The sequence below is a fragment of the Streptomyces sp. NPDC002776 genome, assembly GCF_053592195.1.
On record NZ_JBSFVG010000001.1, the window covers coordinates 219,946 to 334,418 of the forward strand.

103 protein-coding genes (2 of these 103 only partly in view) are annotated in these 114,473 nt (G+C 71.3%); 40 read left to right on the top strand and 63 right to left on the bottom strand.

Annotated elements, in window-relative coordinates:
* Window positions 1–493, top strand: the 3' portion of a protein-coding gene (locus ACWD11_RS01020) for a succinate dehydrogenase/fumarate reductase iron-sulfur subunit (protein ID WP_389415113.1). The gene continues 287 nt to the left of window position 1, outside the view; 493 of the gene's 780 nt are visible here — the last part of the coding sequence; its start codon lies beyond the left edge, outside the window; its stop codon occupies window positions 491–493.
* On the opposite strand, the gene ACWD11_RS01025 is transcribed toward ACWD11_RS01020, so the two are convergent.
* Window positions 485–1,408: a class I SAM-dependent methyltransferase gene (locus ACWD11_RS01025; protein WP_451280519.1), complete on the bottom strand. Its 924-nt coding sequence runs from the start codon at window positions 1,406–1,408 to the stop codon at window positions 485–487. The two genes, ACWD11_RS01020 and ACWD11_RS01025, sit on opposite strands and share 9 nt — an antisense overlap.
* A 170-nt stretch (window positions 1,409–1,578) precedes the next feature.
* On the opposite strand from ACWD11_RS01025, the gene ACWD11_RS01030 reads away from it, so the two are divergent.
* Window positions 1,579–3,036 carry a hypothetical protein gene (locus ACWD11_RS01030; RefSeq protein WP_389415115.1) on the top strand — a complete coding sequence of 486 codons (1,458 nt, stop codon included), beginning with the start codon at window positions 1,579–1,581 and terminating at the stop codon, window positions 3,034–3,036.
* Between the two features lie 67 nt (window positions 3,037–3,103).
* Here the strand turns inward: ACWD11_RS01030 and ACWD11_RS01035 are convergent, their stop codons facing one another.
* From ACWD11_RS01035 to ACWD11_RS01070, 8 genes are all read right to left on the bottom strand, one after another.
* A complete protein-coding gene (locus tag ACWD11_RS01035; protein WP_389415116.1) occupies window positions 3,104–5,743 on the bottom strand; it encodes a SpoIIE family protein phosphatase in 2,640 nt (879 codons plus the stop codon).
* A 259-nt stretch (window positions 5,744–6,002) separates the two neighbouring features.
* On the bottom strand, window positions 6,003–6,428 hold the full coding sequence (locus ACWD11_RS01040; protein ID WP_389415622.1) for an ATP-binding protein: 426 nt from the start codon (window positions 6,426–6,428) through the stop codon (window positions 6,003–6,005).
* A gap of 168 nt (window positions 6,429–6,596) precedes the next feature.
* Window positions 6,597–7,001, bottom strand: coding sequence for a (deoxy)nucleoside triphosphate pyrophosphohydrolase (locus tag ACWD11_RS01045; RefSeq protein ID WP_389415117.1), 405 nt, complete (start codon window positions 6,999–7,001; stop codon window positions 6,597–6,599).
* Window positions 7,002–7,034: 33 nt separating this feature from the next.
* Window positions 7,035–7,226, bottom strand: coding sequence for an SPOR domain-containing protein (locus tag ACWD11_RS01050; protein ID WP_389415118.1), 192 nt, complete (start codon window positions 7,224–7,226; stop codon window positions 7,035–7,037).
* A gap of 328 nt (window positions 7,227–7,554) precedes the next feature.
* Window positions 7,555–8,307, bottom strand: a complete 753-nt coding sequence (locus ACWD11_RS01055) for a GntR family transcriptional regulator (protein WP_389415119.1) — start codon at window positions 8,305–8,307, stop codon at window positions 7,555–7,557.
* Window positions 8,308–8,454: 147 nt separating this feature from the next.
* Window positions 8,455–9,630 (bottom strand): DUF4190 domain-containing protein, encoded by a 1,176-nt coding sequence (locus ACWD11_RS01060; protein WP_451280523.1) that lies wholly within the window; start codon window positions 9,628–9,630, stop codon window positions 8,455–8,457.
* Window positions 9,631–9,875: 245 nt separating this feature from the next.
* Window positions 9,876–11,447 carry a S8 family peptidase gene (locus ACWD11_RS01065; RefSeq protein WP_389415121.1) on the bottom strand — a complete coding sequence of 524 codons (1,572 nt, stop codon included), beginning with the start codon at window positions 11,445–11,447 and terminating at the stop codon, window positions 9,876–9,878.
* 280 nt (window positions 11,448–11,727) lie between these two features.
* Window positions 11,728–12,558, bottom strand: a complete 831-nt coding sequence (locus ACWD11_RS01070; protein WP_451280525.1) for an oxidoreductase — start codon at window positions 12,556–12,558, stop codon at window positions 11,728–11,730.
* Window positions 12,559–12,653: 95 nt separating this feature from the next.
* On the opposite strand from ACWD11_RS01070, the gene ACWD11_RS01075 reads away from it, so the two are divergent.
* The 3 genes from ACWD11_RS01075 (at window position 12,654) to ACWD11_RS01085 (ending at window position 17,577) form a co-directional block, all read left to right on the top strand.
* The gene (locus ACWD11_RS01075; RefSeq protein ID WP_451280527.1) at window positions 12,654–13,565 is read left to right on the top strand and encodes a LysR family transcriptional regulator; all 912 of its coding nucleotides are present in this window, start codon (window positions 12,654–12,656) and stop codon (window positions 13,563–13,565) included.
* 149 nt (window positions 13,566–13,714) lie between these two features.
* Window positions 13,715–17,281, top strand: coding sequence for a WGR and DUF4132 domain-containing protein (locus tag ACWD11_RS01080; protein WP_451280529.1), 3,567 nt, complete (start codon window positions 13,715–13,717; stop codon window positions 17,279–17,281).
* Window positions 17,278–17,577, top strand: a complete 300-nt coding sequence (locus ACWD11_RS01085) for a hypothetical protein (RefSeq protein WP_389415125.1) — start codon at window positions 17,278–17,280, stop codon at window positions 17,575–17,577. Before ACWD11_RS01080 ends, ACWD11_RS01085 begins: the two co-directional genes overlap by 4 nt.
* On the opposite strand, the gene ACWD11_RS01090 is transcribed toward ACWD11_RS01085, so the two are convergent.
* Together ACWD11_RS01090 and ACWD11_RS01095 are read right to left on the bottom strand one after the other, a co-directional pair.
* Window positions 17,557–18,798 carry a hypothetical protein gene (locus ACWD11_RS01090; RefSeq protein ID WP_451280531.1) on the bottom strand — a complete coding sequence of 414 codons (1,242 nt, stop codon included), beginning with the start codon at window positions 18,796–18,798 and terminating at the stop codon, window positions 17,557–17,559. The genes ACWD11_RS01085 and ACWD11_RS01090 overlap by 21 nt on opposite strands.
* Complete coding sequence (locus ACWD11_RS01095; RefSeq protein WP_451280533.1) at window positions 18,795–19,970, bottom strand: HesA/MoeB/ThiF family protein; 1,176 nt, start codon at window positions 19,968–19,970, stop codon at window positions 18,795–18,797. Before ACWD11_RS01095 ends, ACWD11_RS01090 begins: the two co-directional genes overlap by 4 nt.
* Before the next feature lie 222 nt (window positions 19,971–20,192).
* Between ACWD11_RS01095 and ACWD11_RS01100 the strand changes: the two genes are divergently transcribed.
* On the top strand, window positions 20,193–21,494 hold the full coding sequence (locus ACWD11_RS01100) for a M14 family zinc carboxypeptidase (protein WP_451280535.1): 1,302 nt from the start codon (window positions 20,193–20,195) through the stop codon (window positions 21,492–21,494).
* A 10-nt stretch (window positions 21,495–21,504) separates the two neighbouring features.
* On the opposite strand, the gene ACWD11_RS01105 is transcribed toward ACWD11_RS01100, so the two are convergent.
* The 3 genes from ACWD11_RS01105 to ychF form a co-directional block, all read right to left on the bottom strand.
* Window positions 21,505–22,683, bottom strand: coding sequence for an NAD(P)/FAD-dependent oxidoreductase (locus ACWD11_RS01105; RefSeq protein ID WP_451280537.1), 1,179 nt, complete (start codon window positions 22,681–22,683; stop codon window positions 21,505–21,507).
* Window positions 22,684–22,823: 140 nt separating this feature from the next.
* On the bottom strand, window positions 22,824–25,004 hold the full coding sequence (locus tag ACWD11_RS01110) for a DEAD/DEAH box helicase (protein WP_451280539.1): 2,181 nt from the start codon (window positions 25,002–25,004) through the stop codon (window positions 22,824–22,826).
* A gap of 131 nt (window positions 25,005–25,135) precedes the next feature.
* Entirely contained in the window at window positions 25,136–26,224 is a 1,089-nt protein-coding gene (gene ychF, locus ACWD11_RS01115) for a redox-regulated ATPase YchF (protein ID WP_250077448.1), read from the bottom strand.
* Between the two features lie 168 nt (window positions 26,225–26,392).
* On the opposite strand from ychF, the gene ACWD11_RS01120 reads away from it, so the two are divergent.
* The gene (locus ACWD11_RS01120) at window positions 26,393–26,971 is read left to right on the top strand and encodes a DUF6542 domain-containing protein (RefSeq protein ID WP_389415131.1); all 579 of its coding nucleotides are present in this window, start codon (window positions 26,393–26,395) and stop codon (window positions 26,969–26,971) included.
* A 1-nt stretch (window position 26,972) separates the two neighbouring features.
* On the opposite strand, the gene ppgK is transcribed toward ACWD11_RS01120, so the two are convergent.
* Together ppgK and ACWD11_RS01130 are read right to left on the bottom strand one after the other, a co-directional pair.
* Window positions 26,973–27,716 (bottom strand): polyphosphate--glucose phosphotransferase, encoded by a 744-nt coding sequence (ppgK, locus tag ACWD11_RS01125; RefSeq protein ID WP_389415132.1) that lies wholly within the window; start codon window positions 27,714–27,716, stop codon window positions 26,973–26,975.
* Window positions 27,717–27,745: 29 nt separating this feature from the next.
* Window positions 27,746–28,756 carry a 4-hydroxy-3-methylbut-2-enyl diphosphate reductase gene (locus tag ACWD11_RS01130; RefSeq protein ID WP_389415133.1) on the bottom strand — a complete coding sequence of 337 codons (1,011 nt, stop codon included), beginning with the start codon at window positions 28,754–28,756 and terminating at the stop codon, window positions 27,746–27,748.
* 63 nt (window positions 28,757–28,819) lie between these two features.
* Here ACWD11_RS01130 and ACWD11_RS01135 point away from each other — a divergent pair, with 63 nt between their 5' ends.
* From ACWD11_RS01135 to ACWD11_RS01150, 4 genes are all read left to right on the top strand, one after another.
* Window positions 28,820–30,184: an APC family permease gene (locus ACWD11_RS01135; protein ID WP_451280542.1), complete on the top strand. Its 1,365-nt coding sequence runs from the start codon at window positions 28,820–28,822 to the stop codon at window positions 30,182–30,184.
* Window positions 30,185–30,644: 460 nt separating this feature from the next.
* The gene (xseA, locus tag ACWD11_RS01140) at window positions 30,645–31,853 is read left to right on the top strand and encodes an exodeoxyribonuclease VII large subunit (protein ID WP_451280544.1); all 1,209 of its coding nucleotides are present in this window, start codon (window positions 30,645–30,647) and stop codon (window positions 31,851–31,853) included.
* A 9-nt stretch (window positions 31,854–31,862) separates the two neighbouring features.
* Entirely contained in the window at window positions 31,863–32,087 is a 225-nt protein-coding gene (locus ACWD11_RS01145; RefSeq protein ID WP_389415136.1) for an exodeoxyribonuclease VII small subunit, read from the top strand.
* A gap of 133 nt (window positions 32,088–32,220) precedes the next feature.
* Window positions 32,221–32,811 carry a malonic semialdehyde reductase gene (locus ACWD11_RS01150; protein ID WP_389415137.1) on the top strand — a complete coding sequence of 197 codons (591 nt, stop codon included), beginning with the start codon at window positions 32,221–32,223 and terminating at the stop codon, window positions 32,809–32,811.
* 66 nt (window positions 32,812–32,877) lie between these two features.
* Here ACWD11_RS01150 and ACWD11_RS01155 read toward each other — a convergent pair whose 3' ends face one another.
* Window positions 32,878–33,402, bottom strand: coding sequence for a DUF4245 domain-containing protein (locus tag ACWD11_RS01155; RefSeq protein WP_389415138.1), 525 nt, complete (start codon window positions 33,400–33,402; stop codon window positions 32,878–32,880).
* 126 nt (window positions 33,403–33,528) lie between these two features.
* Between ACWD11_RS01155 and glpX the strand changes: the two genes are divergently transcribed.
* Window positions 33,529–34,563 carry a class II fructose-bisphosphatase gene (gene glpX / locus ACWD11_RS01160; protein ID WP_250077439.1) on the top strand — a complete coding sequence of 345 codons (1,035 nt, stop codon included), beginning with the start codon at window positions 33,529–33,531 and terminating at the stop codon, window positions 34,561–34,563.
* Between the two features lie 104 nt (window positions 34,564–34,667).
* On the opposite strand, the gene ACWD11_RS01165 is transcribed toward glpX, so the two are convergent.
* Entirely contained in the window at window positions 34,668–35,045 is a 378-nt protein-coding gene (locus ACWD11_RS01165) for a WhiB family transcriptional regulator (protein WP_389415139.1), read from the bottom strand.
* Window positions 35,046–35,208: 163 nt separating this feature from the next.
* On the bottom strand, window positions 35,209–35,886 hold the full coding sequence (locus ACWD11_RS01170) for a DUF1707 SHOCT-like domain-containing protein (RefSeq protein ID WP_389415140.1): 678 nt from the start codon (window positions 35,884–35,886) through the stop codon (window positions 35,209–35,211).
* Window positions 35,887–36,043: 157 nt separating this feature from the next.
* Here ACWD11_RS01170 and ACWD11_RS01175 point away from each other — a divergent pair, with 157 nt between their 5' ends.
* Window positions 36,044–37,711, top strand: coding sequence for a fumarate hydratase (locus ACWD11_RS01175; protein ID WP_451280548.1), 1,668 nt, complete (start codon window positions 36,044–36,046; stop codon window positions 37,709–37,711).
* 288 nt (window positions 37,712–37,999) lie between these two features.
* Here ACWD11_RS01175 and ACWD11_RS01180 read toward each other — a convergent pair whose 3' ends face one another.
* Window positions 38,000–38,473, bottom strand: a complete 474-nt coding sequence (locus ACWD11_RS01180) for an allene oxide cyclase barrel-like domain-containing protein (protein ID WP_451280550.1) — start codon at window positions 38,471–38,473, stop codon at window positions 38,000–38,002.
* 143 nt (window positions 38,474–38,616) lie between these two features.
* Between ACWD11_RS01180 and ACWD11_RS01185 the strand changes: the two genes are divergently transcribed.
* The 3 genes from ACWD11_RS01185 (at window position 38,617) to ACWD11_RS01195 (ending at window position 43,132) form a co-directional block, all read left to right on the top strand.
* Window positions 38,617–40,014: a class II fumarate hydratase gene (locus ACWD11_RS01185; RefSeq protein ID WP_451280552.1), complete on the top strand. Its 1,398-nt coding sequence runs from the start codon at window positions 38,617–38,619 to the stop codon at window positions 40,012–40,014.
* A 72-nt stretch (window positions 40,015–40,086) separates the two neighbouring features.
* Window positions 40,087–40,779 carry a cytidylyl-2-hydroxypropylphosphonate hydrolase gene (gene fomD / locus ACWD11_RS01190; RefSeq protein ID WP_389415144.1) on the top strand — a complete coding sequence of 231 codons (693 nt, stop codon included), beginning with the start codon at window positions 40,087–40,089 and terminating at the stop codon, window positions 40,777–40,779.
* 268 nt (window positions 40,780–41,047) lie between these two features.
* On the top strand, window positions 41,048–43,132 hold the full coding sequence (locus ACWD11_RS01195; RefSeq protein WP_389415145.1) for a SpoIIE family protein phosphatase: 2,085 nt from the start codon (window positions 41,048–41,050) through the stop codon (window positions 43,130–43,132).
* 81 nt (window positions 43,133–43,213) lie between these two features.
* Here the strand turns inward: ACWD11_RS01195 and ACWD11_RS01200 are convergent, their stop codons facing one another.
* On the bottom strand, window positions 43,214–45,511 hold the full coding sequence (locus tag ACWD11_RS01200; protein ID WP_451280554.1) for a transglycosylase domain-containing protein: 2,298 nt from the start codon (window positions 45,509–45,511) through the stop codon (window positions 43,214–43,216).
* Between the two features lie 261 nt (window positions 45,512–45,772).
* Here ACWD11_RS01200 and ACWD11_RS01205 point away from each other — a divergent pair, with 261 nt between their 5' ends.
* The 5 genes from ACWD11_RS01205 (at window position 45,773) to ACWD11_RS01225 (ending at window position 50,572) form a co-directional block, all read left to right on the top strand.
* Window positions 45,773–46,708, top strand: a complete 936-nt coding sequence (locus ACWD11_RS01205; RefSeq protein ID WP_451280556.1) for an SPFH domain-containing protein — start codon at window positions 45,773–45,775, stop codon at window positions 46,706–46,708.
* On the top strand, window positions 46,705–46,932 hold the full coding sequence (locus ACWD11_RS01210) for a hypothetical protein (protein WP_389415148.1): 228 nt from the start codon (window positions 46,705–46,707) through the stop codon (window positions 46,930–46,932). The genes ACWD11_RS01205 and ACWD11_RS01210 overlap by 4 nt, the downstream gene beginning before the upstream one ends.
* 105 nt (window positions 46,933–47,037) lie before the next feature.
* Window positions 47,038–47,562: a PadR family transcriptional regulator gene (locus ACWD11_RS01215; protein WP_250077429.1), complete on the top strand. Its 525-nt coding sequence runs from the start codon at window positions 47,038–47,040 to the stop codon at window positions 47,560–47,562.
* Window positions 47,559–48,248, top strand: a complete 690-nt coding sequence (locus tag ACWD11_RS01220) for an ABC transporter ATP-binding protein (protein ID WP_389415149.1) — start codon at window positions 47,559–47,561, stop codon at window positions 48,246–48,248. The genes ACWD11_RS01215 and ACWD11_RS01220 overlap by 4 nt, the downstream gene beginning before the upstream one ends.
* Window positions 48,245–50,572, top strand: a complete 2,328-nt coding sequence (locus ACWD11_RS01225) for an ABC transporter permease (RefSeq protein WP_451280559.1) — start codon at window positions 48,245–48,247, stop codon at window positions 50,570–50,572. Before ACWD11_RS01220 ends, ACWD11_RS01225 begins: the two co-directional genes overlap by 4 nt.
* An 805-nt stretch (window positions 50,573–51,377) precedes the next feature.
* Here ACWD11_RS01225 and ACWD11_RS01230 read toward each other — a convergent pair.
* A complete protein-coding gene (locus tag ACWD11_RS01230; RefSeq protein WP_451280561.1) occupies window positions 51,378–52,340 on the bottom strand; it encodes a hydrogen peroxide-inducible genes activator in 963 nt (320 codons plus the stop codon).
* 133 nt (window positions 52,341–52,473) lie between these two features.
* Between ACWD11_RS01230 and ACWD11_RS01235 the strand changes: the two genes are divergently transcribed.
* Both ACWD11_RS01235 and ACWD11_RS01240 read left to right on the top strand, forming a co-directional pair.
* The gene (locus ACWD11_RS01235) at window positions 52,474–53,028 is read left to right on the top strand and encodes a peroxiredoxin (protein ID WP_389415152.1); all 555 of its coding nucleotides are present in this window, start codon (window positions 52,474–52,476) and stop codon (window positions 53,026–53,028) included.
* A gap of 6 nt (window positions 53,029–53,034) precedes the next feature.
* A complete protein-coding gene (locus ACWD11_RS01240; protein ID WP_389415153.1) occupies window positions 53,035–53,568 on the top strand; it encodes an alkyl hydroperoxide reductase in 534 nt (177 codons plus the stop codon).
* 6 nt (window positions 53,569–53,574) lie between these two features.
* Here ACWD11_RS01240 and ACWD11_RS01245 read toward each other — a convergent pair whose 3' ends face one another.
* The 4 genes from ACWD11_RS01245 to ACWD11_RS01260 form a co-directional block, all read right to left on the bottom strand.
* Complete coding sequence (locus ACWD11_RS01245; protein ID WP_451280563.1) at window positions 53,575–54,894, bottom strand: AI-2E family transporter; 1,320 nt, start codon at window positions 54,892–54,894, stop codon at window positions 53,575–53,577.
* 124 nt (window positions 54,895–55,018) lie between these two features.
* Window positions 55,019–55,720 (bottom strand): aggregation-promoting factor C-terminal-like domain-containing protein, encoded by a 702-nt coding sequence (locus ACWD11_RS01250; RefSeq protein WP_389415155.1) that lies wholly within the window; start codon window positions 55,718–55,720, stop codon window positions 55,019–55,021.
* 429 nt (window positions 55,721–56,149) lie between these two features.
* Window positions 56,150–57,475, bottom strand: a complete 1,326-nt coding sequence (locus tag ACWD11_RS01255; RefSeq protein ID WP_389415156.1) for a PhoH family protein — start codon at window positions 57,473–57,475, stop codon at window positions 56,150–56,152.
* Window positions 57,476–57,788: 313 nt separating this feature from the next.
* On the bottom strand, window positions 57,789–58,562 hold the full coding sequence (locus ACWD11_RS01260; RefSeq protein WP_389415157.1) for an isoprenyl transferase: 774 nt from the start codon (window positions 58,560–58,562) through the stop codon (window positions 57,789–57,791).
* Between the two features lie 786 nt (window positions 58,563–59,348).
* Between ACWD11_RS01260 and ACWD11_RS01265 the strand changes: the two genes are divergently transcribed.
* Window positions 59,349–60,500, top strand: coding sequence for a winged helix DNA-binding domain-containing protein (locus tag ACWD11_RS01265; protein WP_389415158.1), 1,152 nt, complete (start codon window positions 59,349–59,351; stop codon window positions 60,498–60,500).
* A 1-nt stretch (window position 60,501) separates the two neighbouring features.
* Here the strand turns inward: ACWD11_RS01265 and ACWD11_RS01270 are convergent, their stop codons facing one another.
* Complete coding sequence (locus ACWD11_RS01270) at window positions 60,502–61,305, bottom strand: methyltransferase domain-containing protein (RefSeq protein ID WP_389415159.1); 804 nt, start codon at window positions 61,303–61,305, stop codon at window positions 60,502–60,504.
* Between the two features lie 52 nt (window positions 61,306–61,357).
* Between ACWD11_RS01270 and ACWD11_RS01275 the strand changes: the two genes are divergently transcribed.
* Window positions 61,358–61,870: a DinB family protein gene (locus ACWD11_RS01275; RefSeq protein ID WP_451280566.1), complete on the top strand. Its 513-nt coding sequence runs from the start codon at window positions 61,358–61,360 to the stop codon at window positions 61,868–61,870.
* 4 nt (window positions 61,871–61,874) lie between these two features.
* On the opposite strand, the gene ACWD11_RS01280 is transcribed toward ACWD11_RS01275, so the two are convergent.
* From ACWD11_RS01280 to ACWD11_RS01310, 7 genes are all read right to left on the bottom strand, one after another.
* Complete coding sequence (locus ACWD11_RS01280; protein ID WP_451280568.1) at window positions 61,875–62,747, bottom strand: LLM class flavin-dependent oxidoreductase; 873 nt, start codon at window positions 62,745–62,747, stop codon at window positions 61,875–61,877.
* Window positions 62,744–63,430 (bottom strand): hypothetical protein, encoded by a 687-nt coding sequence (locus ACWD11_RS01285; RefSeq protein ID WP_451280570.1) that lies wholly within the window; start codon window positions 63,428–63,430, stop codon window positions 62,744–62,746. Before ACWD11_RS01285 ends, ACWD11_RS01280 begins: the two co-directional genes overlap by 4 nt.
* Window positions 63,430–64,065: a hypothetical protein gene (locus ACWD11_RS01290; RefSeq protein ID WP_451280572.1), complete on the bottom strand. Its 636-nt coding sequence runs from the start codon at window positions 64,063–64,065 to the stop codon at window positions 63,430–63,432. The genes ACWD11_RS01285 and ACWD11_RS01290 overlap by 1 nt, the downstream gene beginning before the upstream one ends.
* Window positions 64,066–64,156: 91 nt before the next feature.
* Window positions 64,157–65,389 carry a hypothetical protein gene (locus ACWD11_RS01295; RefSeq protein ID WP_451280574.1) on the bottom strand — a complete coding sequence of 411 codons (1,233 nt, stop codon included), beginning with the start codon at window positions 65,387–65,389 and terminating at the stop codon, window positions 64,157–64,159.
* Window positions 65,386–65,697, bottom strand: coding sequence for a hypothetical protein (locus tag ACWD11_RS01300; protein WP_389415165.1), 312 nt, complete (start codon window positions 65,695–65,697; stop codon window positions 65,386–65,388). Before ACWD11_RS01300 ends, ACWD11_RS01295 begins: the two co-directional genes overlap by 4 nt.
* A gap of 132 nt (window positions 65,698–65,829) precedes the next feature.
* Complete coding sequence (locus ACWD11_RS01305; RefSeq protein WP_451281113.1) at window positions 65,830–66,765, bottom strand: hypothetical protein; 936 nt, start codon at window positions 66,763–66,765, stop codon at window positions 65,830–65,832.
* A gap of 83 nt (window positions 66,766–66,848) precedes the next feature.
* A complete protein-coding gene (locus ACWD11_RS01310) occupies window positions 66,849–67,508 on the bottom strand; it encodes a hypothetical protein (protein WP_451280576.1) in 660 nt (219 codons plus the stop codon).
* A gap of 313 nt (window positions 67,509–67,821) precedes the next feature.
* Here ACWD11_RS01310 and ACWD11_RS01315 point away from each other — a divergent pair, with 313 nt between their 5' ends.
* Window positions 67,822–68,943 (top strand): amidinotransferase, encoded by a 1,122-nt coding sequence (locus tag ACWD11_RS01315; protein WP_389415168.1) that lies wholly within the window; start codon window positions 67,822–67,824, stop codon window positions 68,941–68,943.
* Window positions 68,944–69,006: 63 nt separating this feature from the next.
* Window positions 69,007–69,405, top strand: a complete 399-nt coding sequence (locus ACWD11_RS01320) for a DUF192 domain-containing protein (RefSeq protein ID WP_389415169.1) — start codon at window positions 69,007–69,009, stop codon at window positions 69,403–69,405.
* A gap of 50 nt (window positions 69,406–69,455) precedes the next feature.
* On the opposite strand, the gene ACWD11_RS01325 is transcribed toward ACWD11_RS01320, so the two are convergent.
* The 14 genes from ACWD11_RS01325 to ACWD11_RS01390 all read right to left on the bottom strand — a co-directional run bounded on the left by ACWD11_RS01325 (window position 69,456) and on the right by ACWD11_RS01390 (window position 80,607).
* Complete coding sequence (locus ACWD11_RS01325; RefSeq protein WP_451280579.1) at window positions 69,456–70,055, bottom strand: OmpA family protein; 600 nt, start codon at window positions 70,053–70,055, stop codon at window positions 69,456–69,458.
* Between the two features lie 36 nt (window positions 70,056–70,091).
* The gene (locus ACWD11_RS01330; protein ID WP_451280581.1) at window positions 70,092–70,670 is read right to left on the bottom strand and encodes a hypothetical protein; all 579 of its coding nucleotides are present in this window, start codon (window positions 70,668–70,670) and stop codon (window positions 70,092–70,094) included.
* 34 nt (window positions 70,671–70,704) lie between these two features.
* Window positions 70,705–71,301 (bottom strand): pilus assembly protein TadG-related protein, encoded by a 597-nt coding sequence (locus tag ACWD11_RS01335; RefSeq protein WP_451281115.1) that lies wholly within the window; start codon window positions 71,299–71,301, stop codon window positions 70,705–70,707.
* Entirely contained in the window at window positions 71,301–71,462 is a 162-nt protein-coding gene (locus ACWD11_RS01340; protein ID WP_250077404.1) for a Flp family type IVb pilin, read from the bottom strand. Before ACWD11_RS01340 ends, ACWD11_RS01335 begins: the two co-directional genes overlap by 1 nt.
* A gap of 104 nt (window positions 71,463–71,566) precedes the next feature.
* Window positions 71,567–72,313 carry a response regulator gene (locus ACWD11_RS01345; protein ID WP_451280582.1) on the bottom strand — a complete coding sequence of 249 codons (747 nt, stop codon included), beginning with the start codon at window positions 72,311–72,313 and terminating at the stop codon, window positions 71,567–71,569.
* A gap of 4 nt (window positions 72,314–72,317) precedes the next feature.
* Window positions 72,318–73,493: a sensor histidine kinase gene (locus tag ACWD11_RS01350; protein ID WP_451281117.1), complete on the bottom strand. Its 1,176-nt coding sequence runs from the start codon at window positions 73,491–73,493 to the stop codon at window positions 72,318–72,320.
* A 252-nt stretch (window positions 73,494–73,745) separates the two neighbouring features.
* Entirely contained in the window at window positions 73,746–74,636 is an 891-nt protein-coding gene (locus tag ACWD11_RS01355; RefSeq protein WP_389415174.1) for a DUF5936 domain-containing protein, read from the bottom strand.
* 15 nt (window positions 74,637–74,651) lie between these two features.
* Window positions 74,652–75,596, bottom strand: a complete 945-nt coding sequence (locus ACWD11_RS01360) for a type II secretion system F family protein (RefSeq protein ID WP_389415175.1) — start codon at window positions 75,594–75,596, stop codon at window positions 74,652–74,654.
* 15 nt (window positions 75,597–75,611) lie between these two features.
* Entirely contained in the window at window positions 75,612–76,949 is a 1,338-nt protein-coding gene (locus ACWD11_RS01365; RefSeq protein WP_389415176.1) for a CpaF family protein, read from the bottom strand.
* 14 nt (window positions 76,950–76,963) lie between these two features.
* The gene (locus tag ACWD11_RS01370; protein ID WP_451280585.1) at window positions 76,964–77,362 is read right to left on the bottom strand and encodes a TadE/TadG family type IV pilus assembly protein; all 399 of its coding nucleotides are present in this window, start codon (window positions 77,360–77,362) and stop codon (window positions 76,964–76,966) included.
* A 1-nt stretch (window position 77,363) separates the two neighbouring features.
* Window positions 77,364–77,750, bottom strand: coding sequence for a TadE family protein (locus ACWD11_RS01375; RefSeq protein ID WP_389415178.1), 387 nt, complete (start codon window positions 77,748–77,750; stop codon window positions 77,364–77,366).
* Window positions 77,751–77,752: 2 nt separating this feature from the next.
* Entirely contained in the window at window positions 77,753–78,991 is a 1,239-nt protein-coding gene (locus tag ACWD11_RS01380) for an AAA family ATPase (RefSeq protein ID WP_451280587.1), read from the bottom strand.
* Between the two features lie 9 nt (window positions 78,992–79,000).
* On the bottom strand, window positions 79,001–79,708 hold the full coding sequence (gene cpaB, locus ACWD11_RS01385; protein WP_451280589.1) for a Flp pilus assembly protein CpaB: 708 nt from the start codon (window positions 79,706–79,708) through the stop codon (window positions 79,001–79,003).
* Between the two features lie 62 nt (window positions 79,709–79,770).
* Window positions 79,771–80,607, bottom strand: coding sequence for a hypothetical protein (locus ACWD11_RS01390; protein ID WP_451280591.1), 837 nt, complete (start codon window positions 80,605–80,607; stop codon window positions 79,771–79,773).
* Between the two features lie 240 nt (window positions 80,608–80,847).
* Between ACWD11_RS01390 and ACWD11_RS01395 the strand changes: the two genes are divergently transcribed.
* Complete coding sequence (locus ACWD11_RS01395; protein ID WP_451280593.1) at window positions 80,848–82,533, top strand: chitinase; 1,686 nt, start codon at window positions 80,848–80,850, stop codon at window positions 82,531–82,533.
* 34 nt (window positions 82,534–82,567) lie between these two features.
* Here ACWD11_RS01395 and ACWD11_RS01400 read toward each other — a convergent pair whose 3' ends face one another.
* The 4 genes from ACWD11_RS01400 to ACWD11_RS01415 form a co-directional block, all read right to left on the bottom strand.
* On the bottom strand, window positions 82,568–83,887 hold the full coding sequence (locus tag ACWD11_RS01400) for an Nramp family divalent metal transporter (protein ID WP_451280595.1): 1,320 nt from the start codon (window positions 83,885–83,887) through the stop codon (window positions 82,568–82,570).
* Window positions 83,888–83,932: 45 nt separating this feature from the next.
* A complete protein-coding gene (locus ACWD11_RS01405; protein ID WP_389415183.1) occupies window positions 83,933–84,346 on the bottom strand; it encodes an ATP-binding protein in 414 nt (137 codons plus the stop codon).
* A 76-nt stretch (window positions 84,347–84,422) separates the two neighbouring features.
* Entirely contained in the window at window positions 84,423–85,319 is an 897-nt protein-coding gene (locus ACWD11_RS01410; RefSeq protein WP_389415184.1) for an anti-sigma factor RsbA family regulatory protein, read from the bottom strand.
* Window positions 85,320–85,353: 34 nt separating this feature from the next.
* Entirely contained in the window at window positions 85,354–87,687 is a 2,334-nt protein-coding gene (locus tag ACWD11_RS01415) for an ATP-binding protein (RefSeq protein ID WP_451280598.1), read from the bottom strand.
* Window positions 87,688–88,041: 354 nt separating this feature from the next.
* Between ACWD11_RS01415 and ACWD11_RS01420 the strand changes: the two genes are divergently transcribed.
* Window positions 88,042–89,391: a M14 family metallopeptidase gene (locus ACWD11_RS01420; RefSeq protein WP_389415186.1), complete on the top strand. Its 1,350-nt coding sequence runs from the start codon at window positions 88,042–88,044 to the stop codon at window positions 89,389–89,391.
* Window positions 89,392–89,401: 10 nt separating this feature from the next.
* Here the strand turns inward: ACWD11_RS01420 and ACWD11_RS01425 are convergent, their stop codons facing one another.
* The 5 genes from ACWD11_RS01425 to ACWD11_RS01445 form a co-directional block, all read right to left on the bottom strand.
* Entirely contained in the window at window positions 89,402–89,923 is a 522-nt protein-coding gene (locus ACWD11_RS01425; RefSeq protein WP_389415187.1) for a hypothetical protein, read from the bottom strand.
* A 53-nt stretch (window positions 89,924–89,976) separates the two neighbouring features.
* Window positions 89,977–91,413, bottom strand: a complete 1,437-nt coding sequence (locus tag ACWD11_RS01430; protein WP_451280601.1) for a GntP family permease — start codon at window positions 91,411–91,413, stop codon at window positions 89,977–89,979.
* Between the two features lie 103 nt (window positions 91,414–91,516).
* The gene (locus ACWD11_RS01435; protein WP_389415189.1) at window positions 91,517–91,927 is read right to left on the bottom strand and encodes a RidA family protein; all 411 of its coding nucleotides are present in this window, start codon (window positions 91,925–91,927) and stop codon (window positions 91,517–91,519) included.
* A complete protein-coding gene (locus tag ACWD11_RS01440) occupies window positions 91,924–92,685 on the bottom strand; it encodes an IclR family transcriptional regulator (protein WP_389415190.1) in 762 nt (253 codons plus the stop codon). The genes ACWD11_RS01435 and ACWD11_RS01440 overlap by 4 nt, the downstream gene beginning before the upstream one ends.
* Window positions 92,682–93,722, bottom strand: coding sequence for a sugar kinase (locus ACWD11_RS01445; protein WP_451280603.1), 1,041 nt, complete (start codon window positions 93,720–93,722; stop codon window positions 92,682–92,684). Before ACWD11_RS01445 ends, ACWD11_RS01440 begins: the two co-directional genes overlap by 4 nt.
* 114 nt (window positions 93,723–93,836) lie before the next feature.
* On the opposite strand from ACWD11_RS01445, the gene ACWD11_RS01450 reads away from it, so the two are divergent.
* Both ACWD11_RS01450 and ACWD11_RS01455 read left to right on the top strand, forming a co-directional pair.
* The gene (locus ACWD11_RS01450; RefSeq protein WP_451280605.1) at window positions 93,837–95,102 is read left to right on the top strand and encodes an alanine racemase; all 1,266 of its coding nucleotides are present in this window, start codon (window positions 93,837–93,839) and stop codon (window positions 95,100–95,102) included.
* 10 nt (window positions 95,103–95,112) lie between these two features.
* The gene (locus ACWD11_RS01455) at window positions 95,113–96,699 is read left to right on the top strand and encodes an N-acyl-D-amino-acid deacylase family protein (protein ID WP_451280607.1); all 1,587 of its coding nucleotides are present in this window, start codon (window positions 95,113–95,115) and stop codon (window positions 96,697–96,699) included.
* Window positions 96,700–96,703: 4 nt separating this feature from the next.
* On the opposite strand, the gene ACWD11_RS01460 is transcribed toward ACWD11_RS01455, so the two are convergent.
* Window positions 96,704–97,546, bottom strand: coding sequence for a S1 family peptidase (locus ACWD11_RS01460; protein ID WP_389415194.1), 843 nt, complete (start codon window positions 97,544–97,546; stop codon window positions 96,704–96,706).
* Between the two features lie 140 nt (window positions 97,547–97,686).
* The gene (locus ACWD11_RS01465; protein WP_389415195.1) at window positions 97,687–98,337 is read right to left on the bottom strand and encodes a hypothetical protein; all 651 of its coding nucleotides are present in this window, start codon (window positions 98,335–98,337) and stop codon (window positions 97,687–97,689) included.
* Between the two features lie 223 nt (window positions 98,338–98,560).
* On the opposite strand from ACWD11_RS01465, the gene ACWD11_RS01470 reads away from it, so the two are divergent.
* From ACWD11_RS01470 to ACWD11_RS01495, 6 genes are all read left to right on the top strand, one after another.
* Window positions 98,561–99,772, top strand: coding sequence for a pyridoxal phosphate-dependent aminotransferase (locus tag ACWD11_RS01470; protein WP_389415196.1), 1,212 nt, complete (start codon window positions 98,561–98,563; stop codon window positions 99,770–99,772).
* An 82-nt stretch (window positions 99,773–99,854) separates the two neighbouring features.
* Window positions 99,855–100,244 (top strand): SCO4983 family protein, encoded by a 390-nt coding sequence (locus ACWD11_RS01475; protein WP_389415197.1) that lies wholly within the window; start codon window positions 99,855–99,857, stop codon window positions 100,242–100,244.
* Window positions 100,245–100,538: 294 nt separating this feature from the next.
* Window positions 100,539–101,618 (top strand): hypothetical protein, encoded by a 1,080-nt coding sequence (locus ACWD11_RS01480; protein ID WP_451280610.1) that lies wholly within the window; start codon window positions 100,539–100,541, stop codon window positions 101,616–101,618.
* 12 nt (window positions 101,619–101,630) lie between these two features.
* Window positions 101,631–102,794 carry a toxic anion resistance protein gene (locus ACWD11_RS01485; protein WP_389415199.1) on the top strand — a complete coding sequence of 388 codons (1,164 nt, stop codon included), beginning with the start codon at window positions 101,631–101,633 and terminating at the stop codon, window positions 102,792–102,794.
* Window positions 102,791–104,317, top strand: a complete 1,527-nt coding sequence (locus ACWD11_RS01490; RefSeq protein ID WP_451280612.1) for a substrate-binding and vWA domain-containing protein — start codon at window positions 102,791–102,793, stop codon at window positions 104,315–104,317. The genes ACWD11_RS01485 and ACWD11_RS01490 overlap by 4 nt, the downstream gene beginning before the upstream one ends.
* A complete protein-coding gene (locus ACWD11_RS01495; RefSeq protein ID WP_451280614.1) occupies window positions 104,304–104,912 on the top strand; it encodes a hypothetical protein in 609 nt (202 codons plus the stop codon). The genes ACWD11_RS01490 and ACWD11_RS01495 overlap by 14 nt, the downstream gene beginning before the upstream one ends.
* On the opposite strand, the gene ACWD11_RS01500 is transcribed toward ACWD11_RS01495, so the two are convergent.
* Complete coding sequence (locus ACWD11_RS01500; RefSeq protein WP_451280616.1) at window positions 104,902–106,632, bottom strand: Ig-like domain repeat protein; 1,731 nt, start codon at window positions 106,630–106,632, stop codon at window positions 104,902–104,904. The two genes, ACWD11_RS01495 and ACWD11_RS01500, sit on opposite strands and share 11 nt — an antisense overlap.
* A gap of 188 nt (window positions 106,633–106,820) precedes the next feature.
* Window positions 106,821–108,644, bottom strand: a complete 1,824-nt coding sequence (locus tag ACWD11_RS01505; RefSeq protein ID WP_451280618.1) for a phosphoenolpyruvate carboxykinase (GTP) — start codon at window positions 108,642–108,644, stop codon at window positions 106,821–106,823.
* A 212-nt stretch (window positions 108,645–108,856) separates the two neighbouring features.
* Here ACWD11_RS01505 and trhA point away from each other — a divergent pair, with 212 nt between their 5' ends.
* From trhA to ACWD11_RS01520, 3 genes are read left to right on the top strand one after another with little or no spacing between them, the layout of a single operon-like run.
* On the top strand, window positions 108,857–109,573 hold the full coding sequence (gene trhA, locus ACWD11_RS01510; protein ID WP_451280620.1) for a PAQR family membrane homeostasis protein TrhA: 717 nt from the start codon (window positions 108,857–108,859) through the stop codon (window positions 109,571–109,573).
* A gap of 47 nt (window positions 109,574–109,620) precedes the next feature.
* Entirely contained in the window at window positions 109,621–110,247 is a 627-nt protein-coding gene (locus ACWD11_RS01515; RefSeq protein WP_451280622.1) for a TetR/AcrR family transcriptional regulator, read from the top strand.
* Window positions 110,248–110,280: 33 nt separating this feature from the next.
* Window positions 110,281–111,006 carry a Mut7-C RNAse domain-containing protein gene (locus ACWD11_RS01520; RefSeq protein ID WP_451280624.1) on the top strand — a complete coding sequence of 242 codons (726 nt, stop codon included), beginning with the start codon at window positions 110,281–110,283 and terminating at the stop codon, window positions 111,004–111,006.
* A 118-nt stretch (window positions 111,007–111,124) separates the two neighbouring features.
* Here ACWD11_RS01520 and ACWD11_RS01525 read toward each other — a convergent pair whose 3' ends face one another.
* Window positions 111,125–113,527 carry a galactose oxidase-like domain-containing protein gene (locus ACWD11_RS01525; protein ID WP_389415207.1) on the bottom strand — a complete coding sequence of 801 codons (2,403 nt, stop codon included), beginning with the start codon at window positions 113,525–113,527 and terminating at the stop codon, window positions 111,125–111,127.
* Window positions 113,524–114,473 carry the 3' portion of a glycosyltransferase gene (locus tag ACWD11_RS01530; RefSeq protein WP_451280626.1) on the bottom strand. Its footprint extends 244 nt past the window's final position, so 950 of the gene's 1,194 nt are visible here — the last part of the coding sequence; the start codon falls outside the window, past its right edge; the stop codon is at window positions 113,524–113,526. Before ACWD11_RS01530 ends, ACWD11_RS01525 begins: the two co-directional genes overlap by 4 nt.

Below are 114,473 nucleotides of genomic sequence, written 5' to 3' on the forward strand. Positions count from 1 at the left end.
GGTCGTCCGGGATCTCGTCACGGACGTCGGCTTCAACTACACCAAGGCGCGCGAGATCCCGGCCTTCGTGCCGCCCGAGGGGGTCGGCCCCGGCGAGTACCGGATGATGCAGGAGGACGTGGACCGCTCACAGGAGTTCCGCAAGTGCATCGAGTGCTTCCTGTGCCAGGACACCTGCCATGTGGTCCGTGACCACGAGGAGAACAAGCAGGCGTTCGCCGGGCCGCGCTTCCTGATGCGGGTGGCGGAGCTGGACATGCACCCGCTGGACGCCGCCGCCGAGTCCGGCCTGGACCGCAAGAGCAGCGCCCAGGACGAACACGGCCTCGGTTACTGCAACATCACGAAATGCTGTACGGAGGTCTGCCCCGAGGGCATCAAGATCACGGACAACGCGCTGATCCCGTTGAAGGAGCGGGCCGTGGACCGCAAGTACGACCCGCTGGTGTGGCTGGGGAACAAGATCCGGCGGCGGCCCGCGTCCTCAGGCTGAGGCGGCCCGCAGGTACCCCGAGTGCGCCACCTGGCCCAGGAACCTGAACCGGGTGTCCGTGATCATGTGCTTCTCGAACGCCTCCTTGATCCCGGGCCACTTGGGGTGCCCGAAGTCGTCGAGTACGACGATCCCGCCCGGTGCGACGATCTGCTCCGCCCACTCCAGGTCGGCGGCGACACCGGCGGCGGAGTGGTCGCCGTCGACGATGACCACGCCGTAGGAACGGTCCGAGACCAGGGACCTGACCTCCGGGTCCTCGGAGAAGCCGGGCTGGATGCGGGCGGCGGCACCGGCCGCTCCGGCGAGGCTCAGATTGGTGCGCACGGCGGCCAGGTCGACCGGGGTGCCGGAGGCGTCGTGGCCCATGGTCGCGCCGGGCTGGAGCTGGGTCCCGGCGAGCGGGTCGACGATGGTCAGGCTCGGCGCCCGCCCGGCACGCTCCGACATCCGGATGAGCGCGGCGCCGAACATCCCGTACAGAGTGCCGATCTCGAGGATCTCGTCGTTCGGGGCGTCGAGCAGCGGGACCGCGGAGAGCTTGCCGACGATGTTCATGGTGCCGCCGGCGATCCGTCCGACGCCGAGCGCCTCCAGCGCGATGAGCAGCCGGAACGCCTGGGCGACCGTGCGCTCGCAGGCCTGCCGTTCGGCGCCGGTGACCTGCTCCAGCTCGGAGATGGTGGTGTTGAGATGGGAGGCCGAGGGCAGCCGGGACGCGCCCCGCCCGGTGCCGTCGAAGAACAGCTCCAGGGGACGCTGCCGGTTGCGCAGCGTTCTCAGTTCCTTCTGGAGCGCGTCCTTCGAGGCGATCTCGACATGGCGGCGGACCTGTCGCTCGATGCGCTGGTCGATCAGCTGAACGATCGGACGCAGGGCCCGTCGAGCGGCCTTGCTGGTGATTAGCGTTCGCATTGGTGGACGGTAGGTCGCTCATAGCCCCTCCACAACAAACAAAAGGGTGCGTCGAGTTAAATCACATATGACGTTCCGGTCACGACATGTTCACCTCACCCAGGTTTCGCCGCCCGTGTCCCGGACGCCCCCGGTCGCGTACTCGGATTCCTCCTCATACGCTCCGAAAGGTGACCTCACCCTTGATCCGGGGCCGGCCTCGGCGGGCCACGGGGCGGATATCCGTGCTGGTGGCGCATGCCGTGGTGGGTGTGCTGATCGCCGTGGCGTGGCTGGTGTGGCCGGGGATGACGTCGGGGCCGAAGGCTCCGGTCGCGGTCGGCTCGCAGCGGCCCCTGGCGAGCGCCTCCGCCCAGCAGGAACCGGCGGACTCCGCCGCCGGTGATCTCGTGCTGCCGCTCGTCGCGGCCGTGGCCGCCGTGGCGGTCGCCGGGTACGGCTATCTGCGGCGCACCCGGCGGGCGCGCACCCGGACCACTCCCGGCGGTGAGCCCGCCCGGACGGCCGGTCCGCCCCTCGCCGAGCTCGACGAACGGGCGCGGCAGCTCCTCGTCGACGCCGACGAATGGGTGCGCACCAGCCGGGAGGAGCTCTCCTTCGCCGAGGCCCGGGCGGGGGCCGAGGCCGTGGCGCCCTGGGCGCGGGCCCTGCACGACGCCGAGACCGAGCTGGCCTCCGCCTTCCGCATGCGGCAGCGCTACGACGACGGCGTCCCGGAGGACGAGACCCGGCGGCGCCAGGTGCTCGCGGGGATCGTCGGGCGGTGCGAGGAGGCGGGGCGACGGCTGGACGCGGAGGCGGCCGGGTTCGATCAGCTGCGCGGGCTGGAGGGGGATACGCGCGGCGCGCTGGAGGTCGCGGAGGCCCGGTTCCGGGAACTGACCGCCCGTACGGGAAGCGCGGACGCCACGCTCGTCGAGCTCGGCGAGCGGTACGGTCCCGCGGCCGGGGCCGAGGTGTCCGGTTACGTCGAGCTGGCCAAGGACCGGCTGGTGTGCGCGACCTCCCGGCTCAACGAGGCCCGGCAGGGCGCGGACCTGGGCGAGACGGCGCGGGCCGTACGGAACCTGCGGGCCGCCGAGGGAGCCGTCGCCCAGGCCGCCGTGCTCATCGACGGCGTCGAGCGCCGTGCGGCGGAGCTGGCGACCGCGGCGGGGCTCGTCGCGCCCGCGCTGACCGGCGGGGAGGCCGAGATCGCCGGGGCGCGGGAGCGGGGCCGCTCCGACGCCCGGATCAGCCATGCGGACGGTGTCCTGGCGGAGGTACGGGAAGAGGTGACCGGGGGGCCGTACGACCCGATGGACGCCCTGCGGCGGATCGTGCGGGGTGTCGTGCCGGTCGCGGACGGGCGGGCCGGGGTGCTGGCGGCCGCCGCGGCGCTTCTGGCCCGCAGCTCCACCGAGGCGGCGGAGGACCACATCGCCACGCACCGCGCGGCGGGCTGCACTCCCCGCACCCGGCTGGCGGAGGCCCGGCGCCTCCTCACCACCAACCCCGGCCTCACCGACCACCTCACCGCCGACGCCCTGGCCCGCCGAGCCCGCGAACTGGCGGCCCAAGCCCACGACCCACCCACCCCGACACCCCCAAGCTACGGCGGCCCCCACACCCACACCCGCCGCGAGTGACCGGCGTGGGGCCCTTACCCGGCCCCCGGCCTCACCGCCGCCGGCTTTCGCACTCCGCCGGTGAGGGTCAGAAGAGGCTCAGGAGGGCCTCTGCTGGGTCTGTGAGGCCTGTTTCGCCGTCGGGGAGGGGGAGTTCGAACCAGACCGTCTTGCCGCGGGGGGTGCGGCGGGAGCCCCAGGCCGCGCTCAGCAGGCCCACCAGCTGCAGGCCCCGGCCGCCCTCGTCCGTGTCGCGGGCCCTGCGGCGGCGGGGCTGGACCAGGCCGGCGTCCCAGACCTCGCAGACCAGGGTGCGGTCGAGGAGGAGGCGGAGGCGGATGTCGCCCTCGCCGTAGCGCAACGCGTTCGTCACCAGCTCGCTGACCAGGAGTTCCGTCGTGTCGACCAGGGGCTCCAGGTCCCAGCTCTGGAGCCGGCCGCGGGCGTGCTCACGGGCCCGGCCCACGCTGCGCGGCTCGCGCGGCAGCGTCCAGTCGCCGACGGAGTCGGCGGGCAGGCCCTGGACCCGGGCCATGAGCAGGGCGATGTCGTCCTCGCCGTGGTGGGTGTCGAGGGTGTTGAGGACGTGGTCGCAGACGTCCTCCAGGGGGCGGGAAGGGTCCGTCAGGGCGCCGACGAAGGCTTGCAGGCCCTCGTCCAGGGGGTGGTCACGGCTTTCGACCAGTCCATCGGTGTAGAGCGCCAGCAGCGCGCCTTCGGGCAGTTCGACCTCCACCTCCTCGAAGGGCTCCCCGCCCACCCCGAGCGGCATGCCCGGCGGTACGTCCAGCATCAGCGCGTCCTCGCCCGGCTCGACCAGGACGGGCGGCAGATGGCCCGCGTTGGCGAAGGTGCAGCGACGGGTCACCGAGTCGTAGACCGCGTACACGCAGGTCGCCAGGTAGACCTCGGACAGGTCGGCCTCGCGGGGGCGGCGCGCGGCGCGGGTCGCCTGCTGGACGCCTCCCGGCGCACCGAGGCCCCGCGCGATCTCGTCCAACGCGCTGAGCACTTCCGCCGGTTCCAGGTCCAGCAGTGCCAAGGTCCGTACGGCCGAGCGGAGTTCGCCCATCGCCACCGCGGCGCGCAGGCCGCGCCCCATCACGTCGCCGACCACCAACGCCGTACGGTGTCCCGGTAGTTCGATCACGTCGAACCAGTCGCCGCCCACCTCGCTCGGCCGGTCCGCGGAGGAGGCGCCCGGCAGATAGCGGCAGGCGATGTCCAGCCCCGCGGCGACCGGGTCGCCCGGCGGCAGCAGGGACCGCTGCAGTATCAGCGCCCGCTCGTGCTCCCTGCGGTACAGCCGGGCGTTGTCGATGCACACCGCCGCCCGCGCCGCCAGCTCCACCGCCAGATCCCGGTCCCGGTCCCCGAACGGCTCACTGCCCTTGGTCCGGGAGAACTGCGCCAGCCCTACGACGGTGTCGTGGGCGACCATCGGCACCGCCAGCGTGGACTGCACGAGCCCGCCCTCCTCCGCGGGCACGGACCGCGGGCGGGCGGTGCGCAGGGCGTCCGCGCACGGGGAGTTGAAGGGGTAGTGATGGACCGCGCCGACCGCGACCGCCGCGCCGCCACCGACGAAGGGCGCGTCGGAGACCGCGCTGGCGAAGGCCACCCGGCGCAGTTCCGCGCTGCCGTCGGCGAGCCCGGGCGGGGTCTCGTCGCCGGCCAGCAGGCCCTGGTAGAGGTCGACCGTGGCCAGGTCGCAGAAGCCGGGGACGACGACGTCGAGCAGTTCGCGGGCCGTGGTCTCCAGGTCGAGGGAGTTCCCGATCCGGGCGCCGGCCTCGTTCAGCAGGGCGAGATTGCGCCGTGCCGCGGCGGCCTCGCGGGCGGCGGCCCGACGGGCCGTGATGTCGGTTCCGAGCCAGGCGATGCCGATGGGCCGGCCGGAGCCGCTGTGCACCCGGTAGAGGTTGATGGACCAGTGACGGCGCTCGTCCGACTCGGGCAGGAAGCCGGTGACGTGCATGTCCGTGATGGAGTCGCCGGTCTCCAGCACCCGGCGCAGGGTGGCGGTGACCCGATCCGCCTCCGGCCTCGGCAGATAGTCGTGGACGCCCTTGCCCCGGTGGTCGTCGGGGGTGCCGCCGAAGAGCGAGGCGAACCGCTGGTTGGCGCGGCGCACCCGCAGGTCGGTGTCGATCAGCAGGAAGCCGAAGGGAGATTGGCCGAATATCGCCTGCGAGGCGGCGAGGTCGGTCTCGATCCTGCGCAGGGTGCGCACATCGACGACGATGCAGACGGCCGCCTTCTCGCCCTCCTCGGTCCGCGTCGGCATGACGTAGACCTCGGCGAGCGCCTCCTCGCCGCGCCCGCCGGTCTCCGGGTCCGGCTTGCGGAAGGGGACGACTCCGGTCCACTCCCGGCCGTCCAGGATCTCCGCCATCTTGCGGTGGCCCTGCTCGCGCCGGTCGGGATCGATGAACGCCGCGATGGGGTCCATCCCGACGGCGCGCTCCGCGGGGATGCCGAACAGCTGCTCGGCGCGCAGGCTCCACTGCTCGACGAGACCGTCGGGGCCGATGGAGAAGGACGCGACCCGGATGTAGTCGTACATGGAGCCGGGCGGGCTGCTCTGCCAGATGCCGTCGGAGGCCGGTTCGTCGCCGGAGGCGCGCGTCACGTCGGCCGCGGCGCCCCTGTCGGCAGCCGTGGCCGCCGCCCTCGCGCCGCCCGACGGGTCCTCGGACTCCGTGGCCTTCGCTGGTATCTCGCTCACGCGAACCGTCCCCTCCAGCTCACCGCGTCCGGCACCGGTCACCGGAGGCGGCTGCCCGCAGTATCCAGCACTACGGCGCCGCACGACACGGTGTTCACGATCACAGCACGTTCCCGATCGTTTTTGGACCGGACCGCGGAAACACTTCCACTCTTCTAACCAGCCGACACGCTGTCGAATCACCGACTCGGACAGCCGCCAGTGGCCTGAACCAGTCCGTCTACAGGGCCCGGCGGACCGTACAGCGTCCGGACCCGTTTCAGGGCACCGCGAGCTCGAACCAGACCGTCTTCCCGGCGCCCCCGGGGCGGGTACCCCAGCGGCGCGAGGAATGGGCGACCAACTGCAGACCGCGGCCGCTCTCGTCCTCGGGGGCCGCGATCCGTTCGCGCGGGAAGCCGGGGATCGGGTCGGAGACCTCGACCAGCAGGACACCGCCCAGACGGGCGGGGCGGACCAGGCGGACGCCGATGGGGCCGGTGGCGTGCCGCAGGGCGTTGGTGACGAGTTCACTGACCAGGAGGGCCGCGATGTCGGCGAGGCTGTCCAGGTCCCAGTCGTGCAGTCGGCCGCGGACGGCGGAACGGGCGGCACGGACGGCGCCCGGTTCGGCGGAGAAGGTCCACTCGACGCAGTCGCCTTCGGTGTCGATCACACCGATCACTTCCCAGGCAGCGTGTCCTATTTCACGGGGTTAATGGGCACATACCCGATTTTTGGGAGCTCGTATCGCCGGGATGGGGGCGTTGGAGCACGAACGGCGTACGCCGTGTTCCGAGTGCGCCTGCGAACTCGGGGTGGTGTGGTGGTGCGCGTGCGGCGCCGTCGTGGCTTGTCGCAGTTCCCCGCGCCCCTAAGGGAGTCCCAGGCGCCCTTCGATCTGCTGTACCGCCGGGACGTCCTGGGTCAGCCACTCCACGTCCCACAGTTCCGCGGGAGTCAGCCAGCGCAGGTCGTCGTGGTCCTGGAGGGGCTGCGGGGCCGGGGAGCCCGGGCGGAGGCGGGTCGTCCAGATCTGCAGGACGTACGGGGCGCGCAGCGGCCACTCGCCCGGGACCCGCTCCAGCGGTTCCGTCTCCACGCCGAGTTCCTCGCGCAGTTCGCGGACCAGGGCCGCCTGCGGGGTCTCGCCCGGTTCCACCTTGCCGCCGGGGAGTTCCCAGCGGCCGGCCAGCTCGGGCGGGGCGCTGCGGCGCGCGGCGAGGAGGCGGCCGTCGTCCAGGAGGGCGGCTCCCACCACCACGATCGGTTCCGTCATGCGCCGGAGCCTACGGGAACCGGGGGGCGCACCTCAGTCGGCGGTGTCGGTGCCCCCTTGGGCGATCCGCTCGACCCAGTAGAGCTGCTTGTGGCCGCGGGAGTCGAGGCTGTCCGCGGTCTTCTGGGCCTCGGCCCGGGTCGCGTACCGGCCCACGCGGTACCGATTGCCGTTGTCGTCCTGTCGTATGACGAGCCAGGGAAGAGTGATCGTGCTGTCGTTCATCACGCCCCACCGCTCCTTCCCGCACCGGGCCCGAGTCCCGCTCGCGGCCTGTGCCGTGCCCCGCCCGCCAAGGAAACCGCAATCCGCATATGCCCGAGCCTACGCCTAACCTTTACGCAGCGAATACGGCTTTTTACAAAGAGGTACGCAACCGGCCAGGGCACAGGGGGCGCACGGGGTCGACCGCGCCCCCCGCGCACGCCGACGCATCAAGTCAGCGGCATGCCGGACACATCGGGGACGACCTGCGAGAACGACCAGATTCCAACCCCCGTGGAACGGGCGCGGGTTGGGTCGGTGCCGGGGGCAACTGCCCCGGGGTTGTGCGCTACTTCACGGGCAGGTGGTAGGCGATCCGGTAGCGGTCAGCGGGGACGACCACATCGGCGGTCTCCACGGGGCGGCCGGAGGCGTAGTAGGTGCGCTGGATGACGACGACGACATGGCCGGGGACGCCGCCGAGGGCGTGCAATTCCTCGGCGAGGCCGGGGCGGGCGCCGACCTCCTCGGTGACGTTGTCGACGATGACGTCGATGGCGCGCATCCGCTCGACGACGCCCATGCCGCCGAGCGGGCCCTCCTCGGGCAGCATCACGGGGGTGCGGCCGGTGACCGCGAGGGGCTCCCAGGAGGTGGAGAGCATCATCGCCTCACCGGCCTCGCGGAAGAGATAGCGGGTGCACATGACCCGGTCGCCGGGCTTGATGGCGAGCCGCTCGGCGACCGCCACGCTCGCCTCGGCCTGCTCACTGCTGGACTCCCAGGTGCCGCGCGCCGCGCCGTCGGCCTGCTCCTGCCGGAACGGCGTGGCCCCGCCGGCGGGGCGGTACCCGGAGCGGGCGATCCGGCGGGGCACCGGGCGCTCGCGCACATACGTCCCGGAGCCGGAGCGGCCCTCGACCAGGCCCTCGGCCATCAGCACCTTGCGCGCCTCCAGGGCGACGGTGTCCGATACGCCGTACTCCTCGCGGATCCTCGCCTGGGAGGGGAGGCGGGTGTGCGGTGGCAGCGAACCGTCGGCGATCTTCTTGCGGAGATCACCCGCGACACGCAGGTACGCCGGCTGCTCACCGAATGTCACTGGCCGCTCCCATCAGGTTGTACAGACAGCAACAGCGTGGCAACCGTGGGTTGTGCCATGCAAGCAAAGGCCAGAGAATCACTCGATGTGATGACTTCTGCCCGCAGCAGCCTTTACGCAGGCACTTTCTCCCCGCTATAGCCGCGATCACACATCGAGTCCCCCGCTGCCCGGACTCTCGCTCCCGTCGTCGTACTCCTCGTCGTAGGACGGCACGGTGGTGGCGAGGCCCAGAGCCTCGCGCGCGGTGACTGTCGTCGGGCCGTCGACGTACTCCCAGCCGGTGTCGTAGTGCTCGTAGAAGGTGTCCGCGTCCCCCGCGGCGGCCGCCTTCTCCCAGGACGTGCGGGCGTCCTCCATCTCCGCGACCAGGCCGGCGACCGGCTCCTCGGCCGCGGACGGCCAGCCGTGTGCCTCCAGCGCCTCGATCTGCTCGCCGAGCACGGCCTCGACGTCCTTCGCCCAGTCCTGGTTGACCGGCAGGTCGTCCTCGGGGAAGTCCTCCGGCTCCTCGTAGAGCACGTCGTCGACGGCCTTCATGGTCTTCAGGAAGGCGATCTGGTCCGCGTCCAGGGTGGTCTCGTCGTTGCGCAGCGAACCGGTGAGGGTGCCCTCGTCGTCGGTGCTGCCGAACAGGCAGGTGATCTCGCGGTCGCCGAAGCGCCAGCTCCGGCTGGTCGGGACGAGATAGGAGACGCCCGCGTCGTCCGGTACGGCCCAGGGGTCCATGGCGTACTCGGCTTCCAGCGCGTAGCACTTGTCCTCGGCGGTCCGGGTCACCGAGTCGTCGCCCGGGAACGGTCCGGCGGGCAGCGTGACGACGGCGAACACCTCGCCGTCGTGCCGGCCGGCGCACGGCACCTCCTCCACGTCATAGGTGGCGCCCTCCAGGGAGCCGGACGGGGAGTCGAAACAGTCGCCCTCGGCGAGGGCGTAGGCGGTGCCGTCCTCGCTCGCCGCGTCCTTGAAGCCCTCCCAGGCGTCGGAGGCGACACCGGTGGACAGCGTCACCGTCCACAGGGCGAGCCCGACGGACGACAGCACGGAACCGGCGATCGCCATCCCCTTGCCGCGCTCGCCCTTCTTCTTGATCTGACCGAGCGCCACCAGACCGAGGACCAGGCCCACGGCCGGCAGGAAGCAGAGGATGCCGAGGACCAGGGCGGCGATGGCGACGCCGTTCACGGGCGCGGGACGGCCGTAAGGCCCGTACGGGTGGTAGGGGTACGGCGCGTACGGGCCCGGCGGGTACGGTCCCTGGGGTCCCGCGGGGTCCTGGGGCCCGGGTGGCTGGTAGGGCCCGTGGGGCGGGGGTATCGACACGAGGACCGTGCTCCTGTTTCGGGCGGCGGGGCCGGGCTGCGGGGCCGGGCGGCGCGGAACTGACGTACGACGGAATGCACGCGCATGGTAAGCGCGGCCGGGGCGGGCGCGGAATGCGGGCCGCAAAGGGGACGATCCAGGCAGCCCTTTTTCGCCGTGCCCGGAAACGCGACTCGTCCTCGCCGCGGGCCGGGGAACGGATCCCAGGCCGTGCGACGAGGACGAGTTTCAGCGAACGGTGAGCGTCAGAACTGGAGCGCCCAGGCGTCGATCCGCCCGGTGTCGTAGGTGGCGTTGTCGCTGACCCGGAGCTTCCACGTGCCGTTGGCGGCCTCGGAGGAGGCGTTCACCGTGTACGTGGTGTTGATGTTGTCCGCGCTGCCGCCGGTGCCGTAGGCCTTGAGGGTGTAGGCCGTGCCGTCGGGGGCGATCAGCTGGACCTGGAGGTCACCGATGTAGGTGTGGACGATGTTGACCTGGACCGCCAGCGCGGAGGGCGCGTTGCCGGAGACGCCGGAGACCGTCACCGGGGACTCGACCGTGGCGTTGTCGCCGATCGTGTAGTCACCGGTGTTCTCGAAGCGCGGTCCGGGCGGGTTCGTGGTGCCACCGCCGACGTGGAGCAGCCGGTTGGGCGAGCCGGTGCCGGGGCTGGTGACGACGTTCGGGGTGGCCGCTGTCGTCAGGGCCGAGGCGACCTGCGCGGGGGTGGCCGCGGGGTTGGCGGCCAGGTGGAGCGCTGCCGCGCCGGCCACGTGCGGGGTCGCCATCGACGTACCGGAGATGGTGTTGGTGGCGGTGTCGCTGGTGCTCCACGCCGAGGTGATGGACGAGCCGGGCGCGAACAGGTCGAGGACCGTGCCGTAGTTGGAGTAGCTGGCCCTCGCGTCCGAGGAGGTCGTGGCGCCGACCGTGATGGCCTCCGTCACGCGGGCGGGGGACCTGGTCGAGGCGTTCGTGGACTCGTTGCCCGCCGCCACGGCGAAGGTGACGCCGGAGGCGATGGCGTTGCGGACCGCGGTGTCGATCGCGGTGTCCGCCCCGCCGCCGAGGGACATGTTGGCGACGGCCGGCTTGACCGCGTTCCGGGCGACCCAGTCGATACCGGCGACGACCTGCGCGGTCGTACCGGAACCGGAGTTGTTCAGCACCCGGACGCCGACGACCCGCGCCTTCTTGGCGACGCCGTAGGCGGTACCGGCGACCGTGCCCGCCACGTGCGTGCCGTGGCCGTGGCCGTCCTGGGCGGTGTTGTCGTTGTCGACGGCGTCGTAGCCGTAGGAGGCACGGCCGCCGAAGTCGCTGTGGGTGATGCGGACGCCGGTGTCGATGACGTACGCGGTCACGCCCTGCCCGGCCGTGTCCGGGTAGGTGTACGAGCTGTTCAGCGGGAGGTTGCGCTGGTCGACCCGGTCCAGGCCCCAGGAGGGCGGGTTCGGCTGGGTCGCGGTGATGCTGAAGGTACGGTTCTGCACGACGGAGGCGACGGCCGGGTCGGCGGCGAACTTCTTCGCCTCGGCCGCGGAGGCGTCCACCGCGTAGCCGTTGAGCGCCTTCGTGTAGGTGCGCTCGATGTCGGCGCCGTACTTCTTGGCGAGCGCCCGGCCTTCGGCCGAGCCCGCGCGGGCCTCCGGCTTCAGGGTCACGATGTAGCTCTCGGCCACGGCGTTGGCCGCGCCCGCGTACAGGACACGGCCCTCGTCGGCGGTCGGGGCGGCGCCGGCGGGGAGGGCGGAGACGAGACCCGCGGTCAGGACCGCGGAGGCGGCCACACTGATCGCGGCCAGTCTTCGCCGGGTAGAACGCATCACTGCCATCTGAGGGGTCCTCCTCAATCGGTGGTGCGCTGGTGGGGGGCGGTGCAGGCACGCCGAAGTCCGCCCGAATGGGCGTGATCATGTCAACTTGCATCCCGGGCGGACTCGGTGCACCCGCCGAAAGATTGAGGCTTCCACAGGAATTGCACAAGGGCCCTGCACGGACGTAACACACGTGCCATGTGCCAGACATGACACGCGGTCATCCCGCGCAGGGCCCTCGTCCCGGCTGTTCCCGCCCGTCCGTCCCGGCGGTTCCTGCTCTCTGTCCGGGCTGTTCCTACTCGTCGAACGCGGTCGCGCGGGTGTGCTTCTCCCAGGCGACGACGTCCTCGCGCACCTGGTCCAGATGACCGAGCACGGCGTCCACCGCGTCGGCTCCCAGCGGCAGCCGCAGCGGGGTCCGCTCGGCCCGGAGCGCGGCCAGGACGGCGGCCGCGGCCTTCGCCGGGTCACCGGGCTGGGAGCCGTCGCCGCCGGAGACGAAGCCGCGGGTCCGGCTCACCTTCGGGTACAGCCCGCTGTCCGCGCTGGCCCCGGCCCGGTCCGCCGCGAAGAGCGAGGTGCGGAAGGCACCCGGCTCCACGATCAGCACCTTGATCCCGAACTCGGCGACCTCGTCGGCGAGTCCCTCGGACATGCCCTCCAGGGCGAACTTCGTCCCGCTGTACAGGGAGAAGCCCGCCAGGGACATCTGCCCGCCCATGCTGCTCATCTGCACGATCGCCCCGGACCGCCGCTCCCGCATGTGCGGCAGCACGGCGCGGGTGAGGGCGGCCGGTCCGAAGACGTGCACGTCGAACAGGTCCCGCAGCTCCTGCTCGGTGGTCTCCTCGAAGGCGCCCACGTGGGTGCGGCCCGCGTTGTTGACCAGGACGTCGATCCGCCCGTGCCGAGCGAGGACGTCCCGGACCGCGGCCTCGGCGGCGGCGGTGTCGCCGACGTCCAGGCGCAGCGCCTCCACCTGGTCCGGATGGGCGGCCACCAGCTCGTCCAGCGCCTCCGGGCGCCGTACCGCGCCGACCACCACATCGCCCTCCGCCAGCGCCGCCTCGGCGATCGCCCGGCCGAACCCGCTGCTCGCACCCGTGATCAGCCACACCTTGTTCATCACAGCTCCCCGTGGTCCCGTCAGTCGCAGTCGGCTTGCGTGAACAAGGCTGCGGGATGGGCGAGTTGCCCGTCCAAGACCTACGGTGATAACCGATGGGCATGACGACGGACGTTCATGTGCGCGACCTCCGCTACTTCGTGACGGTGGCGGACGAACTGCACTTCACCCGCGCCGCCGAGCGCCTGTACGTCTCCCAGCCCGCCCTCAGCAAGCAGGTGCGCGCGCTGGAACGGCAGTTGGGCGTGGCGCTGTTCCACCGGGGGCCGGGGGGCGTCACGCTCACCCCGGCCGGTACGGCCCTGCTGCCGCACGCCCGGCGAGTGCTGGACGCCTGGACGGACGGGTCGGCGGCGCTGGAATCGGCGCGGGCCGCGGCGCGCGGGACGCTGGTGGTGGGGATGAGCACCAGTCCCGGACGCGGCGGACTGCTGCCCGCGGTCCGGTCCCGGTTCACGGCCGCGCACCCGGACACCGTGCTGCGGCTGCGCCAGGTGAGCTGGGACGATCCCACGGCGGGGCTCGCGGACGGTGAGGCGGACGTGGCCTTCGTGTGGCTGCCGCTGCCCGACGCGGGCCGCTACGACTGGGTCGTGGTCGCCGAGGAGCCCCGGCTGGTCGCCCTCCCGGAGCGCCACCGGCTCGCCGGGCACGCGGAGATCGACCTCGCCGACCTCTTCGAGGAGCCGTTCCTCGCGCTGCCCCCGAGCGCGGGGCCGCTGCGGGACCACTGGCTCGCGATGGACGAACGCGCGGGGCGTCCGCCCCTGATCGGCGCGGAGATCGCGGGGACGGAGGAGACGTACGAGGCGCTGGTGGCGGGGCTCGGGGTCTGCCTGGTCGCCACCGGGAACGCTCCGCTGATCACGCTGGGCGGGGTGACGACCCGTCCGGTGCGGGGGCTCTCACCGAGCCGGTACGCGCTGGCATGGCGACGGGAGGACGGGGGGCGGGCGGCGGTACGGGCGTATGCGGAGGTGTGCGCGCGGGTGGTCGGGGGGCTGTGACGGGCGGGGGCCGTGACGGGCCCCCAGCCGTTCAAGTGCCCGGGGTTCGGGCGCCGCGGGCTGCGGACGGTCACTGTCAGTGGGGGCGGCTACGGTGACAGCCAGATGATCGAGCGGTCGGCCGGGGGGCCGGACGGAGGGGAGGGGCTGTGCGGCGCTGGGAGTTTGCGGGTGACGGCTCGGCGAAGTTCTGGGAGGCGGAGGCCGAGGGGACGACGGTCACCGTGCGCTACGGACGGGTCGGGACGCAGGGGCGCACACAGCCGAAGGAGCTGGCCTCGGCGGAGGCGGCCGAGGCGTATCTGGCGAAGTTGATCGCGGAGAAGGAGCGCAAGGGGTACCAGGAGGTGATGGTTGCCGAGCGGGCGGCGGCCACCGCGGCGGTTGCCGACCCGGCGCAGGCTCCGGACGAGGACACCTTCGTCATGCCGGCCTCCTGGCGCCGGCTCGTCCACCCGCGGCGCGGCGGGATCCCGCGTACGGTGCCTCCGTTGCGTGCGGACGCCCTGGAGTCGGTCGCCCGCCGCCGCAAGGAGGAGGCCGGCTGGATCGAGGAGATGCTCGCCGCCCCGCAGAGCGAGCCGCGGATCGTCGAGGCCCTGAGTGCGCATCTGAACGGCAGTCGCAACCCGCTCGGGGCTGCCGCCCTGGCGTCGCTGACCATGCACTACCAGTTGCCCGAGGGCGTGTTCGTGGACGCCTGGGCCACTGAGTACGGCCTGCCCTTCGCCGCGCGGGCCGTGGTGGAGTACTTCGACGTCGAGCCGCACTGGATCCAGTACGGCTCGCAGCGGCAGGACCCCTGGATCGGCTTCCGCGTCGGCGGGACCACCGCGGACGGCCACTGGGCCCGCGCTTTCGCCGACCGGCTGCGCGACCTGCTGGCCGTGGCCGACGAGGACGCCTACCGGCAGGCCGTGACCGTGCTGGAGAAGTGCCGGGACAGCGTGCGCCGCCGGGTCGTCGTGTCGTACGTCGTGCCCACCGAGCACGACTGGGTCGAGGACGCCTGCGCGGACGCGGACACGATCGACGAGACCCTGCGCGCCATGCTGCTGTGCTCGCTGAACTCCCCCGGGCAGCTCGACCGTGTGGTGGGCACCTCCTTCCGCCTCGGCTGGAACGACTGGGGGATGCCGATGGTGGCCTCGCTCGCCGAGGGCGTGGGCGGGCACATCGCACCCGTGCTGGAGCAGGGCGTCGAGCAGGCGTACGGCTCCGACCGGGTGCGCACCTTCTCGGCCGCCCTGGTGGAACTGCCGACGGACGAGGCGTTCCGGGTGCTGCTGGCCCGCGTCGAGGACAAGAACGTACGGCCGTATCTGATGGAGGCGATGCGGCGTTGGCCCGTGCGCGCGCTGCGACTGATGGGGGCGGCGGCGACCGGTACGGCCAAGAACGCCTCGATGGTGGGGCAGTTGCTGGCCGCGCACATCCAGGCGCACCCGGAGCTGACCGCGGCGGTGCTGCCCCGACTTCCCGCGCACGTGGCCGAGTACGTCGAGCCGCGGCTCGCCCGCCGGGACCGGGTGGCCGAGGCGCCGGCCGAGGCCCTGCCCGCGCTGCTGGTCAGCCCGCCGTGGGCGAAGCAGCGCAAGGCCGCGAAGGCGCGCGTGGCGGCGGAGGCGCCTCTCGTTCCGGAGCCGCGGGTCGTCTGGCAGCCCGACGAGCAGCAGCGCTGGGCCGGGGTCACCTCCTGGTACTCCAAGTGGCGGGGCACGTACGAATGGAAGGAGGAGATCAACGCCCTGCAGAACGGCGGGCAGTTGGCGGACGTCCGCGCGGCCCGGCTGTTCGTCACCGCGCCCGCGGACGTGGTCCGCCCGCTGCTGGCGCACTGCGCCCCCGAGGACTACTGGGACGGCGAGGCAGCGCTGAAGCCGGTGGCCGCGCGGTTCGGGACGGACGCCCTGCCGCTGATGCTGCGCGCCGCGACCCGGCACCCGGCCACCCTGAGCATGCTGGTCATGCCGTATCTCAGCGTCGGGGCCGCCGCTCTGGTCAGCGACTGGCTGGCCCGGCTGAAGTCCGCCGACGCCTTTGCCCGCGCCTGGCTGAAGCGGCACGGCCTCGCCACGGTCCCCTATTTGCTCCCGCACGCGGTGGGCAAGGCCGGGATCGCCCGGCGGGGCGCCGAGCGGGCGCTGCGCCTGCTGGCGGACGCCCACGGCCGCGAGGCCGTGCTGGCGGCCACCGCCGAATGCGGGCCTGAGACGGCGGACATCGTCGCCGAGGCGCTGGCCGCCGATCCGCTGGAGAGCGCCCTGCCCGCGCGGATGCCGGCCGTCGGCGCCTGGGCCGAGCCCGCGCTGATGCCGCAGATCCTGCTCAAGGAGGGCGGCGCCCTGCCCGCCGACGCGGTGCGCAACGCGCTCACCGTCCTCGCGCTGTCCAAGCCCGGCGATGTCTACCCCGGCCTCGACGTGCTGACCGAGCACTGCACCGCCGACTCGCTCGCCGCGTTCGCCTGGGGCCTGTTCGAGCAGTGGCGGCTGGCCGGCATGCCCCCGAAGGAGAGCTGGGCGCTGCACGCCCTGGGCTGGCTCGGCGACGACGAGACCGTACGGCGGCTCACGCCCGTGGTGCGCGCCTGGCCCGGCGAGTCCGCCCACCACCGCGCGGTGGAGGGGCTGAACGTCCTCGCCGCGATCGGCAGCGATGTGGCGCTGCTGCATCTGCACGGCATCGCCCAGCGGGTGCCGTTCAAGGCGCTGAAGACCCGCGCCCAGGAGAAGATCGCCGAGGTCGCCGAGGGACTCGGGCTGAGCGCCGAGCAGCTGGGCGACCGGCTGGTGCCGGACTTCGGGCTGGACGCGGACGGCAGCACGGTCATCGACTACGGCACCCGGCGGTTCACGGTCGGCTTCGACGAGCAGTTGCGGCCCTACGTCCGCGACGCCGACGGCAAGCACCGCAAGGCCCTGCCCGCCCCGGCCGCCAAGGACGACCCGGAGCTGGCCCCGGCCGAGCGCAAGCGGTTCGCCGCGCTGAAGAAGGACGTCCGTACGGTCGCCGCCGACCAGGTACGGCGGCTGGAGGCGGCGATGGTGTCGCAGCGCACCTGGACGGCCGGGGAGTTCCGGGACCTGTTCGTCGCCCATCCGCTGGTGTGGCATCTGGTGCGGCGGCTGGTCTGGCTCGGTGAGGCCGACGGCGCGGTGACGGCGTTCCGGGTCGCGGAGGACCGTACGTTCGCCGACGTCCGGGACGACGAGCTGACGCTGCCCGAGGAGGCGAGCGTCCGGCTGGCCCATCCGCTGCACCTGGGTGCCGAACTGGCCGCCTGGTCGGAGCTGTTCGCCGGCTACGAGATCCTGCAGCCCTTCCCGCAGCTGGGCCGTGCCGTGCACGCCCTGACCGAGGAGGAGGCCGCCGACCAGCGGCTGGCCCGCTTCGAGGGCGCCACCGTGCCGGTCGGCAAGCTCCTCGGGCTCACCAAGCGCGGCTGGGAACGGGGCACCCCGCAGGACGCGGGCGTGGAGCGCTGGTTCCACCGGCGGATCGACGAGGGCCGGTACCTCGTCATCGACCTCGACCCGGGTATCGCCGTCGGCGCCGTCGACATGCTCGGCGACCAGACCTTCAACGCCGTATGGCTGAACACGATGCCCGACGACTACTGGCACAACCGGAAGAACGGGCTCACGTTCGCGGGGCTCGATCCGGTCATCGCCTCCGAGCTGCTCGCCGACCTCACCGAGGTGACCGCGAAGTGACCGTCACCGAGGAGCAGCTCCAGCGCCCGCCCGCCGAGGTCCGGCACACCGGCGAGCTCGCCGCCCTGCGCGCCGCCCGCCGTTTCGTGGTCGGGGAGGAAGCGGCCGGGATCAGCCGCAAGTTCGTCGGCGACGTCTCCCTGGTGGAGCGGGCCCTGGTCACGCTCGCCACCAACCGCGGCCTGATGCTCGTAGGGGAAGCTGTGCGGGATGGCCGAGGGGCGGCCGTCCCGGCCTGGGTGGAGGCCCAGATCCATCTGGTGACCGCGCTGGAACTACACCGGGCTCCGGCGTGAGCGGCGATTGCGCCACCAGGTGACCAGCCACAGGACGTTGATCCCGCCGAGGACGATCAGCACCGCGGCCGAGTCCGCGTTGCCCGCGAGCCCGTGGTCCGGCCCGATACCCCGGGCGGCGGCGACCAGCAGGGCGATGTCGAGCGGCAGGGTGACGGCGGCCATGAAGGCGAGGCAGGCCGCCGTACCGATCACGAGGACGACGCTGTAGAGGCGGACGGCCCGGCGCTCGTGCGGCGGCAGCCGGGTGCTCGGGTCGGCCGTCCCGGCGCGGTACGCCTTCCGGCGCACGGGGCGCATCGCGCGCCGGAAGGCGTAGCGCGCGTAGGCGAGACCGTCGCCGTACAGGTCCCGGCAGCCGGTGAGGTCCTGGAGGACGAAGTACAGGTCGGTCCTGGTGAACACCATGCACTGGAAGGGCAGCGGCAGCAGGGCCAGCAGCAGGGCCGCGGCGAGCAGCCGGTGGGCGGTCGTCCCCGGGTCCGTCCCGGCCAGGACCAGGATCAGGGCCGAGGCCACGGACAGGTTGAGGGCGATGCCGGACAGATACGCCGTCAGCCGGTGTCTGCGCGGGGCGAGTTCGATGCCGCTGATGTCGGTCTGCATGACGAGGAACTGGAGCCGGGTGCCCAGTCGCATCCTCCCCGGCACGCCCGCGGCGCGGGCGGTGACCAGGTGCGCCAGCTCGTGGGCCAGCAGCAGCGTCCACCCGGCCGCCGCCCCGCTGAGCAGGACCAGGCTGCCGTGCGGGCTCCACAGCAGGTCGCGGTAGCCCGGAAGGAGATCGGGGCGGCGCAGCAGCACGACGACGGCGGCCGTGATCAGCACGCCGACGAGCACCGGAAGCACCGGGTGCAGGGCGAGGCGGACATGGGCCGGGCGCAGCCACGGCAGGGTCGCCCGCGGCGGTTCGGGGTCCGGTACCGGGCGGTCCCCGATCCGTGCCACGAACCCGAGCGCGGTCAGATCCCTGACGAAGTCCGGGATCTCGAACTCCTCACCGGTCTCCTCCCGCAGCCGCTGAGCCGTGCGGGCCACGCTCAGCCCCTCGCCCAGCAGTTCCACCGCGCGGGCCCCGGCGGCGGGCAGGGCGACGAAGGTGCGGGTGGCCATCCGGCCCACGATCCACTCGTCCCGGTCGCGCCGTACCGCCAGGTCGTGCAGCCGGACCCGGGTCGACGCCTCGATACGGGGGCGGCCCTCCGCCGCGGTGTCCGTCACGCGGGCTCCTGCGGGCCGGTGCTCACCGCCGGTTCCGGGCGGCAGGCGGCACAGTCGGTACGGCGGTCAGCGCGCTGCAGGACCGGGTCGCCGGGCAGCATGAGGTTGAGGCCGAAGCGGCATCCGGGGTCGATCCGCGGGACACCGCACAGCAGCGCGAGGGCGGCGTGGGCGAGGAGGCTGCCGGAGAGGCCGGCGGTCACGGCGTTGACCGGGTTCCACGGCATGCGCGGCGAGGCGACGTCCTCGTCCTGGCCGGGGGCGAGCCGCAGATCGCGCCGCTCGATCTCGGCGCTGCGCAGACACTCCCAGCACGCGCCCCGGCCGGGTGTGAAGACGCCGACGCTCACCAGGGGACCGCGGTAACCGGCCTCGGCCCAGGGTGTGTTCGAGGCCAGGCAGACCTGGTTGGCCCAGCGGCGGATGGCGGCGGGCCGGTCGGCGGCCAGCAGCAGCACGTCGTACGCCGCACCCGTGCCGGAGCCGTCGGCCAGCAGCTCCTCGAGGTCGGCCGGGCCGCGTACCTCACGGCGTTCGCCGGTGACCGTCGGGTGCGGGTTCAGGGCGCGCAACGCCGTCAGCGCCGCGTCGATCTTGGGTGCGCCGAGGTCCGACTCGCGGTAGAGGGTCTGCCGGTTGAGGTTGGACAGCTCCACGACGTCCGGCTCGACGCAGTGCAGCCGCCCCACGCCGGAGGCCACCAGGTCCCGGGCGGCGGCCCCGCCCGTCCCGCCGACCCCGATCAGCAGGACCCGGGCACGGCGCAGCCGCAGCTGCGGCTCCCAGGGGTTCTGTCTCGGCCGGAGGTCCATCCAGCGCTGCAGCGTCATGCCCCTGCTGTAGCGCTCGCGTTCGTCCTCGGACAGCTCGGCGGGGGGCGGGGCGCCGGCGTCCTCGACGTAACCGGCCATGGTGAGGTCGGTGATCGCCTGGGCGATGTCGGGGGCGGGCAGCCGCAGTTCGGGGTGGCGGCGGGTCACCTCGGCGACGACGTCCGCGGCGCTGCGCGTGCCGTCCATGGCCTCGACCAGCGTCCACACCCAGCCGTCCGGATCCTTGACCTCGGCACCGATGCCGTGGACGACGCTGCCGATCCGCAGATGGCCGTCGACCGTCCGGTACGCCCGGTGCTCCGGCTTGATCCGGGGCCGCCGCATCCTGTGCACCGTCACTTTCGCGCCAATCTCCTCAGCCCCAACTGACCCGTGATCAACGGACATTGACAACAGTGACCGGGGCAACGAAGTCTTGCAAGAGCACAACGGATCACTGCACGCCACAGCCACCACCGGGAGGACACGGCATGCCGAACAAGATCGAGATTCGTCCGCTGGACAAGAAGGAGACCACCGGCGACAGCGGTGGCAACGGCGGTTCCTGACCGGACGCCGGTGATGGACCGCTACCCCACGGTCGCGGACGTCGCCGAGTCGGCGCGGCGGCTGGTCTCCCGGTTCCCGGGCACCGGCCGCCTGCGCCGGATCGGTACGTCCCGCGCGGGCCGTCCGCTGCTGATGCTGTCCGTGGGACACGGGCCACGCCATGTCCTGGTGGTGGCCCGGCCGCACCCCGACGAACCGGTCGGCGGCGCCACCGCGCTCGCGCTGGCGGAGCGGGTGGCACACGGCCGCGGGCGCTCCCCGGCGACCGACCCCACCCTCGTCACCTGGGACATCGTGCTGTGCCTCGACCCGGACGGCGCCGCGCTGAGCGAGGGCGTCGAGGCGGCGACGGCCGGGCCCGCGCCCACCCTGGAGAGCTACTACGGCGCCGCCTTCCGCCCGATCGCGGCGGAACAGCCGGAGTGGGCACCGATCGTCTCGCGCCAACTGCCCGAAAGCCAGGCGCTGTTCCGGGTGATCGACGAACTGCGGCCGTTCCTCCAGTGCTCCCTGCACAGCGTCGAAGCGGGCGGCAGCTGGGTGCAGTTGACGAACGCCCTGCCCGAACTCGCCGCGCCGTTCCAGACGTCCGCCGGCACGCTGGGCATCCCGGTCCAGCACGGCACGTACGACGCCCTGTACTGGGAAAACCCCAGCCCCGGGATCCACGTACTGCCCCCGCCGGACAGCACCGCCCGGCTGGCCGCCGGGTCCGAGAACATCACCTCGTCCACCTGGTGCGCACCGATGCGGTACGGCGGTGTCACCGCGATCGTCGAAGTGCCCATGTGGGCGACCGATCTGGCCGACGACCTGTCCCCGCATCCGGCGGCCTCCGAGGCGCTGCGCGACCTGTCCGGCCTGGTGCGCGACGGCGGACGGCAGGTGACCGCCGTACTCGACAGGGCGCGCCCGTTCCTGCCGCCGGCCCGGGAGAACGCGCTCAGACGCGTGCTGGAGTGGATGGCCGACGACCTCTACGACCTGGTCGCCGACTCCTGGGAACCGCTCGCCCGGCAGGCGGGCCCCGGTGGCCCGGTGCCGCTCACGACGGCACAGATCTGCTCGCTGGACGTGGTCGCCCGTCGGCAACCGCTGCGGGCGGCGGGCCTTCTGCTCCGCCTGCTGCGAGCGGCGGACCACGCCGCGGCTCCGGAGCTCCACCGTGAGCTGACCGAACTGTTCACCCTCTGGTGCGCGGACTTCGAGAAGGCCCTGCGCCTGCGCTGGGTCCCGGTACGCCATCAGGTGGAGCACCAGGCACGCACGGTGGTGGCCACCGCGGACAGCGCGCTGCGGGCTCTGGGGTGGTAGGACGACCCCCTCACATCGCGGGCCTGCGGGTGGCGCGACCGCCCTTGGAGACGACGGTGGTGACGTTCATGCGCTTGCTGAGCCGGTACGTCAGCAGCGGGCTGCCGCTGACGAACTCCTTGTAGGCGACGGCCGCGCGACCCCTGAGCCACCAGCGCGCGGGGCTGTCGTCGGCCTTGGTGAACTGGATGACGGCGTCCCGGCGGCCCAGGCTGACCGGCTGGTGGAAGTAGCCGAAGCGGAACGGCTCGACCGTCCTGCCGCGCAGCAGTCGCGCGATGGTGTCGGCGGTGTACTGGGCGGTGGGCAGACCGCTCTGGCAGGTGCCGTGGACCGGCCCCCAGGCCAGGCGTACGGCGGCGGCGTCGCCGATGGCGTGGATCTCCGGGTGGGACACCGACCGCAGGGTGCCGTCGACCAGGATCAGACCGCGCTCGTCGGTGGCGATCCCGGCGTCGGCGGCCAGCGGCGACACCTTGACCCCGGCCGTCCACAGAAAGGCGTCGGAGCGGACGGTCCGGCCGTCGGACAGCTCGACGGCGTCGGGCAGCACCTTGGTGACCCGGGCGCCGGTCACCGTGGTCACACCGAGGCGGTCCAGCACGCGGTGCTGGTAGGCGCGCGCCTTGGCGCCCATCATGCCGCCGACCTCGTCCGAGCTGATCAGTGTGACGTTCAGGCCGGGGTGGCTCTCCGCGATCTCGGCGGCCGCCTCGACGCCGGTCAGGCCGCCGCCGCAGACGGTGACCGTGCCGCCGGCCGCCGCGACCTCGGTCAGCCGGGCGGCGAACCGGCCGGCGGACTCCGGGCCGTCGAGGGTGAACGCATGGGTGTCGGCGCCGGGGACCCTGCCGGTGTCGGTGGAGCTGCCCAGCGCGTAGACGAGGGTGTCGTACCCGAGGGACATGTCACCGTCGACGGTGACGCGCCGCGCCTCGGGGTCGATGGTGGTGGCGGTGCCCTCGACGAACCGGACGCCGGTCCCGTCGAGCAGGCTCGGGATCCGGTGGTGGGCCAGGTGCTGCCCGGCGGCGATCTGGTGCATCCGCAGCCGCTCGACGAACCGGCTCGACGGGTTGACCAGGGTGATCCTCACGCCGGTCCGGCGGATGCGGTGGGCCAGCCGGACCGCGGTGAACATGCCCGTGTAACCGGCGCCGAGAACGACGATGTGGTGATGGTCGGTCATCTCGATCTCCCACTGTTCGCACCGGCTCCGTACCGGTGACGCCCATGAGACGAGCGACCCGCCCCGGGCGTGACATGGGCCCCGACGAGACCCACGTCACACCGGCCAGGGCCCGGTTCCAGGGCAGTTGGAGGCCGTCCTCACTCAGCTGCCGTGCGCCTCCCGCTCGTCATACCCAGGCGCGCCTGCTCCTCCTCGACGATCCGGCGGGCCAGCTCGGTGTCCGACACGTCGACCGCGTCCGGGGTGGCTTCGGCGACGGCGCTGCGGCGGGCGTAGGCATCGAACAGGCGGGTCTTCGACTCCAGCATCCGTACCATGCGTTCATCCACTCCCCCGGTGGCGAGAAGGCGATGCACGTGAACCGGCCTGACCTGGCCCATGCGGTGGGCCCGGGCCACCGCCTGGTGTTCGATGGTCGGCTTGATCTGCGGTTCGCAGATGATGACGACGGACGCGGCCTGCATGTTGAGGCCGACGCCGGCCGCCTGGATCTGCGCCAGGAGCACCGCCGGCCCCGGGATCCCGGCGAAGTCGTCGACGATCTGCTGCCGCCGCCCGGCCGGGACGCCGCCGGTGAGCGGACCCAGCATCGGGGTGCCGGCGGTGGGCCCCTCGGCGAGCGCCGCCTGCGCCACGCCCAGCACGTCCTTGAAGTAGGAGAAGACCACTGTCTTCTGCCCGTTCTCGCCGGCCTCCTGAACGATCTCGCGGAGCCGGCCCAGCTTGGCCGACTTCTCGGGGCGCAGGTACGCGGCCCTGCGCATCGCCATGAAGTTGCCCTCTCGCACGGCTTCGCGGTAGGCCTCCTCGTCCGACGCGCTCAGCTCCTCCCACTCGTCGGTCTGCTGAAGGCTCGGGAGTTCCGTCAGCACGTCTTCCTGGTTGCGCCTCAGGTAGACCGGCGCGACGGCCTTGCGAAAGGCGACGGAACCCGCCAACGCGTCCCGCTCGCCGAGGGAGTCCGCCACGTCTTCATCGAGCATCCGGACCAAGGTGCGGAACTCTGCGACCCGGTTCTCCATCGGGGTTCCGGTCATGAAGAGGCTGCGCTCACAACGCTCCGTCCACAGGGCGACCGACCGGGACCGCTTGGTCGTGGGGTTCTTCACGGAATGCGCTTCGTCGACGACGAGCAGCCCGACCTCCCCGCCGCCCGGCACGGGAAAACCGCGCAGTGCGTCGAAGGTGGTCACCCCCACCCCGCCCCGGCCCTTCCAGTCGGCGAACGCGTGGTGCCGGTCGGGGCCGTGGAGCACCATGACGCGAAGAGCGCTGCGGGCCTCGATCTCGCGGGTCCAGTTCACGAGAACGCTCGCCGGGCAGACGACCATGAAATGGCTCTGCCCCTCCGCGGCCAGGTGTGCCAGCACGGCGATCGCCTGGATCGTCTTCCCGAGCCCCATCTCGTCGCCGAGTATCACCTTGCGCTGCGCCAGGACGAATCGAGCGCCGAACGCCTGGTAACCGCGAAGGGAAACCCGCCGGTGCGAGTCGTCGAGCTGTTGCGTCCGTACCCGCTCGGCGATCTCCTCCGGCAGGAACCCCTCGGCGGCTGCCGCGTCCGGCTGCCGCCCGGAGATCTCGGCGAGCAGGCTGTAGTACTCCGCGGAGCGGAGTTCGAAGTCCACCCATGCCGCGATGTCGGACGACGATCCACGCAGCAGGTCCACCGAGGCCTGGGCGAGCAGCTCGGGCACTCCGGCCTGCTCCGCCTCGTCCACCAGTGAGCGGAGGTCGGCCACCGCCGCCAGCGCACGTGACTTCTTCTCCCGGCCGGCCAGCAGCATCCTGAGATGTCCCGTGGCGGGCCTCGCGTCGACCAGCAACGGGCCGAGCCGTTCCGACAGGGCCGCGGCGCGGTCCACCGCGCGCCGGGCGTCCGGGCCTGCTTCCACCAGTACGTGCAGGGCCATGACGAGCGCGGTGGTGCTCGGCTCCGGCCGGTCCACGTCGATGTGGACGGCCACCGTCTCGTGCACCGCTTCGGACAGCCGGCGTGCGGCGGCGATGATCTGGTCGACAGTGCGCTGCCCGACACCGGGAATCTGCCGCAACCTGTAGGGGCCGGCTTCGAGGACACGGCCCACCGTGCCGAGGCCGCTCTTCTCGACGTTCCCCAGCCGAAGCCGTCCTTCAGTGACGTCCTGCAGCCGGGCGACGGGGATGGCGTCGAGCTCCCGGGCGACCTCCGCGTCATGAATCGGCTTCAGCGCCGCCCGCACCGCCTCGACCGCCCTGCCGTGGTCGACGGCCACTGCCTGGGCCGCCTCGTACAGTCGTGCTCCCCTCGCGACCGCGTCCCGTTCCCCACGCCCCACGCGCCCCGCCCCTCTCTCGCAGTCCCCGCATCCTCCCCGACTACGAGCAGGCGGCGGGGATCTTCGCGGACAGAAACACATGCCCGACCCGTCGGCAGGCGGGTCGGGCACAGGTCTTCACACGCGAGACGTCAGACGTTGAAGCGGAACTCCACCACATCCCCGTCCTGCATGACGTAGTCCTTGCCCTCCATGCGTGCCTTGCCCTTCGCGCGGGCCTCCGCGACCGAGCCCGTCTCCACCAGGTCGGCGAAGGAGATGACCTCCGCCTTGATGAAGCCCTTCTGGAAGTCGGTGTGGATGACTCCGGCGGCCTCGGGGGCGGTGGCGCCCTTCTTGATGGTCCAGGCGCGGGACTCCTTGGGGCCTGCCGTGAGGTAGGTCTGCAGGCCGAGGGTGTTGAAGCCGACCCGGGCGAGGGTGGCGAGGCCGGGCTCCTCGGCGCCGACCGACTCCAGCAGCTCCAGCGCGTCCGCCTCGTCCAGCTCGGCGAGCTCCGCCTCCAGCTTGGCGTTGAGGAAGATCGCCTCGGCGGGGGCGACCAGGGCGCGCTGCTCCTCCTTGAAGGCCTCGTCGGTCAGCTCGTCCTCGTCGACGTTGAAGACGTAGAGGAAGGGCTTGGTGGTGAGGAGATGCAGGTCGTGCAGGAGCTCCTCGTTGCCGGAGCCCTGGACGATGCCCGCGGAGAACAGGGTGTCGCCCTTCTCCAGGATCTCCTTGGCCTCCTCGACGGCCTTCACCTTCGGCGCGATGTCCTTCTTGATCCGCGACTCCTTCTGGAGCCGGGGCAGGACCTTCTCGATGGTCTGGAGGTCGGCGAGGATCAGCTCGGTGTTGATCGTCTCGATGTCGTCCTTGGGCGAGACCTTGCCGTCGACATGGACGACGTTCTCGTCCTTGAAGGCGCGGATGACCTGGCAGATCGCGTCGGACTCGCGGATGTTCGCGAGGAACTTGTTGCCCAGCCCCTCGCCCTCGGAGGCGCCGCGCACGATGCCCGCGATGTCGACGAAGTCGACGGTCGCCGGGAGCACCCGCTGGGAGGAGAAGATCTCGGCCAGTTTGGCCAGGCGCGCGTCCGGGACGCCGACCACTCCGACGTTCGGCTCGATCGTGGCGAACGGGTAGTTGGCCGCCAGCACGTCGTTCTTGGTCAGGGCGTTGAACAGGGTCGACTTGCCGACATTCGGCAGACCGACGATTCCGATCGTGAGCGACACGTTGCGACTTCCCGTACGTGAGTGGAGGACTGGCGGCCGATGGGGCCGATCCACCAGTCTACGGCGTGCCCCGCCCCCCATCGGCGACGTATCGAACGCTTGGCCAAGGTCCGCCCCTCGGCGTGTCCCGAGGGCCGTTCGACACATAAACAGACCTAAGTTGGTCCAGTGGAGCAACACAGGACACGCCCAGCGCAGCACGGGCAGCAGCACGGCACGCGCCGCGGGACCCCGCCGCTGCCCCCGCAGGCCAGGGGCAGCGCCCCGGGGTCGCCGGCCCGCGCCGACGCCCCCCGCCGTCCCCCCGCCGCCGTCCGGCGGCCGCTGCCCCCGTGGGTGCGGGCGGTGCGCCGGATGCCGAACCCCCGGCTCACCGGACTGGGCGTCGGGCTGTTCTGCACCGCCCTGACGATCACGCTCGGCGGCCTGGTCGCCCTGCTGTTCGGGTCGTCGCTGACGGTCTACGGCGTGCTGTTCCTGCCGGTGTGCGTCCTGACCGCGGCATGGGTGCGCCGCGCGGACCTGGTGACCGCGGTCATCGTCGTGCCGATCGCCTTCGCGCTGGGTCTGGTGCCGGTCGCCGACGGCGGGGACGGGACCGGCGACCGGCTGATGGGCCTGTTCACGGCGCTGGCGACGCAGGCCGGGTGGCTGTACGGCGGAACCCTGGTCACCGGCGTGATCGTCACCGTGCGCAAGGTGCGGCTGATGCGGCACCAGGTGGCCAGGAGCCGGCCGCCGGTGTGACCTACCGCTGTGCCGCCCGCATCGCCGCGCCCACGATGCCGGCGTTGTTCTGCAGCTGGGCCGGGACGATCTCCGCCTTGATGCCCTCGATGTAGTGCAGGAACTTCTGCGACTTACGGCTGACCCCGCCGCCGATGATGAACAGCTCCGGCGAGAACAGCATCTCCACATGGGCGAGGTACTTCTGGACCCGGTGCGCCCAGTGCTCCCACGTCAGCTCGCCGTCCTCCTTGGCCTTGCTGGAGGCCCGCTTCTCCGCGTCATGGCCGTGCAGCTCCAGATGGCCCAGCTCGGTGTTGGGCACCAGGGTGCCGTCCACGAACAGGGCGCTGCCGATGCCGGTGCCGAAGGTGAGCAGGATGACGGTGCCTCTGCGGTCCCGCCCCGCGCCGAACGCGATCTCGGCGACGCCCGCGGCGTCCGCGTCATTGACCACCGTCACCGGCAGGCCGCCCAGACGCTCGCCGAACAACGCGCGCGCGTCGGTGTCGATCCAGCCCTTGTCGACATTGGCCGCCGTACGGATCGTCGCCCCGTCGGTCACCACGCCGGGGAAGGTCAGCCCGACCGGTCCCGTCCAGCCGAAGTGGTCGACGACCTGCTTGACGCCGTCCGCCACCCCGTCGGGCGTCGCCGGATGCGGGGTGAGCACCTTGAAGCGCTCCTCGGCAAGGTCGCCCCTGTCGAGATCCACAGGGGCACCCTTGATTCCGGACCCACCGATGTCCACACCGAAGATCTGCATGGCTCTACGTTACGACGCGGGACCGACAGTCACTCCGGCGAGGTGCCGGTCCGCTCCGCGATCAGGGCCGCGGCCTCCTCGCGCAGATCCCGGCGCAGCTCCTTCGGCAGCGAGAAGGTGATCGACTCCTCGGCCGCCTTCACCAGCTCGACATCGCCGTAGCCCCGCTGGGCGAGCCACTCCAGGACCTCCTCGACGAGGACCTCCGGGACGGAGGCGCCGGAGGTGACGCCGACCGTGGTGACGCCCTCCAGCCAGGCCTCGTCGATCTCGCTCGCGAAGTCCACCAAGTACGCCTCGCGCGAGCCCGCGAGCTTGGCGACCTCGACCAGCCGCTTGGAGTTGGAGGAGTTGCGCGAGCCGACCACGATGACCAGTTCGGCCTCGGCGCCCATCTGCTTCACCGCGAGCTGGCGGTTCTGGGTGGCGTAGCAGATGTCGTCGCTGGGCGGCGAGATGAGCTGGGGGAACTTCTCCTTGAGGGCGTCGACGGTCTCCATCGTCTCGTCCACGCTCAGCGTGGTCTGCGACAGCCACACGACCTTCGACTCGTCGCGGACCTCGACCTTGGCGACGTCCTCGGGGCCGTCGACGAGCTGGATGTGGTCGGGGGCCTCGCCGGAGGTGCCGATGACCTCCTCATGGCCCTCGTGGCCGATCAGGAGGATGTCGTAGTCCTCATCGGCGAAGCGGACGGCTTCCTTGTGGACCTTGGTGACGAGCGGGCAGGTGGCGTCGATGGTGGCGAGCTTGCCGCGGGCGGCCTCCTCGTGGACGACGGGGGCGACGCCGTGCGCCGAGAACATCACGATGTTCCCGGGCGGCACCTCCTCGGTCCGCTCGACGAAGACGGCGCCCTTGCGCTCCAGGGTCTGCACGACGTACTTGTTGTGCACGATCTCGTGCCGGACGTACACCGGGGCCCCGTACTGCTCCAGGGCTTTCTCGACGGCGATCACGGCGCGGTCCACACCCGCGCAGTAGCCACGGGGGGCGGCGAGCAGGACACGGCGGCCAGGCGAAGCAGTCATGCGTCCCATCGTAAGGCCGCGTTCGGCGGGTCAAAGATCGCGCCGGGCAGGACGGCTCTGGACACTGGCGGCATGTCCGACATCGGTACGGCCTCCTCCGCGGCCGAGGCGGAGCCCTCCGCTCTGCGGCGCAGCCTCGGTTTCCGGGACCTGGTGGTCTACGGGCTGCTGTTCATCGCGCCCATGGCCCCGGTCGGCGTGTTCGGCACGCTGGACGCCAGGTCGCACGGGGCGGTCGCGCTCGTCTATCTCGTCGCCACCGTGGCGATGGCGTTCACCGCATTCAGCTACGCGCAGATGGTGCGGGTGGTCCCCCAGGCGGGTTCGGTGTTCGCCTACGCGCGGGCGGGGCTCGGGCCGTGGGCCGGGTTCGTCGCGGGCTGGATGGCGATGCTGGACTATCTGCTGATCCCCGCGGTCGCCTACCTCTTCTCCGGGATCGCCATGGAGGCGCTGGTCCCGGAGGTCTCACGCTGGGTGTGGACGGCGATCGCGGTGGTCCTGACGACGCTGCTGAACCTGTGGGGCGTACGGCCCGCGGCCCGCGTGGGTTTCCTGGTGCTGGCCATGGAGATCGTGGTCCTGCTGGTCTTCGTGGTCTCGGCGGTGGTGGTCCTCGCGCGGGACGGCGCCGAGCGGGGGTGGCTGTCGCCGCTGTCCGGGGACGGCACGCAGGGCGCGTTCGCGCTGTCGGCGGTGCTCGGGGCGGTGTCGATCGCGGTCCTGTCCTACCTCGGCTTCGACGCCATCGCCTCCTTCGCGGAGGAGGTCACCGGGGGTTCGCGGAAGGTGGCGCGGGCGGTCCTGTTCTGCCTGGCGCTCACGGGCGTCCTCTTCGTGGCGCAGACCTACCTGGTGGCACTGCTGGAACCCCTGTCCTCCGCCCAGCTGGCCGCCGAGCCGGCCCGGCAGGGCTCCGCCTTCTACGATGCCGTCGACGCGTCCGTCGGGACCTGGCTGCACGACCTGGTCGCCGTGAGCAAGGCGATCGGTGCCGCGTTCGCCGCGCTGGCCGGGCAGGCGGCGGCCGGCCGGCTGCTGTTCGCGATGGGCCGGGCCGGACGGCTGCCGCGGGTGCTGGCGCGGACGAACGCGGGGGTCCCGCGGCCGGCCCTGCTCTGCGCGGCCGCGGTCACGCTGGCCGCGGCGCTCTGGGCGGCCCGCCGCGACGACGGCCTGGATCACCTCGTCTCCGTCGTCGACATCGGCGCCCTCACCGCCTTCACCCTGCTGCACGCCAGCGTGGTGGGCTGGTTCGCGGTGCGCCGCCGCGGGGGGCCGGTGGTCTGGTGGCGCCACGTACTGATGCCGGCAGCGGGCGCGGCCATCACGGTCACGGTGATCGCGGAGGCCTCGGGGACGGCTCAGGTGGTGGGCGCGGTCTGGTTGGCGGTGGGGGTGATGGTGCTGGTGGTGCAGCGGGGGCGGGTGGGGTGAGGGTGCGGGGGCTGGATGAGACGCCGGGTGTGGCCTTGAGGGTGGGCGGGGCTGATTGTGGTGGCTCGGTGGGGAACATCGGGGCGGGTGACGGTCACTGGACCGGGAGCGGTCCTGCGAGGTGGGGACCGGTCGCGGCGGGGCGAGGCCCGAGTAACCGCTCAGAGCGGCCATGGTCCGAGGTTCGGCGAGGCCGAGTCGACCAGGGACGGACGAGGGCGCGGACCCTGCCCGCCGTAGGCAAAGAGCCGATCCCGCCCCGCGCGACCGCGAGCGGCCCGGTGCGGGAGGGCGCCGGCCGGGGCAGCCGGTGGCCGCCGCCTGAGCAGCAGAGCGACCGCCGCGCCCTCCGCTCAAGGGCGCCACGCCGCACCCCACTTCGCGGGCGCACTCCCGGGGACGAGCCGCCGTACGCGCGAGGACGATTTCGATGTCGGTGCCTGCGGCTACGCTCACGGACATGGCTGCAAACACGTCCGCGGACTCCCCGCTGCCCGTCGGCGAGGTGTCGCGGCTCATCGGGGGCTGGATCGACCGGCTCGGGGCGGTGTGGGTCGAGGGGCAGATCACCCAGCTCTCCCGCCGCCCGGGCGCCGGGGTGGTGTTCCTGACGCTGCGGGATCCGTCGTACGACATCTCCGTGAGCGTCACCTGCTACCGGCAGGTCTTCGACGCCGTGGCGGATGTGGTGAGCGAGGGCGCGCGGGTCGTCGTCCTGGCGAAGCCCGAGTGGTACGCCCCGCGTGGGCAGTTGTCGCTGCGGGCCACCGAGATAAAGCCGGTCGGGGTCGGCGAGCTGCTCGCGCGTCTGGAGCAGTTGAAGAAGGCGCTGGCGGCCGAGGGGCTGTTCACGCCGGAGCGCAAGAAGCCGCTGCCGTTCCTGCCGCAGCTCGTCGGGCTGGTCTGCGGCCGGGCCTCGGCCGCGGAGCGGGACGTCCTGGAGAACGCCCGGCACCGCTGGCCCGCCGTCCGTTTCGAGGTGCGCAATGTCGCCGTGCAGGGTGTGCACGCGGTGCCGCAGGTCGTGCAGGCGGTCAAGGAGCTCGACGAGATCGACGACGTCGACGTGATCATCGTGGCGCGCGGCGGCGGCAGCGTGGAGGACCTGCTGCCGTTCTCCGACGAGCAGCTGGTGCGGACGGTCGCCGCCTGCCGTACGCCGGTGGTCTCCGCGATCGGGCACGAGCCCGACAACCCCCTCCTCGACCATGTCGCCGACCTGCGCGCGTCCACCCCGACCGACGCCGCCAAGAAGGTCGTACCGGACGTGGGCGAGGAGTACGAGCGGGTACGGATGCTCCAGGGGCGGGCCCGGCGCTGTGTCGCGGCCTACCTCGACCGGGAGGAGCGCGGGCTGGCCAATGCGCTGGCCCGGCCGTCGATGGAGGACCCGCACCGGATGATCGACGAGCGCGCCGATCATGTCGCGGCCCTGCTGGACCGCGGCCGCCGCACCCTCGGCCACCTCCTCGACCGCGCCGACTCCGAGCTGACGCACACGCACGCGCGCGTGGTGGCGCTGTCCCCGGCGGCGACCCTGAAGCGGGGGTACGCCGTGCTGCAGAAGGCGGATGGGCATGTCGTCCGGGACCCGGACGAGGTCGGCGGCGACGAGGTGCTGCGGGCGCGGGTCTCCGCGGGTGAGTTCACTGTCCGAGTCGATGCTTAGGGTGAGTGCATGACCAGCAAGGTGGATGAGGCGCTCGGGTACGAGCAGGCGCGGGACGAGCTGATCGAGGTCGTACGGCGGCTGGAGGCGGGCGGTACGACGCTGGAGGAGTCCCTGGCGCTGTGGGAGCGCGGGGAGGAGCTGGCCAAGGTGTGCCGGCGCTGGCTGGACGGGGCGCGGGCGCGGCTCGACGCTGCACTGGCGGCCGAGGAGGAGGCGACGGAGGAAGAGTGATCTCCTTCCCTGCCTGTGAAGCGGATCACCCCCTACCCCTCTTTTGTTGAACGTTGAACTTCACTCGCCTATGGTCGACGTGTCAGCTGATCCCTCGCACGGATCCGACGCGCCACCCCGAGAAGGTTCACCCATGTCTCTCGTTCTTGACCCCGCCGCCCAGGACCTGCTGTTCCGCGAGGCCCGCACCGCGAACACCTTCACCGACGAGCCGGTGACCGACGAGCAGGTCCAGGCGATCTACGACCTGGTCAAGTACGGCCCCACCGCTTTCAACCAGTCGCCGCTGCGCGTCACCCTGGTCCGCTCCCCCGAGGCCCGCGAGCGTCTGGTCCAGCACCTGGCCGAGGGCAACCAGGCCAAGACCGCCGCCGCCCCGCTGGTCGCGATCCTCGCCGCGGACAACGAGTTCCACGACGAACTGCCGCGACTCCTCCCGCACTTCCCGCAGGCCAAGGACGCCTTCTTCACCGAGCGCCCGGTCCGCGAGGGCTCCGCCGCGCTCAACGCCGCCCTCCAGGCCGCGTACTTCATCATCGGCGTCCGCGCCGCGGGCCTGGCCGCCGGCCCGATGACCGGTCTGGACTTCGAGGGCGTCCGCAAGGAGTTCCTGGACGACGACCACACCCCGCTGATGGTGGTCAACATCGGCAAGCCGGGCCCCGACGCCTGGTTCCCCCGCTCCCCGCGGCTGTCGTACGACGAGGTCATCACGACCGTCTGAGCACGACCCACGAGGAAGGCCCCCGGCAGCGCGCCGGGGGCCTTCGTCATGCGCGTGCGGCCGGGCCTAGTCCGCCTTCAGCGCGCCCGCCATCTCCGCCAGCTGCGCGAACGAGCCGGTGCCCGCCACGACCGTCGTCGAGCCGTCCCCGTCAAGCACCAGCGCGTCGTAGCGGCCGCCGGTCCAGCGGGTCCACGTCTCGCCGTCGATCTCCTGGGTGGCCTTCGTCGCGCGTCCGCCCTGGGTGGCGTCGTCGAGGAACGGCTTCACCTTCCGCGCCGCCGACTGCCGGACCTGGACGTACTCCCCGTCCGGGGCGTGGAAGCCGAGGTGCCAGGCGTCGGACTGGTCGCCCCGGAACCACACCGAGGTCGCCTTCCACTCCTCGGCCAGCCCCTCGGGGGCGGCCACGGGGTAGGACGCCGCGCGGCGCGCGGTGAGCAGCTCCACCCGGTAGTCGACCCGCTTGAGGTCCGGGGCGGACTCCTCGTGCGGGATGAAGAGGTACACGACCCCCGCCGCGAGGATGGTCACCGCGAGGGAGAGGACCATGTTGCGGACCGACTTCTGCTTAGCGTTCGTACCTGCCACGCCCCTATCGTCGCAGGTGCCCGGTCCGCTCATCCGTGGGGCCCCCTGCTCATTCTGCAGGCCTGACGATAGAGTCGTCGGCATCACCCTCATCCGGCCGTCGTCGTATCAGAAAGGTGCGCTCCGATGACCGAACATCATCACTTGCCGTCCGAACTCGATGTCCCCTCCGAGGCCCCCGACCGCAACCTCGCCCTGGAACTCGTCCGGGTCACCGAAGCAGCCGCCATGGCCGCGGGCCGCTGGGTCGGGCGCGGCGACAAGAACGGCGCCGACGGTGCCGCGGTGCGCGCGATGCGCACCCTCGTCTCCACCGTCTCGATGAACGGCGTCGTCGTCATCGGTGAGGGCGAGAAGGACGAGGCGCCGATGCTCTTCAACGGGGAGCGGGTCGGCGACGGCACCGGGCCCGAGGTGGACATCGCCGTCGACCCGATCGACGGCACCACGCTGACCGCCAAGGGCATGCCGAACGCGATCGCCGTCCTCGCGGCCACCGAGCGCGGGGCGATGTTCGACCCGTCGGCCGTCTTCTACATGGACAAGCTGGTCACCGGGCCCGAGGCCGCCGACTTCGTCGACATCAACGCCCCGGTCTCGGTCAACATCCGCCGGGTCGCCAAGGCGAAGCGGTCCACGCCGGAGGACGTCACCGTGGTGATCCTCGACCGGCCCCGGCACGAGGGGATCATCAAGGAGATCCGGGACGCCGGCGCCCGCATCAAGCTGATCTCCGACGGTGACGTCGCGGCGTCGATCTACGCCCTGCGCGAGGGCACCGGCGTCGACATGCTCCTCGGCATCGGCGGTACGCCGGAGGGGATCATCTCGGCCTGTGCCGTGAAGTGTCTCGGCGGCACCATCCAGGGCAAGTTGTGGCCGAAGGACGACGAGGAGCGGCAGCGGGCGATCGACGCCGGGCACGATCTCGACCGGGTGCTGACGACCGAGGACCTCGTCCAGGGTGAGAACGTGTTCTTCGTCGCCACCGGCATCACCGACGGTGAGCTGCTCCGGGGCGTGCGGTACCGGGCGGACTCCGCGGTCACCGAGTCGATCGTGATGCGGTCCAAGTCCGGGACGGTGCGGCGGATCGACTCCGAGCACCGGCTGAGCAAGCTGCGGGCGTACAGCGCGATCGACTTCGACCGGGCCAAGTAACGGACCAAGCAGCGCGGCCAAGCAACAGGCCGAGCTGCGAGGCCGGTCAGCGGCCCATGGGCGCCCCCGGTGCGGAGGGGGCGCCTTTCCCTGCCCTGTGCGGCTCAGCCGGCCTGGGCTATGCGGCCCGTCGCCCTCGCCGCCTTCTTCAGTTCGAGGTCGCGGCGCCTGCGGCGGGCCAGCACCACGCGGCGTTCCGCCGCGGTGAGGCCGCCCCAGACCCCGTAGGGCTCGGGCTGGAGGAGGGCGTGTTCGCGGCATTCGACCATGACCGGGCAGCGCGCGCAGACTCGCTTGGCCGCCTCCTCGCGGGAGAGCCGGGCCGCGGTGGGCTCCTTGGAAGGGGCGAAGAACAGGCCGGCCTCGTCGCGCCGGCACACCGCCTCGGTGTGCCAGGGCGCGTCTTGATCCCTGTCTCGCACTGGCTCCCGCTGGGCCGGAACGGCAGCGACATGCAGGGACGAATGCGGCGGTTGCAGCACGGTCTACTCCTGACGACGGCTTCGCGAGCGAGAGACGATGCAGCAAGGTCTACCCGCTGTGCGCGCGCCTATGCAGGCAGTTCCGAAGCGCTGGATTCCGGGGGCTCCTGCGCGACCGGATGAGCGGACCGGTTGATTTCGGTTGCCCTCGGATTTGCGTCTGTCAATGATTCAGATGCTTGCGCAAACTCTTCCCGACCTTGGCGTGGACCCGGTCGAGGATGTCGGTGACCAGCTTGCCGCGCCGGGGCCTGGCCTCGATGCTGCCCAGTACGGCCCACCCGTCGACGTAGACCACGGGCGCCGCCGCGTCCTCGGCGTCCAGCGTGTCCACCTCGAAGCTGCCGAGGACGCCGCCGCCGGTGCCGCGCAGCGACACGTTCTCCGGGACGCGGATCTCGACGCTGCCGAAGACCGAGATCGCCTTGACCACGACCTGCTGGTACTCGAAGAGCGCCTCGCTGAGGTCGATCTCCACGCTGCCGAAGATCGCGTACGCGTGGATCCGGCGCCCGGCGCGCCAACGGCCCTTGCGGACGGCGCTGCTGAAGATCGCGACTGCGGTGTCGTCGGGGTCGGTGGGGAGGTTGGCGGGGCGGCTCGGGATGTGGGCGTACGAGGCCGCCGGCCGGGGACCGTGGGCCGCGGGCAGGTCCTTGATGAAGACCTCCAGCTCGCCCACCGTCTTGGCGGCCAGCACCCCTTCCACCCGCTCGCTGTGCTCGTCGGGGGTGAGGCGGCCCTCGGCGAGCGCCTCGCGGAGGATGTCCGCGATCCGGTCGCGGTCGGCGTCGGAGGCACGGAGCTCGGCGGCGGGCGCGGTCTGCTTCTGAAGGTCCACGGCAGCAGCGTACCCACTCACGATAGATCGCGACAGTCCCCGTCCGGGTCGAACTGAGCCTTACCTCACAAGCCCGCCTCCGGCGGCAGGTCCTACGCTGGTGGGCGCTGACCGACGGAGGTCGGCCGCCGCATCTGTCGAGTGAGGAATGGGCGACATGCCTGAGTTCGCGTACACCGATCTGCTCCCCATGGGAGAGGACACCACCCCGTACCGGCTGGTGACCTCCGAGGGTGTCTCCACCTTCGAGGCCGACGGGCGGACGTTCCTCAAGGTCGAGCCGGAGGCACTGCGCAAGCTCGCCGCCGAGGCCATCCACGACATCCAGCACTACCTGCGCCCCGCGCACCTGGCTCAGCTGCGGCGGATCATCGACGACCCCGAGGCGTCCAGCAACGACAAGTTCGTCGCCCTGGACCTGCTGAAGAACGCGAACATCGCGGCGGCGGGCGTCCTGCCGATGTGCCAGGACACCGGCACGGCGATCGTGATGGGCAAGCGCGGACAGAACGTGCTGACCGAGGGCGGGGACGAGGAAGCCCTCTCGCGCGGCATCTACGACGCGTACCTGAACCTCAACCTGCGGTACTCGCAGATGGCCCCGCTGACCATGTGGGAGGAGAAGAACACCGGCTCCAACCTCCCCGCGCAGATCGAGCTGTACGCCACCGACGGCGGCGCCTACAAGTTCCTCTTCATGGCGAAGGGCGGCGGCTCCGCCAACAAGTCCTTCCTCTACCAGGAGACGAAGGCCGTCCTGAACGAGGCCTCCATGATGAAGTTCCTGGAGGAGAAGATCCGTTCGCTCGGTACGGCCGCCTGCCCGCCGTACCACCTGGCCATCGTCGTCGGCGGCACCTCCGCCGAGTACGCGCTGAAGACCGCCAAGTACGCCTCCGCGCACTACCTGGACGAGATCCCGGCCGAGGGCTCGCCGCTCGGGCACGGGTTCCGGGACAAGGAGCTGGAGGAGAAGGTCTTCGAGCTGACGCAGAAGATCGGGATCGGCGCGCAGTTCGGCGGCAAGTACTTCTGCCACGACGTGCGCGTGGTCCGGCTGCCGCGGCACGGTGCCTCCTGCCCGGTCGCCATCGCCGTCTCCTGCTCCGCCGACCGCCAGGCGGTCGCCAAGATCACCGCCGAGGGCGTCTTCCTGGAGCAGTTGGAGACCGACCCGGCGCGATTCCTGCCGGACACGACGGACGAGCACCTCGACGACTCGGCGGACGTCGTGAAGATCGACCTGAACCAGCCGATGGAGACGATCCTCGCCGAGCTCACCAAGTACCCGGTGAAGACCCGGCTCTCGCTCACCGGCCCGCTGGTGGTGGCCCGTGACATCGCGCACGCCAAGATCAAGGAGCGGCTGGACGCGGGCGAGGAGATGCCGCAGTACCTGAAGGGCCACCCGGTGTACTACGCCGGTCCCGCCAAGACCCCCGAGGGCTACGCGTCGGGCTCCTTCGGCCCGACCACGGCCGGCCGCATGGACTCCTACGTCGAGCAGTTCCAGGCGGCGGGCGGCTCCAAGGTGATGCTGGCCAAGGGCAACCGCAGCAAGCAGGTCACCGACGCCTGCGGCACCCACGGCGGCTTCTACCTCGGCTCCATCGGCGGCCCGGCCGCGCGCCTCGCGCAGGACTGCATCAAGAAGGTCGAGGTCGTCGAGTACGAGGAGCTCGGCATGGAGGCGGTCTGGAAGATCGAGGTCGAGGACTTCCCGGCGTTCATCGTCGTGGACGACAAGGGCAACGACTTCTTCCAGGATCCGGCCCCCGCCCCGACCTTCACGTCGATCCCGGTACGGGGGCCGGGGCTGGCGTAGTACTTGCGGTGCGGCGGGGACGGATCTCGCCCCCGCCGCCCCTACCCGTCCCATCCCCAGGGGCTGCCGCCCCTTCGACCCCGCCCAAGGGCTCCGCCCCCTGGACCCCCGATCGGCCCGAAAGGCGTCGTCCTCAAACGCCGGACGGGCCGAGTGGTGCCGTCGGACGAACAAGTCGAACGACTTCTTCCAGGATCCGGCTCCGCCCCGACGTTCACGTCGATCGCGGTACGGGGGCCGGGGCTGGCGTAACGCCTGAGCAGTGCTCCGCGCCAGGCGGCCCGTCGGTCAGCTCAGGTCGAAGTCCAGGCGCTGGTAGTCCCCGTCGTCCGTGAAGCTGATCTGGCCGCTCGCGCCGCGGTAGTCGCCGGTTCCGCCGGTGACGGACGCGTCGAAGGCGGGCAGCTCGGCCGACTCGTCCAGCGGGACCGTCATGAGGACCTGGGCGGTGATCTGGCCGCCGGACAGGACGAAGGTGCCGAGGCACTGGATGTCCATGGGGTCGCCGGTGCGGACGACCGTGCAGGCGACGCCGTCCCGGCCCACCTTGTCGCCGCCCTTCTCACGGTAGAGGTCGTCGGCGAAGGAGAAGGTGTCGCCGACCTCGGGCGCCTGCTGCTGCTCCTCCTCGTCGCCCGCGACCTCCCGGGCGTAGAGGGTGAAGTCGTCCTGCTGCGCCGCCGCGGGAGCCGCCATGACGAGGGCGGTCGCCGCCGCCAGACCGGTGCCGAGCGCGCCGAGCGTCCTGATGCTGCGGAGCATGTCGTGCCTCCCGTGGGGTGCCGGGCCCCCCTGCGTTCCTTCATTGTCCGCCCCTGCCCCTCCCGCCGCGCGCCGTGACGATCAGCGCCGACGGGGAACAGGTGACATGTCCGGGGCGCTGTGCCAGGTGGAGGTGATCGGCAGTGGCCGACGAAGAGCAGAGCTATCGCATCGAGCACGACTCCATGGGCGAGGTGCGGGTGCCCGCCCACGCCAAGTGGCGGGCCCAGACCCAGCGTGCCGTGGAGAACTTCCCGGTGTCCGGGCAGCGGATCGAGCGGGCGCACATCGAGGCGCTGGCGCGGATCAAGGGCGCCGCGGCGAAGGTGAACGCCGAGCTGGGCGTGGTCGACAAGGACGTGGCCGAGGCGATCCAGAAGGCCGCCGCCGAGGTCGCGGACGGGACGTGGGACGAGCACTTCCCCGTCGACGTCTTCCAGACCGGCTCGGGCACCTCGTCCAACATGAACGCCAACGAGGTCATCGCCACGCTCGCGAGCGAACGGCTCGGCCGGGACGTACACCCCAATGACCATGTGAACGCGTCGCAGTCGTCCAACGACGTCTTCCCGTCCTCCATCCACATCGCCGCCACCGCCGCCGTCACCCGTGATCTGATCCCGGCGCTCCGGCACCTCGGCGACTCCCTCGCCCGCAAGGCGGAGGAGTTCGCGGACGTCGTGAAGTCCGGGCGCACCCATCTCATGGATGCCACGCCGGTCACGATGGGGCAGGAGTTCGGCGGGTACGCCGCCCAGGTCCGGTACGGGATCGAGCGGCTGGAGGCCTCCCTCCCCCGGCTGGCCGAGCTGCCGCTGGGCGGCACCGCGGTCGGCACCGGCATCAACACCCCGCCCGGTTTCTCCGCCGCCGTCATCGAGGAGGTCGCCCGGGCCACGGGGCTGGCGCTCACCGAGGCGCGCGACCACTTCGAGGCGCAGGGCGCGCGGGACGGCGTGGTGGAGATCAGCGGGCAGCTGCGGACCATCGCGGTCGGGCTCACGAAGATCGCCAATGATCTGCGGTGGATGGCCTCCGGGCCGCGCACCGGGCTGGCGGAGATCTCGCTGCCCGATCTACAGCCCGGCTCCTCGATCATGCCGGGGAAGGTCAATCCGGTCATCCCGGAGGCGGTGCTGATGGTCGCCGCACAGGTCACCGGGAACGACGCCACCGTCGCCACCGCGGGGGCCGCGGGCAACTTCGAGCTCAATGTGATGCTCCCGGTCATCGCGAAGAACGTCCTGGAATCGATCCGGCTGCTCGCCAACGTCTCCCGGCTGCTCGCCGACCGGACGGTCGACGGCATCGTCGCGCACCGTGAACGGGCCCGCGAGTACGCCGAGTCATCACCGTCCGTGGTCACGCCGCTGAACAAGTACATCGGGTACGAGGAGGCCGCCAAGGTCGCCAAGAAGGCGCTCGCGCAGCGCCGGACGATCCGTCAAGTCGTGCTGGAGGGCGGGTATGTGGAGCGCGGCGACCTGACCCTGGCTGAGCTGGACGAAGCGCTGGATGTCCTGCGGATGACGCGCCCGTGACGATCGGCGCCGGGCGCGCGGACGGTGACGTTCGCCGCAGCGGCGGCAGTCGGTGACACCTACTATCTGTGCATGGCGGACGGTGGAGCGATGACGACGGTGGAAGCGGGCGGCACTACGGCGCACTGGGCGCCCGGCAGTCACATTCTGTGGCGGTACCGGGAGAACGGCGGCCCACGCTTCCACATCGTGCGTCCGGTGACCGTCGTACGGGACGATCCGGAGCTGCTCGCCGTATGGCTGGCGCCCGGGACCGCGTGTCTCAAGCCCGCGCTGGCGGACGGCACCCCCGTGCACGAGGAGCCCCTGCGGTCGCGCTACACCAAGCCGCGTACGGTGCAGCGGGACCGCTGGTTCGGCACCGGGGTGCTGAAACTGGCCAGACCCGGGCAGCCGTGGTCGGTGTGGCTGTTCTGGGATGCGGGCTGGCGGTTCAAGAACTGGTACGTGAACCTGGAGGAACCGCTGGTCCGCCGGCCGGGCGGGGTGGATTCCGAGGATCACTTCCTGGACATCTGTGTGTACCCTGACCGGACTTGGGGCTGGCGCGACGAGGACGAGTTCGCGCAGGCCCAGCAGGACGGCCTGATGGACGCCCGCACCGCCGAACGGGTCCGGGAGGCCGGGCGTGCCGCGGTGGAGGTGATCCGCGCCTGGGGGTCACCGTTCTCGGACGGCTGGCAACACTGGCGCCCGAACCCGTCCTGGGCTGTACCGTCACTGCCGGAGGACGCAGGACGTACGCCCGCGCACATGTCCTCATGAGACCCTTGATGCGCCCCCGGGCATGAAACGTAGGATCGTCCTCCGCAAGGGCGCGCGGTGGCAACTACCGGAGCGTGCACTGGGCTTGACCGATCGTCACCGAGGGGCGGCTGGACGTGAGCGAGGGGTACGAGGGCAACACCCGGCCGGGCGGCGCACAGCCCGCCGGTGGCACAGGAACTGCCTCCGGCCACGCGGGAATTCCGTTCCTGGGGCAGGTATTGCGGGTATCGGGACTTCGGCGGGACGAACAACACGCCCCGGACGGATGGATGCGACACGCGTGACGGAGCAGCCGACCTCGTTCGAGCGCCCCCCGGGCGCCGACCCCGCGGATCCCCGCGGGGCGCTCCTGCGTACCCCGACCCCGTCCCGCGCGCCCGGCGCCGCCGCGTTACCGGCGCAGGCCCGCACCGGAGAACCGCCCTCCACCCCGGGCACCACCGCCCCGTCCGGCAACGACAAGGCCCCCGTGAGCAACGGTCCCGAGCATGCGCAGCCCTCCGCCGCCGCGGAGGCCGACACCCACCGCCCCCGGCCGGTCCCGGAGGGCATCCCGGCCCAGCCGAGCAGCGCGCCGGCCCCGGAGGAGCGCCGCAGCGGGCAGGGAGTGCCGCCGGGCCGTCCCACGCCGATGCGGCGGGACGGGGACCGGCTGCGGTTCGTGGGCGCCGCGACCCGGCGGATCGCCCGCGGCATCGACCTCGACGAGATCGTGATGGGGCTGTGCCGGGCGACCGTGCCGACGTTCTCGGACGCGATCCTGGTCTACCTCCGCGACCCGCTGCCGGTCGGCGACGAGCGGCCCACCGGGCCCGTCGTGCTGCGGCTGCGCCGCACCGACCGGATACCGGAGGAGCGGGACACCGACGGCGGTTTCCTGCCCGCGCAGGGCGTGCCGGAGCCGACCGAGCTGGCCGAACTGTCCGCCGGAACCGCCGAGTTGTGCGAGGTACGGCCCGGTGGCGCGCTCGCCGAAGTACTGCGCGGGGTCCGTCCGGTGTTCGCCGACGCGCCCGCGGCCAGCGCCGCGCTGCCCGAACTCCTCGGTGACGACGGGGATCTGGTGGTCCCCACCGGCCAGCGCGCGATCCTCGCGCCGCTGCGCGGCCGGCGCCGGGTGATCGGCGCGGCGATCTTCCTGCGCCGCCCCGAACGCGTCGCCTTCGAGGCGGACGACCTTCTGGTCGCCGCCCAGCTCGCCACGCACAGCGCGCTCGGCATCGACAAGGCGGTGCTGTACGGCCGTGAGGCGTACATCGCGGACGAGCTGCAGCGCACGATGCTGCCCGAGACCCTCCCCCGGCCGACCGGCGTACGGCTCGCGTCCCGCTATCTGCCGGCCGCCGAGACCGCGCGGGTGGGCGGCGACTGGTACGACGCGATCCCGTTGCCGGGCAGCCGGGTGGCGCTGGTGGTGGGCGATGTCATGGGGCACTCCATGACCTCCGCCGCGATCATGGGGCAGCTGCGGACCACGGCCCAGACGCTCGCGGGCCTGGACCTGCCGCCGCAGGAGGTGCTGCACCACCTCGACGAGCAGGCCCAGCGGCTCGGCACGGACCGCATGGCGACCTGTCTGTACGCCGTGTACGACCCGGTCGCGCATCGCATCACGATCGCCAACGCCGGTCATCCGCCGCCGGTCCTGCTGCACTTGGGCGGCCGGGCCGAGGTGCTGCGGGTGCCGCCGGGCGCGCCGATCGGGGTCGGCGGGGTCGACTTCGAGGCGGTGGAGCTGGACGCGCCGGCCGGCGCCACCCTGCTGCTGTACACCGACGGTCTGGTGGAGTCGCGGCTGCGGGACGTGTGGACCGGGATAGAGCAACTGCGCGAGAAGCTCGCCGCGACCGCCCAGCTGACCGGGCCGGATCATCCGCCGCCGCTGGAGGCGCTGTGCGACGAGGTGCTGGACATGCTCGGCCCCGGTGACCGGGACGACGACATCGCGCTGCTCGCCGCCCGCTTCGACGGGATCGCGCCGAGCGATGTGGCGTACTGGTACCTGGAGCCGGAGGACGCGGCGCCCGGGCGGGCGCGGCGGCTGGCCCGGCGGGCACTGTCCCGGTGGGGGCTCGAGGACATGTCCGACTCGGTGGAGCTGCTGGTGAGCGAGGTCGTCACCAACGCGGTGCGGTACACGTCCCGGCCGGTCACGCTGCGGCTGCTGCGCACGGATGTGCTGCGGTGCGAGGTGGGCGACGACGTGCCGCAGCTGCCCCGGCTCCGGCAGGCCCGCGCGACGGACGAGGGCGGCCGGGGGCTGTATCTCGTCAACAAGCTGGCCCGCCGGTGGGGGGCCACCCGGCTCAGCACCGGCAAGGTGGTGTGGTTCGAGCTCAACCGCAGCTGAACGCCGCGGACGGTACGACGAAGGGCGCCCGGTGCGGACCGGGCGCCCTTTCGCCGTTCGTGCCGTTGTCGCCCGTACGCGCTACTCGTCCTCGTCCTCGCCCGGTTCCGCCGGGTCCTCGGGGATCTCGTCCGTCGGCGGTGTCGTGGTCGGCACGGCCGTCGTGGGTTCGTCCGTCGGCTCTTCGGTCGTCGGGGTGCCGGTCGGCGTCTGCGTCGGGGTCTTCGAGGGGGCCTGGGTCGTCGGCTCCTGGGTGGTGGGCTCCTGCGTGGGGGTGCGGCTCGGCTCCGGGGTCGGCGTCGGCGTCCAGGTCGGCTCCACCGCCGCGCCCTGGTCGGTGTCGAGGTCGAACTCGGCGTCCGTGTCCGTCACGCCGAAGGTGTACGCCGCCCAGATCGACGCCGGCAGGCCGCCGCCGTTGACCCGGCCGGTGCCGGGCAGGGTGCCCGTCGCGCCCTTCATGTCGACCTGGTCGCCCGACTTGGCGTCCTCGCCGAACATGCCGACCGCGGTCACCAGGTCCGGCGTATAACCGGTGAACCAGGCCGACCTGCCGAAGTCGGAGGTACCCGTCTTGCCGGCGACCTGCTGGCCGTTCCGGGCCGGGTTGTCGCGCACCGAGCGCCGGGCCGTACCGTCGTCGACCACGCCGGTGAGCACCGAGGTCACGGTGTCGGCGGCCTCGCGGCTGATGACCTGTTCGCCGATCGCGTCGGGCATCTCGACCGTGCGGTTGTGCTGCTCGGCGGACTTGATCAGGGTCGGGGTGACCTGCTTGCCGTGGTTGTCGAGGGTGGCGTAGACCCCGGCCATCTGGAGCGGGCTGGCGCCCATGGTGCCGAGCGTCTGCGCGGGCACCGCCTCCAGGCCGTCGTCCATGCCGAGTTCGGCGGCGGTGTCCATCACCTCGTCCATGCCGACGTCCACGCCCATCTGCGCGAACACCGAGTTGACGGACTTGTTCATGGCGGTCTGGACGGTGACGTCGCCGTAGTCGACGTCGTCCTCGTTCGGCGGGGCGAAGCCGACCTTCTTGCCGTTCGCGTCCACCACCGGCCGCTTGCTGGTGCCGTCGTAGACCGTGCTCGCGCCGATGGTCTCGCCGTCCTGGGTCTCGGCCCCGTTCTCCAGGGCCGCGGCGAGGATGACCGGCTTGAACGTCGACGCCGGCTGGTAGTCGGTCCGGGTCGCGTTGGAGCGGTAGTGCTTGAAGTAGTCCTCGCCGCCGTACAGGGCGACGATCTTCCCCGTCTTGGGGTCGACGGAGACGGCGCCCGCCTGGATGTCCGCGTCGACGGGACGCTCCTTCGGGTCCAGCTTGCTGGTCAGCTCGGTCTCGACCGCCTTCTCCAGCTGCGCCTGCCGCTTGCGGTCGATGTTCAGGGTGATGGTCCAGCCCTGGCTCTTGACCTGCGTCTCGGCCTCGGAGCGGGAGATGCCCTCCTGCTTCATCAGCTGCTCTTCGAGCTGGTTGTTGGCGAGCTCGACGAGGTAGCCCTTCTGGCCCTCCAGGCCCGCGACGGCCTTGGGCTCCTTGGGCACCGGGAACTCCATCGACTGCCGGTCGGAGGAGTTCAGCCAGCCCTCCTCGACCATGTTGTCGAGGACGTAGTTCCAGCGGGCCCTGACGAGCTCCTTGCCGGTCTCCGAGGCGACCGCCCAGTCGTACTGGCTCGGCGCCTGGAGCAGGGCCGCGAGATACGCGCCCTGCTCGACGCTGAGCTTCTCGGCGTCGACCCGGTAGTAGGCCTGCGCGGCGGCCTGGATGCCGTAGGCGTTGCGGCCGAAGTAGCTGGTGTTGAGGTAGCCCGCGAGGATCTCGTCCTTCGACATCTGGCGGTCCACCTTCAGGGAGATGACCAGTTCCCGCAGCTTGCGGGTGACGGTCTGCTCCTGGGTGAGGTAGTAGTTCTTGACGTACTGCTGGGTGATCGTCGAGCCGCCCTGCGCGCCCTTGCCGCTGACCGTGTTGAGCAGTCCGCGGGCGGTGCCCTTGAAGTCGACGCCGGAGTCCTTGTAGAAGGACTTGTTCTCGGCGGCGACGAAGGCGTTGCGGATCTCCTCGGGCACCTTGGACAGGTCCACGATCTCGCGGTTGACCTTGCCGTCGCGGGCGAGGACCGTGCCGTCGCTGTACTTGTAGACGTTGCTCTGCAGCCGGGCGGCGGCGTTGCCCTGGGGCACCTCCACCATCAGGTACAGCACGATGAAGCCGCCGATGCCGAGCAGGAACAGGCCCAGGAAGGTGCCGAGGATCTTCTTCCAGGTGAAGAACCGGCGTATGCCGCCGGCGCCGGCCGGGCCGGACGAGCGGCGACGCTTGGGCGCCGCGCGGCGGCCACCGCGCTGCCGTGCTCGTCTCTCTTCCGCTCGTCCCATGAGTCCGATCCGCTCCGCTTCGCTCTCGTGTGCACCGATGCCACACAGGTTCGCCGCTCAGGTCAGCTCAGAAAGCTAACACCGTCAGATGTGACAAAGGGCCGCCGATCCGGTCTTTTACGGACGTGAGAATCAGCACCCGTCCCTCTGGAACCGACGGCTGACAGGTGCGCAAGGTTGCCTGACTGCGCTAATGTGATATCACTTAGCTAGATGGAAGCTATGCCAGCAGGAAGACCAGAAGGAAGATCCGGGGGACCCATGTCCAACAGCCACACCACCACCACACCCGACGTACCCGACATGCCCGCGCCGCGGGTGCGCGAGTTCGCCGCGCACAGCATCGGCGGCGGACTCGCGCTGCTGCTCGGCCTGCTCGGGCTCGCCCTCGGCGCGGGCTGCGTCGCCGGCGCCACCACGGTGGACGGGACCGGCGCCAAGGCCGCGCTGATCGCCGGGGGCATCCTGATCGCCCTCGCCGCGTTCCTCGCGATGTGCGGGCTGAACATGGTCGCGCCGGGCGAGGCCCGGGTGGTCCAGCTCTTCGGGCGGTACCGCGGGACGATCCGGCAGGACGGGCTGCGCTGGGTGAACCCGCTCACCTCCCGGGTCAGGATCTCGACCCGGGTCCGCAATCACGAGACGGCGGTCCTCAAGGTCAACGACGCCTACGGCAACCCGATCGAGCTCGCCGCGGTCGTCGTCTGGAGGGTCGAGGACACCGCGCAGGCCAGCTTCGAGGTGGACGACTTCCTGGAATTCGTCTCCACCCAGACCGAGGCGGCCGTCCGGCACATCGCCATCGAGTACCCCTACGACGCCCATGACGAGGACGGCCTCTCGCTGCGCGGCAACGCCGAGGAGATCACCGAGAAGCTCGCCGCCGAACTGCACGCGCGCGTGGAGGCGGCCGGAGTGCAGATCATCGAGTCGCGCTTCACGCATCTCGCGTACGCCCCCGAGATCGCCTCGGCGATGCTCCAGCGGCAGCAGGCCGGGGCGGTCGTCGCGGCCCGGCGGCAGATCGTGGACGGAGCCGTCGGCATGGTCGAGGCGGCGCTCGCGCGGATCGGCGAGCGGGACATCGTGGAGCTGGACGAGGAGCGCAAGGCGGCGATGGTGTCGAACCTGATGGTGGTGCTGTGCGGTGACCGGGCGCCGCAGCCGGTGCTCAACACGGGGACGCTCTACCAGTGACCGCCTCCCAGGGCCGGCCGCAGCGCAAGCAGGTGCTGCTGCGGTTGGACCCGGCCGTCTACGAGGCACTGGCCCGCTGGGCCGGGGACGACCTGCGCTCGGCCAACGCGCAGATCGAGTTCCTGCTGCGCAAGGCGCTCGCCGAGGCGGGGCGCCTGCCGAGGGAGACGGGGCCGATCCCGCGCCGCGGACGCCCGCCCGCGGGCCCGCCCGAACCTCAGTGACAGAACCGTGACAACAGGCCCCCACCTGGGCGGCCGTACGCCCCGCCAGCGACTGCACACCGCGCGTATACATACGGCGTATACACCGCGTGTAGAGTCGCGCTCATGTCCATCGGTCACACCCTCCTGGGGCTCCTGGAATCAGGCCCGCGTCATGGCTACGACCTGAAGCGGGCCTTCGACGAGAAGTTCGGTCACGACCGGCCGCTGCACTACGGCCAGGTCTACTCGACGATGTCCCGGCTGCTGAAGCACGGTCTCGTCGAGGTCGACGGCATCGAACCCGGCGGCGGCCCCGAGCGCAAGCGGTACGCCATCACCGACGCCGGGGTCACCGACGTACAGCGGTGGCTGGCGACGCCCGAGAAGCCCGAGCCGTACCTGCAGTCCACGCTCTACACCAAGGTCGTCCTCGCGCTGCTCACCCGGCGCGACGCCGCCGACATCCTCGACACCCAGCGCGCCGAGCATCTGCGGATGATGCGGATCCTCACCGACCGCAAGCGCAAGGGCGATCTCGCGGACCAGCTGATCTGCGACCACGCCCTGTTCCATCTGGAGGCCGATCTGCGCTGGCTGGAACTGACCGCCGCGCGGCTCGACAAGCTGGCCGAGGTGGTGGTCAAGTGACGCCGCCCGCCGGTGCCCTGCTCGCGGCCCAGGAGCTGCGCAAGGCCTACGGTCCGACCGTCGCCCTCGACGGCGCCGAGTTCTCCGTGCATCCCGGAGAGGTCGTCGCCGTGATGGGCCCGTCCGGCTCCGGGAAGTCGACGCTGCTGCACTGTCTCGCCGGGATCGTGCCGCCCGACTCCGGGTCGATCACCTACGCCGGACGCGAGCTCGCCACCATGGGCGACGGCGAGCGCAGCCGGCTCAGGCGCTCGGAGTTCGGCTTCGTCTTCCAGTTCGGGCAGTTGGTGCCCGAGCTGACCTGCGTCGAGAACGTCGCCCTGCCGCTCCGGCTGAACGGCACCGCCCGCAAGGAGGCCGAGCGCACCGCGCTGTCCTGGATGGAACGGCTGGAGGTCGACGACCTGCGCAAGAAGCGGCCCGGTGAGGTCTCCGGCGGCCAGGGGCAGCGGGTCGCCGTGGCCCGCGCGCTGGTCACCGGCCCCCGGGTGCTGTTCGCCGACGAGCCGACCGGCGCGCTGGACTCCCTCAACGGCGAGCGCGTGATGGAACTGCTCACGGAGGCCGCGCGGTCCACCAACGCCGCCGTCGTGCTGGTCACGCACGAGGCACGGGTGGCCGCCTACTCCGACCGCGAGATCGTCGTACGGGACGGCCGGTCCCGGGACATGGAGCGGATCGTATGAACCAGTGGGGGAGGGACCTCGCCCTGGGGTTCCGGTTCGCCTTCGCGGGCGGGCGCGAGGGCTGGACCCGGGCCGTGCTGACGGCCGTCGGGGTCGGACTGGGCGTGGCGCTGCTGCTGCTGACCACGGCGATCCCGAACGCGCTGGCCGCCCGGGACGACCGCGGCGCCGCGCGCACCGACATCACCTTCAGTGCCGAGATGCCGGCCAAGGCCGACGACACCCTGCTGGTCGTGGAGGCGAGCACGGTGTTCCGCGGCACGGACGTACGGGGGCGGATCCTGGAGCCCGAGGGGCCGCGCGCGCCGCTGCCGCCCGGGGTGGACAGGTTCCCGGCGGCGGGCGAGATGGTGGTCTCACCCGCGCTGAAGCGGGTGCTGGAGTCCGGTGACGGCGCGCTGCTGCGGGAGCGGCTGCCGGAGCGGATCGTCGGGACCGTCGGGCAGAGCGGCCTGGTCGGCTCGGCGGATCTGACCTTCTACCGGGGCGGCGAAGGGCTCGCACCGTACGTCGACGGGGGCCAGGTGGTCCGCATCGACCGCTACGGCGACCCCAACCCGTCCCGGGAGAAGTCCGACCCGGTGCTGATCCTGCTGATCCTGGTCGTCCTCGTCGCGCTGCTGATGCCGGTCGCGGTGTTCATCGCGGCGGCCGTGCGGTTCGGCGGCGAGCGCCGCGACCGGCGGCTAGCGGCGCTGCGCCTGGTGGGCTCCGACGGCCGGATGACCCGCCGTATCGCGGCCGGTGAGGCACTGGCGGGCGCGCTGCTCGGACTGGTCCTCGGCGCTGTCTTCTTCCTGATCGGTCGTCAGATCGCGGGATCGGTCGAGGTGTTCCGGTTCAGCGTCTTCCCGGACGATCTGAACCCCTCCCCCGCGCTGGCCCTGCTGGTGGCCGTGGCGGTGCCGGCGGCCGCGGTGCTGGTGACGCTGCTGGCGCTGCGCGGGGTGGTCATCGAGCCGCTCGGTGTGGTGCGTACGGCCAAGCCGGCGCGGCGCAGGCTGTGGTGGCGGCTGCTGCTGCCGCTCGGCGGACTCGCGCTGCTCTACCCGATGGTCGGGCAGGGCAACGAGGACGGCGACTTCAACCAGTACCTCGTCGTCGGCGGTGTGATGCTGCTGCTGATCGGCGTGACCGCGCTGCTGCCGTGGATCGTGGAGACGGTCGTCGGCCGGCTCGGCGGCGGCGGGATCGCCTGGCAACTGGCGGTACGGCGGCTTCAGTTGAGCAGCGGTACGGCCGCCCGGCTGGTCAACGGCGTCGCGGTGGCGGTGGCCGGGGCCATCGCGCTGCAGATGCTGTTCGCCGGGGTGGACAGCGACTACACCAAGAGCACCGGCTACGACGTCTCCCAGGCGCAGATGCAGGTGACGACGGGCGGCGGCGTCGGTATCGAGGATGCCGCGGAGCGGTTGCGCGGGACCGAGGGCGTGCGGCGGATCGTCGCCCACTCCGAGGGCTGGCTCGGGGACAGGCGCCTGGACCCCGAGAAGGGCGCCTCGGTGACCGTCGGGGACTGCGCGGCCCTGCGGGAGCAGGCCAGGCTGACCTCGTGCCGGGACGGTGACGTCTTCGCCGTCCCCGGTGTGGAGTACGACACGGACACCGCGCGACTGGCCGTGCCGGGGCGGACGTTGTACCTGGATCCGAGCTACGCGGACTCCACCCCGGGCCGGGAGGTCGCCTGGCAGGTGCCGGCGGATCTGCGGAAGGTGGAGGCGCGCCGGGATCTGAGCGGTATGGAGCGGGGCGGCTTCCTGATCACTCCGAAGGCGCTGCCGGAGGGTGCCGCGCAGGCCATGACCGGGCGGGCGTACATCGCGCTCGACCCGTCCGTCTCCGACGCGCGCGAGCGGGTGCGCAACACCGTGGCGGCGCTGGGTCCGCTGGTACGCGCCGAGGACTGGTCGGCGACGGAGGAGTCCAACCGGTTCGCCTCCATCCGCACGGGTCTGTTCGTCGGTGCCGTGTGCGTGCTGATGCTGATCGGCGCGAGTCTGCTGGTGTCGCAGCTGGAGCAGTTGCGCGAACGCAAGAAGCTGCTGTCGGCGCTGGTCGCCTTCGGCACCCGGCGGCGCACGCTGAGCCTGTCGGTGCTGTGGCAGACGGCGATCCCGATCACGCTGGGTCTGCTGCTGGCCTCGGCGGTGGGCCTGACCCTCGGCGCGGTCCTGCTGCGGATGACGGACACGGCGGTACGGGTGGACTGGGGGAGCCTGCTGTCCATGACCGGCGCCGCGGCGGGCGTGGTCCTCGCGGTGACCCTGCTCAGCCTGCCTCCCCTCCTGAGACTGATGCGCCCGGACGGCCTGCGCACCGAGTAGAACGAACCGGAACCGGCCGAACTCCCCCACCCAAACGGCCCGCAGCGCCCCCCGGCCCTGCGGGCCGTCGAAGTCGCTGCCGACTCCACCGGCACCGGGCCGCGCAGACACCACCCCGGCGCCGCTGCACAGTCGGGAACCATCCACCCGATCTGCAAGCCGACCAGCCCGTGCGCTACGACCCCGCAGAGTGCTCCGGACCCCAACCGCCCCCACCCGCCAGCGGATCCCGTCAGGACAACCCCCCGCTACCGGCCAGCCACGCCTCCGCGCAGGCGGCGACCACCCGCCAGAAGGCCGAAGCGACCGCCCTCCGACAGCGGCCCGCAGGGTTTACCAACTCCCCCCGCTACCGGACTCCATAGCGGCACCCCACCCTGCGGGCCCAGCCCCCACGCCCCAGGCCGGGGCCATCCGCCGGACGGCCCCGCGCGGCACTGCCAGCCGCGACCGACAGCGGACCCCATGGCGGCACCCACCCATGCGGCCCGCGCCCACGCCAGGCGGGGCCATCCGGCGACCGCCCCCGACTGTGCCCCCGCGGGGCGCTGTCAGCCGCGACCGACGACGTACGCCCCGCGCCGAGGCGACCGGCGGCCTGACTCGCGCCCTCCGCGCCCACGCCATAGCGGCCCCCCGCCCGGCGGGCCGCGCCCAACGCCAGGCGGGGGCCATCCGCCGGAAAGGCAGAACAACCCGCCCGCCGACCGCGACCCCGATGGGCCCTGACCCGTCCCACCGGGCAGCGAGTCGATGGGGGTGACCCGTGCCGCGGAGGTGGGCCGGGGCCGGTCTCGCCGCCCCCTCAGCCCGTGTCGCCCTCCAGGACCCGTACTGGGAGCGGGCGCAGGGCGTCGCGCAGGGATGTGGCCAGTTCCTGGTACTCCGCGCTGCGGGCCGCGTTCGTGCGCATGGCGAGGGCGATGCGGCGGGTCGGGGCCGGGTCGGAGAAGTAGCCGGTCAGCAGCTGGTTGCTGCGGGTCGTCTCGACCTTGACGGCCGTGCGCGGGAGCAGCGTGACACCGAGACCGCCCGCGACGAGCTGGACCAGGGTGGACAGACCGGCGGCCGTGGTGGTGACCGGCGCGTCCTCCCGGCCCGCCTCCCGGCAGATGTCCAGTGCCTGGTCGCGCAGACAGTGCCCCTCGTCCAGGAGGAGCAGGTTGAACTCCTTGAGCGCCTCGCGCCCGATGCCCGTACGGCCGCCCAGCCGGTGGTCCAACGGCGTGACCAGCACGAAGTCCTCGTCGAAGAGGGGGAGTTCGACCACACCCGGCACCCCGAGCGGGACGGCGAGCAGCAGCAGGTCCAGGCGGCCGGTGTTCAGGCCGTCGACGAGGCTGGCGGTCTGCTCCTCGTGGACCTGGAGGTCGAGGTCCGGGTAGCGGTCATGGACGAGCCGCAGAACCGTCGGCAGCAGGTACGGCGCCACGGTCGGGATGACCCCGAGCCGCAACACCCCGGTGAACGGGGCCCGTACTGCCTCCGCCTCCGCCAACAGCGCACCCACCTCGTCCAGTACGGCCCTCGCGCGCACCGCGAGCCGCTCACCGGCCGGCGAGAGCAGCACCTTGCGGGTGGTCCGCTCCAGCAGCGTGACGCCGAGCGTCTCCTCCAGCGCGGCCACGGCACCGGACAGGGCGGGCTGGCTCATGCCGATGGCGGCGGCCGCGTCCCGGAAGTGCAGATGCTCCGCCACGGCCGCGAACGCCCGCAGCTGGGCGAGACTCGGCAGTCGCCTCTTGGCTCCACCATTACTCACGGTCACTGATAACCGCCTCCGATCACCATGACCGAGTGTAGCAATTTCTCTAATCAATGCACCGTGTGCCAGCATCGACCTCGTCCAACCCATGAGAAGCGTCCGCGATCCGGACGCTTCTTCGCTGCAAGGAGAGCCTGTGCTCACTGTTGGTGACAAGTTCCCCGAGTTCGAACTGACCGCCTGTGTCTCCCTGGAGAAGGGCAAGGAGTTCGAGCAGATCCACCACAAGTCCTACGAGGGCAAGTGGCTCGTGGTCTTCGCGTGGCCGAAGGACTTCACCTTCGTGTGCCCGACCGAGATCGCCGCGTTCGGCAAGCTGAACGACGAGTTCGCCGACCGCGACGCCCAGATCCTCGGCTTCTCCGGTGACTCCGAGTTCGTCCACCACGCCTGGCGCAAGGACCACCCGGACCTGACCGACCTGCCCTTCCCGATGCTGGCCGACTCCAAGCACGAGCTGATGCGCGACCTCGGCATCGAGGGCGAGGACGGCTTCGCCCAGCGCGCGGTCTTCGTCGTGGACCCGAACCGCGAGATCCAGTTCACGATGGTCACCGCCGGCTCCGTCGGCCGTAACCCCAAGGAGGTCCTGCGGGTCCTCGACGCGCTGCAGACCGACGAGCTGTGCCCGTGCAACTGGACCAAGGGCGACGAGACGCTGGACGCGGTCAAGCTGCTGGCCGGGGAGTGACCTGAGATGTCCCTCGACTCCCTCAAGTCCGCCGTCCCGGACTACGCCAAGGACCTGAAGCTCAACCTGGGTTCCGTCATCGGCAACTCCGACCTCCCGGCGCAGCAGCTGTGGGGCACCGTGCTGGCGACCGCCATCGCCTCGCGCTCCCCGATCGTGCTGCGCGAGCTGGAGCCGGAGGCGAAGGCGAACCTGACGCCGGAGGCGTACACCGCCGCCAAGGCGGCCGCCGCCGTCATGGCGATGAACAACGTCTTCTACCGCACCCGCCACCTGATGTCGGACCACGAGTACGGCACCCTGCGCGCGGGCCTGCGGATGAACGTCATCGGCAACCCCGGTGTCGACAAGGTCGACTTCGAGCTGTGGTCCTTCGCGGTCTCCGCCATCAACGGCTGCGGCATGTGCCTCGACTCGCACGAGCAGGTGCTGCGCAAGGCCGGCCTGGAGCGCGAGGTCGTCCAGGAGGCGTTCAAGATCGCCTCGGTGATCCAGGCGGTCGCCGTCACCCTCGACGCCGAAGCGGTCCTCTCCGCGTAAGCCAGGTCACTCCGGGCCCCGTTCACTGTCGTGGACGGGGCCTTCGGCATCCGCGACCACCTGCGGGCTCTCCGGGCTCTCCGGGCTCTCCTGCGAGTACGCCTTCAGATAGCCCACCACCGTGTTGGTCACCGCCACCAGCGGCACCGCCACCACCGCGCCGCCGATGCCCGCGATCAGGCCGCCCGCCGCGACCGACAGGACCACCGCGAGGGGGTGGACCCGGACCGCGCGGCCGAGGATGAACGGCTGCAGGATGTGCCCCTCGATCTGCTGCACCGCGAGCACGACCGCCAGCACCATCACCGCCGTGAAGACGCCCTGCGTCACCAGCGCCACCACGACCGCCAGCGCGCCGGAGGCCACCGCGCCGACGAGCGGGATGAACGAGAACAGGAAGATGAAGACGGCCAGCGGGACGGCCATCGGCACATCCAGGAAGTAGATCCCGATGCCGATGAAGACGGCGTCGATCAGAGCCACTATCAGCGTCCCGCGCACATACGCGGTGAGCGTCCGCCACGCGGCCGGGCCCGCGCCCGCCACCCCCGGCCGGGCCGCCGCGGGCACCAGCCGCAGCGACCACTCCCAGATCCGCTTGCCGTCGTAGAGCAGGAACAGCGTCGAGAAGGCCGCCAGCAGTATGCCGCCCAGCGCCTCGACGATGACCGTGACGCCCTCCAGGCCCGCCGAGGTGATCTCGTCGGTGTTGGCGCCGACCGCGTCGCGCAGATTCTCGGCGATGTCGTTGATCTGCTTGTCGGTGACGTGGAAGGGGCTGTTCAGCAGCCAGTCGCGCAGCTCGTCGATACCGTCCTGGATCTGGTCGGAGAGGTTGTCGAGGTTCTCCATGACCTGCCAGGTGACGAACCAGCCGATCAGGCCCATCACCACGAAGCCCAGGATCGCCGTGAGCGCGGTCGCGAGGCCCTGCGGGACACCGATCCGGCGCAGCCGCGCCACCGTGGGCTGGAGCAGCGCCGTCATCAACAGCGCGGCCACGAACGCCAGCACGACCAGCTGTACGGCGCTGATGACCCGCATCAGCACCCATACGGTGCCGGCCAGCACCAGCAGCCGCCAGCCGGCCTCGGCGGCGACCCGCACACCCCACGGCACGGCCAGCGCGGGATCCGGACGCGCTGGAGCCACGTACACACGCTGAACGGACGGCGGCGCCTTGTCGGCGGGGGGAGGCGTCGGCGCGGAGGCGGCCGGGGGTTCGGCGCTCTCGCGCTGCACCTCCGCGCGGCGCTCGTCCAACCGGTCTCCCATCCGGGTCAGTCCGGCGCCGAGCCGACCGAGCCACCCTGGCACTCGAGACATGTTCCGTCCTCTTCCCCCGTCTTTCCCCACCACTCCCCCCGGAGTCGTCCGGTCCGACCGTACATGGCGACAGCCCCTCACCGTAGGACGGTGAGGGGCTGTGCGAGGTTGAGCGGGGAAATGCCTAGTACCAGTGGTTGGCCTGCCAGAACGACCAGGCGTCGCACGGGCTGCCGTACCGCTCGTTCATGTAGTTGAGGCCCCACTTGATCTGGGTGGCCGGGTTGGTCTGCCAGTCGGCGCCGGCGGAGGCGTACTTGCCCGCCGGCAGGGCCTGGAAGAGACCGTAGGCGCCGGAGGAGGGGTTCACGGCCTTGTAGTTCCAGCTGGACTCGTGGTCCACGATGTTGCTGAAGCACTGCCACTGGCCGGACGGCACCATCGACTGCGCCATCGCCTGGATCTGCGCGATGGTGTACGAGCTCTGCACAGCGAAGCTGGAGGAGGACCGGGAGGCCTTCGCCTCGGCCTCTTCGCGCTCCTTGGCTTCCTCGGCCGCCTTCGCTGCCTTCGCCGCCTTCTCCGCGGCTTCCTTCTTCTCGATCGCGGTCTGGGCGGCGGCCCTGCGGGCCGCTTCCTCCGCGTCCTTCTTGGCGCTCGCGTCGGCGGCGATCGCCTGGACGGTCGCCTGCTGCGTCAGGGAAGCGGTCTGTACCTGGGCCTGCTGGCCCGTGGGTATGTCCGCGAGGAGCGTGGCGTCGGCTGCCGTCGCTTCGGCGTCGTTGTTCTGCGCGGTGCTGCCCGAGGCAACGCCGACAACGCTTCCGACGGCGGTGACCGCGGTGGCCGAGACCACTGCGAATCCCCGGACCGAGATCCGGCTCACACGGTTTCCTTCCAGCATCGCCCGCTTCGGTGACCCTGGCGGACGCAATCTTGCCCCTGGCGCTGGCCTCCCAACTGCGGGGTCACGGGAGGCACGGGCCCGGTGGGCAACTCCCCTCCGGGGAGCGCCGCGTGGTGCGCGGGCGGCATACGGCGACGCTATGGAGTTGGCGGTGTTCCTCACGGGGTGCCATACCTCTGAAGGTACGGATGTGCCGTATGCGGGGCCTGACAGGAAGGAGACTCTGCCGTACCCGGACGCCGTGAGGCAATTCTGTGTTGCGTGTGAAAGCTCACATCCCGTTTGGTCCCGGCAGTTCCACGAAACGGCAACACGCCAAGGCGCCGCCCGACTAGGCTCTGGGCCTTTGTCGGACGGCGCCAACTGGCGAGTAGCTACCTCAAGTTAAGCACTCGGGGCAGTCTCGGGTCAGATATGCCCATCCTCCAGCATTTCGGTCACAAGGGCGGCGATCTGGGACCTCTCGGACCGGTTCAGCGTGACATGGGCGAAAAGCGGATGCCCCTTCAGTTTCTCCACGACGGCGACGACTCCGTCGTAGCGCCCGACCCGGAGATTGTCCCGCTGGGCCACGTCATGGGTCAGCACCACCCGTGAATTGGCGCCGATTCTGGACAGAACGGTCAGCAGGACATTCCGCTCCAGCGACTGCGCCTCGTCCACGATCACGAACGCGTCGTGCAGCGAGCGGCCGCGGATATGGGTGAGCGGGAGGACCTCCAGCATCCCGCGCGAGGTGACCTCCTCGATGACCTCGCGGCTGGTGACCGCGGACAGCGTGTCGAACACCGCCTGCGCCCAGGGGCTCATCTTCTCGGCCTCGCTGCCCGGCAGATAGCCGAGCTCCTGCCCGCCCACGGCGTACAGCGGCCTGAAGACCATCACCTTCTGGTGCTGACGGCGCTCCAGCACGGCCTCCAGGCCCGCGCACAGCGCCAGCGCCGACTTGCCGGTACCGGCTCGGCCGCCCATCGACACGATCCCGATGTCCGGGTCGAGCAGCAGGTCGAGCGCGATGCGCTGCTCAGCGCTGCGGCCCTTGATACCGAACGCCTCCCGGTCGCCGCGCACCAGCCGGACGTTGCCGTCGGCCGTCACCCGGCCCAGCGCCTTGCCGCGCTCGGACTGGATGGTGAGCCCGGTGTGCACCGGCAGGTCCGCCGCCTCGGGCACATGGGCGTGCCCCACCTCGAAGAGGACGTCCACCTGCTCGCCGGGGAGCGTCAGTTCGGACATTCCGGTCCAGCCGGAGGAGTCCGTGATGGCGAGTTCGGCGCGGTACTCCTCGGCGAGGAGCCCGACGGACGAGGCCTTGATCCTGAGCGGCAGGTCCTTCGACACGACGGTGACGTCGAACCCTTCGGCCTGCAGATTGCGGGCGACCGCGAGGATGCGGGAGTCGTTGTCCCCCAGGCGGTAGCCGGTCGGCAGAACGCTGGGGTCCGAGTGGTTGAGCTCGACACGCACCGTCCCGCCCAGTTCCCCGATCGGGATCGGGGCGTCGAGACGGCCGAACCGGACCCGGAACTCGTCGAGCAGACGCAGCGCCTGCCGGGCGAAGTAGCCGAGCTCGGGATGGTGCCGCTTGGCCTCCAGCTCCGTGACCACGACGATGGGGAGCACGACCTCGTGCTCGTCGAAGCGGTTCAGGGCGTGCGGGTCGGCCAGCAGGACGCTGGTGTCGATTACGTAGGTGCGCCGGTCTGGCTTGGGGCGCGTTGCGCTGGTCACCACGGAAGGACGTACCCCCTCGGAAGAGGTCGGGGAGCGACGGAGAGGAGCTGGACCGGTCGACGGCGCCGCTGCACGGGCCGAGAACCGGCCCTTACCTGCTTCGTCCGTACGGTGACCGCACGATCGGGCTGGTGCAAAGGGCCTCCCGGGCGGACGGCCCCGTGCCGTCCGCTGAGATCCGACACCCGTGGTTCGGGTGTCGACCTGCTTGGCTTATGCCCTCGAACAAGCGCTGCCATGCCACGGCGGGGAACGGCGCGCTGGTGAACTCCTTGTTACCTCCGCCCCAAGGGGGTGGCGGGTGACCTGTGGCTCAGCCGCCGTAACGGCGGTGGCGGGCGGCGTAGTCACGCATCGCGCGCAGGAAGTCGACCTTGCGGAAGGCCGGCCAGAACACATCACAGAAGTAGTACTCGGAGTGGGCCGTCTGCCACAGCATGAACCCGGACAAGCGCTGCTCACCGCTGGTGCGGATGACCAGATCGGGGTCGGGCTGGTCGCCGGTGTAGAGGTGGCGGCCGATCATCTCGATGTCGACGGAGTCGGCGAGCTTCTCCAGTGAGGTGCCCCGGTCCGCCGCGTCGAGCAGCATCGAGCGCACCGCGTCGGCGATCTCCTGGCGTCCGCCGTAGCCGATGGCGACATTGACGAGTATTCCGTCGATGTGCGCGGTGGTCTCCTCGGCGTCCTTGAGGCTGTTCTGCATCCGCGGCGGCAGCAGCTCACGGGTGCCGACGTGGTGGACGCGCCAGCGGCCGTCGGCGGCGAGGGTGCGTACGACGTCCTCGATGATCCCGAGCAGCGGGACCAGTTCGTCCTTCGGGCGGTCGAAGTTGTCCGTCGACAGCAGCCAGAGGGTGACGACCTCGACGTCCGTCTCGGAGCACCAGCCGAGGAACTCCTCGATCTTCTCGGCGCCGGCCCGGTGACCGTGCACGGTGCTGGAACCCGCGGCCTTCGCCCAGCGGCGGTTGCCGTCCATGATGACGCCGATGTGCTTGGGCACCTGAGCGTGGTCCAGGTGACCTTCCACCCGGCGTGCGTACAGCCCGACCAGCAGGCCACGCAGCTTGTCGCGCAGGTTCACGTGATTGATAGCCCCTCCGTACGGATCGGGCGGCCGCGGCCCCGGTCGCTCCCGAGGGCGGTCCCAGCCCGGTGGCGGTCCCCGCCGCCGAAGCCTACCTCCGCCCTGCGGGCGGCCCGGCGGGCGGGTGTCGGGGCGTGTGGGGCCGGTGGAACCAGGCGTCCGCGAAGGCGTCCGCGACAAAAGAAAAACGGGCCGGTCCGTGGGGGGGAGACGGACCGGCCCGAGGGGGGGTTTCCACCATAACCCTTCGTAAGTGATGCTGCGTGCATCGGCGTGCCATAACTACTCTCCGAAATCGGACGGCAACGCGGCGGTGGGCGTGAGAGGGGGGTTTCAGGGGTGGCTCATGGCCGGAACACAGCGGATTTCCTGGGCGTTCGGCGGGATACGCGTGGGGCGCCCGGGTGTGCCGGTCCTTGTCCCGCACGCGGCGTGTTTTCCGGGTTGTCCCCCACCTGGGTGACCCGGGCAGCGAACGTCAGCTTGACGTCGGCCCGCGGTCATACGGCGCTCCGCCCGCCGCAGGTGGGCACGGCACCGCGCAGCCCCCTCCACTGCGCGGTGCCGGCCGCGCAGCTTTGCTCACGCGAATTACCTTGGTCCGAATTTACGCGAGTTACGGATGAGACGCGAGTTGCAAGCGATAACAATGTGGAAAAGGTGTGAATCCTTGGATATCCAGGGTGGAACTGCACCGGATGCCCGATTCACCCGATTTGCTCGCACCTCACTCGACTCCCAAAGAGGACGGAACCTGACCTACTTCACCCCTACCGTCGTCCCATGACGGTGACGATCTCCTGGCAAGAGGCGAGCGCGCGACGGCTCGAACGACAGTTCCTGGCCAATCCGGCGTCGGAGGGCGCTTCGGCCCCCGGCATCGTGTCCGCGATGCTCGGCGCGCACGCCCAGGTGCTCTCCGCGGCCGAGCTGTCGATCGGCGTACGGACCTCCGGACTGACGCGGGCGGACGTACGCACCGCGCTCTGGGACGACCGCTCCCTCGTGAAGACCCACGGCCCGCGCGGCACGGTCCATCTGCTCCCCGCACACGAGCTCCCCCTGTGGACCGCCGCCCTGACCGCTATCCCGTCCGGGCCGAGCCCGTTCGCCGCCGACGCCCGCCTCACCGAGGAACAGACGCGGCAGATCCTGGCGGCGATCGAGGACGCGCTGGACGGGGCGTGCCTGACGATCGACGAGCTGAGCGAGCAGGTCGTGGCCCGCACCGGCCCCTGGGCGGGCGACCCGGTCATGCCCGCCTTCCAGGGCATGTGGCCGCGCTGGCGGCAGGTCATGCACCGGGCGGGCCAGGCAGGCGCGCTCTGCTTCGGCCCCAACCGCGGCCGCAAGGTGACGTACACCCGCCCACCCCGCTTCGCCCCCCTGCCCGCGCAGGACGCGCTGCGCACCCTCGTACTGCGCTATCTGCGCGCCTACGGCCCGGCCACCCCGGCGCACTTCGCCAAGTGGCTCGCCGCGCCGGTCGGTTGGGCGGGCGGACTCTTCCAGCACCTGGTGAAGGACGCGGCGATCGAGGAGGTCGTTTTCCAGGGAGCACCGGCGTGGGTGGCGGCGGGCGACACGTCCTTCCCGTCACCGGAGTGGCGGGGCGTGCGGCTGCTGCCGTACTTCGACGCGTACGTCATCGCCGCGCAGCCCCGGGAGTCGCTGTTCCCCGGGGAGGCGTACCGCAGGGCGCTGTCGGGTGGGCAGGCGGGGAATCATCCGGTGCTGCTGGTGGACGGGGTCGTGGCCGGGGTGTGGCACCAGCGGCGGCAGGGCCGGCGTACGACGGTGACCGTGGAGACGCTGGGCGTCCTGACGGCACGGCAGCGGCGGGAGCTGGACGAGCAGGTAGGACGGGTGGGCGAAGTACTGGAGGCGGCACCCGAGTTGGTGCTGGGGGAGGTCACGGTGGGCCCGCACGCCTGAGTCAGCCGGGCTTGCGGATGTCGAAGAGGTGGCGGGTGCTGTGCGCGACGAAGGGTCCCTCGTCCTGGATGCGCCGGTGCAGGGACCGCAGGTGCGTCTCGTACGCCTCGACGGTGAAGCCGGGGACCATCCAGATCACCTTGCGCAGGAAGTGGACGACGGCGGCGATGTCGTGGAACTCCATGCGGAGTTCCTCGGCCCGCAGATCGACGACCTGCAGACCGGCGGCTTCCGCGTCGGCGCGCTCCTTCCGCGGGTCCCGGCCGCCTCGGACCTCGTCGGGCTGCGGCCCAAGGAAGTACTCGACGAGCTCGAAGGCGCTGTGCGGTCCGACGTGCTGGGCGAAGTAGGTGCCGCCGGGCGCCAGTACGCGGGCGATCTCCGGCCAGGGGGCCCGCACGGGGTGCCGGCTGGAGACCAGGTCGAAGGCGCCGTCGGCGAACGGGAGCGGGTCGGCCTCGGGCGAGGCGACGACCGCGACGCCGCGCGGGGCGAGGAGGGCGGTGGCCTTGGCGACGTTCGGGGGCCAGCCCTCGGTGGCCACGGTCAGGACGGGGGCCTTGGGCGCGCGCCCAAGGGCGAAGTCGAGCACTTCCCCTCCCCCGGTCTGCAGGTCGAGGGCGGCGTCGGCGCGGGCCAGCCGCTCGGCGAGGGAGACGGCGTACCCCCAGCTCGGCCGCGCCTCGGTGGCCCGCCCCTCGAACCAGGAGAAGTCCCAGCCCTCGGTGGGAACGGCGGCGCCCTCGGCGACGAGTTCCTCGAAGGTACGGCTGCGGCTGCGGTTGCGGCTGCTCTGCTGGTCCATGCCCGCGATGATCGCAGCCCGTTGTCAGTGCCCGCTGCTAATTTTCGGCGGTATGACGACCCCTGACGCGACCAGCACGCCGTACACCGCCGGCGACAAGGAAACGCTCCACGCGAGCCTCGACCGGATGCGGGACGCGGTGCTGTGGAAACTGGCGGGGCTGGACGACGCGGACCTCCGCCGCCCGCTGACCCCGTCGGGCACGAGCCTGCTGGGCCTGGTGAAGCATCTCGGCTCCGTGGAGTACGGCTGGTTCGTGTCCGCCTTCGGCGGCGAGGTCGAGCCGCTGTGGTTCGACCCGTACACCGACGAGGACATGCGCGCGGACCAGGGCGAGACCACCCAGCAGATCATCGACTTCTACGGCCGCGCCCGCGCCGCGGCCGACCGCACGATCCGCGAACGCACCCTGGACGACCTGGGCCGCCCGGACTGGCGCGGCGAGGCCGTGTCCCTGCGGTGGGTCCTGGTCCACATGATCGAGGAAACGGCCCGGCACGCGGGCCACATGGACATCGTGCGGGAGCTGATCGACGGGGCGACGGGGGATCGGCCGACGGGGTGAGGCCTCAGGAAACCAGCGGTCGTACCTGCTCGGCGGCGAAGCGTACGAAGCCCTCGGGGTCGGGTTCGTCGGCCGTCGGCTGGAGTACGACGGTGTCGGCGCCGGCCTCCGCGAGGCGTTGAACGGCCTCGGCGACGGCGGCGGCGTCTCCGGCGACACCGAGGCCGGGGACATCGGCGAGGCCCTCGTCGGTGAGCTCCTTGCGCAGCCGGTCGGCGGCGTCGGCACCGGTGGCGGCCAGGAGGTAGACGACCACGGGATGCGGATCGGTGCGCCCGGCGGACTTCCGCCCCTCGTCGACGAGTTGCCGGGCCCGGCGTACGCCGTCCGGCGGATTGGACGCGGTGAGCAGCGTTCCGTCGGCGGCCTCACCGGAGAGGCGGAGGGAGCGGGGTCCGGTGACACCGGCGAGCACGGGGACGGGCCGGGCGGGCGGCCAGTCGAGTGCGACGTCATCGAGACGGACGTACCGCCCGTCCGTGGTGAGCCGCTCCCCGCGCAGCAGCGCCCGCAGCGCGAGGAGGTGCTCCCGCAGGAGGGTGACCGGGGACTCGACCCGGGCCCCCACCTGCCCCATCCAGTCCTGCACCCCGTGCCCCACGGCCAGCACGGCGCGCCCCGGGAACATCCGCTCCAGCGTGGCGGCCTCCATCGCGGTGACCGCGACATTCCGCAACGGCACGGGCAGCAGCCCGATCCCCACCCGCACCCGCTCGGTCCACGCGAGCGCGGCGGCCACCGCGGACACCCCGCCCTCGCGGAAACAGTCCTCCCAGAGCCACAGCTCCTCCAGACCGGTTTCGTCGGCCAGGCGGGCGATGGAACGGAGGTTCTCGGGGGGCAGCTGGGGGCGGAAGATCGCGCCGAGTCGAGTCATGGGGGTGTTCTTACCCCGTCCGGGGGCGCTGCTTCCAGGGGATTACGGAAAGAGACCGTCTCCACGATCCGCCGAAGGATCACCCGGTACTCGGAGCGGCGGGCCAGAGCGGTCGTGCTGAGCGCGAGCACGGCCAGCTTCTTGCAGTCGGGGTGGGGCAGGTGGGCCCGGAGCTGCAGCAACGGCCGCTGCGGCAGTGCGGTGCCGGCAGGCGGCGTGAAGGCCGCTTCGCTGAGCGCCGCGGGACCACAGGGCAGTTCCCGGTACTCGACGTGGTCGAAGCCCGAGGCGACTGCCCGGGCCGCCGTCGCGGCACGCGAGGCGACAGCCGTGGCACGCCAGGACACGGTGAACCAGGAAACCAGCAGCAACCCGTCGCCCGCGGCACCGACATCGTCCCGGTGCAGCCCGATCGCGCAGTACACGGTCCCTACTTCGCGCAGGGCGGCGAGCAGCTGCTGGCCCGCTGCGACGTGCGAGACGAACCGGAGCCGGACCGTGTCGTCCGGGGCCGAGTCGAGAAAGGGCGCGGCCGCGGCGCTCAGGGCGTGCGCCGCTCGGGAGTCGGGCTCGGGAAGCAGGGCGTCCAAGGGCAGCGGCATGAATCCGGGCGGCTCGGCGAACCACAGTTCCGCGTGCGGATCTACGGCGGAATCGTCGACCACGATCGTGGGAGCGCTCATCACTCCTGCCCGGCGGCGGTGGCGGTGGCCGGGGCCGACGCGAGGAACCGGGCTCCGGCCCGGCGTGCGCGTTCGAGGTCGTCCGGGGTGGCGTCGTCCCACTGCCTGCGTGCGGCGCGCTGTTCGAAGGCGGACGGCCGGTACAGGAAGTGCAACCGGCGTGGAGCGGCACCGCGCCGGCCGCTGACCGCCACGACGCCCAGGAACCGCGGGTCCCCGGCGAACCACAGCGGCTCCAGCCGCGCCTTGAGTGCGGGCTTGGTCCGGGGGCCGCCGATGTGGCGCAGCCACCAGTACGCACGGTGATGCTTCACGAAGGTGAGCGGAATGCGCCTGCCCTCCGGGCGAGCGGGGTTCGGGAACTCGATCCAGATCCCACCGTCCTCGGCGTCCGGGTGCTCGTCGAGGCCGCGGGGGGTGTGGGGGAGGAGTTGCCAGGGGTAGTGCTGGAGGACTCGGAGGATGTGGAGGGCGGTGGGGAAGCAGCGGAGTTGGAGCACGGCTCGGTACATCGCGTAGCAAAGGGGCAGGGAGACGAGAAAGGCGAACCCAGGGGACAGGAATACGGCGAGCACATAAAGCAAGCCGATCCAGGCCACGGGCCAGCCGACGAGAGCGACGACATTCATAGCCATGTGTCCCCACCAGGACCGGCGAGTCGGTGGGTGATCCCACGCTGTGCGGTAATCAGGGGGGTTCATGGGATTACCCTTTCCTTCCGGTTTGTCAGAAGACGTGGCGAGCAAGGCGGTAGATGCCGCCGGAATCAAGCACCAGGCGTGCCCCGTCGATCCCGGCAACGGCACCGTCCTTGACCCCGTCGTCCTCGGCGTCCACCAGTTTGTTGTGAAGGCCGAATCCGCCGGTCCCCACGCCGGCCAGACCTGATGCGCCCTGCACGACCTTGGCAGCCCTCTGTGGATCACTGAGACCGCGCACCGCACGGAGTACCAGCGGGTTGTCCAGCTCGGCCACGGCCTTCACCTCATCCATCGTCTTGGTGCCATAGAGGACCACCTTCTCCCGGAAGCTGACGGCTTCGGTGCTGCGGAGGGCCGCCCTGAAGCCCGTGGACGCGCCCTTTCCGACAGCTCCTACGCCGGGCAACGCCCCCGCTGCATCAGCTCCCGTCGACACCAAATTGCTCCAGAAGTCGGCATCGAGCTCACCCTTGGCGAAGCCGTCCTGCAACGACGCCCACGTCTCTTCGTCCGAAAGGCGAAGGGACAGCGCCGTCAGACTGATCGTTGAGGATCCGAGCATCAGCAGGCCCGCGGTCGCGAGGCTCCACCCCAGCGGCCCGGAGAGGAGGAGTACCGCCACGGCGATCGTGCCCGCCAGAAAGCTCAGTACGTCCGGCAGGTTCTCGCCCAGCCAGTCGAGCGCGTCGTCGAGCCAGCCCGGCTCACGGGGCGCCAGTTCCTTCGTCGCGCCCCGGATCTTCTCCGCCCGGTGCTTGGCCCTGGCCTCATGCTCCTCCGCGAGCCGCCGCGCCCGGCCGAGCACCTTGTCGAGCTCGGACCGGGCAGCGCCGGTATCCGCACCCGCCCCCTCCTCCGCCCGCTTCACCGCGGCCCGCGCATCCTGCGCGTCGTCCTCCAGCCGCTTGGCCCGCCGCTGGAAGTCGTCCAGTTCGGTCTCCCAGCGCGTGAGGTGAGCGGCTGCCTTGCGGAGCGAGCGCGCGGCGTTCCTCAGATTCCGCGGCAGCGGACCGCCGTCGAGCTGCTCGCGGAAGGCGACGGCGGCGTCGCCCTTCCAGTAGCTGCCGTCCAGGAGTTTGGTGACGAGGCCGTGTGCGTCCTCCAGGACCGTCGCGCAGGCGGCGAGTTTGCGGTGCAGGTCGCGGACGGTCTCGGTGCTGCCCGGTACGGGGTCGAAGCCCAGGTGGGGGTAGCGGACGTGAAGATTCGACGGGTCGAGGGCGGCGCCGGTGCGTTCGGCGCCGAAGGCGAGCGTCACTTGCGGACCCCGCCCGACCCGGCCTTCTTCAGGGCCTCCTCAAGGGCCTTGTCGACCTCCAGATAGCTGTCCCGGCTCTTGCCGATGATCTCGGCGAGGTCCTCCGTCTGCTTGCCGATCTCCTCGGCGCCGTATTTCCAGTCCTCCTGGAAGTCCGCACAGGCGCGGTCGAGATCGTCGGTGCCGAGACCTGAGACCGTCGAATCGAGCAGGGCCTTGCGAACTCCGGCGAGTGAAGTGGTCGACTTCCGCAGCGCGTTCATGAAGCGCGTGAGCTCGTCGCCGTCGACGGTCAACCGCTCAGCCATGCCTTGTCCCCTCTGTCCGCGGATCACCCACCGCAGAGAGGAACGACACGGACGCACATTCGTGACGTACGCGGAAGTGCTCCCCCCTTCAGGAGGAGCACTTCCCGGACAGGGAGCAGGAGTTGGGGATGGTCAGCGGTTGATGGCCTGGATCTCTTGTACGACGACGTTCTGGGTGGCGCCGAAGGTGCCGTCGGGGAGGTCGCCGCCTGCTCCGCCGGTGCCGGTCCAGTCGATCTCCCAAGTGATCGTGGCCTGGAGGGGGAACGTGCCGTCGCCCGAGGAGCGAAGGTATTTCACTCCGCAGGGCGGGGTGCGGTCGGCTTTGCCCTTGGCGTAGGGCTCCCCGATGCGGCCGTTGTCGATCTCGCAGACGCCGGACGCGGGGTAGGTGACGGCGTCGGCCGTACCGGGCTCGATCTGCAGCGAGACGGGTACCGCCGTCGCGGTCGCCTCGAGCTCCAGCACCGGTACGGACGCGGTGACCGAGACCGGCTTGAACTCGGCGGCGTCCAGCCAGCTCCAGGTCGGGAGGTTGACCTTGGTGGCGTTCGCGGGGGCGAGGGTGACCTCGGTGCCGGGGACGCGGATCTCTGCGTAGGCGAGTTCGGCGAGGATCTCCGGGGTTATGGCGTTCTCGATGCCGGGGGGCGGGGGGTCACCGGCGTCCACCCAGAAGTAGTCCGCCTCGCAGGAGTCCCAGCCAGGGGGGTAGCTCTCGTCGACGTACGAGCCCCACCAGTAGCCCTTGCCGGTCTTGTCCTTGTTGAAGCCCTTCTCCGGGTCCTTGGCGTTGTACTTCTCGCGCTGCTCCGCGTCCCACTGATAGCCCGTCGACTCCGCCTCCCAGATCGGCTCCAGGTACTTCTGGAGCTGCTCGGGGGTGTACTTGGGGGCGTACCAGCAGGGCGGGGGGCTCCAGTTGGTGCTGGAGGTCAGGGTGCCGGTGGAGTTGCCGCTGCCGTTCTTGGAGTGATCGAAGACGACGCCTCCGGCGGTGACGGAGACGGTGTCGCCGTTGACGTCGGCGCCGGTGCCGGGAGTGGGCGCCTGAGCACCGCCGCCGATCGCGTTGTCAGCGAGCGCAGGTGTACCGCTCAGGAGGGCGGAAACGATCGCAACGGGCACGATCAGCGCTCGCGAAGTGGCACTCAGGGCTGGCACTTGTCGCTTCCCCTCTGGGACTGAATCTTGTCGATGACCCACACACCCTTGTCGTTCTTGCGCAACTGGGTGGTGTAGAGCACGTAGCTGTTCTTCGTGGCCGGCGTCTTGTTGACCTTCTCGGTCTTCAGATACATGTCGTAGGCCTTGCTCTGGTCCTCGCAGTACACGAGCGAAGCCTGGTCCTTGCCGCTCACGTTGACGATGGCGTCGTAATAGCGGTACGCGCCGGTGACCCGGGCCTTGGCCTTGACGTACGCCTTGACGAACTCCTCGGTGGCGGCGGCCGCCTCGCCCTCGTAGTAGTAGAGGTACGCCTTGTCGAGCGCGTCCTGATTGACGATCGCAAGGTCCACGGCCTTGATGGACTGCTCGCTGTCGGCAAGGACCGCGTCCTTGTCCTGGTCACCCGTCTTGGACCAGTCGAAGGTGTAAGAGAGGTCGGACGGCAGCTCGATCTTCGGGCGGTCCGCGACGGCCGGAGCACTCTCGCTCGGGGACGACGACTTCTCACCCCCCGTCTCGGCTCCCGCGATCTTGTCGTTGTCCTTGTCCTTGGAGCTGTCGTCGCTCCCGCACGCGGACAGCGTCAGGGCCGCTGCGGCGGTCAGCGTGATCGCTGCGAGGAGGGTGGGGCGGCGGTTCACGGTCGGCTCCCGGTGAGGCGAGGCTTCTCTTGAGCGAAGCAACGCTATCGATCGGGGTGAGACGACACCAGGGCGGCGCCTGTCAACCGACGGGGCAGATGCACGCAAACCTCCCGTCCCTGCCCTTGAGCGCGGCATAACGGTTGCATAACGCACCGGTTCGATCGCCCGGCACCGCCGCGAACACTTCGTTCCGCTTATGAACGAGCAAAGGAGAACGTGCGAGAACGCGCACTGTTTTGAAAACGGGCTCCGGGTGACTCGATAGATGCAAAGAGTTCGACTTCCGCCGAGCGAGAGTGGACCCCATGTGATGTTGCAGTCATCGCCCGCCTCGGCCGTGGCCCCCGCCGAGCACCTCGCCTCTCCGGTCAGCTCCCACAATGAGTGGGACCCACTGGAGGAAATCATCGTCGGACGGCTCGACGGGGCGACCATCCCGTCCAGTCACCCCGTTGTGACCTGCAATATTCCGAGGTGGGCGGCGCGACTGCAGGGCCTGGCCGCCGGCGCGCGGTACCCGCGCATGCTGGTCGAGCGGGCGCAGGAGGAGATCGAGCAGTTCGTCGGGCTGCTGGAGTCCTTCGGCATCACGGTCCAGCGACCGGACGCGGTCGATCACCACCGGCGTTTCCATACGCCCGACTGGTCGTCCCGCGGATTCTGCAACACCTGCCCTCGCGACAGCATGCTCGTCATCGGCGACGAGATCATCGAGACCCCGATGGCATGGCCGTGCCGGTATTTCGAGACGCATTCCTACCGCCCGATCCTCAAGGACTACTTCCGGCGCGGCGCCCGGTGGACGTCCGCGCCGAAACCCCAGCTCACCGACGAACTGTTCGACCCCGATTTCCGGGTCCCTGCGGACGGCGAGCCCATGCGGTACATCCTCACCGAATTCGAGCCCGTATTCGACGCGGCCGATTTCGTGCGCGCGGGGCGTGATCTTTTCGTCACGCGAAGCAATGTCACCAACCGGATGGGGATCGAATGGCTGCGCCGCCATCTCGGGCCGGACTATCGCATTCATGAGATCGAGAGCCGCTGCCGCGCCCCCATGCACATCGACACGACGTTCGTGCCGCTCGGCCCCGGCAAGGTCCTGATCAACCCCGAGTACGTCGATGCCGACCGCCTGCCCGACGTCCTGCGCTCGTGGGAGGTACTGGTCGCTCCCCCGCCCGATCCCCTGGACGAGCCGCTGCTGAAGATCACTTCGATGTGCGGGAAGTGGCTCAGCATGAACGTCCTCATGCTCGACGAGAAGCGAGTGATCGCGGAACGGCACCACACGTCGATGCTGCGCGCGCTGGAGTCCTGGGGTTTCGAGCCGGTGCCGTGCGACCTGCTGCACTACGCCCCGTTCGGCGGCTCGTTCCACTGCGCGACGCTGGATGTTCGGCGACGCGGAACGCTCCAGTCGTACGTGTAGCGGACCGGGCGGGGCTGGCTGGCCGCCCGACTAGGTTGCCCCAGAGTGGGGATGTACTCGGCCATGGGGCGGCAATGGGTTGACGGGTGCGGGAAATTGATCGTTCTGGACCAGTCGTCGCCGCCCACGCGCGGTCGCGAGCTGCCCCTGGAAATCGCCACGTCCTACCGGGCCCGCAGGCGCGGGCTGCTCGGGCGGGACTCGGTCGAGGGCGCCCTCCTGCTCTCCCCCGCCAACAGCGTGCACACGATCGGCATGCGGATGCCCATCGACGTCGCGTACCTCGATCGCCGACTCCGCGTCATCGCCGTACGCACCATGAAACCGGGCCGCCTCGGCCTCCCCCGCCCCCGAGCCCGACACGTCCTGGAGACGGAGGCCGGGGCCATGGCCGGGTGGGGGCTGAAGGTGGGGGCACGGGTGGAGGTGGAGGCGACAGCAGTGGGGGGTGTGGACGGCTGAGGGGGCGGCGGGGCTACGGCCGTCTTCCGAGGCCCCGTGGTGGCGTCACGTCAGTCGTCCGTGCGGGGGAAGGAGACCTCTACCCTTCGGTTTTTCTTGCGGCTGGACTCCGAGTCGTTGGATGCGATGGGGTATTGCTCGCCGTAACCGCGGACCTCGTAGGTGATGTTCGGGTTGTTCAATTCGCCCTTCAGGATGTCCTCCACGGCGTTGGCACGTTGCTTGGAGAGGGCATCGCCGTGGGCCGAGGAGCCCAGGTTGTCCGTGAAGCCGAAGACACGGATCTTTGTCGCCTGTTGGGTCTTGATTTCTTCAGCGATCGCTGCGATGCGGGCCTTTGCCTCGCCGTTCAGTTTCGCGCTGTCCTTGGGGAACAGCACTTCCGCCTGGAGCGCGAACTTCACGTCGGCATTGGTGTCCTCGCGGCGTTCGTCTCCGCTCTGGTCCTCGACGACCTGCTTGATGTCCAGCACCTTCGCTTCGGCGAGCGTCGCACCCTCGGGGAGCTTCAGGTCCGGGTCGTTGGGGTCGACTTCGACGGGGGCGGCGGCTGTGGCTTCGGTGCCTGGGGGGACGCTGGGATTGTCGTCGGCGTGGGCCGCCGTGACGCCGTAGAGGGTCGTGGCGAGCATGACGGTGGCTGCGGCCATGGCTGAGGTGAGGTTTTTGGTCGTCATAGCGGTGCCTCAGCCGGAGATCTGGATGGAAGCCGCAGCGAATGTAGGGAGTTGGAAGCTGACTTCGGTGGTGTCTGCGGGGGGCGCCGGGAACTGCATGAAGACGGGGATGGAGTCTCCTGCTTTGATCCTGGGCATGTCGGTCGTCGTCAGCGGTCGGCCGTCAGTGTCACGCAGCACGTAGTAGCGCTTTTTGCTCGCAGAGTCGACCAGCGTTGCTCCGCCCAGCGACGATCCGTGCCTGAGGATTTCGGTCTCGTCACCCGAGGTTCTGACCGACACGCGAGCGGGCTCATCGCCGTCGTTCTTCAGTTCTCCGCTGACCGTGACGAATCCCCCTGAGTCCCTCTGGGCAGAAGTGAGCCTGAGGACAAGTCCTTCCTCCCCCCTCAGTTCAGCCAGTGGTTCGTCCGTTCCTTCTTGAGCGTCCGGGGCGGACCCACTGTCCTTTGAGGCTGATGCCGACGACTCCGGCTTCTTGTCGTCGTCACCCCCACCACCGCAGCCGGCCACACCGACGGCCAGACCGGCCGCAACGGTCAATGCGACCATCCCCCTGCGGGCCTTCGTAGTGAACCGAATGCTCATGCCTCTGTTTCCTTCATCCCTCGTCGTTCGGTTGTCAGTCAGCCAGATGGACGTCGAAGAGGTCTTCCGGGCCCGGGAGATCGATGAGGTCCTCCGGATCCAGCTCCCAGTCCTCGTCCTCGCAGGTGAGTACCGGCAGCTCTTCGTCCTCGGCACCCTCGCCCGGGAGCTCGAATCCGCAACGGAACTCGATCACCGCCTTGGCTGACGCCCGCGAGTACTTGCCCTCCGTGCCCGGGACGATGGAGTCACCGACGGACTTGTCCGTCTGGACGTCGACCGTGTACTCCAGAGGGCCGGTCTGATCACACGACTCGACATGCGCGTCGTTCTGCGCGGCGAGTTCGTCCGCCCGCCAGCACGACGGCTCAAGTCCAGGCACAAGGCCGTCAAAGATGTCCTGCCACTGGGTCGGGTCGAGTACGTCCTCCACCCACTTACCCGCAAGCTGGTCCCGGGTGTCCTGCGCTGCCGCAAGCGCAGCCGCATCGGCTGCCGTCTGGGCACCGTTCCGGTTCGCTGCGGCCTGGCCGACCGCCAGGTAGGCGAACGCGAGAAAGAGCAGGGCCCCCACCACGGTGATGTAGATGGGGAACGCCTGCCCTGAATCGCCGTACCTGCGAACTTTGATCAACCGGTTACCTCGTCGACCTTGTCCACGATGGCGTCGTAAATGGTCTGCCCGATATCCGTCCCCGTGATCGCCAACACGATCGCAACGACCACCGCAATGATCCCCAGGTACTCCACCGCCGTCTGGCCCTTGTCGTTCATGTTGAAGCGGTTGTTCATGGGGTGTCCCTTCGGTTGCGGCTGTGGTGCCGGAACCGTAGGGCCGCTGGAGGTGCGGGGACGAGGGTCCGTGGGCCCAAAGGTGGGCCCAGATGCGGGGCATCTCAGTTCACCCCCAGCCACTTGGCGGCGGCCTGTGCCCGGGTGGTGCTGTGGAGCTTGGCGAAGATGCGGTTGATGTGGTTCTTGACCGTCTTCTCGCTGATGAAGCAGGTGGCGGCGATCTGCTGGTTCGTCATGCCCGTGGCGATCAGGTTCATGATCTCCGCCTCCCTCGCGCTGAGTTGGAACCTCGCCCTGCCCGAAGACGACTCTCCCACATTTGGTTGCACTTGCGAAAGAGGTTCGCGGAATTCGGTCGGTGGAGCGTTGGATTCCGTATGCTGCTGCGAATCCGTACCCCTGCGGAGCTGGCTCAGGAGTGCGTCCGCCGCCGTCGGCGTGAAGTGGGGTTTGCCCTGTCTGACGTCCCGTACCGCGTCCACCAGCTGCGCAGCCGTGAACTCGCCATGGACCAGGTAACCGTTCGCGCCCCTGCGCAGCGCCTCCTCCACCGTCTCCGACTCCCTGCTGTACGTCAGCATCATCACCGGCGCGATGGCCACCAGGTACGGGAGTGCCGCGAGGCCGTCGACCCCGGGCATCTGGACGTCCAGGAGGACGACGTCGGGGCGGTGCTGGAGGGCCGCCTCGTACGCCTCCTGGCCGTCCGCCGCTTCGGCTACGACCGTGATGTCGCTGCGGCCCGTCAGCAGGGCCGTCAGGCCGGCCCGGACCACCGGGTTGTCGTCGGCCACCACTACGCGGAGCGGGCGCGCGGGGGCGGTTCTGGGGAAGTGGGGGTGTGTCATGCCGTCATGTCCTTCGTGGCGCCAGGGGGAGTTCCAGGAGGACTTCCGTGCCTTTCGGGTGGTCGCCGCGGCCCATCCGGATCCGGGCGCCCACGGACGCGGCCCGTTCGACCATGCCGATCAGGCCGAAGTGGCCCGCTCTGCGGAGTTGTTCGAGGGTGGTTTCCGGCGGGAGGCCGCGACCGTCGTCGTACACGCTGATGCGCAGCAGATCACCCTGCACGCCCGCCCGTACGTCCACGCTGGTCGGGGTCGCGTGGCGGTGGGCGTTCTCCATGGCCTCCGCGGCGATGGAGAGGAGTTGGCGGGTCACCGCGGCGGGCAGGGGCGGGGTGGGAGTGGCGGGGCTGGTGGGGTGGTAGGTGGTGGGGACGCCTGTACGGGTGGTGAAGTCGGCCGTCCTTGCTGCCAGTTCCTCGAGGACGTCCGTCGTTGTCGAGGGCTCGTGGCGGCGCAGGTCCACCAGGAGTTCTCGGGATTCCGTGGCCGCTCTGCGGCTGGCTCGGGCTACCAGTTCCGCCTGTCGGGTGATCAGGGCGGGGTTCTGGGGGGTGGTGGCCGCTGTCGCTGCCAGGCCGTCGGCCGCCAGGGCCACGCCGTGCAGGGTCTTGGCCACCGAGTCGTGCATCTCCCGTGCCAGACGCGCCCGTTCGGCGGCCACGGCCTCGGTGGCCGCCAGCCGGGCCCGGGTTTCGGCCAGGGCCTGGGTCGCCGCCCCGAAGCGGAGGACGAGGTTGCGCAGGGCGGAGCCGCCCGCGCCGGTGATCACACAGAACCCGGGCAGGAGCAGCTTCTCCGCGAGGCTGGTGTCGGCTTCCGCCGTGGTGGCGTAGACGAGCAGGAGGATCAGCGACTGGAGGCTGGCGAAGACGGCCGCGGCTCGGTAGCCGTAGGCGATGCCGGCGAGGAGGGGGGTGCAGACGCTGACGTAGGCCAGGGGGGTGTCCGGGCCCGCCGAGACCAGGAGCAGCGCGCCGAAGAGGGTGTCCAGGGCCAGCAGGGTCGGGTGGCGCAGGAGCAGGGGGCCGAAGCGTTCCCAGTCCCTGAAGAGGGCGTAGCTGGTGATGAAGGTGACCACCACGGCGGCGCCCACCAGGCGGGTGCCCAGTCCGGGGGCGGCGTTCAGCAGGGCCGCGGGGGCGGAGAGGGCGAGCATGGCCAGCCGGAAGCCGAAGACCATACGGGTGGTTGCCTGGAGGGCGTTTATCTGGAGGGCGAGGGTGGGGTCCTGGGGGCGCGCCGGCACAGCTGCAACGGCCTCCGTGCCTACGGCAGCACAGACACCGGCACCTGCACCTGCACTGGCAGCGGCACCGGCACCGGCACCGGCACCGGCACCGGCACCGGCACCGGCGTCCACTCCCAGCCCCCTCACCCGCACCCCGACTCCCGGTCCCAGCCCTGACCCAAGCCCCATGCCCATGACCGTCACCTACTCCCCCGTGATGGAGCCGAAGTCCGTCCCCGAGCCCAGCAGCAGCCCCGCCCCCAGCAGGATCATCGTGGCCGGAACCATGAACGTCGTGATCATCATCGTGGCCTTGGGCACGGCCCTCGCCGCCTTCCGGCGGGCGTTCTGCGCGTCCGTCCTGCGCATGTCCTTCGCCAGCGCCACCAGCGTGTCCACGATCGGCGCCCCCAGTTCCTCCCCCTGCTGGAGGGCGGTCACGAACATCGCGACCTGTTCCGAGTCGTTCCGGCGGCGGAGTTCCGCGAACGCCTGGCGGCGGCTCATGCCCAGGTCCATCTGGCGCAGCGTGATGCGGAGTTCGTCCGCCCAGGGGCCTTCGTAGCGGGACGCCACGCGGTCCAGTGCCTGCCGGAAGCCGAGGCCCGCGCTCACCACCACCGCGAGTACGTCGAGGAAGTCCGGCAGGGTCCGTTCGATCACGTCCTTGCGGATCCGGATCGCCGACCAGATGCCGACCTCGGTCCAGAAGGCGCCGAAGGCGAAGAGCAGCAGGGTCACCAGATACTGGCCCCGCATCAGGAACACCAGCCCGCCCACCGCGCCCAGGAAGCCGTACACCGCCCGCCGGGCCGCGTAGCGGTCGATCGTGAGGCCGCCCGGGTTGCCCGCCAGGTCGATCTTGCGGCGGTACTTGGCCACCTGCTTCGGGCCCATCAGGCGCAGGACCGCCGGCGCGTACCGCATGCCCATGCGGTCGATCACCGAGTCCACGGCGCCGGTGCGCGTGGCGCCCACCTCCAGCGCCAGCTGCAGGTCACCGGGGAGTTTCGCGTCCGCACGGTACATGCGGATGCCGGCGAAGGCACCCCATACGCTCAGTCCCATCAGCAGGGCGAGCAGCAAAGCCGTCATGGTCCGCCCTCCCCCCTAGACGTCGATCCGCGACAGACGGCGGATCATCACGAAGCCGATGACGTACAGCCCGAACGCCACGATCACCGCCACCTGGCCGGCCGGTGAGCCGGTCATACGGTCCAGTGCGCCGTCCTTGACGCCGTTCATCAGGAACAGGGAGCCGATGCCGAGCGCCGGCACGGCGTACGAGGTCATGCTCACCTGGGAGAGCTGGGTGCGGATCTCCCGGCGGGTCTCCTTCCGCTCCTCCAACGTCTCCGTCAGGTTGCGCAGGGCGCTGACCACCTGGCCGCCCGCCCGGTTCGACAGGACGAGGGTGGTCACCAGCACCACCAGTTCCCGCGAGGGCAGCCGGTCCGCCAGCTCGCCCAGCGCGTCGTCCATGGAGGCGCCGATCGCCAACTGGTTGGCCACCTTGGACAGTTCCTCGCCCGCCGGTGCCTCCAGCTCGTCCGCCGCCATGCCGATCGCCGTGCGCAGCGCGAGCCCGGCCTGGGTGGCGTTGGCCAGGATGCGGGCCAGCTCGGGGAGTTGGTTGATGAACTTCTCGATGCGCTTCTGTCGTTGCCAGTTCAGGAACTGGACGGCCGCCCACACCCCCAGCAGCCCCGCTATCGGGCCGAAGAACGGCGCCAGCGTCGCCTGGCCGACCAGCCACAGGCCCGCCACCGCGGCCAGCATGTAGACGAAGAACTCGCCCGGCGTCACGTCGAGGCCCGTCGCCGCCAGCCGCAGTTCCAGCTTCCGGCCCGGTTTCGTACGGCGCAGTCTGCGGTCCAGGTCGCCGAAGCGGCGCCGGCGGCCCCCGGCCGTGATCTGGCCGGTCGCCGAGAGGCGCTCCACCAGTGCCTGGCGCTGGGCCCGGCCGGCCGCCCAGGCGTGCAGGCCCGCCACCGCCAGGGCGCAGGTCAGCAGGGTGATGCCGGTGGTCAGCGTGATCAGCGTCTGGAATTCCATCGGTTCCGCTCCTTCCTACCTGGCCGCTCGGATGGCCAACTGCTCCACGGTCCGTGCCACGCCGAACGCCTGCGGCACCGGCTGGTTCGCCATGTAGAGGCGGTCCGCGGTGCGGCGCGGGAGCGGGTAGTACTCGAAGACGCCGTAGACCCGGCCGTCCGCCGCCATCGGCTGGGCGTTGAAGCGGGCGACCGTGGCCAGTCGGTACGGTTCGCCGCCGTGGCTGTCGAGGACGGCGATCTCGGTGATGCGGCGGGCGCCGTCGGCGAACCGGGTGAGCTGGATGATGACGTCGACGGCGCTGTTGATCTGGTCGTGCAGCGCTTCGAAGGGGACCTCCACGTCGGACATGGAGGCCAGCGTCTTCAGCCGCATCAGCGCGTCCTCGGTGCTGTTGGCGTGCACGGTGGCGAGGGAGCCGTCGTGGCCGGTGGACATCGCCTGGAGCATGTCCAGGGACTCGCCGCCGCGGACCTCGCCGACGACGATGCGGTCGGGGCGCATCCGCAGGGAGTTGCGGACCAGGTCGCGGATGGTGACCCGGCCCTGGCCCTCCACGTTCGGCGGGCGGGACTCCAGGCGGATCACATGGCCCTGCTGGAGTTGCAGCTCCGCCGAGTCCTCGATCGTGATGATGCGCTCGACCTCGGGGATCAGCCCGGACAGGGCGTTGAGCAGCGTCGTCTTTCCGGTGCCCGTCGCGCCCGAGACGATGATGTTGAACTTCGCCTGCACCAGGCCCGCGAGCAGATACACCATCTGCTCGTCCAGCGAGCCCAGGCCGACCATCTCGTGCAGGGTGAAGGAGCGCGGGAAGCGGCGGATGGTGAGGGTCGCGCCGGTCAGGGAGAGCGGCGGGATGATCACGTTCACCCGCTCGCCCGAGGGCAGTCGCGCGTCCACCATCGGGTTCGACTCGTCGACGCGCCGGTTCACGGTGGACACGATCCGCTCGATGGTCTGCATCAGCTGCTCGTGGGAGGGGAAGCGCAGGGGCAGTTGCTCCACCCGGCCCGCCCGCTCGACGAAGATCGCGTCGGGGCCGTTCACCATGATCTCGGTGATCGACGCGTCCTCCAGCAGCGGCTCCAGAATGCCCAGGCCCAGTGCCTCGTCGACCACCCTGCGGATCAGCTGCGAGCGCTCGACCGTGGACAGCACGGGACCGTCGCGGCTGATGATGTGGCCGAGGACGCGTTCCAGCCGGGCCCGGCGTTCGGCCGCGGCCAGCGAACTCATCTCCGCGAGGTCGATCTCCTCCAGCAGCTTGGCCCGGTAGGAGGCGACCAGATGGCCGTCCTCGCCCTTGCTGCCGTTCTCCTCGGGAGTGTTGATGCGGGCCCGCAGGCTCATGGCTCTCGTGCTCCTCAGTGGTCGAGCGGCATGGTGGCGGACTTGGTGGCGGCGCCGAAGTCCCAGCCGGGCACGATGGACGGGATGTCGACGGTCGCGGTGACCCGTACCTCGTCGCCGAGCCCGGCGCTCGCGCACGCGGTCCCGTCGGCCAGCCAGCCGCTCACCGCGGCCTGGCAGTCCTGCGCGAAGGGCCCCTCCAGCGAGGCACTGCGCGCCCCGGCCCGGGCGGCGGTGCCCGCCTGCTGGGCGGTGTAGGCGATGAGCCCGATCTGAATGGCCGCCATGGCGACCAGGATCAGTACGGGGATGAAGCCCAGGTACTCCAGGGCCACCTGGCCACGGTCACGGGGGCGTGCCCGCAGACGGTCACGGTCACGGTCACAGCCACGGTGAATGCGTTCGTACGGCATCTCAGTCCGTCGCCTCCTCTACCGCCCCCGCCTGCCCCTCCACCGTGAACGGGAAGCCGATCGACCCGGGGAACAGCACCGGGACCTCCAGCCGGACCTCGGCGGTCACATACCCCCCGCCGGTCGTGCAGGTCACCTGCGCGCCGCCCTCCCACGCGCCGGGCAGCTTGTCGAGGCCCGCCGCCTGGCAGGCGCCCTGTCTGGCGCCGGGGTCGGCGGCCGTGCCCGCCCGTACGGCCTCGTCGGCGGCGTTGCCGGCGAGCGTGAAGGTGTAGCCGAGCAGCGCGCACTGCCACATCAGCACGAGCGTCAGGATGATCAGCGGGGTCATGCCGAGGAACTCGATGGTGACCTGGCCCCGGTCGGCTCCGCGGCGGAGTGCGCGCATGTCTACCCCCCAGTCTCCTTGCGGCGGCGGAAGCTCACCGAGCCCCGTCCGCCGCGGCGGTCGACCGCCGCGGCCTTGACCAGGCCGAGTTCGCCCGCGAGGGTCCACAGGGCCTGCTTGACGGTGCCCTTGGCGTCGAGTTCGTGGAGGCGGCCGGCGTCCACCACGCTCTGCAGCTCCTTGAAGTGGGCGGGGATCGTGGTGGCGGCGAGCGCGGTGCCGGTGATCTGCCGGATCAGGGAGGGCTGGATCTCGGTGCCGCGGGTGTGGCGGTTGACGACGACCATGGTCTCCTCCGCCTTGCGGATCTGCAGGCGGTCCCACATGCGGACGGCGCGTTTGGCGCCGCGGACGCCGATCACGTCCGGGGTGGTGACCAGCAGGGCGGTGTCGGCCATCTCCACGATCGCCGCTCCGGCGCCGCTGAGCTGGGCGCCGCAGTCGACGATCACGACCTCGTAGCGGGCGCGCAGGGCGCTGACGATCTGCCGGGCGGCGCGGTCGGTGACCTCCTCGCCGCGTTCGCCCTCGCCGGGGGCTAGCAGCAGGGCGAGCCCGCTGTCGTGGCGGAAGACGGCGTCGGCCAGGACGCGCGGGGAGATGTCGGAGATGCCGGCGAGGTCGACGACCGAGCGGCGGAACTGGACGTCCAGGTAGGAGGCGAGGTCACCGGTCTGGAGGTCCATGTCGAGCACGGCGGTGGGGCGGCCGGAGGCCTGGGCGGCGAGGGCGAGCTGGATGGCGACGACGGTGGTGCCGACCCCGCCCTTGGCGCCGCTCACGGTGACGACGGTGCCGCCGACGCCGGTGAACACCTCGATGGCGCCGCCCAGATGGCGCCGTACGCCCGCCGACCACTGGGCGACGGCCTGGACGCGGGTGGCGAGTTCCTCGTAGTGCAGGGGCAGGGCGACGAGGCCGCGGGCGCCGTAGTCCATCGCCGCCTGGAACAGGCCGGGGCTCGCGTCCGAGGTGACGAGGATGACGCCGACCGCCGGGAAGCGCAGGGCGACTTCGCGGATCAGCTCCAGGGCGGGGACCGGGCCGATGCGCTCATGGACGACCACGACCTCGGGCAGTTCGTCGACGGACTCGGCGGCCAGCCGGGCGAGGGTGTCGATCAGCTGGGTGGAGTCGACCACCGGGGCGACCGGCTCGGCGTCCGGGAGCTGGCTGAGCAGGGTCGTGACCGACCGGACCGCGTCCGCGTCACCGACCGCCGGGAGGATCCTCGTGGGCATGCGGGCCTCTCACTTGTCCTTCGCGAGTTCGTACGTCCGGTCCGACTCGGGGACCGTGCCGCCACCGCCGGGCGCCACCAGCGCGAGGCGGACCCGCTGGGCGAACGACTCGGCGTACGTGAGGCGCTGGGCGTCGAGGGTGGACAGCGCGAAGGTGATCGGGACGGCGTCGGTGGGCTGCCGGTCGCGGTCGTCGGCGTCGGGCTTCAGCGCGGTCAGGTCGCCCACGTCGAGGACCTTGGCGTTGGTCACGATGATCTTGGACTGGGCGGGGGCACCCTCCCGCTCGCCCTCGAAGGTGGCGTAGACGTTCACGGTGGAGTTCGGGGTGATCTTGCCGGCCACCCCGGTCGCCGCGTCGATCATGATGGCGACCTCCTGCTGCCCGGGCTTCAGGGCGGGCTGGGCGACGATCATGTCGCTCTGCAGCAGGGAGCCCTGCTTGAGGGTGGTGACCGCGATCCTGCCCTCGATCTCGCGGAGATCGGTGACCGCGTTGTCGGACAGCCACCGCTCGGGCATCGAGATCTTCTCGAACTGGGCCGCGTCGAGGGGCTTGTACGGTTCGACGTCCTCCTTGAGCCGGTAGGCGGTGACCTCGGGGCCGACCTTGGACTCGGCGTCGTCGATGACGGACAGCACGCCGGCGAAGGCGCCGAGGGCGCAGACGACCGACAGGATCAGGAGTATCACGCCGCGGCGCTGACGGGAGTTCATGAACCGTGCAACCTCATTGGGGGAATCGGTCGGGATCGGTCTGATGCGGCTTCCGGGTTCGGTCAGCCTGCGCGGGTCTCGGGTACGGGCGGGGTGGCGGAGCAGAACACACAGCGGTCGCCGATGACGTCGATGCCGCACCAGTGGCAGGCGCTCCGGCGCACCGAGGTGACCAGTTGGTAGAGCACGGACAGGTCGGAGAGGTAGGCGCAGAACTCGATCAGCCGTCCCGTCCCCCACCACCGCTCCGACTCGGCGGGCAGCGGCACCTCGCGCAGGCCCTGGACGCTCCAGGACCTGGCCAGGGTGTCGGTGACCCAGTCGGACTGGAGCTGGCCCTTGGCGACCAGCATCCGGGTGCCGAACTCCGGCCCGGTCAGGGCGGCTTCGGGGCCGATCCGGACGAGCTGCGGTTCGGGGTGGGCGAGGACGCCGAACTGGCTGCCCGGGACCCATGACCTGGTGTGGGACTTGAGCCCGACGGGGACGCGGTCGAGTCTGGCGACGGAGCCGAGGAGCGCCCCGGCGTGGATGTAGTGCGTGAGCAGACGGCCCGCCGAGGCGAGGACGCCGGGGCTGAGGTCGCAGGAGGCGAGCTGGCGCAGCTGGCGGACCAGGACGGCGAGTCCGAGCGGCGGCAGTTCGGGGCGGAAGAGGGCGATCCGGTCGCTCTCCATGAGGGCGCGCAGGGTGTGCAGCCGGCGTTCCACGGCGGGGTCGAGGGCCTCGGAGCAGACGACGATGAGGTGACCGTGCTGCTCTACGACCGCTTGCAGGGCGGTCAGGGAGCGGTCGAGCGGCTGCCGGTCCAGGCCCTGGAGCACGACGGCGGGGACGGTCCGTTCGTCCTGTGGCGGCAGCGCCAGGTCGGCACTGGTCACGGCGATGGCAGTTGGCACGCGCAGCTCCCCACTCCCATGCCCGCCGGCCCGACCGGCGTCACTCCGGTACCCAGGACACACAGCCGACTTCACTGCGTGACTACGTGAGCACTGTATCCACGGGTTCATGACCGGAGAACAGCGTTTCTGTAGCTATGAAGGAACTGGCGTTTCACAAGTTGCGCCAAACCGGGGCACGTTGAGCATCTCGGCGCTTGCTCTTGACAAGGGGATTGGTCTGGACCAACGTGTTTTGACATGTCCATACGCAGACGATCGACACGTCTCTGGACGGGTGCCGTCACCCTGGCGCTCGCCCTCTCCCTCGCGGGCACCGGCCAGGCCTCCGCCGCCGATGTCAACAACGCCAGGAACGCCGGCTTCGAGTCCGGCCTGTCCAACTGGACCTGCTCCGCGGGCAGCGGTACGGCCGTCTCCTCGCCGGTGCACGGCGGCTCGGCCGCGCTGAAGGCGACCCCGGCCGGGCAGGACAACGCCCGCTGCACCCAGGCCGTGGCGGTCCAGCCGAACGCGACGTACACGCTCAGCGCGTGGGTGCGGGGCGGGTACGCCTATCTGGGCGTCACCGGCACCGGCACCACGGACGTGTCGACGTGGACGCCGGACTCCGGCAACTGGAAGCAGCTGGCCACCACCTTCACCACCGGCTCCGCGACCCGGTCGGTGACGGTGTACACGCACGGCTGGTACGGCCAGGCCGCCTACTTCGCCGACGACGTCTCGGTGTTCGGGCCCGACGGCGGCGGAGGCGGGGACCCGGAGCCGACGGTCCCGGGCGCGCCGGGCGGGGTGACGGTGTCCGGACGCAGCTCGTCGTCGATCTCCCTGGCCTGGAACACGGTCCCGGGCGCGACCGGCTACCACGTCTACCGGGGCGGCACCAAGGTCACGGCGGTCACCGGCACATCGGCCACGGTGACCGGGCTCGCGGCCTCCACCTCGTACTCCTTCCAGGTCACGGCGGTGAACTCGGCCGGTGAGTCGCCGAAGTCGGCGACCGTGACGGGGACGACCACGGCGACACCGACGAATCCCGCGCTGCCCAAGCACGCGGTGACCGGGTACTGGCAGAACTTCGACAACGGCGCGGCGGTGCAGAAGCTGTCGGACGTCCAGGCGCAGTACGACATCATCGCGGTCGCCTTCGCCGACGCCACCGGGACACCGGGCGCGGTGACCTTCACCCTCGACTCGGCCGGGCTCGGCGGGTACACCGTCGACCAGTTCAAGGCGGACGTCCGGGCGAAGCAGGCGGCCGGGAAGAAGGTCATCATCTCGGTCGGCGGCGAGCGGGGCACGGTGTCGGTCAACGACTCCGCGTCCGCGACGAACTTCGCCAACTCGGTGTACGCGCTGATGCAGGAGTACGGCTTCGACGGCGTCGACATCGACCTGGAGAACGGGCTCAACGCGACCTACATGACCCAGGCGCTCAGGGCGCTGTCGGCCAAGGCGGGACCGTCGATGATCCTCACGATGGCTCCGCAGACCATCGACATGCAGTCGACGTCGAACTCCTACTTCCGGACGGCACTGAACGTGAAGGACATCCTCACGGTCGTCAACATGCAGTACTACAACAGCGGGTCGATGCTCGGCTGCGACGGCAAGGTGTACAGCCAGGGCTCGGTCGACTTCCTGACCGCCCTCGCCTGCATCCAGCTGGAGGGCGGCCTCGCCCCGTCCCAGGTGGGCCTGGGCCTGCCGGCCTCGACCCGGGGCGCGGGCAGCGGGTATGTGTCACCGGCCGTGGTGAACAACGCGCTCGACTGTCTGGCGAAGGGCACCAACTGCGGGTCCTTCAAGCCGTCCAGGACCTATCCCGACCTGCGCGGCGCGATGACCTGGTCGACCAACTGGGACGCCACGGCGGGCAACGCGTGGTCCAACGCGGTGGGCCCGCACGTGCACGCGCTGCCGTAGGCACCGCCACCCCCCAGGCCGTGGCCGGAGTCCGTCAGAAGAACTCCGACCACGGCTGGTCCCAGATCTGCTTCACGCACAGCACCAGGAAGAGCAGGCCCGCGATCGCCAGCATGGAGTTGCTCAGTGCGCCGTTGCGCCACTCCCGGGGTGTGCGGGAGGAGTTGAGGAGCCAGAGCAGGGTGCCGGCCAGGAACGGCAGGAACGCCGCGCCCAGGACGCCGTAGATGATGATCAGGCGGAAGGGCTGGCCCTGGAAGAGCAGGATCATCGGCGGGAAGGTCAGCCACAGCAGGTAGAGGCGGAAGGGCAGGTTGCGTTCGCGGCGGCCGGTGGCGATGTCCTCGCCACGGGTCGCGTCACCCCTGCGGTAGCGCTCGACGAAGTCCGCGAACATCAGGCTCACGCCGTGCCAGACGCCGATCAACGAGGTGAACGAGGTGGCGAAGAAGCCGATCAGGAAGAACTTGGCGGTCGCCGTGCCGTACTCCTCCTCCAGGATGTCGCTCAGTTGGAGCAGTCCCTTGTCCCCGCTCGCCAGCGCGATGTTCGCCGAGTGCAGCAGCTCCGCCCCGACGAAGAGCATCGCGACGACGAAGATGCCGGTGGTGGCGTAGGCGACCCGGTTGTCCAGGCGCATCACCTTCATCCAGCCGGTGTTGGTCCAGCCCTTGGCGTTGACCCAGTAGCCGTACGCGGCCAGCGTGATGGTGCCGCCGACCCCGCCGATCAGGCCGAGGGTGTTCAGGACGGAGTCGTCCGCGTCGGGCAGCACCGGCAGCAGGCCCGCGAAGGCGTCGCCGAGGTTCGGGGTGACCCGGATCGCCAGGTAGACCGTCACCACGAACATGACGCCCACCAGGACCGTCATGACCTTCTCGAAGACGGCGTACTTGTTGAACCAGACGAAGACCAGGCCCACCAGGCCGCAGGCGATCCCCCACCACTCCAGGTCCATCACATCGGGGAAGAGGGCCTGCAGGGGCAGGGCGCTCGACGACATCGCCGCGGCTCCGTAGACGAAGCCCCAGATGACGACGTAGCCGACGAAGAACCAGGTCGTCCAGCGGCCGAGGCTCGCCCAGCCGTCGAAGAGGGTGCGGCCGGTGGACAGATGCCAGCGGCCCGCCGCCTCGGCGAGGGAGATCTTCACCAGGCAGCCGATGATCGCGGCCCACAGCAGCGTGTACCCGAAGCTGCTGCCGGCGATCAGCGTGGCCACCAGGTCGCCGGCGCCCACCCCGGTCGCGGCGACGACGATGCCGGGGCCGATGTACTTCCAACTGGACTTGCGGGGAGAGGAGTCGATTGCGTGGGCCTGTGATGCCTGAGGGTTTCCCGAGCTGTCCGCCATGCAGATCAAGAAACCGCAGCGGAGCCGGGCCGACAAGAGGGCGCGTCAGAGTTCGAACCACACCGTCTTGCGCTGCCCGTCCTGATGGCAGCCCCATCTGCGGGCCAGCGCGTCCACCAGGAACATCCCCCGCCCGCTCTCCGAACTGCCCGCCTCCAGCACCTGCGGGGTGCGCCGGCCGGCGTCCTGCACCTCGCAGCGCAGCACGCCCTGCGCGGCGGACAGCGTCACCCGGAAGCGGCTCGCCGAGTGCAGCAGCGCATTGGTCGCCAACTCGCTGACCAGCAGTTCCGCGGTGTCCAGCACCTCGTCCTGGCCCGCGAGCCCCCATCCCTCCAGCCGGCTGCGCACCTCCTTGCGGGCCTCGCGGACCGCGGAGGGGCGGGGGTCGTACTCCACGGTGAGATGACCGGCTCCGACGGGCGGTCGACGGTGGGAGCCGTTCCGGAGTTGCAGCATGCTGTCCATGGTCGTCGGGCCGCGGGCGGGGCGCACGGGTAGATATACCTGTTTCCCCGGCCGCGGCCCCCGTGTCCTATCCGTACTGCAGGCGTACGGTCGCCCCCGCCGCGTCGTCCCGGACGTCGACGTAGGCGCAGACCTGGCGGGCGTACCACAGGCCCTGGCCCGGTTCCAGTTCGCCGGTGTCCGGCGGGACGAAGCCGGCCAGGGGGTCGTCGACGCGGCGGGCGGTGCGCAGTTCGCAGACGCAGGCCGGTGCCGCGCCCCACAGCCGGACGCCGGTGAGCGGGCCGAGCGCGGCCGCCGCCTCGGTGACGGCCAGCGCGAACAGTTCGGCGTCCGCGTCCTGCAGTCCGCTGCCGCCCGCCCAGGCCCGTACCGCCCCGGCGTCCGCGCCGGTCAGCCGCCGGGCGTCCGCGGGGGGTGGTGGCAGGGGTACGGAGTCCAGCTCGGCGGTGAGCCGTACCGGGTCCTCGTACACGCCGGTGCCGGGGTGGGCGCGGCGGGCCTCGGCGATGAGGGCGGGGCCGGCGGTGCGGGTGTCGTAGACGCACAGGGCGGTGGTGGCAAACGGGGCGAACAGGAGGTTGGCGAGGGCCTCGTAGCGGATCCACTCGGCGCTCTCGCGCGGTGAGCGTCCGGCGCGGCCGTTCCAGACGGGTTCCATCAGCAGGTGGATACGGCCGCCGGGGCCGGCGTGCGCGGCGAGGTAACCGGCCGCCTGGGCCACGGCGTTGGCGGCGGATCCGGTGTACCAGTCGGTGTGCGGGAGGAGTACGGCGCTCTTCGCGTCGGCGCCGAGGGCGTCCCGCAGGAGGTCCAGCTTGGCGGGGGCGGCGACGGCGACGGGCGGGGGTTCGCCGGGGCTGTCCAGGGCGTGGGCCAGGAAGGGGACGGCGGCGGCCACGAAGGCGTCGTCGGTGCCGGGGGCGGTCATGCGGTGGTCGAACACCTGCGGTTGGCTGCTCACGCGTTCCCCTGTCTGTGCCGTGTGCGGTGGTGGTTCAGCGCCGGGCGGTGACCCAGGCGGCGAGTTGGCTGCGGTTGTCGAGGCCGAGCTTGCCGAGGATGCGTTCCACGTGGCCCTCGGCGGTGCGGCGGGCGATGACCAGGCGGTCGGCGATCTGGTGGTTGGCCAGGCCCCGGGCCACGAGGTCGGCCACCTGGGACTCCCGGGGGGTGAGGTGGGAGCCCTTCGGCCCGTCGGCCGGGTCCGGGGTGCCGCGGCCCTCGTCGAGCGCGTGCCCCACGAGCTCCGTCAGCTCCAGCTCGCGGCCGTACCGGTACGCCTTCTCGTACGCCGGCTCGCCGAGGGCCTCGCGGGCGCGGCGCTCGCTGTCCTCGCGGGGCGTCCGCAGGGCGGCCGAGCCCCAGCGGTCGCGGTCGATGTCGGACCAGACCCGGTCGGCGCCGCCGAGCAGGAGGGCCGCGTGCTCGTGGGCGCCGGTCCCGGTGGCGATCCGGGCCAAGAGGTCGAGGGTGAGGGCGATGCCGGTGACGTCGTGGACGGCGAGTTTGAGGCGCAGGGCGTGGTGGGCGTGGCGTGCGGCGGCCGGCCAGTCCCGCCGCACGGTGTGGGCGAGGGCGAGCATCCTCAGTACGTACGAGTGCACCCACTCCTCGCCGTGCCGCTCGCAGAGCCGGCGGGCCTCCTCGCAGACGGCGACGGCCCGGTCCGCCTCGCCCAGGAAGCCCAGCGCGCAGGCGAGTTCCACGCGCTCCAGGCCGACGAGGCTGAGGTGCTGGCCGGGGACGCGGCCCCGCTCCGCGGCGGCCTCGAAGTGGGCGAGGGCGGTGGGCAGGTCGTCGAGGAAGAGGGTGATGACGCCGATGACGTAACCGGCGTGCGCCGCCTCGGCCTCGTCGCCCAGCGCGAGGGCGAGGGCGCGGGCCTCCTCGGCGAGCCGCCGGCCGTGCACCAGATCCCGGGTGACGGCGGCGAGCAGCCCCGCGACCCACAGCGCACGGGCCCGCTCCGCGGTGGGCTCGGGATTGACCGCCAGAGCCCGCTCCACCCAGTACCGCCCCTCCCGAGGAGCCCCACAGGCATGCCAGTAGAACCACAGAGCCCCCACCAACCGAAGCCCTCCGCCCCCTTCCCCCCCGGCCCCGCACCCCTCATCCCACCCCCCGGACCCCTCGCCCCTCTCCCCCCAGCCCGAAAGGCTGAAGTTCAGGGCTGTGCGCAAGTTGTCCTGGTCGGCTTTCAGGCGGGCCACGATGTGGCGTTGGGACGGGCCGAACCATGCGCGTTCGTAGGTGTCGGCCAGGTGTTGCATCCACGTTCGCTGGCGCAGGCGCGCGGTGGGTTCCTCGCCGGGGAGGGCGCGGAGGCGGGCCAGACCGTAGTGGCGGAGGGTGTCGAGGAGGCGGTAGCGCACGATTCCGGCCGCCGTCTCCCTGATCAGCACCGACTTGTCCACCAGAGCGGTGACCGCCTCCACGACGTCCGCGGGGCGCAGCCGTACCCCGTCCGCGCACACCGCCTCCGCGGTCTCCAGGTCGAAGCCGCCCGCCAGGACCGACGCGCGGGCCCAGGTCAGTTGTTCCTCCGCCGTACACAGCGAGTGGCTCCAGTCGACCGTCGCGCGCAGCTCCCCGCGGGTGTCCAGGCCCGCCTCCAGCTGGTCGAGTCCGAGGTCCCGCAGGCGTCCCGCGGCGAGTTCGATGGCGAGCGGGAGTCCGTCGAGGCGGCGGCAGAGGCGGGCCACGGCCGCCCGGTTGTCCGTGGTGAGCCGGAAGGCGGGGTCCACGGCGGCGGCCCGGTCGGCGAACAGGGCGAGCGCGGGATGGCGGCGGGCGTCGGACAGGTCACCGTCCGGGTCGGGTACCGGCAGCGGCCGTAGCTCCAGAAGGTGCTCCCCGAGCAGACCCAGCCGGTGCCGGGTCGTCGCCAGGACCCGCACGTGCGGGGTGCCGTGGAGCAGCGCGGCGATCAGCTCCGCGCAAGCGGCGGGCAGGTGTTCGCAGTTGTCGACGACGAGGAGCAGCCGCCGCTCCCCCAGCTGCCCGGCGAGCGCGTCCAGCGGGGGCCGCCCGCTGTGGTCGTGCAGGCCCAGCGCGTCGGCGGCGGCGTGCGGGACGAGGGCCGGGTCGTCGAGTCCCGCCAGCCCCACGAACCGGACCCCGTCCGGAAAGGCGCCGCGGACCCGGTCCGCGAGGCGCGTGGCGAGGCGGGTCTTGCCGACTCCACCGGGCCCGGTCAGAGTGACCAGGCGCGATCTGGCCAACAGCCGCCGCCCAGCAGCCAGTTCGGCGCGCCGGTCCACGAAGCTGGTCGGCTCGGGCGAGCCGGGGACGACCGCGAGGCCGTCCTGTCGTGGCGCCGATCCGCCCATGATCAGCCAGTCCAGTTCTCTGGGATCGCGGTCCGAGGACCGAGCCGGAGTCCGGCCCCCCTCTCGGCCAGGGACCCCCCACTGTCCCTCCTCCAACCCGCACCCGCACACGAGCCTCACCCGCCCGAGTGCACCTTCCGCCAGGCCCGCGTCACATGCCGCCCGCACGCGTACACTGCCCGCTCGACGCCCCCGAGACGGGTTCCCGCCATCGCGGCCGTTTTCCATCTTGACCCGCTCATGCCACGCACGGACGATGAGCGCCACCCGCACCAGTACGTCGCTGAACCACCCCCCTGCTCCACTCCCCGCCTTCCGGAGATCCCGGAAGCCCTGGAGACACAAGGAGAATTCATGCGGCTTCGCATACGAGGCTCAGGCGCCCGCGGCGGCAGACGCACCGCCACCCTCGCCACCCTCCTGGCCCTGGCCCTCGCGGCACCCCTCTCCGCGACCGTCACGGCCAACGCCGACAGCGGCACCCGGCCGGCGCCCTCCGCCGACACCGTCCGCCAGTACGAGATCCACACCCACTCGACCGCCAGGGACCGCACCGCGATCCAGCGCACCGGCGTCACCGTGGACGAGGTCGACGCGCACGGCCTGGTGGTCTCCGGCCGCGCCGACCAGATCCGCACCCTGCGCGGCCTCGGCTACGAGGTCACGCCGCTCGGCGCCGTACCGGACCGCTCGGGCGGCGCGGACGACGCCCGGCTGCTCGACTTCCCGTCGGCCGACTCCCGGTACCACAACTACGCGGAGATGACGAGCGCGATCAACTCGATCGTCTCGGCGAACCCGGCCATCGCCAGCACCCGGGTGATCGGCACGTCGTACCAGGGCCGGAACATCACGGCCATCAAGATCAGCGACAACGTCGGCACGGACGAGTCCGAGCCGGAGGTGCTGTTCACCCACCACCAGCACGCCCGCGAACACCTCACCGTCGAGATGGCGCTGTACCTGCTGCGCGAGCTGACCTCCGACTACGGCTCCGACTCCCGGGTCACCAGCATGGTGAACAACCGCGAGATCTGGATCATCCCCGACATCAACCCGGACGGCGGCGAGTACGACATCGCGACCGGCTCGTACCGCTCCTGGCGCAAGAACCGGCAGCCCAACTCCGGTTCCTCCTACGTCGGTACCGACCTCAACCGCAACTGGAACTACCGCTGGGGCTGCTGCGGCGGCTCCTCCGGCTCCACGTCCTCGGACACCTACCGGGGTTCGGCGCCCGAGTCCGCGCCCGAGGTGCGGGTCGTGGCGAGCTTCGTGCGCAGCCGGGTCATCGGCGGCGTGCAGCAGATCAAGGCCGGGATCGACTTCCACACCTACAGCGAACTCGTGCTGTGGCCGTTCGGGTACACCTACTCCGACACCACGACCGGGATGACGGCCGACGACCGCAACGCCTTCGCGACGGTCGGCGGCAAGATGGCGGCCAGCAACGGCTACACGGCGGAACAGGCCAGCGATCTGTACATCACCGACGGATCGATCGACGACTACCTCTGGGGCACCCACAAGATCTTCGGGTACACCTTCGAGATGTATCCGCGCTCCAGCTCCGGCGGTGGGTTCTACCCGCCCGACGAGGTGATCGAGCGGGAGACCTCACGCAACCGGGACGCGGTGCTGCAGCTGCTGGAGAACGCGGACTGCATGTACCGGTCGATCGGGAAGGAGTCCCAGTACTGCTAGTCGAGTACTGCTAGTCGGACTCCTCGAAGTAGGCGTCCAGCACGGCGTCGAGCTGTGACTCCCACTCGGCGAAGCGGCTCCTGGCCGCCGCCTCGATCTCGATCGGGTACCAACGGCGGTCAGGAGTGTGCACCGTGACGGTGTACCGCTTGCCGAAGCGGGCGGTCTCCGTCTCCACGGCGCCGATCTCGTCCCAGCGGAACTCGCACTCCTGGTCGTCCAGGCAGAGCCGGACCCCGCGGCGGTCGGCGACGATCCTCGCCCGGCGGTCGGCGGCCTCGAAGACCGGCCCGTCGTCGGCGACTTCGTCGGCGGCGGTCTCGTCCTCCTCCACCGCTGCCTCCTCCACCGCTTCCTTGACGACCTCGACCGCTTCCGCGGCCTCCACGGCCTTCGCGTCCGCGTCCTCGGGCTCCGCCGGCTCCTGCGCCCGCTTCTCCATGGACACGGGCGGGGTGAGCCCGGGGACGAAGGCCGGGTCGAATCCGGCGCCCTCCAGGGGCTGGCTGCTCGATCCTATGCGCTGCTCCACAGCGGGCAGTATGGTCGACGATCCTGTGCCGCACACAGTCGGCACCGGCATCGTTATACGAAGATGCTCAATCCGGCGGCCATCACGAACCCCACCACCGACAGCACCGTCTCCAGGACGGTCCAGGTCTTCAGGGTGTCCCGCTCGCTGATGCCGAAGTATTTCGCCACCATCCAGAAGCCGCCGTCGTTGACGTGCGAGGCGAAGATGGACCCGGCCGAGATGGCCATGATGACGAGGGCGACGAAGGCCTGCGAGTGGTCCCCCTCCGCCAGCAGCGGCGCGACGATGCCCGCGGTGGTGACGATCGCCACCGTCGCGGAGCCCTGCGCCACCCGCAGCACCACGGAGATCAGGTAGGACAGCGCGATCACCGGCAGGCCCACGTCGTTGAAGGTGTCCGACAGCGCCTGGGCCACCCCGCTCGCCTTCAGTACGGCGCCGAAGACCCCGCCCGCGCCGACGACCAGCAGGATGTTGCCGACCGGCTTGAGGGAGGAGGTGGACACCGTCTCCAGGGACTTGCGGGACCAGCCACGCCGGATGCCGAGGACGTAGTAGGCGAGCAGCAGCGCGATCGTCAGCGCCACGAAGGGGTGGCCGAAGAACTCGATGACCGAGCGCGGGGTGGACGGGTCGAGGGCGATCGAGGAGAACGTGGCCGCGAGGATCAGGAGCAGCGGCGTACCGATGATGGCGAGCACCGTGCCGAGGGCGACCGGCTGTTCACGCGGCTCGCGCTGCTCGTGCTCGACGGCGCGCCTGGCCTCCTCCGCCGCCTCGACCATGTCCTGCGGTACGGCGACGAAGATCCGGCGGCCGATCCAGGCGGAGTACACCCAGGCCGCCAGGACGGCCGGGATGCCGCAGACGACGCCCATGAGGATGACCCAGCCGAGGTCCACGCGGAGCAGTCCGGCCGTGGCCACCGGGCCGGGGTGCGGGGGCAGGAAGGCGTGGGTCATCGACAGGCCCGCGAGCAGGGGCAGGCAGTACAGCAGGATCGATTTTCCGGAGCGCCTGGCGGCGGCGTAGACGATCGGGGCGAGGACGAAGATGCCCACGTCGAAGAAGACCGGGACGCCGAAGACGACGCCGGTGATGCCCATGGCGAGCGGGGCGCGCTTCTCGCCGAACAGCCCGAGCAGCCGGGACGCCAGCACGGCGGCGCCGCCGCTGACTTCGAGGATCGCGCCGAGCATGGTGCCCAGGCCGATGATGATCGCGACATGGCCGAGGATGCCGCCCATGCCGGTCTCGATGGTGGAGACCGCGTCGGAGCGCTGGACGGTGCCGAAGAGTTCGGTGACCGACAGGCCGGCGAGCAGACCGACGGCTATGGAGACGGCGAGCAGGGCGACGAACGGCTGGAGCCGGACCCGGATGATCAGGAAGAGCAGCAGCGCGATGCCGACGGCGGCCACGGTGAGCAGACCGGCGGTGCCGTCGACGAGGAGGAGCAGGCCGCCGGTGTGCGGGGGTGGTGTCATGGGGGTCCTCTTGCTACGTACATACAGCTTTCGGGCAGGGGGGAGCGCGGCATGGCCCGGCGAGGGGCCATGCCGTGGGGGTGGTGCGGGAGTTGAGTGAGCGTCAGCCGAGGACGGCGAGCGCGTCGATCTCGATGAGCAGGCCCGCGGGAAGGCCGACGTAGACCGTCGTGCGCGCGGCGGGCGGGGCGGTGAGGTGCTGCGCCTCGAAGTAGGCGTTGTAGATCTCGTTCATCTCGGCGAAGTGGGCCACGTCCGTCAGATAGACGCGGATCATCATCACGTCGTCCCAGCTCGCGCCGCCCTCCTCGAGGATCGCCTGGACGTTGTCGAGGGTCTGCAGGGTCTGCTCGCGCAGGGTGGGGCCGGCGGGGGTGGGCGGCTTGCCCTCCTCGGCCGGCAGGAAGCCGACCTGGCCGGCGACCTGGAGGATGTTGCCCTTGCGCACGCCGTGCGAGAACTTCGCGGGCGGGGTGGTGTGGGTCGGCGGGGTGAGCGCGGTCTTGTCGGTCATACGGGGTCCTTTGCCGGGGTCTTGCCTGAGTACTCGCCGCTGATCTCGTCGGCCGTGCGGCGCACCAGCGGGAGGAGGGTGAGGAGTTCGTCGGCGGTGACGACGACGTTGGGGGCCGAGACCGACATCGCGGCGACGACCCTGCCGTCCGCGCCGCGGATGGGGGCGGCGACGCAGTTGATGGACTCCTCGTGGCCACCGAGGTCGGTGGCCCAGCCCTGTTCGCGCACCGCGTCCAGCTCCCGCAGGAAGGCGGGGGCGTTGGGTGTCGAACGGGACGTGTACATGGGGTAGTCGAGCTTCTCCGCGAGGGCGCGGCGCTCGGGTTCGGCGAGGTCGGCGAGGAGCAGCTTGGCGACGGCGGCGACGGTGATGGCGACCGGCTTGCCGATCCGCGAGTACATGCGGACCGGGTAGCGGCTCTCGACCTTGTCGATGTAGAGCACCTCGTCCTCCTCGTACACGGCGAGGTGGACGGTGTGTCCGCACGTGTCGTTGAGGCGGACGAGGTGGGGGTGGGCGATCTCGCGGATGTCGAGGTTCTCCATCGCCTCCTGGGCGAGGGCGATCAGCCGGGCGCCGAGGCGGTAGCGCTGGTCGGACTGGCGGTAGACCATGCCGTGCTCGTGCAGGGTGCGCAGCAGGCGCAGGGCGGTGGACTTGTGCACCCCCAGGCGGTCGGCGACCTGGCCCAGGTCGGCGGGGCCCTCGGCGAGCAGCGGCAGGATGCTCAGCGCGCGGTCTACGGTCTGGCTCATGGGGTGCGTACCTCCTCCTCGGCCCGGGGTGCGGCCGGTGTCCAGCCGGGGCCGAGTCGAAGTCTCCCCCACGCCTCGTCGCCGAGGGCGGCCAGCCGGTCGGCGGTGTCGCGGGCGGGGGGCGGGGCGAGGTCGCCGGGGGCGGTGAGGGCGGCGGCGGCCCAGAGGTGGCCGTGCCGGAGCCGGTCCCGCAGCGGGAGTTCGCGGAGGGTGGCGGAGAGGAACCCGGCGGCGAAGGCGTCCCCGGCGCCGGTGGCCGACACGACGTCGACCCGGAGGGCGGGCTGGAAGACGCGGGTGGACTCCTGGAACACCGTCGCGCCCTTCGCCCCCTCCTTCACCACCAGCACCCCCGGCTCGGGGAGCAGCTCCCGGATCCCGTCCGGGCCGCCTTCCACCCCCCATGCCTGCGCCGCCTCGTCCTCGCCCACGAACACGAGGTCGCTGCCGCGGGCGAGGCCGAGCAGGACGTCACCGGCCGCGGCCGGGTCCCGCCACAGGCCGGCCCGGTGGTTGACGTCGAAGGAGACGAGCGGGCGCCCGGGGCCGCGTTCGGTGAGCTTCTGCACCAGCGCCAGGCAGCTGCCGGAGAGGGCGGCGGTGATCCCGGACAGGTGCAGCACGCGCCCGGGGCCCACCTGCGCGTTCCGCACGCTCATCGCGGACGCCGCCGAGCCGGCCCGGTAGTACGCCACTTCGTGCGCGTCCGTCCCGCGGTCGCCGGCGGTGCGGAAGTACACGCCCGTCGGCCGCGCCGGGTCCCGGCCCACCGCCGACACATCGACGCCGTAGGAGCCGATCGCCTCGACCAGGTGGTCGCCGAAGCCGTCGGCGCCGACCCTGCTCACCCACCGCACCGAGTGTCCGGCGGCGGCCAGGGCGCAGGCGACGTTGGACTCGGCGCCGCCGATCGACCGGTCGAAGGAGGGCACGTCGGCGAGGCGGCCCGGCCGGGCGGGCAGGAACGCGACCATGGACTCGCCGAGCGCGACGACGTCCACGACGTCGGGGGTGTTGCCGGTCCCGGTGATGCTCACGATCGTCGTAGCTCCCCAGCCTTGTGCTCGTGTTGGCCGAGATGTTAGACAGCAGTAAGCGACATACGCAATGAGCGTTGCAAATAATGCAACACACCGGATCAGGGAGGCCCCATGGCCGCTGAAGCGCTCGCCCGTCTGGCCGAGGAACGCGTCGACCACCGTTTCAAGGGCCTGCCGCCGGACGCCATGGGCCTGACCGTCGGCGAGCTGGCGGCCGAGCGGCGCAACCTCTTCACGGACGGCTTCGCCACCCCCGTGCTCGCCCTGTCCGCCGAGCGCCTGGCGCACAACCTGCGCCTGATGGAGACGTACGCCGAACGCCACGGCCTGGCCTTCGCCCCGCACGGCAAGACCTCCATGGCCCCGCAGCTCTTCCGGCGCCAGGTCGAGCACGGTGCCTGGGGCATCACGCTCGCGGTGCCCCATCAGGTGTGGGTGGCGCGGGAGTTCGGGATCCGCCGGGTGTTCCTCGCCAACGAACTGGTGGACGCGGCGGCCCTGCGCCGCCTGGCCGCGGAACTGGCCGCCGACCCGGAGTTCCGGTTCGTCTGCTACGTCGACTCCGTGCGCGGGGTGGAGCTGATGGACGCGGCGCTCAAGGGTGCCGCCCGGCCCTTGGACGTCGTCGTGGAGCTCGCCGCGGGCGAGGGCGCGCGGACCGGTGTGCGCACCGAGGCCGAGTGCGCGGCGGTCGCCGACGCGGTGGCCGCCGCCCGGGCGCTGCGGCTGGTCGGCGTCGCCGGGTACGAGGGCGAGGTGCCGCGCGCCACCCCGGAGCGGGTGCACGCGTGGCTGCGCCGGCTGGTGGCGCTGGCCGGGGACTTCGACCGGGCGGGGCGGTTCGCGGACACCGACGAGATCGTCGTCAGCGCGGGCGGCAGCGCCTGGTTCGACGCGGTCGCCGACGTGTTCGCACAGATCCCTGAACTCTCGCTGCCGGTACTGAAGTTGCTGCGCTCGGGCGCCTACGTCTCGCACGACGACGGCCACTACCGCAAGCTCACCCCGTTCAACCGGGTCCCCGCCGAGGGCGCCCTGGAGCCCGCGTTCCGCCTGTGGACGCAGGTGGTCTCCCGCCCCTCCGCCGAGCAGGCCTTCGTCAACGCCGGCAAGCGGGACGCCGCCTACGACCTCGACCTGCCCCTCGCCCAGGTGGTCCGCCGGGACGGGGTGGAGCGACCGGCGGCCGGCATCGAGGTGACCGCCCTGTCCGACCAGCACGCGTGGCTGCGCACGGCACCCGAGGCGGACCTGGAGGTCGGCGACTGGGTCGGCCTCGGCCTCTCCCACCCGTGCACGTCCTTCGACAAGTGGCCGCTGATCCCGGTCGCCGAGGCGGACGGCACGGTCGTCGACTACATCCGTACGTTCTTCTAGGAGGCCCGAAGTGCAGGACCTGGTCATCCGGGACGCCGACGTGGTCGACGGCTCCGGCGCCGACTCCTACCGCGCCGACGTGGTCGTCGACGACGGCCGGATCGTCTCGATCGTGCGCGAGGCGGCCGCGGCGGGCTGCCAGCGCCCCTCCGCCGTGCGCGAGCTGGACGCCGAAGGGCTGGTCCTCTCCCCCGGCTTCGTCGACATGCACGCGCACAGCGACCTGGCCCTGCTGCGGGACCCGGACCACAGCGCCAAGGCCGCGCAGGGCGTGACACTGGAGGTGATCGGCCAGGACGGGCTGTCGTACGCGCCGGTCGACGACCGTACGCTCGGCGAGGTGCGCCGCGCGATCACCGGCTGGAACGGCCACGGCGACGACATCGACTTCGACTGGCGGTCGGTCGGCGAGTACCTGGACCGCCTGGACCGGGGCGTCGCCGTGAACGCCGCCTACCTCGTCCCCCAGGGCACGGTCCGCGCCCTCGCGGTCGGCTGGGAGGACCGCGAGGCCACGCCCGAGGAGCTGGCGAGGATGCGGCAGCTGGTCGCGGAGGGCCTGGAGCAGGGCGCGGTCGGCATGTCCTCGGGCCTGACCTACACCCCCGGCATGTACGCCGAGGACGCCGAACTGACCGAACTGTGCCGGGTGGTGGCGTCGTTCGGCGGCTACTACTGCCCGCACCACCGCTCCTACGGGGCGGGCGCGCTGGAGGCGTACGCGGAGATGGTGGCCCTGACCCGGGACGCGGGCTGCGCCCTCCATCTGGCGCACGCCACGATGAACTTCGGGGTGAACAAGGGCCGGGCGCCGCAGCTGCTGGACCTGCTGGACGAGGCGCTGGCGGCCGGCGCGGACATCAGCCTCGACACCTATCCGTACACCCCCGGCTGCACGACGCTGGCCGCGCTGCTGCCGAGCTGGGCGAGCGAGGGCGGCCCGGAGGCGGTGCTGGCGCGGCTGGCGGACGAGGAGAGCGCCGAGCGGATCCGGCACCACCTGGAGGTGACCGGCTCGGACGGCTGCCACGGCGTGCCCGTCGAGTGGGACACGATCGAGATCTCGGGGGTGAGCGACCCCGCCCTCGCCGCGCACGTCGGCCACCGCCTGGACGGCTGGACCACGGCCCGCCGGCTGCTCCTGGCGGACCGCCTCGGCACCACGATCCTCCAGCACGTCGGCCACGAGGAGAACGTCCGGTCGATCATGCGCCACCGCGTCCACACCGGCGGCTCGGACGGCATCCTCCAGGGCACCAAGCCGCACCCGCGGGCGTACGGCACCTTCCCGCGGTACCTCGGCCACTACGTGCGGGAGTTGGGGGTGCTGTCACTGGAGGAGTGCGTCGCGCACCTCACCTCCCGCCCCGCGGCCCGGCTGCGCCTGCCGGACCGCGGTCTGGTCCGCGAGGGCTACCGGGCCGACCTCGTGCTGTTCGACCCGCGGACGGTGGCGGCGGGCTCGACGTACGAGGAGCCGAGGAGGTTGCCCACCGGCATCCCGTACGTCCTGATCGACGGCCGTTTCGTGATCGAGGAAGGCCGCCGGACGGACGTGCTCGCGGGCCGGTCGGTGCGGCGCACGCCGGCGCGGTGAACGGTCACGGCTTGGGCAGGACGCAGCCGCTCGCGCTCAGGTCCAGCTTGTTGTCGATGCCGAAGCAGGCCGGGAACCGGTACGTCTGCTGGGCGTAGTTGATGCCCTGGCGGACGGTGACGTTGCCGCTCGCGTCGACCTCGCAGGGGTTGTTGACGGTGCAGCTCTGGCCGTCCATGTTGCCGGTGTTGTTCACGGCGACGACCGTGTTGGTGGCCCGGTCGAGCACCGGCGAGCCCGAGGTGCCGCCGATGGTGTCGCAGGCGGAGGTGTAACGGACGGAGTCCTTCCAGGTCCAGTCGCCCTCCTTCAGGCGGTACGCGAAGCCGTCGACGGAGCAGTTGTAGATCCGCTTCCAGTAGCCCGAGACGACGCTGATGGCGGTGCCGGCGACGGGGCGGGTGTCGCCGAGGGTGAGCGCGCTGATGCCGTACGAGGACCTGATCTGCGCGTAGGTGCGGGTGAGCTGGTAGATCGCGGCGTCGGTGTCGGTCATCGTCGCGTAGCTGATCTTGGCGGCGCGCAGGGTGGCGACGCGGGTGCCGGCGGAGTTGAGCAGCCCGAAGGAGCGGCTGGAGGGCCGGTCGACGACGACCTCGCCGGGCGCGGGGAAGCCGGTCTCCAGGCAGTGGCCGTTGGTGAGCACGAGCGCGGGGTCGTTGTCCTCGGAGTCGGGCATCCGCACGACGGATCCGGAGCAGTTGCTGAGCGACACGGTCCCGGCGAAGGTGACGGCCTGGATCGCGGGCGCGGCGCTGTCGCTCCGGTCGGGAGCGGCGACCGCGGGTGCCGCGCCGGCCCCGGCCAGGGCCAGGGCGGACAGCGCGACGACGAGAGGCTTTCTCATGTGGGGGTCCCCTCTTGCACCGAAGGTGACCGGAGATCTTCCGGCCACCCGCTGATTTGTCATGCGCATTGTTGTGTGAGGGGGTGCCGGGAACAAGCAGTCGTTTCCGGCCACGGCGGCCGGCCCGAGGCGCCTGCGGCCTACCGCGGCCTTTTGGTGCTGCCCGAGCCGCTTCCGGGCTTCTTCCCGGAGTTGCCGGGGCCGGTGTCGCCCGAGGCGGTGGTGGCAATGGCGGTGGCGGTGGGCTCGGGGGATTCGGTGGCGGGGGCCGTGGTCGTGGGGGCGGCGGAGTCCTCGCCGGACGTCCGCGGCCGCGTCGGCTCCGCCTCGCCGGGGGAGGCCGTGGTGCCCGGCGCCCCGGAGGCGGCGGCCGGCGGAGTCGGGGGCGGGGTCGCGGACGGGTCCGTCGGCGTGCCGGCGTCGCCCCTGGATGTGCCGTCGTCGCCCGTCGGCGTGCCGGTGTCGTCCTGCGCCGAGCGGGCCGGGTCCTTCTTGCCCTCCGAGCCGCCCGAGGAGGAGTCGGAGGAGAACCCGAAGCCCGCCACCAGGGCGGCGACCGAGACCGTGCCCAGCGCGCCGGCGGCCATCAGGAGGGGGCGGCGCTGGTCCCGGCGGCGGTGCGAGCGGCGGGCGGCGCGGCCGCCGGTGCCGGGCTCCCAGCCGCCGTCTGGCGCGCCGGTCACCCGCGGCAGCTCGCTCGTCTCGTCGTACGCGTTCTGCCAGCCGTGCGCCAGGGCCGGGTCGCGGTACTCCTCGTAGTCGGGGGACGGGGCCGCCTGCGGGACGTACACCCGCGGCGGGACCTGAGGGCCCTCACCGTGGGGGCCAGTGACACCGTTGGGGGCATTCACGCTGTTCGTCCCGTTTCCGTGCTGCGGTGGCTGGGCATGGCCGCGCATTGTAGAGACGGGAGGCGCACGGGGGACAGTCGTCGGCGATAACCTCCCAAACCACCCGTCTCATGTGGTGGGAAACACGGCCCATGGGGCGTTACCGGGCCGTAAGCTCACCGGCATGCAGGTGATCCAGTCGACCAAGCTCGCCAACGTCTGTTACGAGATCCGGGGCCCGGTTCTCGAGGAGGCCATGCGGCTGGAGGCGGCGGGTCACCGCATCCTCAAGCTGAACACCGGCAACCCCGCGGCCTTCGGCTTCGAGTGCCCGCCGGAGATCCTGGAGGACATCCTCCGCAACGTCTCCTCGGCCCATGGGTACGGCGACGCCAAGGGGCTGCTCGCGGCGCGCCGCGCGGTCGTCATGCACAACCAGACCCTCGGCATCGAGACCGACGTCGAGCACGTCTTCGTCGGCAACGGCGTCTCCGAGCTGATCGTCATGGCGATGCAAGGGCTGCTGGACGACGGCGACGAGGTGCTGGTGCCCTCGCCGGACTACCCGCTGTGGACCGCCGCCGTCTCGCTGTCCGGCGGAACCGCGGTGCACTACCGCTGCGACGAGCAGTCCGACTGGATGCCCGACCTCGCCGACGTGGAACGGAAGATCAGCGACCGCACCAAGGCGATCGTCATCATCAACCCGAACAACCCCACGGGTGCCGTCTACGACGAGGCCGTGCTCAAGGGGCTCACGGACCTCGCGCGCCGGCACAACCTCCTCGTCTGCTCCGACGAGATCTACGACAAGATCCTCTACGACGGCGCCACCCACACCCCGACCGCCAAGGTCGCCCCGGACCTGCTGACCCTGACCTTCAACGGCATGTCGAAGGCGTACCGGGTGGCCGGTTACCGCGTCGGCTGGATGTCGATCTCCGGTCCGCGGGCCCATGCCGACTCCTACATCGAGGGCCTGACGATCCTCGCCAACATGCGGCTGTGCGCCAACATGCCCGGTCAGCACGGCGTCGTCGCCGCCCTCAGCGGGCGGCAGACCATCAAGGACCTGGTCCTGCCGGGCGGGCGGCTCAAGGAGCAGATGGACGTCGCCTACGAGCTGCTCACGCAGATCCCCGGGGTGAGCTGCGTACGCCCCAAGGGCGCCCTCTATCTCTTCCCCCGCCTCGATCCCCAGGTCTACAAGATCAAGGACGACCGGCAGCTCGTCCTGGACCTGCTGCGGCGCGAGAAGATCATGGTGGTCCAGGGCACCGGGTTCAACTGGAGCGAGCCCGACCACTTCCGGGTCGTGACGCTGCCGACGGTCGGGGATCTGCGGGACGCGGTGACCCGGATCGGGAACTTCCTCGACGGTTACAGCCAGCCCTGAGGACCCGATCTACGCTCGGCTCAACTTTAGACGGAATCTAAGCTAGGATGGTTTCCTGTCAGAGCACAGGAGGCCATCCCCCATGTACGAACCGATCCGCACCAAGTCGGTCCACACGATGGCCGGCACCACCTCCGACTTCCCCCACCGGACGCGCGAGGAGGAGCTGGACATCCAGCTGGCGGGTCATCTCGCCGCACTGCTGGCGGTCACCGACGAACTGCGCGCCCTGGCCCCGTCCGCCGACCTGGACGCCGCCACCGAGCGGCTCGCGGAGCAGGTGACCCGGCTCCGGGGCGGTGCCGCGGTGCGTGCGGTGCCCACGGGCGAGGCCCGTGACCTGCCGGCGCTGCACCAGCGGGCGCACACGCTCGCCGGGCGCGCCCTGGTCGTCGCGGCGTCCCGCGCCGACACGGCGGCGGCCATTCTGGCGGCGGAGCGGATGGACGCGCACGCGTGCTGCGCGGCTTGAGCGGCGGCCGCGTACTGCGCTGCTTGAGCCGCGGCGCCTTGTCGCCGTAGGGCCTGACGTCGCCCTGCGGCTGCGGGAGCGCGGTGGCTTGTCGCGCAGTTCCCCGCGCCCCTTTCGGGGCGCCCACAGTCGGCCCCGGTCCGCGTGCACCCGCAGCGACGCGCGGACCGGGCGCCATGCACTGCGTTGGTTTTCCTGGCCCCCTTCGGGGTGTTGCAGGACCGGGGTCGGTATGACTCCTGGTGTTCATCGGGGGTGGCGGGGAATGTTGGGTTCCGGGAGCACTCTCGGCGTGTGAGACGAATCATCGGAATCGTCCTCGCGGTGGTGCTGATCGGCGGCGTGGTGGCGGCTGTCGTGGCGGGCCGGGAATCCGGGGACACGGGCACGGCAACGAAGACCGTGCGAGCAGTGATCGGGTCGGAGAAGGCGGAGTTCTTCGCCGATCCCGACGTGGTGGAGGCCCTGGCCGCCCAGGGCTACACCGTGCGGACGGAGACGTCCGGGTCCTGGGCGATGGAGGGGCTCGACCTCAAGGGGTACGACCTCGCCTTCCCCTCCAGCAAGGCGCCCGCCGACGAACTGGCCGCCAAGTACGAGGTGCGCCAGCCGCTGCCGCGGCCCTTCTACTCCCCCCTCGTCGTGGTGGCCCACCGCAACGCCGCCGGCGTCCTCGCCGCAAACGGCCTGGCGACGCTGGACGGGGAGCACCGCAGCACCCTGAGGATGACCGCCTACCTCGACGCCGCCCGCGCGGACCGGACCTGGCAGCAGCTCAAGGGCGCCGACCAGCACGGCGAGCTGACCGGCACCCTCTTCATCGCCTCGACCGACCCGCAGACCTCCAACTCGGGCGCGCTGTACCTCGCCGCGGCCTCCTGGGTCGAGGGCGGCGGCCGGGTCGCCGCGAGCGCCGAGGACGTCGAGGCGACCGCGCCGCTGATGCGCAAGCTGATCAGCGTGCAGGGCGCCCAGCAGTCCAGCACCGACGCGGCGTTCCGGGACTTCGTCAGCGGCGCCGGGAACCCGCTGGTCCTCGTCTACGAGTCGCAGGTCGCCGCGCTGCTCGGGCAGGGCGAGGGCGGCGTGGCCGACCTGACCGTCCTCTACCCGGACACCACCGCCAACAGCGACCACACCGTCGTACCGCTGACCGAGGAGGGCCGGGCGCTGGGCGACCTGCTCGGCTCGGACCCCCGGCTGCGCGAACTCGCGGTCCGGCACGGGTTCCGGCCGCAGGGCGCCCGCGCCGAGTTCACCTCGGCCACCGCCGCGCACGCGGCCTATCTCAACCAGCAGCTCACCGGCGTCCGGCAGGTGCCCGTGCCCACCTCCGCGGTGCTGCACGACATGGCACGCCGGGCCGGATCCTAGGGGGAACCGCACATGACCGAGGAAACCTTCACGCTCACCCCGCCCGAGGCCGTCGCGCCGGTGCCGCGGGAGAAGGCCGGCGGGCTGGTCCCCGTCGACGAGGGCGTCCGCGCGGGCATCGCGCAGAAGGCCGCCGACTACGTACAGACGCTCGCATCCCTCGACGCCCGTTCCCCGGAGTTCGCCGGAAAGGTCGGGGAGATCACCGCTCTCGGCGCCGGTGAGATGCGCAGCGCCGCCGCGCAGTCCAACCGGATGCTGGAGCGGACCGTGCGCAGCCTGCCCGACAAGGGCGGGGACGCCCAGTCGCAGGTCGCGGGCTCGCTGGTGGAACTGCGCCGGGTGGTCGAGGACTTGGACCCGCGTGACCTGCCCGCCTCCAGGGGCCGCAAGTTCCTCTCCCGGCTGCCCGGCGGCAACCGGCTGCGCGACCATGTCGCCAAGTACGCCTCCGCACAGGGCACCCTCAACAAGATCGTGGGCTCGCTGCGCGGCGGCCAGGACGAACTGCGCCGGGACAACGCGGCGTTGCAGACCGAGCGGGTCCGCCTGTGGGAGACCATGGGCAAGCTCCAGGAGTACGTCGTCCTCACCGAGGCCCTCGGCACCGCCGTCGAGGAGCACATCGCCGGGGCCGCCGATCCCGGAGCGGCCGACTCGCTCCGCGCCGACGTCCTCTTCCCCGTCCGGCAGAAGCACCAGGACCTGCTCACCCAGCTCGCGGTGTGCGCGCAGGGCTACCTCGCCATGGACGTCGTACGGCGCAACAACGACGAGCTGATCAAGGGCGTCGACCGGGCCGCCACCACGACCGTGTCGGCGCTGCGCATCTCGGTGATGCTGGCGTCCGCGCTGGACAACCAGAAGAAGGTCGTCGAGCAGGTCAACGCGTTGCGCGGGACCACCGAGGACCTGGTGCGGGGCAACGCCGAGATGCTCGCCACGCAGAGCGGGGAGATCCAGCGCATCGCCGCCGACCCCGCGGTCGGCGCGGAGACCCTGCGGTCGGCGTTCCAGCAGATCTACCGGACCCTGGACGCCATCGACACGTACAAGGTCCGGGCGACCGAGGCGATGGCGACGACCGTGGAGAACCTGACCTCCGAACTCCAGCACGCCTCCGCCTACTTGGAGCGCAGCCGGAACCGGGGCGCGCTGGACGGGGGCCTCGGATGAGACGCCGCGCCGCCCTGCTCACCGTCGCCCTGCTCGCCACCGCCTGCACCGCGCAGGGGGACAAGGAGCCCGACTCCCCCGGGCCCGGCACCCTGCGCGTCCTCGCCTCCAGCGAACTCGCCGACATGACGCCGGTGCTCGACCGGGTCGAGCAGGACACCGGCATCAAGGTCGACGCCACCTACCTGGGCACCCTGGACGCCGTGGAGCTGCTCGCCAAGGGCGGCACGGACGGGAAGTTCGACGCCGTGTGGCTGTCGTCCAACGACTATCTGCGGCTGCGCCCCGAGGCGGCGAGGAAGGTCGTCTCGGAGACCCCGGTGATGAGCAGCCCGGTCGCCATCGGCGTCAGGCCGGACACCGTGCGCGAGCTGGGCTGGAAGCCGGAGCAGGTCACCTGGTCGCAGGTCGAGCGGGCGGTACGGGACGGGAAGCTGACGTACGGCATGACCGCCCCGGCACGCTCCAACTCCGGGTTCGCCACGCTCGTCTCGGTCGCCTCCGCCCTCTCCGGCGCCCAGTCGGCGCTCACGGACGCGGACGTCGACCGGGCCCGCCCGCGGCTGAAGGAGTTCTTCCGGGGCCAGCGGCTGACCTCGGGCTCCTCGGGCTGGCTGGCGGCCGCCTACCAGCGGCGCGGGGACGTGGACGCGATGCTCAACTACGAGTCCGTCCTCAAGGGCATCCCGGACCTGACCGTGATCCGCCCGAGCGACGGTGTCGTCACCGCCGACTACCCCCTGTCCACGCTCGCCGCCACGGACGCCGGGACCCGGGAGACCGTGCGCCGACTGGCCGAGGCCCTGCGCGGCCCGGACCTGCAGCAGGAGATCACCGACCTCACCCACCGCCGCCCGGTCGTCGCCTCCGTGACCCCGGGCGCGGGCCTGGACACCGGCCGCCGCCGCGAACTTCCCTTCCCCGGCAGCCGCTCCGTCGCCGACGGACTGCTCGACGCCTACGAGAACGAGCTGCGCCGCCCGTCCCGGACGGTGTACGTCCTCGACACCTCGGGCTCGATGCGCGGCGACCGCCTGACCCGCCTGAAGTCGGCGCTCACCGGGCTCACCGGCGACTTCCGCGAGCGGGAGGAGGTGACGCTGATGCCGTTCGGCTCGGACGTCAAGAGCGTGCGCACCCATGTCGTCGACCCCGCGGACCCGGCTTCCGGACTCGACGCCATCCGCGAGGACACCGCGGCGCTCACCGCAGAGGGCGACACCGCGATCTACACCTCGCTGGAGGAGGCGTACGGCCATCTCGGCGCCGGACGGGACACGTTCACGTCGATCGTGCTGATGACGGACGGCGAGAACACCGCGGGCGCCGAGGCGGCGGAGTTCGACGCCTTCTACGCCGGGCTCGACCGGGACCGGCGCGGCACGCCCGTCTTCCCCATCCTCTTCGGCGACTCCGACCGGGCCGAGCTGGAGCACATCGCCGACCTGACCGGCGGCCGTCTCTTCGACGCCCGGCAGGGCTCGCTGGACGGCGCCTTCGAGGAGATCCGTGGCTATCAGTAGATACCTCGAGTCCCGCAAGAACATCGCCGGCAGCGTCTGCGGGATCGCCGGGCTCGCACTGACCTTCGCCGGGGTGGCGGGCCCGTACTGGCCGGTCGTCGTCGCGGGACTGTACGGCGCGGGCGCGCTGATCGCCCCGCCGGAGCGGCCCGCCCTGCCGGCCTTCCCGGACCCGTCGGAGCAACTGCAGGAGCTGCGCCGCGACTTCGAGAAGCTGTGCGGGTATCTGGCGGAGGTCGAGCTGCCCCCGGCCACCGAGGGACGGCTGACCGAGCTGACGAACCTGCTCACCGCGCTGCTGACGCCGGGCTGGGCCGGACAGTTGCTCGCCGGGGACCCGGAGGGCCTGCACACCCTGGGGCGGGCCGTGCGGCAGGACCTTCCCGAGGCCGTCGACAGCTTCGTACGGGCGAGGTGGTGGACGCGGCTGACGCCGGGACAGGAGCCCCCGGAGCGGCATCTGGAGCGGCAGCTCGGTCTGCTGCGGCAGGAGGCGGAGAGCTTGGCGGCGGGCCTGCGGGACGCGGAGGCCCGCCGCCAGGAGACCCACACCCGGTACCTGGAGGGCCGGGGCGGGGAGGGGATCAGCGCGTGACGTGGACCGTCGCGGACGCCGTGGCGCCCAGGTGGAGGTCGTCGCCGGGCCAGCTGACCGTGTAGGTGACGTCGCGGCGGGCGCGCGGGATGTCGTTGATGGTGAAGGTGCCGTCCGCGCGAACCGTCACCGACGACAGGGTGCCGGTGCCGAGGCGGTCGGTGCGCTCGACCTTGAGCACCGGCCGGTCGGGCAGCGCCTTGCCCTGGGCGGTGAACGTGCCGGTGATCTCCACGCCCGAGCTGATCGAGGCCTCCGCCGGGGCGGTGAGCGCGATCGAGGCGGGCGCCTTGCCGACGGTGACCGTGGTGGTGGGGCCGTCCGCCGGGCGGTGGGTGAGGTCGCCGAGGAAGGAGACGCGGTAGGTGGCCTCACCGAGCAGACCGGGCTCGTCGAGGACGGTGTAGGAGCCGTCCTCCTTGACGGTGAAGGTGCCCAGGTCGTGGGTGCCGGCCGCGTCCGTACGGCTGGCGGTGACCTTGAAGGGCTGCCCGGGCGCCGGGCCGTCCCACTCCAGCTTGCCGCGCACGGCGAGCGGTTCGCCCGCGACCGCCTGGGCGGGGCTGTGGGTCAGCCCGCCGGTGAAGCGGACGTCGTACTGCACGGCCGGGGGCTGGATGATGTGCAGCCAGTACTGGCTGCCGGTGGCGTTGGTGGTGACGGCGAACAGCCGGGAGCCGTCGGCCGACCACTCCATGCCGCGCGGCACGACCCGGTCGCCGTCCTGGCTGCCCTCGAAGACGAACTCCAGCGGGGCCGTGGCGTCGCCGGGGTCCGCGGGCTGCACCAGCAGGTCGGGGGTGGCGCCGGTGGCCGAGGCGCCGCGCGCCAGGTACGCGCCGTCGCCGCTGAAGGCGACGGCGCTGGCGGTGGCTCCGGCCGGCAGGGCCTGGTAGCCGGTGGCCGCGTCGGACAGGTCACCGGTGTTGAGCAGCCGGGTGCCGGTCCTGGCGTCGGCGAGGGCGATCTTCGCCCCGTCCGGGGAGACGGCGATGTCCTTGAGGTCCAGGGCGCCCTGGCCGGTGTCGTCGGCGAAGCGGCGGGTGGCGTCGCGCACCGGGGTCTCGCCACTGCCGTCGAAGACGCTGAGGAACGGGTTCGGTGCCGAGGAGTTGAGCTGCTGGCCCATCACGAAGGTGTCGTTCGGGCCGCCCTCCAGCAGGAGTTTGCCGGTGTCGTTCCAACCGGTGTGCTGCCAGCCGCCGTTGACGATGGTGTCCATGGTGGAGGCCGCCGTGGCGCACTGGGTGAGGCTGTCGGCCCACTGCGAGGTGTAGTACGGGTTGCCTCCGGCGACCACGACCTCGCGTCCGCACTGGTCGCTGGGCACGCTGGGCGCGCTCTTGATGGCCAGGGTGGCGGTGTCGTAGGCGGATATCCGGTAGCGCTCTCCGACGTACAGCGTGCTCGCGTCGGCGCTGAGCGCCAGGCCGGAGACGTGGTAGGTGGTGTGGATGGTGGAGATGCGCTCGCCCTGGAAGGTGTAGACGGCGATCTGTCCGTAATGGGCGTGCGAGCCCACGTCCGCGTCGGTGAGGAAGATGCGCTCGTGGACGCTGTCGACGGCCAGCGACCCGTACGAGGTGAACGGCAGCTTGGCCACGGTGTCCGAGGCCGCCGCGTGCGCCGCGGGCGCCGCGGCGACGGTGAGTCCGGTCCCGGCGAGGACCGCGGCGAGGACGGTGGCCGCCAGGCGTCCGGAACGGCGTGCTGTATTCAACTGTGCCCCCCACAGGCTGTGTCGGGCCCCACCGGAAGCGGCGGGACCCGTGTGCCCCCATGTAACAGGGGTGAAGATCGTGTGTTCAAGGGGGCGCGGGGGAGGGCGTGTCGCCGCCCGCGGCCGGCCCGTGACGATCACTGGTCAGGGCTCCCATCGGAGGCCGGCCGCGGGGGTTCATGGGGGGACTACTTCAGGCGCTGCACCAGCGCGTGGTACTCGTCCCACAGCTCCTTCGGCGTGTGGTCGCCGAAGGTGTTGAGGTGGTCGGGGACCAGCGCGGCCTCCTCGCGCCAGACCTCCTTGTCGACCGTGAGCAGGAACTCCAGGTCGGAGTCGGCCAGTTCGAGGCCGTTGGTGTCGAGGGCGCCCTTCGTCGGCAGGATGCCGATCGGGGTCTCGACGCCCTCGGCCTTGCCCTCGAGCCGCTCCACGATCCACTTCAGGACCCGGGAGTTCTCGCCGAAGCCGGGCCAGACGAACTTGCCCTGGTCGTTCTTGCGGAACCAGTTGACGTAGTAGATCTTCGGGAGCTTCGCGGCGTCCTTGTCCTTGGCGACGTCGACCCAGTGGCCCATGTAGTCGCCCATGTTGTAGCCGCAGAACGGCAGCATGGCGAACGGGTCGCGGCGCAGCTCGCCGACCTTGCCCTCGGCGGCGGCGGTCTTCTCGGAGGCGACGTTCGCGCCGAGGAAGACGCCGTGGTTCCAGTCGAAGGACTCCGTGACCAGCGGTACGGCGGTGGCGCGCCGGCCGCCGAAGAGGATCGCGGAGATCGGCACGCCCTTGGGGTCCTCCCACTCGGGCGCGATGATCGGGCACTGCGCGGCCGGGACGGTGAAGCGGGCGTTGGGGTGGGCGGCCGGCGTCTGAGAGGAGGGCGTCCAGTCGTTGCCCTTCCAGTCGGTGAGGTGGGCCGGGGTCTCCTCCGTCATGCCCTCCCACCAGACGTCGTTGTCGTCGGTCAGCGCCACGTTGGTGAAGACGGAGTTGCCCCACAGCGTCTTCATCGCGTTGGCGTTGGTGTGCTCACCGGTGCCGGGCGCGACGCCGAAGAACCCGGCCTCGGGGTTGATCGCGTACAGGCGGCCGTCCTCGCCGAAGCGCATCCAGGCGATGTCGTCGCCGATCGTCTCGACGGTCCAGCCGGAGATGGTGGGCTCCAGCATGGCGAGGTTGGTCTTGCCGCAGGCGCTCGGGAAGGCGGCGGCGACGTACTTGGACTCGCCCTGCGGCGGGGTGAGCTTCAGGATCAGCATGTGCTCGGCGAGCCAGCCCTCGTCGCGGGCCATGACGGAGGCGATGCGCAGGGCGTAGCACTTCTTGCCGAGCAGGGCGTTGCCGCCGTAGCCGGAGCCGTAGGACCAGATCTCGCGGGACTCCGGGAAGTGGGAGATGTACTTGGTGGAGTTGCAGGGCCACGGCACGTCCGCCTCGCCCTCGGCCAGCGGCGCTCCGAGCGTGTGCACGGCACGCACGAAGAAGCCGTCGGAGCCGAGCTCGTCGAGGACGGGCTGCCCCATGCGCGTCATGGTGCGCATGGACACGGCGACGTAGGCGGAGTCGGTGATCTCGACGCCGATCGCGGAGAGGTCCGAGCCGAGGGGGCCCATGCAGAACGGGACGACGTACATCGTCCGGCCCTTCATCGAGCCGCGGAAGATCCCCTTCTGACCCGCGAAGATCTCCCGCATCTCGGCGGGGGCCTTCCAGTGGTTGGTGGGGCCCGCGTCCTCTTCCTTCTCGGAGCAGATGAAGGTGCGGTCCTCGACACGCGCCACGTCGGTGGGGTCGGAGGCCGCGTAGTAGGAGTTGGGGCGCTTGATCGGGTCGAGCCGCTTGAAGGTGCCCTTCGCCACGAGCTCCTCGCACAGGCGCTCGTACTCGGCCTCGGATCCGTCGCACCAGACCACGTTGTCCGGCTCGGTCAGTTCCGCGATCTCGTCGACCCACGAGATCAGTTCCTGATGGGTGGTGGGGACGCCGGGGGGAGCCGCGATGTCGCGCGCCACGATTGCTCCTAAATGAGGGATTTTTGGTTGGAGGCCCCGTGGGGGCTGCGACCCGGATGCTTGCCAGAGGGGTACCTGGCGCTCATCCGGTGCCGACCGCACTCATTTGATCATCCGACGCGAGTGCCCATATGTCCAGAGGGCGTCACAGGTGAGCGAGCGTGAGGCTGGCCACGTCCGCTTCCTACGGACCCGTAGGTACGATTCACCCTATGAATGCGTCCGTCCCCGACGCGCCCATGGACCCTCCGGCCGCCGACGGCAGCGGTCCAGTCGCGCTCTCCCTCCCCCACCCGGTCAAGCCCAAGCTCCGAGGCTGGCTGCACCTCGGCATGTTCCCGGCCGTGGTCATCGCCGGCCTGGTGCTGACCGCCCTCGCCGACTCCCCCAGAGGCCGCCTGGCCTGCGGGATCTACGCCTTCACGGCCTGTCTGCTGTTCGGCGTCAGCGCGCTGTACCACCGGGGTGACTGGAGTCCGCGCATGGACGGCATCCTGCGCCGGCTCGATCACTCCAACATCTTCCTGATCATCGCCGGCACCTACACCCCGCTGACCATGCTGCTCCTGCCGGACAGCAAGGGGCGGTGGCTGCTGTGGGGGATCTGGGCCGCCGCGCTCGCGGGCATCGCCTTCCGGGTCTTCTGGGTGGGCGCCCCGCGCTGGCTCTACACCCCCTGCTACATCGCGATGGGCTGGGCGGCCCTCTTCTTCCTGCCCGACTTCATGCGCTCGGGCGGCATCGCGGTCCTGGTCCTGGTGATCACCGGCGGCGTCCTGTACAGCGTGGGCGGCGTCATCTACGGCATCAAGCGGCCCAACCCCTCACCGCGCTGGTTCGGCTTCCACGAGGTCTTCCACTCCTTCACCCTGGCCGCCTTCGTCGTGCACTACGTCGGCATCTCCCTGGTGGCCTACCAGCACGCCTAGCCCCTGCCCGCGGGGACCCGTGACCCCGGTGCCCGACAATGGCCCGCATGACGGCCGCACGCACCACCTCCGCCGACCTCTCCCAGCTGGGACTCAGAGAGCGGAAGAAGATCAGGACCCGGACGGCGATCCGCACCGCGACGTACGCGCTCGTCCGGGAGCAGGGCTACGACGCCACCACCGTCGAGCAGATCGCCGAGCGCGCCGAGGTGTCGCCGTCCACCGTCTTCCGCTACTTCCCGGCCAAGGAGGACATCGTCCTCACCGACGAGTTCGCCCCGGTCCTGCTGGCGGAGATCCGCGAGCGGCCGGCGGACGAGCCGTGGCCGCGGACCCTGCGGCAGGTGATGACGAAGGCCGTCGCCCTCGCCCTGGAGGAGGACCCCGACATCCTCAGGCTGCGGGCGCGGCTGATGGCCCAGGTGCCGGCGGTGCGCTCCCGGCTGCTGGAGACCATGTCGCTCACCGGCAGGCTGCTCACCGAGGCCATCGCCGAGCGCACCGGCCAGGACCCGGGCGCTCTGGAGCTCCGCGTCCACACGATGTCCCTGATCGGCGGCCTGACGGAGATCACCCTGTACTGGGCCGAGCACGACTTCGCCGACGACCTCCCGGCGCTGGTGCACCGCGCCCTGGACGTCCTCGAACACGGTCTGCCCCCGGAAAAGCCCTGAGCCGGCTCCCCCGCGCCATGGCATCCTGACCGGGTGACCGCACCGGAGATCCGCTTCGAAGTCGCCCCCGAGCTGGCCCTGTTCGTCCCGCACGGCCGCCGGTCCGGCGCCACCGCCCTCGTCACCGACGGGGTCTCCTCCCTCGGCCATGTCGTGGAGTCCCTGGGCGTGCCGCTCACCGAGGTCGGGACGCTGGAGGTGGACGGCCGGGAGGTGCCGGTGTCCTACGTCGCCGCGGCGGGCGACTCCGTCCGGGTGAACGCGGTCGAGCGCCCCCAGCGGGTGCCGGGCGCTCCGCTGCGCTTCCTGCTCGACGTCCATCTGGGCACCCTCGCCCGGCGGCTGCGGCTGCTCGGCGTGGACACGGCGTACGAGTCGACGGACATCGGGGATCCGGCCCTCGCGGCGCGTTCGGCGGCGGAGCAGCGGGTCATGCTCAGCCGCGACCGGGGCCTGCTGCGCCGCCGCGAGCTGTGGGCGGGCGCCTACGTCTACAGCACCCGCCCCGAGGACCAGCTCCGGGACGTCCTGGAGCGGTTCCGCCCCGACCTGCACCCGTGGACCCGCTGCACCGCCTGCAACGGCCTGCTCAAGGAGGCCACGAAGGAGGAGGTCGCCGACCAGCTCCACGGCGGCACCCAGCGGTCCTACGACGTGTTCGCCCAGTGCCAGGAGTGCGGCCGGGCGTACTGGAAGGGCGCGCACCACGAGCAGCTGGTGGCCATCGTGGAACGCGCCCTCACGGAGTTCGCGGGTTAGCGTCGGCGCCTGGGGAGTTGTCGCGCATCGCCGTCCGGCGGCTGCGGCGCCGTCTTGGCTCGTCGCGCCCGCGCGGCGGAGCCGCATATCGACACGGCCCCGCGCCCCTGAGCGGTGCCTACCGCATCCTCAGATCCTTCTTGCCGCAGGCTGTTCCGTCCCCGTTGCGGTCCAGCCTCAGCGGGTCGTCCTTGCCGTTCACCTTCAGGCGGCCGTAGTCGTTCCGCTTCAGCCAGTCGCAGCGGGCCTTGGTCGTCGCCTTCACGCCCGGCGGGAAAGCGGTCGGGACGCAGACGTTCGCCGAGCCGTAGTGGCGGTCGCAGCCGGCGACGGTCGGGCTGACCTGCTGCGCGGACCTCTTCTTGCCGGGGCCGGTGACCTTGCCGGACAGGTCGTCGGCGAAGGAGTGGACGTGCGCCGAGGCGTCCGTCGTCTTCAGGGCCGCGGGTCCTTGCAGATGGACCCACTTGGCGACCGACGGGACACCGTTGGCGTCGACCGCGAAGAGCATGTACCAGCCGGGCGGGGCCAGGTTGGGGTTGCTCGTCACGTTCAGGTCGACGGTGTTGCCGTCCACCGAGAGCGGCAGGTCCACGAACCGCTGGTTCGGGTCCGACGAGTGCGTCACCGCCGCCGGACGGATCAGCTCCGCCTTGGCGATGGGCCGGTCCACGGTGATCCGCTGGGTGTCGCCGTAGTTCCACTCGGTGTCGATCACCGAAGTGATCGCCGGGCGCTCGCCCTTGAGGAGATAGGGCGGGGTGTAGATCGACACGTTGTGGTTCCAGGAGCCGTTGCCCGGGTTGTCACCGGTGGTCATCACCCGGCCGTCCGGGAGCAGGAACGCCGAGGCGTGGTAGCCCCGCGCCTCGGGGTCCGCGGCGACCGGGTCGAACGTCTCCGTCGCCGGATCGAAGATCGACGTCTCGTACACGGGGTTGGCCCGGTTGTGCAGGGCGCCGCCCGTCTCCAGCACCTTGCCGTCGGGCAGCAGGACGGCGGAGACGTACATCTTGCCCTGGCCGCCGGTCTGCGCCACGCGCCCGTTGCCGAGGTCGACCGTGCCCTGCGGGATCGGCGGCCCGGCCACGTAGGCCGGGTTCGGCTGCTTGAGGTCGATGATGTCGGTCAGCCGGTTGGCGGCCGGGTTGGACTCGATGTTGCCGCCGCCGAGGGTGAGGACCTTCTGGTCCTGCGCCGGAGGCAGCAGCACGCTCGCCGACTGGTCCCGCTCGTCCTTCCTCTGCAGCCCCGGCACCTGGGTGATTGTGTTCGCGCCGTAGTCGTAGACCGCGGAGCCGGTGCCCGGGATGTTGTTGCCGAAGACATGGCTGCCGGAGTAGAAGAGGCGGCCGTCCTGCATCAGGATCATCGACGGGTACAGACCCCAGTACGACCAGGTCTGGTTGACCTTCCACAGTTCGAGCCACTTCTGCTCGGCCTGCGAGAACACCTCCGCCGTCACCGACCCGGTCGAGTCCTCCTTCAGCCCGCCGAAGGAGATCACGTCGCCGTTGCCGAGGATGGTCGCCGACGGGTACCAGTGGCCGTCGTTCATGTCGTTGGTCCTGGTGTACGTCTCGGTCACGGGGTCGAAGATGTACGAGTCCTTGTACCCCTGGTAGCCGATCGTGCCGTCCGCCGACGGATAGCCCTTGTTGCCGCTCATCACCAGCACCCGCCCGTCCTGGAGCTGGACGTGGCCGGCGCAGAACATGTCCTTCGGGGTGGGGATGATCTTGTAGGTGCCGTTGGCCGGGTCGTACACCGCGGAGGTGAAGGTGCCCGCCTCGAACATCTCCTCGCTGTTGCCGGAGCCCGCGATCAGCAGCACCTTGCCGTTGTGCAGCACGACGGAGTGCATCGAGCGCACCGGGTTCTGCACGGGCAGCACGTCCCAGCGGCCGTTCGCGCACTCCTGGGCGGTGCCCGTGCACTCCGGCGGCGGCGTGACGTCGGGGACCTGGTCCATCGTGTAGTCGTCGGTGGTCGCCGAGCCGGTGCCGTAGACCGAGACGCCCCAGCTGATCCGGTCGGTGCCGGGCGGGACCTCGGGGGTGCGGACGGTGGCCTCGGTCCAGCTCCCGGCCAGGTCCAGCGTCTTGAGGTCGGTCCAGTACTGCCAGCCGGCGGTGGTGTCGTGCCGGAAGAGGGTGAGGTTGGCGTCCGGGGTGGTCGTCTTGTACCAGAGGCCGAGGTCGTACTGCTTGCCCGGCGTCACCGCGGGCGCGCAGTTCGCGGACTCGGTGATCAGCGCCTTGCGGTCGCCCTCGGTCCGGCGGGTCAGCGTCACCTTCATGGCCTTGGAGCCGGAGTGGGCGTCGGCGACGGTCTCGTAGGAGAAGTCGTTGTCGCCCCAGCCGGACTTGGACCAGCAGAACGGCATGTCGCCGGTGCCGGCGGTCTCGAAGCCCGGATTCTTGATCAGGTTGGCGGCGGCGGCGGGATGGGGTGTGGTCAGCAGCAGCCCGGCGGTGAGGGTGCCCACCGCGAACAGGGCGGTTCTCCGTCGGTGTCTCATGCGGTGCTCCTTGCTGTGCGGCTCCCGTGCGGCTCCCCGCCGGCGTTCCTGCGGGGCAGGTAGACCAGCGCCTCGGTGGCGGCGAAGCGCAGGACGAAGGTGGTGACCAGGGCGAGCGCGGTCGCCGACAGGGCGCCCATCCCGAACTCGGCCACGAACAGCGCGATCAGCGGGATGCGCAGCACCAGATCGGCGTTGGCGAGCAGCGCGAACCGGCCGGTGCGGTCCCACCAGCGCCGGTGCCGCCGTCGGTCACGGAACAGCAGGTGTTCGATGAGCAGGAAGTTCCAGGCCACGCCGAACTGGTTGGCGACGATCTCGGCGGGCAGGTAGTGCATGCCGAAGCCGGTGAGGACCCACAGGGCGAGCAGGTTCGGCACAAACCCGGAGGCGCCGATCAGGCCGAAGCCGACCATGCGGGCGGCCGGGGACGCGGTGCGCAGTCCGGTCAGGTGACGCAGGAAGCGCAGCCCCTCCTGGGCACTCGACTTGGACTCGCCCGCGAACCGGTCCTGGAAGACGAACGGCACCTCGGCGACCTGGCGCGGGCGGCTGCGCACGGCGAGTTCGAGGAGGATCTTGTAGCCGAGCGGTTTGAGGACCTCGGCGGTCACGGCCTGGCGGCGGATCGCGAAGAACCCGCTCATCGGGTCGCTGATGCCGTGCAGCCGGCGCGGGAACAGCGACTTGGTGAGCCAGGTGGCGCCGCGGGAGACGGCGACCCGGTAGCTCCCGGCGAGCCCGGCCCTGCTGCCGCCCTTGATGTACCGCGAGGCGACGACGAGTGCGGCGCCGGTCCGCTCACCGGTGGCCACCAGCTCCGGGACCAGCGAGGGCGGATGCTGGCAGTCGCCGTCCATCACGACGATCCAGTCCGAGGTGGCCGCCTTGAGCCCCTCCACGACGGCGCCGCCGAGCCCGCCGACGGGGTCGTCCCGGTGGATCA

Coding starts and splice junctions, on each gene's coding strand:
- ACWD11_RS01025 (WP_451280519.1), bottom strand. CDS start 1,408: ATGCGAACGCTAATCACCAGCAAGGCCGCTCGACGGGCCCTGCGTCCG.
- ACWD11_RS01045 (WP_389415117.1), bottom strand. CDS start 7,001: ATGACGGAACCGATCGTGGTGGTGGGAGCCGCCCTCCTGGACGACGGC.
- ACWD11_RS01050 (WP_389415118.1), bottom strand. CDS start 7,226: ATGAACGACAGCACGATCACTCTTCCCTGGCTCGTCATACGACAGGAC.
- ACWD11_RS01065 (WP_389415121.1), bottom strand. CDS start 11,447: ATGGCAGTGATGCGTTCTACCCGGCGAAGACTGGCCGCGATCAGTGTG.
- ACWD11_RS01070 (WP_451280525.1), bottom strand. CDS start 12,558: ATGAACAAGGTGTGGCTGATCACGGGTGCGAGCAGCGGGTTCGGCCGG.
- ACWD11_RS01075 (WP_451280527.1), top strand. CDS start 12,654: ATGGGCATGACGACGGACGTTCATGTGCGCGACCTCCGCTACTTCGTG.
- ACWD11_RS01100 (WP_451280535.1), top strand. CDS start 20,193: ATGGACCGCTACCCCACGGTCGCGGACGTCGCCGAGTCGGCGCGGCGG.
- ACWD11_RS01105 (WP_451280537.1), bottom strand. CDS start 22,683: ATGACCGACCATCACCACATCGTCGTTCTCGGCGCCGGTTACACGGGC.
- ppgK (WP_389415132.1), bottom strand. CDS start 27,716: ATGCAGATCTTCGGTGTGGACATCGGTGGGTCCGGAATCAAGGGTGCC.
- ACWD11_RS01130 (WP_389415133.1), bottom strand. CDS start 28,756: ATGGGACGCATGACTGCTTCGCCTGGCCGCCGTGTCCTGCTCGCCGCC.
- ACWD11_RS01135 (WP_451280542.1), top strand. CDS start 28,820: ATGTCCGACATCGGTACGGCCTCCTCCGCGGCCGAGGCGGAGCCCTCC.
- xseA (WP_451280544.1), top strand. CDS start 30,645: ATGGCTGCAAACACGTCCGCGGACTCCCCGCTGCCCGTCGGCGAGGTG.
- ACWD11_RS01145 (WP_389415136.1), top strand. CDS start 31,863: ATGACCAGCAAGGTGGATGAGGCGCTCGGGTACGAGCAGGCGCGGGAC.
- ACWD11_RS01150 (WP_389415137.1), top strand. CDS start 32,221: ATGTCTCTCGTTCTTGACCCCGCCGCCCAGGACCTGCTGTTCCGCGAG.
- glpX (WP_250077439.1), top strand. CDS start 33,529: ATGACCGAACATCATCACTTGCCGTCCGAACTCGATGTCCCCTCCGAG.
- ACWD11_RS01175 (WP_451280548.1), top strand. CDS start 36,044: ATGCCTGAGTTCGCGTACACCGATCTGCTCCCCATGGGAGAGGACACC.
- ACWD11_RS01180 (WP_451280550.1), bottom strand. CDS start 38,473: ATGCTCCGCAGCATCAGGACGCTCGGCGCGCTCGGCACCGGTCTGGCG.
- fomD (WP_389415144.1), top strand. CDS start 40,087: ATGGCGGACGGTGGAGCGATGACGACGGTGGAAGCGGGCGGCACTACG.
- ACWD11_RS01195 (WP_389415145.1), top strand. CDS start 41,048: ATGGATGCGACACGCGTGACGGAGCAGCCGACCTCGTTCGAGCGCCCC.
- ACWD11_RS01200 (WP_451280554.1), bottom strand. CDS start 45,511: ATGGGACGAGCGGAAGAGAGACGAGCACGGCAGCGCGGTGGCCGCCGC.
- ACWD11_RS01205 (WP_451280556.1), top strand. CDS start 45,773: ATGTCCAACAGCCACACCACCACCACACCCGACGTACCCGACATGCCC.
- ACWD11_RS01215 (WP_250077429.1), top strand. CDS start 47,038: ATGTCCATCGGTCACACCCTCCTGGGGCTCCTGGAATCAGGCCCGCGT.
- ACWD11_RS01225 (WP_451280559.1), top strand. CDS start 48,245: ATGAACCAGTGGGGGAGGGACCTCGCCCTGGGGTTCCGGTTCGCCTTC.
- ACWD11_RS01240 (WP_389415153.1), top strand. CDS start 53,035: ATGTCCCTCGACTCCCTCAAGTCCGCCGTCCCGGACTACGCCAAGGAC.
- ACWD11_RS01245 (WP_451280563.1), bottom strand. CDS start 54,894: ATGTCTCGAGTGCCAGGGTGGCTCGGTCGGCTCGGCGCCGGACTGACC.
- ACWD11_RS01265 (WP_389415158.1), top strand. CDS start 59,349: ATGACGGTGACGATCTCCTGGCAAGAGGCGAGCGCGCGACGGCTCGAA.
- ACWD11_RS01270 (WP_389415159.1), bottom strand. CDS start 61,305: ATGGACCAGCAGAGCAGCCGCAACCGCAGCCGCAGCCGTACCTTCGAG.
- ACWD11_RS01275 (WP_451280566.1), top strand. CDS start 61,358: ATGACGACCCCTGACGCGACCAGCACGCCGTACACCGCCGGCGACAAG.
- ACWD11_RS01280 (WP_451280568.1), bottom strand. CDS start 62,747: ATGACTCGACTCGGCGCGATCTTCCGCCCCCAGCTGCCCCCCGAGAAC.
- ACWD11_RS01285 (WP_451280570.1), bottom strand. CDS start 63,430: ATGAGCGCTCCCACGATCGTGGTCGACGATTCCGCCGTAGATCCGCAC.
- ACWD11_RS01290 (WP_451280572.1), bottom strand. CDS start 64,065: ATGGCTATGAATGTCGTCGCTCTCGTCGGCTGGCCCGTGGCCTGGATC.
- ACWD11_RS01300 (WP_389415165.1), bottom strand. CDS start 65,697: ATGGCTGAGCGGTTGACCGTCGACGGCGACGAGCTCACGCGCTTCATG.
- ACWD11_RS01315 (WP_389415168.1), top strand. CDS start 67,822: ATGTTGCAGTCATCGCCCGCCTCGGCCGTGGCCCCCGCCGAGCACCTC.
- ACWD11_RS01320 (WP_389415169.1), top strand. CDS start 69,007: ATGGGGCGGCAATGGGTTGACGGGTGCGGGAAATTGATCGTTCTGGAC.
- ACWD11_RS01325 (WP_451280579.1), bottom strand. CDS start 70,055: ATGGCCGCAGCCACCGTCATGCTCGCCACGACCCTCTACGGCGTCACG.
- ACWD11_RS01330 (WP_451280581.1), bottom strand. CDS start 70,670: ATGAGCATTCGGTTCACTACGAAGGCCCGCAGGGGGATGGTCGCATTG.
- ACWD11_RS01340 (WP_250077404.1), bottom strand. CDS start 71,462: ATGAACAACCGCTTCAACATGAACGACAAGGGCCAGACGGCGGTGGAG.
- ACWD11_RS01345 (WP_451280582.1), bottom strand. CDS start 72,313: ATGACACACCCCCACTTCCCCAGAACCGCCCCCGCGCGCCCGCTCCGC.
- ACWD11_RS01350 (WP_451281117.1), bottom strand. CDS start 73,493: ATGGTCTTCGGCTTCCGGCTGGCCATGCTCGCCCTCTCCGCCCCCGCG.
- ACWD11_RS01355 (WP_389415174.1), bottom strand. CDS start 74,636: ATGACGGCTTTGCTGCTCGCCCTGCTGATGGGACTGAGCGTATGGGGT.
- ACWD11_RS01360 (WP_389415175.1), bottom strand. CDS start 75,596: ATGGAATTCCAGACGCTGATCACGCTGACCACCGGCATCACCCTGCTG.
- ACWD11_RS01365 (WP_389415176.1), bottom strand. CDS start 76,949: ATGAGCCTGCGGGCCCGCATCAACACTCCCGAGGAGAACGGCAGCAAG.
- ACWD11_RS01370 (WP_451280585.1), bottom strand. CDS start 77,362: ATGCCGTACGAACGCATTCACCGTGGCTGTGACCGTGACCGTGACCGT.
- ACWD11_RS01375 (WP_389415178.1), bottom strand. CDS start 77,750: ATGCGCGCACTCCGCCGCGGAGCCGACCGGGGCCAGGTCACCATCGAG.
- ACWD11_RS01380 (WP_451280587.1), bottom strand. CDS start 78,991: ATGCCCACGAGGATCCTCCCGGCGGTCGGTGACGCGGACGCGGTCCGG.
- cpaB (WP_451280589.1), bottom strand. CDS start 79,708: ATGAACTCCCGTCAGCGCCGCGGCGTGATACTCCTGATCCTGTCGGTC.
- ACWD11_RS01395 (WP_451280593.1), top strand. CDS start 80,848: ATGTCCATACGCAGACGATCGACACGTCTCTGGACGGGTGCCGTCACC.
- ACWD11_RS01400 (WP_451280595.1), bottom strand. CDS start 83,887: ATGGCGGACAGCTCGGGAAACCCTCAGGCATCACAGGCCCACGCAATC.
- ACWD11_RS01405 (WP_389415183.1), bottom strand. CDS start 84,346: ATGCTGCAACTCCGGAACGGCTCCCACCGTCGACCGCCCGTCGGAGCC.
- ACWD11_RS01415 (WP_451280598.1), bottom strand. CDS start 87,687: ATGGGCGGATCGGCGCCACGACAGGACGGCCTCGCGGTCGTCCCCGGC.
- ACWD11_RS01420 (WP_389415186.1), top strand. CDS start 88,042: ATGCGGCTTCGCATACGAGGCTCAGGCGCCCGCGGCGGCAGACGCACC.
- ACWD11_RS01430 (WP_451280601.1), bottom strand. CDS start 91,413: ATGACACCACCCCCGCACACCGGCGGCCTGCTCCTCCTCGTCGACGGC.
- ACWD11_RS01435 (WP_389415189.1), bottom strand. CDS start 91,927: ATGACCGACAAGACCGCGCTCACCCCGCCGACCCACACCACCCCGCCC.
- ACWD11_RS01440 (WP_389415190.1), bottom strand. CDS start 92,685: ATGAGCCAGACCGTAGACCGCGCGCTGAGCATCCTGCCGCTGCTCGCC.
- ACWD11_RS01450 (WP_451280605.1), top strand. CDS start 93,837: ATGGCCGCTGAAGCGCTCGCCCGTCTGGCCGAGGAACGCGTCGACCAC.
- ACWD11_RS01460 (WP_389415194.1), bottom strand. CDS start 97,546: ATGAGAAAGCCTCTCGTCGTCGCGCTGTCCGCCCTGGCCCTGGCCGGG.
- ACWD11_RS01470 (WP_389415196.1), top strand. CDS start 98,561: ATGCAGGTGATCCAGTCGACCAAGCTCGCCAACGTCTGTTACGAGATC.
- ACWD11_RS01475 (WP_389415197.1), top strand. CDS start 99,855: ATGTACGAACCGATCCGCACCAAGTCGGTCCACACGATGGCCGGCACC.
- ACWD11_RS01485 (WP_389415199.1), top strand. CDS start 101,631: ATGACCGAGGAAACCTTCACGCTCACCCCGCCCGAGGCCGTCGCGCCG.
- ACWD11_RS01490 (WP_451280612.1), top strand. CDS start 102,791: ATGAGACGCCGCGCCGCCCTGCTCACCGTCGCCCTGCTCGCCACCGCC.
- trhA (WP_451280620.1), top strand. CDS start 108,857: ATGAATGCGTCCGTCCCCGACGCGCCCATGGACCCTCCGGCCGCCGAC.
- ACWD11_RS01515 (WP_451280622.1), top strand. CDS start 109,621: ATGACGGCCGCACGCACCACCTCCGCCGACCTCTCCCAGCTGGGACTC.
- ACWD11_RS01525 (WP_389415207.1), bottom strand. CDS start 113,527: ATGAGACACCGACGGAGAACCGCCCTGTTCGCGGTGGGCACCCTCACC.